This window comes from Nocardia sp. NPDC004151 (genome assembly GCF_042874235.1).
Classification (GTDB): Bacteria; Actinomycetota; Actinomycetes; order Mycobacteriales; family Mycobacteriaceae; genus Nocardia.
Window position 1 is genome coordinate 395197 of record NZ_JBIAMR010000002.1, and the last position, 114976, is coordinate 510172.

Genomic DNA, 114976 nt, shown 5'->3' on the forward strand with positions numbered 1-114976 from the left:
CACGGCGACGATCTTGGTCACCCAGCCGATGAGCGCCGCGACGAGCGGGATGGAACAGTACAGCAGCCAGTGGTCGGCGAAATCCGCGATCACGACCCGCTCGGCCCCTGTGCCCTGGTTGCCATGCCCTGCTCCTCGATGCGACTATTCGTACCCAGCCGTACGGCTATTTGTGCCGCGGCTCAGGCTAGGAGACCGTGGTGCCCACAGGCAAGACCGAGAGTTCGCCCCCCACTCAGCGGGTGGTGGCCATCGTGGAACTGCTCGCCGCCCAACGCGACTCGCTCACCGCCGCCGAGATCGCCGACACCCTAGGCCTGAACCGCTCCACCGCGGGCTCCATCCTGGCGGCCCTGGCCGACCGCGGCTGGGTCCGCCGCCTCCCCGACCTCAGCTACGAACTGGGCGGCCGCCTCGCCGCCATCGGCGCCCGCGCCGCCGCTGGCCGCCACGATCGTGCCTGGTTGGAGCGCGAATTGGAGGAACTGGCCGACCGCGTGAACTGCGGCGCCGCCCTCACCGCGCTCAGCGGCGGCCACCTCAAATTCGTCGCCGTCACCCGCGACCGCCTCACCGTCGGCATGGAATCCGGCGTCCGCATCCCCCTGCTGGCCCCCGCCGGCGCCGCGATCATCGCCCACACCGGCGCGGTCCGCCAACGCGACTGGCTCGACACCCGCGGCACCGAACGACGTGACGAATATCGCGCCGTCCTCGACACCCTGCGCACCGCCGGCTACTGCGCCTGGCGCCTCGAACCCGACAGCCTGCCCGGCCTCCGGGTCCTCTCCGACGTGGCCACCCACCTGGCCGAACACCCCGGCGACAAGGACCTCCGCGGCCGAGTCCTCGCCCAGCTGGCCACTTTCGGCGGCAGCGCCTACGACCAGCCCACCTTCGACTCCGAAGCCACCCTCCCCCTCAGTTACATGAGCGCCCCGGTTTTCGACGACAGCGGCCACGCCGTCATGGAACTCCAGATAGGCCCCCTCCGCCCCGACGTCACCCGCCCCGAACGCCGCCACTACCTGGCCGAACTCTCGGCAGCCGCCCGCCGCATAGGCGACGGCCTCGAATCCATCCCCTCCCGAACCCGCCGCTTCCCCTCCTGACCCGCCCGGCGATCAGCCTTCGCCCCACACCACCGCCTGCGCGGCAATGACAGAGACCCCATTGAATGTGACGGCGGGCGAGCCGTGCAGGCGATATCCCTGCTCCAGCAACGCACTGATCCGCTCACAGAACGTCGCGTCATCGGGACCGGTGATCAGGCGGTAGCGCAACACAGGCTGGTCGGTCATCACGTCAGCCTAGGACGGCGCCTGTTCGGGCACCTATTGCAGTTCGCGGGTGGTGGCGATCAAGAAGGTGATGGTGTCGCGGACTTTGGCGTCGGTCATCTTCAGGGGGACCGAGCTGGTGGCGGCGATCTTGTCGTCGATCGCGATCATGCCTTCCCAGGTGCCGATTCGGGTGAGGAAGGAGTCGTCGGCGGAACGCCAGACTTCCTCGTCGAAGCCGTCGAGGCGGTGATAGCGGCCGCCTTCGGGGTCGGTGTGGTCTGGTTTGCGCATATTGCGGAGGGTCAGCCAGGCCACGTAGGGGGCTCGGGGCTTGAGGTTGAGGTAGCAGGAGCCGTTCATGCCGATGGTGGCGTTGATGGTGCCTTGGCTGAGTTCGGCCACCTGGGCTTCGGGGACACCCAACGTGGTGTGGAAGAAGTCGAGCATGCGGGTGCACACGTCGCGGTTGGAGTGGGCGGAAGGGGTTGAGCCGGGGTCGGATTGGGATGCCGGGGACGAACCGCAACCCGCCAGCACGAATACGACTGCTACCAGCAGGTATCGGAGGATCCCCCACCGTCTTCCGAGCACCACGACCTCCTGTTCGGGCCGGAGCGTAACAGGATGGCGGGGGCGCGCCAACCGCAGTGGCGCAGTTGCGCCTGGCCGCCCAACGCTACGTGAGACGCGGATCACGCTGGCGCGCAGGGACTTCCGGGAAGCGGTGCGGGGGAGGGGTCAGAGGACCTTGGCGATGGCGGGGACGATCTTGGCTATCGCGACATCCGTGGAATTCGGGGTCCAGCTCTGGAAGGCCTGCGCGGTGGCCGGGTCGTCGACGATGACCAGACGGGCGTGGGTGAGGTTGGAGGACAGGAAGGAACTCGGCAGGCCCCGCAGGCCGCCGTTGCCGGCCTGCTTGTCGGTGCGCACGACGATGACCAGATCGACGTCGGGGACCATCTCGCCGGACGCGGACAACGGGCGCGGGGAGGCTTCGTCGGGTTTGGCGCGGAAGTCGGTGGCGTAGCGGAAGCCGATGTCCTGCAGGAACTTCGCCTGCTCGCTCGAATCCAGGTCGACGGACAGGGAGCTGTCGCCGAGGTTGTAGGCGGCCACCGTCTTGTTGAGGAACGACGGATGCGCGGCGCGGACCTGGGCCGGGGAATCGCTGGGGGTGGAGGTGGTCTGGGTGACGGGGTCGCCGCCGGAATCCTGGTGCGTGGCCAGGTAGACCGCGGTGCCGGAAACACCCAGCAGCGCAACGGCCGCCGCCACCGCGAGGGCGCGCCGGCGTGTGGTGCGGGCGCCGCGGGTCGTGGACAGGGTCCCCGAGCCGATCGGCTGTGGCCGGGTGATCCGCTCGGTCGGCCGCTCGGACTCGACGACCGGCGGCGCGGAGGGCATCCGGCCCTGCACGGCGAGCGCGGCGTCCTCGGTGAAGTCCCGGCAGGTGGCGTAGCGGTCGTCGGGATCCTTGGCCAGCACCTTCGCGATCACCGCGTCCAGCGCGGGCGGCAGATCGGCGCGCAGCGTGCCCAGCGCGGGCGGCGGATCCTGGAGGTGACCCAGCGTGGCCTGGGCGATGGAATTCACCGGGAACGGCGTACGCCCGGTGAGCAGCTTCACGAAAGCGCAGCCGAGACTGTAGATATCGCCGCGATGATCCAGCGGCCCGGCGACCAGCCGCTCGGGGGCCGCGTAGGCGAGGGTGGCCATCATGGCGTCGGTGGCGGTGAGTTCGCGGCCGTCGGTCACCGACTTGGCGACGCCGAAATCGGTGAGCAGCACTCGTTCCTCGCCCGGATGCGCGTCCTCGTCACGGGAGAGCAGGAAGTTGGCGGGCTTCACATCCCGGTGCAGCAGCCCGCGCCGATGCGCGTAATCCAGGGCCTTGCCCACCTCGGTCACGATGCGCAGCGCCCGCTGTGGCGTCATCCCCTCGGGGTGCTGCTTCAACTCCACGGAGGCGTCGGTGCCGGGGATGTACTGCATGGCGATCCACAGCCGCCCGTCCTCCTCCCCGCGGGCGTAGACCGTCACGATGTTCGGATGATCCAGCTCCGCAGCGAGATTCGCCTCGCGCGCGAAGCGCGCCCGATACACCTCGTCGTGCGACAGATCGTTGCTGAGCACCTTCAGCGCGTCGAGCCGCCCGGGGAACATGGGATCCTGCACCAGATAGACGGTCCCCATCCCGCCACTGCCCAGCACCCGGATGATCCGGTGGCCGCCCACAACAGTGCCGGGCCGCAACGGCATGCTTATCCGCCTCTCCGGGCCTGCAGTGGCCCGCTCATAGCCGTTGCCGGTTTCGTGTCCGTGCCGGCGGTCGGTGCCGAACCACGTTCGGGCGTACCCGGCGAGTTACCCCGAACTCGCGAGATCGGTTGTCGCCCTTGTCCAGGCCCTTGGAATGTAGCAACGATTGCCGGACCCGGCCGAGCGTCAGATGTGGCCATAGGCGAGCAGCTGATATTGGGCCGACAGCCGTTGGCGCAGATCCTGGGACTGGTCGGCGTACACCTCGGCCACGTAGCGCTGGTAGGGCAGGTAGCACATGAACTTCGCGCCGATGGCGTACTTGACGTCCTTCAACTGCAGGCAGCGTGCCGTCGCCAGGCCGGGCGGCGGGTCGACGGGCTTGTACCGGTCGAGCAGTTCGTCGACGAAGGCGGCGATGAAGCGCTGGGCGGCCGCGTCGTCCTTCGTCCGATAGATATTGCTGAGCGAACTGGCCATCACGTCGATTCCGGCGTCGGCGTACGCGCGGCGGGAGGCGGCCGGTCGATCGTCGTGGGTGAGGGCGGCGTGCGGGCCGTACAGTCCCTCGCTCGCCCGGACCTGGCCCTTGCCCGCGGGCAGCACGCGGCTGAGCAGATCGTCGGGATCGCTGAGCAGGCCCGCCAGCTGGTCGGGCGGGGTGGGGCGATAGTCCCGGATCGATTCGATGGCCTTGTCCAGCATTCGCTTCGCCACGTCGATCAGGAATGCGGGACCGTCGGGAACCGTCAGGTCGTCCTCGACGTGCAGCCAGTACAGGTACTCGCCCTGCGGGTACAGGGCCCGCACCCATTCGAGGGAGGTGAGCGCGGCCCGTGCGGTCGGATAGCCGGGGATCTGCACCGGACCTTTGTCCGGGTATTCCGGATTCGTCTGTGACGCAAGGAAATCTGCGGCGGTCGCGGCCTGCGCGGGTTTGCCGAAGCGCAGCACGGTGAGATGCACGTTCAGTCCGAGCGAGGTGTCGTACCGATGCCGCCCACCGGTCTGCCAGCCCGCGATCAGCCCCGGCGCGCGATCGTTGAACCCGTCGATCCCCATCGGCGGATAGTCCGCGGTGATCGCGCTCCCGGCGGACCCGTAGCCCAGTCGCTCGTCGATCTCCAGCGGCAGCGGGACGTGCTCGCCCAGCCGGATCGCCTCCTGCACCACGTCCCCGACGCTGATGTCGGGCTTCATGGTGGTGATCTGCCGCGGCACCACCGGATAGTTCCCCGGATCCAATTGCGACACATCGACGGTCGCGGCCGGTGACGCGGGCGCGGCGGGGTCGGTCGGGCCGGACCCGCAGCCCCCGGCCAGCACGGCCGCCACCGTGAGCGCCAGCAGCCGGGTTCTCGCTCGTGCGATCCTCATCGCTGTCCGCTCCTGGCCAGCATCGAATACTGCGCCGACACCCGCTGCTCGAACGAGCCGGGCGCGCCGCCGCTGAACCGGGCCTGCGCCCCGATCACCGCCACGTACCGGCCGTAGACCACCGCGCACAGATAGGTGGCGTCGCGGATCGGCTCGGGTTCGTCGAGCCGCACGCAGTGCGCGTCGGTGATACCGCCGGGGTTCGGGACCTCGTCGTCGTCGCGGCCCAGCCGGGTCAGCGCGGTCTGTAAGCCGAAGGCCGCCTGCAGATCCCGGGTGCGGTACACGGTCGCCCCGTTGCGGGCGACCAGATCCACCCCGGCCGCCTCGAACGCGGGCCGCGCCACCGCCGTGTCGCGCTCGAAATGCAGTGCGCCCGAAGGCGTGTAGACCCCACCCTGACCGCGACCCCCGGACCGGTCGGAGTCGGAGCTGTCGTACTGATTGGGCAGCGTGAGATCCAAGATCGTGTCCGGATTGCCGGGCAGGTCCGGAAGATCCTCGAGCGGTGTGGGTTTCAGATCCGCCATCGCGGTGAGCTGGGCGCGCAGCATCTCCCGCAGCCGGGTGCCGAGCGCCGCCGGATCGTTCTGCGGGATCACGGCATGGCCGATGATCACGTACACGCCGCGCGCCGCGACCACCTCGCCCTTCTCGTCGGTGCGGGAGGAGGCTCGCACACTGTCGTGGGTGTCGGCGGGCAGCTCGGCGGTGTCGATCGGAATCGGGTGCCGCCCAGGGGCGTTCAACGCCTCCCAGTACCCGTCGACGGCCGCGCGGGCGGCCTGCTCGGTCGGGAAGCGCTGGATCGCGAGGGTGATGTGCTTGCGCGCCCGCACGCTGTCGTTGTTGCGCCAGATGTAGGCGCCCGCGATGAGCCGATTGCGTTCCGCGACCGGCTGCCAGTTCTTCGGGAACGGCCCGTTGTCGTCGTCGAAATCGGCGCCGGAGCTGCTCAGCAGCCGGGCCCCGCCCAGATACCGGACGTCGGGATCGATGCGGTCGGGCCCGGCCAGATACGTCATCATGCGCCGCGATTCGATCGCGTACGCGTCGGCGACCGTGCCGTAGAACGGCACGAATTCCGCCGGGGCCGACGGATAGGGTCCGACCTTCAGTTTCGGCAGATCGGCCGCGGTCATGCCGGGTACCGCGTGTCCGGACACCGGCCACGACCCGACCGCGTACCCCGCGCCGAGCACCGCCACGGCTGCTGCCGCCAACGCCACCGTCCGCAGTCGTCTCATCCGCTCACCTGCTCGTCAACAGGACGTACTGGGCGGCCGTCTTCTGATAGAGCTCGGCCAGGTTGGACGCGCCGACCTGCACGGTGTACTTGTCCACGTGGAAGGTGCACTGGTGGAACATGACCCGCCCGTTCTCCAGATCCGCGAAGCAGCCGACATCCCCGGGGAAGCGTGGCGGCGGGTCGACGGCCCGATGCTTGTCGGAGGATTCCTTGGCCGGATTCCACTTGTCCCACAGGGCGCGTGCCGCCGCGCCGGTGCGGCTGTGGAACACCAGCGCGTCGCCGTAGCCGACCAGATCGACATCGCCGATGGTGAGGAACTCCAGGTCCGTGCCGTCGAGACTCTGCAACGAGCCGCGACCGGTGTACACCCCGTCCGGGTCCGGGCGCAGCGGCAGTTCCGGATTCGTCGGCAGGGTGCGGCCGAGAATGCCGTCCGGATCGAGCGGAATGTGTTCGAACTGGTCGGCCGGCGTGGGCTGGAACTTGTCGAGCAGCGGCAGCGCCACGTCGAGCATGCGTTCGGTGCGCGCGCTCAGATCCGCCAGATCCGGCGCGGCGGCCAGCTCGTCCACCAGCTTGATGTACACCACGTAGCGGTCGCGCACCGTCCACGAGCCCAGCGACGCCACGGTCGGCCGCCAATGCGCGGTGCTCGCAGGATATTTGGCCAGCCGCACCGGCTGATTGCCGGTGTTGTAGGTGAAGTCGTCGTGCTCGAGCACCGGCCCCACCGCCGCGGCGCGCCCGGCGTCGGGCAGTTCCAGCACCGCGATGCTGAGCCTGCGGTGCTTCTCCTCCCTGCCCGCGCCGGTGCACCAGGTGGTCACCCAGCCGCCGCGCAGATCGTGGGCGACCTCGTCGAAGGTGTCGTTGATGACGATGTCGCCCAGGCCCTTGTGGTTGGTCACGACGTGCGGGCGGACATTGTTGGAGCATTCGTAGGCGTAGTCGTGGTCGGCCTCGAACGGCAGCGCCACGTAGTCCGACAGCCGCTGTGACTCCCGGATCCGGGATTGCTTGCCGGTCTTCGCATTTCCCACCGTGCGCGGCGTGGTCTGGTAGTTGCCGACCTCCAGGCTCGCCGGATCGGTCGGCTGCCGCACCGGGTGGCCGGGAACATTGCTCGCGCAGCCGGTTCCGGCCGCGAGCGCCATCGTGAGGCCCATCAACGCCGCGAACAGTCGCACGTCCCCTCCTCCCGGGGCGGATTTTACCGTCGCTCAAGACTTCTCGCGCACCTTCGGCCCCGACTGCTCGCGCACCTTCGGACGCGCCGGGTGTGGTCTCGGACACGATCGCGCGGCAATCCGGGCACCGTGACGTCTCGGTCCGCGCGCCCCGCCCGGCCGCTGCCGGACCGGTCTCCGTTAGCACGGCGGCGAATTCCGTGGTCGGAGGCGCGTAACCCTCACCGGCAGGCATGTATCGCGGTGATTAACACAAATTCGCAAGCGGAGAGCCCGGCCTGTGAAGATTGCACCGAACGGGACTTCGATGCCCGATCCGTATCCCCGGGCAGGTACCTTCTACGCATGTTCTCCAAAGTCCTGGTCGCCAACCGCGGCGAGATCGCCATTCGCGCCTTCCGCGCGGCCTACGAACTCGGCATCGGTACCGTCGCGGTTTTTCCGTACGAGGACCGCAACTCCGTGCACCGGCTCAAGGCCGACGAGGCGTACCAGATCGGTGAGCCCGGTCACCCCGTCCGCGCGTATCTGTCGGTCGAGGGCATCATCGAGGCCGCCAAGAGCGCGGGCGCGGACGCCATCTACCCCGGCTACGGCTTCCTGTCGGAGAACCCGGACCTGGCCGCCGCCTGTGCCCGCGAGGGCATCACCTTCATCGGCCCGGCCGCCTCGGTGCTCGAACTGACCGGCAACAAGGCCCGCGCCATCGCCGCGGCCAAGGCCGCCGGACTGCCGGTCCTGAAGTCCAGCGAGCCGTCCGCCGACGTGGACGCGCTGATGACGGCCTCGGAGTCGATGGAGTTCCCGCTGTTCGTGAAGGCCGTCGCCGGTGGCGGCGGTCGCGGTATGCGCCGCGTCGCGGACCCGGCCCAGCTGCGCGAGTCCATCGAGGCCGCCGCGCGCGAGGCCGAATCAGCCTTCGGCGACGCGACCGTGTTCCTCGAGCAGGCGGTGGTCAACCCCCGCCACATCGAGGTGCAGATCCTCGCCGACCAGCACGGCAATGTCATCCACCTCTACGAGCGCGACTGCTCGCTGCAGCGCCGACACCAGAAGGTGATCGAGCTCGCGCCCGCCCCGAACCTGGATCCCGCACTGCGCGACCGCATTTGCGCGGACGCCGTGGCCTTCGCCGAGCAGATCGGCTACTCCTGCGCGGGCACCGTGGAATTCCTGCTCGACGAGCGCGGCAACCACGTGTTCATCGAGATGAACCCGCGCATCCAGGTCGAGCACACCGTGACCGAGGAGATCACCGACGTCGACCTGGTGCAGTCACAGCTGCGCATCGCGGCGGGGGAGAGCCTCGCGGATCTCGGCCTGAGCCAGGACGCCATCCACATTCGCGGCGCCGCCCTGCAGTGCCGCATCACCACCGAGGACCCGGCCAACGGCTTCCGCCCCGACACCGGCCGCATCACCGGCTACCGCTCCCCGGGCGGCGCGGGCGTGCGCCTCGACGGTGGCGCGAACGTCGGCGCGGAGGTCGGCGCCTACTTCGACTCCATGCTGGTCAAGCTGACCTGCCGCGGCCGCGACTTCACCGCCGCGGTGGCGCGGGCCCGGCGCGCGGTCGCCGAGTTCCGCATCCGCGGCGTGACGACCAACATCCCGTTCCTGATGGCGGTGCTCGACGACCCGGACTTCCGGGCCGGCCGGGTCACCACGTCGTTCATCGACGAGCGGCCGCAGCTGCTCACATTGAAGAGCTCCGCGGACCGCGGCACCAAGATCCTCAACTACCTGGCCGACATCACCGTGAACAAGCCGCACGGCTCACGGCCGACCAAGGTGTACCCGCACGACAAGCTGCCCGCTCTCGACCTGACCGTGCCGCCGCCGGCGGGCTCGCGGCAACGGCTGCTCGAGCTCGGCCCCGAAGGCTTCTCGCAGTGGCTGCGCAACCGGGAGGGCGTGGCCGTCACCGACACCACCTTCCGTGACGCGCACCAGTCGCTGCTCGCCACCCGGGTACGCACCAACGGCCTGCTCGACGTGGCCGGGCACGTGGCGCGCATGACGCCCGAACTGCTGTCCATCGAATGCTGGGGCGGCGCGACCTACGACGTGGCGCTGCGCTTCCTCTACGAGGACCCGTGGGAGCGGCTCGCCGCGCTGCGCGAAGCCGTGCCGAACATCAACCTGCAGATGCTGCTGCGCGGCCGCAACACCGTCGGCTACACGCCGTACCCCGAGAAGGTCACGCGCGCTTTCGTTTCCGAGGCCACCGGCACCGGCATCGACATCTTCCGCATCTTCGACGCGCTCAACAATGTCGACCAGATGCGCCCGGCCATCGACGCCGTCCGCGAAACCGGCACGGCCCTGGCCGAAGTCGCGCTGTCCTACACCGGCGACCTGTCCAACCCGAACGAGGACCTCTACACCCTCGACTACTACCTCAAGCTCGCCGAGCAGATCGTCGAGGCCGGGGCGCACGTCATCGGCATCAAGGACATGGCCGGTCTGCTGCGCGCGCCCGCCGCGTCCACCCTGGTCACGGCACTGCGGCGGGAGTTCGACCTGCCGGTGCACGTGCACACCCACGACACCCCGGGCGGCCAGTTGGCCACCTACCTCGCCGCCTGGCAGGCCGGGGCCGACGCCGTGGACGGCGCGTCCGCGCCCATGGCGGGCACCACCTCGCAGCCCGCGCTCTCGGCCATCGTCGCCGCGGCCGCGAACTCGCCCTACGACACCGGGCTGAACCTGCAGAACGTGTGCGACCTCGAGCCGTACTGGGAAGCGCTGCGAAAGGTGTACGCGCCCTTCGAGTCCGGGCTGCCGGGCCCGACGGGCCGCGTCTACCACCACGAGATCCCCGGCGGGCAGCTGTCGAACCTGCGCCAGCAGGCCATCGCGCTGGGCCTGGGTGACCAGTTCGAGGAGGTCGAGGCGAAATATGCCGCGGCGGACCGGATGCTGGGCCGCCTGGTCAAGGTCACCCCGTCCTCCAAGGTGGTCGGCGACCTGGCGCTGGCGCTGGTCGGCAGCGGCGTCGACGTCGACGACTTCGCCGCCGACCCCGCCCGCTACGACATCCCGGACTCGGTGATCGGCTTCCTGCGTGGCGAACTCGGCACCCCGGCCGGTGGCTGGCCCGAGCCGTTCCGCAGCCGCGCCCTCGAGGGCCGCGGTCCCGCCAAGCCGGAAACCCAGCTCACCGCCGCCGACGAGGCCGGACTGAACGGCACCTCCGCCGAACGCCGCGCCACCCTCAACCGGCTGCTGTTCCCTGGACCCACCGCCGAATTCATCGCCCACCGCGAGAAGTACGGCGACACCACCGGGCTGTCGGCCAACCAGTTCTTCTACGGCCTGCGCCACGACGAGGAACACCACGTCCAGCTGGACAAGGGCGTCACCCTGCTGATCGGCCTGGAAGCCATCTCCGAGCCCGACGAGCGCGGCATGCGCTCGGTCATGTGCATCCTCAACGGGCAGCTGCGCCCCATCCAGGTGCGCGACCGCTCCATCGCCAGCGAGATCCCGGCGGCGGAGAAGGCCGACCGGAACAACGCCGGTCACATCGCCGCCCCGTTCGCCGGTGTGGTGACCCTGGCCGTCTCCGAAGGCGATTCGGTGTCCGCGGGTGACACCATCGGCACCATCGAGGCCATGAAGATGGAAGCCGCCATCACCGCCCCGCGCGGTGGTGTGGTGCGCCGCGTCGCCATCGCCAAGGTCCAGCAGGTGGAGGGCGGCGACCTGCTCGTCGACGTGAACCTGAACGAGACCGCCGCCGAATGACCCGCATCGTGGCAGGTACCGCCGGGGGCCGACGCCTACGCGTCCCCCCGGCGGGCACCCGCCCCACCTCCGACCGCGTGCGCGAGGCCCTGTTCAGCTTCCTGCACGCCCGCATGGATTTCGACGGCCTGCACGTCCTCGACCTCTACGCGGGCTCGGGGGCCCTGGCCCTGGAAGCGCTGTCCCGCGGCGCTTCCCATGCCCTCCTGATCGAGGCGGACCGCAAGGCCGCCGCCATCATCCGCGGCAATATCGGCGACCTCGGCCTCCCCGGGGCGGAACTCCGCCAGAACAGCGTCGCCTCCGTTCTCTCGGGCGCTGCCCCTGAACGCTACGACCTGGTCTTCTCGGATCCGCCCTACGACCTCGACGTCGCCGACGTGCAATCCGACCTGCGCTCGCTGGCCGAGCACGGCTGGCTCCACGACGACGCCCTCATCGTCGTCGAACGCTCTACCCGCTCACCCGAAGTGGTCTGGCCCGACGGCTTCGTACCTCTGAAGTCCCGCACCTACGGCGAGACCCGCCTCGACTTCGCAGAATTCGCCGAAGCCTACTGACACAAGGGCTTTCGCAGTTTCGGCCGGTGTACCCCGGCCCCGATCGATAGAATCACCTCGGGGTGAGCGATCGCGGTGAGGGGGTTCCAGCGGTGCGCACAGGACGCGTTGCCGTCATCGGCCTGGGGGCCGCGGGGCTGTCCGCGTGCCTGGCGGCCGCGGAACTCGGGTGGTCGGTCATCGGATTCGATCGGAGCGCCATCGGCGCCGACTCCGCGGCCTCCGCGGGACGGTCGAAGATCATCAGGTTCGGTTACACGGACCCGTTCTACGCCGAGCTGATGCGCGATACCCGGCCACGCTGGGAGCGGCTCGAGCACGACACCGGAACGTCGTTGATCGATCTGTGCGGGATGCTGCACTTCGGGATCGGCGGGGAATCGGGGACCGACGCGGTCATCGCATCGCTCGAACGGTCGGGGCAGGACTGCGAAATCCTCACCGGCGGTGCGTCGGCCACGCGGACCGGATTGCGTCTGCGCGCCGGGGAAATCGGCGTCTACGAACGCAGTGCCGGGATGATGACTCCGGCATCGGTGCTGCCCGCGCTCGCGATACGGGCGCGGGCGCTCGGCGTGACCCTCCGCGAGCATGCCGCCGTCTCGGCGATCGACGAGACGGGCGGCGCCGTCACGGTGGTGACATCGGACGGGCCGGTGCGCGTGGATCGCGTGATCATCGCCGCCGGTGGACAATTCGGGCGATTCGCACCGGCTGCCGCCGCTAGTATCACCGTCACCCGCCAATATCAGATCGTCTGCGAATCGACCGAGCCCATCGCGGACGGCCGCGGGTGCAGCTGGATGGACGTCACGGCCGACGAGTGGTACGGGATGGTCAACGCGGGCAACGGTGTACAGATCATGGGCGTCCACGAGCCCGCGACCATCGTGGACGCCGACCAGCCGATCGAGGACGCCGAACTGAAGGCGTCGGTCGACGCGCAACTCGAGTATCTGCGCGAACGGCTGGCCCTGAACTCCCGGCAACTCACCCTCCGCGAAGTCCGGACCTGCCACTACACGAACACGGCAGCAAAGGATTTCGTGATCGACCGCCTGCCGGGCGGCGCGGCGGTGCTGCTGAGCGCCTGCTCCGGGCACGGCTTCAAATTCACCATCACCAGCGGCCACCTGGCCGCGCAGCTCGCCTGCACCGACGCGGCGCCGGTACCCCGATTCCAGCTGTCCGCCGCCTCCACCGAGGCGCGGCCATGACCACCCCGACCCCGCCGCCCGAGCCGCCGGTGAGCAGCAATACCGCCGCCAAAGTCACGCTGATCATCGGAATCCTCGTCACCGTCCTGGGCTCGATGTGGGGCATCATCTCGAGTTCCGGCGGCAAGGTCGTCGCCCCGATCGACACCATCATCGCCGGAGCGCTGACCGCGGTGGGCGGCGGCATTGTCGGCGCGTCGATGCAGGATCTCTTCTCCCGCACCAACGTCGAACGCGGCCTCAGCGCGGTCTCGCGCATGATGTCCGATGTCGTCGCCGAGAACTCGCGGGTCCTGACGGCCGTGACCGAGCGGCTGACCGATGTCGCCGACGGGATCGGCGGTTCCGCCCGGGCATCCCACGACAGCATCCGGAATACCCTGGCCGGTTCCCTGTCCGCGCGGTTCATCTCCGACGAGCAACAGCTCGCCCCGCTGCGAAAAGTGTGGCATCACTATCACGTCACCCAGGCCGGTCGTGAATTGCGCTGGCTGTATTCGATATTCCCCTTGGACGCGGGCACCAGCCCCTCGACGATCACCACGCCCATCGTCCTGGTCGATCTCGCGCGCGTCGGCCACGTCTACAACGCCGAGGTCGGCATGCGCACGAATCGGCTGTTCGTCAACTTCACCCGCGCCGACGGCACCGAGCCGAGCTGCTCGGAGATCTTCCCGCACATGCAGACCTTCCGCGACACCCACGCGGGCTTCGGCATCCGCCAGACCTGGGACGGCTCCCACCTGCTCGGCCGCGCCATCATGAGCGAACGCCCCGTCATCCCCGACGCCGAACCCGGCATGATCGACGCCGAACACAACCCCACCCTCGACGACGTCTGGCTCACAGGCTTCCTCCAGAACCGCATCCACCTCGACGACCTTCCGGCCCACCAGCCCTGAGGAACGGGACCGCCCGCCAGGACGGGGGGATGCGGCTCAGCTCAATGCGTAGGGCGGTGCGAGGTGGAAGCGGCGGCAGTCGGAGCAGCGCCGGCTCATGGCTTCGGGGGTGCCGGTGTGATGGAGGATGGCGTGGGTGGGGATGACGTCCAGGGTGTGATCGTGCAGGACCGCATGGCCGTCGATGATCAGCACGTGCCCGTCGGGCTCGACAGGAGGCCAGAGCAGGGTCACCGCGGGGTGGGCCGCGATATTGCGGCAGGTCGCGGGTCCGGGGGCGGTGATCTGGAATCGGTTGCCGCTCAGGATCGGATGCTGGGGTGTGGTGTGCGGTCCCAGGCCTCCGATGCTGACCAGGAAAGCGAGTTCGTATCGGCCGACGATCGCTGCCAGCTCGGGCGGGAAGTCCTGCTCGCTCATTCACTCAGGGTAGTCGAGATTTCGGACCGAATAGGGGGATTGTTCCGTGAATGAGGTACTTCCGTCCTCTGTTTGCCGTAGATGAGGTTATTCGGATATGTGGGGTCAGTACACGTCACGCACGTAGCGTTTCTCGGCCGCGAGCTTCTTGACGTAGGCGTCGGCGTCGTCGGTATCCAGGTTCCCGTGGTGGGCGATGATCTCCCGCAAGGCGAGATCGACGTCCTTGGCCATCCGCGCCGCGTCGCCGCAGACGTAGAAGTGTGCGCCGGAATCGATCCAATTCCACAGTCGCGCACCGTGTTCCCGCATGCGGTCCTGGACGTAGACCTTCGCGCGCTGGTCCCGGGAGAAGGCGAGATCGAGGTGGGTGAGGACGCCGTGCCGCTGGAGCTGCTCGAGTTCCTCGCGATAGTAGAAGTCGGTGGCGCGGTGTTGTTCACCGAAGAACAGCCAGTTGGGGGCAAGATCGCCCCGAGCCCGCCGGTGTTCGAGGAACCCGACGAACGGCGCGACGCCGGTGCCGGGCCCGATCATGACGGCGGCGACGGCCGGATCGTCGGGCGGTCGGAAGTGCGGCGAGCGCTGGATGTGCAGCGCCAGTGGCTGGTTGTGCTCCGCGTCCGCCAGATAGGCCGAACAGAGTCCGCCCCGCGGTCGGCCCGTCGGACCGGGATAGCGGATGACCGAGACCGTGGTGCGCACGATCGCCGGGTCCGCCAGCGGACTCGACGAGATCGAATACAGGCGCGGCTGAATGCGTTTGAACATATCGGCCCACCGTTGCGGGTCCGCCGGCACCGGATAATCGGCGGCGATGTCGACCGGTTGCCGGCCCCACAGCCATTTCGCCAGTTCGCCTTTGTTGTCCTGGCGCAGCAAGGTCCGCAGATACGGATCGGCCGTGCACTCGGCCAGATACTTCAGCAGGTCGGGCGTCACCTTGGTGAGGTCGAGATGTTCCTCCAAGGCGATGGACAGCGGCACGGGGCCGACCTTCGGAACCTCGACCACGGCGGCGGGATCGAGCCCGGTGACCGCCAGGAACTCCCACACCAGCCCCAGATCGTTGAACGGCCGCACTCCGAGGGCATCGCCGACGTCGTAGCTCAGCTCGGTTCCGGTCAGATCGAAGCTGAACTGGCGGACCTCCTTCTGCGCGCCGGGCAGGCTCAGCAGCCGATTGCCCACCAGCCGGCCGGATGGCCCGCCGGATTCGGGACGGGTGGTGACAGCCGGTGCGGGAGCCGGCGTCCCGATCGCCGGATGGCCGGTGGGCGGGGTGAGGGCCGGGAGCAGTTGTTCGAGCCACGCCGCGGCGGAGTCGTCGAAGTCCGGTTCGCAATCGACACGGGGGATCAGCCGTTCGGCGCCGAGTTCGGCCAGCCGGCTGTCGAGGCGTCTGCCGTGGCCGCAGAACGCGTCGTAGTTCGAGTCCCCGAAGGCGAGCACCGCGAATCGGGTTCCGGAGAAGGTGTATTCGGACAGGGCCGTGAGGGACTCCCAGAATCCCGCCCCGTTGTCGGGAGCATCGCCGTCGCCGAAGGTGCTGCTCACGACGATGAGGTCGGCGGCTCGGGGCAGGTCGGCCGCGGAGATCGAGTCCATGGCGTGCACGGCCGGGGCCAGATTCCGCGCGGTGAGTGTCTGGGCGAGAGTCCCGGTGGCGAAATCCTCCGCAGTGCCGGTCTGTGAGGCCCACAGAATCACCAGCGGGCGGGTCGGCGTGACAGCCTCCGGCGTCGAGGGCTCGCAGACCTGGACGGCGGCCGGTGCGAGCGTCGCGACAGCCCCCGCCGGGGTGACCCGGGCGTGCGGCGTGAACATGCCCGCGAGCATGCCGTCGACCCAGGCCGTGACGGTGGGGCGCAGTGGATTCGCGACGGGGACGGCCGGGATCGTGTCGGTCTCACCGGTCTGCCGCACTCCCGCGAGAAACCCGGACAGGTAGGCGGATTCGAGGTCGGTGAGAGCGGGCGTGCTCAGCTCGGTGATGCCGAGCAGCGCGGCTGCCGCCAGCACGCGATCGTCGCTGCGCGCGGGCGCGAGAGCGGCGGTGAGGGCGGGTGCTGAGCTGATGTCGGGTGCGGGGGCCGCCGCGGGTTCGGGCGGAACCGGTGCGGCGACCTTGGCCAGAGTGACCGCGCAGACCTTGAACTCCGGTTGAAAGGAGATCGGGTCCACGGCGTCGTTGGTGACGGCGTTGACGGTGAGATACTCGCCGAACAGGTCGTTCCAGTGGAACGGTGCGAAGGTGGTGCCGATCCGCACTCGATCGGTCACCACGGCCGGTAACACGGCGCGGCCGCGCCGGGACGCCACCTCGACCCAATCACCTTCGGCGACCGCGAGTTCCGCCGCGTCATCGGGATGGATCTCGATAAAGGGCCCGGGATTGAGCTTGTTGAGCTTGGCCACTCGGCCGGTCTTGGTCAGGGTGTGCCATTGGTGCTGCACCCGGCCGGTGTTGAGCACGAACGGGTAGTCGTCATCGGGCAGTTCGGCGGCGGGCAGGTGCGGGCGGGGGAAGAACTGTGCGCGACCGGATGCGGTGGGGAACCACAGGCGCGGCGTCGCGCCGTCCGCACGAACCTGCCGCGGCCGGCTGCTGCCGTCGTTCCGGTAGCGAATCGGGTTGCGCGCCGGTCCTTCCGGCGCGATCGGCCATTGCAGCGGGCCTTCGCGCAGCCGATCGTAGGTGGCGCCGCGCAGGTCGTATTCGGTCTTCGGATTCCACACGCGCTTGATCTCCTCGAAGACCTCCTCCGCGTCGATATAGGTAAAGGCGTCGGAATAGCCCATGGCACAAGCGATTCGAGCGATGATCCGCCAATCCGGGAGTGCTTCCCCAGGCGCCGGAATCGATCTCCGGACCAGGGTGAGGTTGCGTTCGGAATTGATCATCACGCCTTCGCCCTCGACCCACAGGGTGGCGGGCAGGATGACGTCGGCATAGGCGTTGGTCTCGGTCTCGGTGAAGACGTCCTGGGTGATCACCAGTTCGGCGGCCTCCAGCCCCGCCAGGACGGTCTTGCGATTGGCCACCGTGGCAACGGGATTGGTGCAGATGATCCAGCAGGCCTTGATCTCACCGGCGGCCATGCGGGAGAACATGTCGATGGTGCCGGTGCCGACATCGGTGCGCAGCGTGCCCGCCGGCCGCTTCCACAGTTGCTCGATGAACTCCCGGTCCTGGTCGACCAGGACCGAACGCTGCCCGGGCAGTCCCGGTCCCATGTAGCCCATTTCGCGGCCGCCCATCGCATTGGGCTGGCCGGTCAGCGAGAACGGGCCGCTGCCCGTCCGGCAGATGGCGCCGGTCGCCAGGTGTAGGTTGACCAGGGCGTTGGTGTTCCAGGTGCCGTGCGTGGACTGATTGAGGCCCATGGTCCAGCAGCTCGTCCACTCACCGGCCGTGCCGATCAGCTCGGCCGCGCGGCGGATATCGTCGGCGGCGAGCCCGGTGATCTCGGCGACGGCGGCGGGCGGGTAGTCGCTCGCGAAGTCCGCCATCGTCTCCCAGCCCTCGGTGAACTCGGCGATGAAATCCGGGTCGGTGTGACCGTCCTCGATCAGCAAATGCAGCAGGCCGTTCAGCAGCGCCAGATCGGTACCCGGCTTGATCTGCAGGAACAGATCGGCCTTGTCGGCGGTGGCGGTGCGGCGCGGATCGACCACGATCAGCTTCGCGCCCGCCTTGACCCGATCCATCATGCGCAGGAACAGAATCGGGTGACAGTCGGCCATATTCGCGCCGATGACGAAGAACACGTCGGCGTGGTCGAAATCGTCGTAGGAGCCCGGCGGACCGTCCGCGCCGAGCGAGAGCTTGTACCCGCTGCCCGCGCTGGCCATGCACAGCCGCGAGTTGGATTCGATCTGATTGGTTCCGATGAATCCCTTGGCCAGCTTGTTCGCCAAATACTGTGCCTCCAGGGTCATCTGACCCGAGACGTAGAAGGCCACCGCGTCCGGACCGTGTTCGTCGACCAGGGCACGCAGACGAGCCGCGGTCGCGGCGATGGCGGTGTCGAGCGGAGTCGTTTCCGGCGGCATACCGCGCTCGGCGCGGACGAGCGCGGTGGTCATCCGGCCGCCGGCGGCCATCAGGTCGGCATGGCTGCCGCCCTTGGTGCACAAACGGCCCGCGTTGGCCGGATGCGCCTTGTCCCCGGCGGCTTTCCGGATCCGATTGCCGTCCGGTCCGTGGTCGAGTTCCAGCGTGATCCCGCATCCCACGCCGCAGTACGAGCACACTGTGCGCACCGTGCCTGTCGCTGCTCCGGAATCGGTTGCCGCCACCGCAGTTCTCCCCTTCACGTCATCGTGCACTCGGTCCGTGTTCCTCACGCTAGGAACGGGCTGTTACCGGCCGGTCACGGGTGCGGTTACGTTCGCCTCTCCGTGCGGCGGGACCGTTTGTGCGTTTTCCCGGCCCGCACAGTCGACCGTGAATGAGGGTGAGAAGGTAGCAACAGATAAGCAACTGCGGAGAAAACAGGGTGAAATCTCCGAAACTGAGGATTTCAAGAAAGTCGCCGACATGTGAAGGGCGGATGCGTGAGCACCCTGCGATCCCGATCCATCGAGCCAGTCAGTGGTTGCGCTGTGACCGTGGACGGAATCGACGCCGTGCTGAGTTCGGAGCTGTCCGCGATCGGGTCGCGATACGCGGTCCTGGCGGACGCGGTGGGCGCGACACTGGCCGAGCCCCTGGTCGCGACGGCCGCGCTGCCGGCTGCCGACACGGCGGCCATGGACGGGTTCGCCGTGAGCGGCCGTGGACCGCGCTGGCGGCTGCTGATCGGGACCTGCGTCGCGGGCCGGCGATCCCGGATCTCCCTCGCCGACGGTGAGGCCGTTCGTATCTCGACCGGCGCCCTGGCTCCGGCCGGCGCCACGGCCGTGGTGCGCTCGGAACACGCCCATATCGAACGGATCGAGGGCCAGGCCACCGTGGTGCTCGCGCCGGGCGTCCCGCGTCGCAATGACCTGCGGCCGCGCGGCGAATCCTGGTCCGACGGAGACGAATTGACGCCCGCCGGGGTCCGGGTCGACGCCGCTGTGATCTCGGTGGCGCAGAGCGCCGAAACCCCGATCGCCATGGTTCGCGGGCCATTGCGCGCCGATGTGCTCATCACGGGAGACGAGATTCGAGTGTCCGGGGAGCTGGCGCCCGGACAGGTCCGCGACTCGCTCGGCGCGGCGCTGCCGCTCTACCTGCGGCACTGCGATATCGGGATGGGCCGGCTGACCAGGCTGCCCGACGACCGCGCGTTGCTGCGAACCTGGTTCGAGCTCGACACCGACGCCGAGCTCGCCATCACGGTCGGAGCGACCGGGCGCGGCGTCGCCGATCACCTGCGCGAGGTACTGGCCGAGATCGGCGCCCAGGTCCTGTTCGACGGCGTCCACATGCGCCCCGGCGGCTCCCACCTGGTGGCGCGGCTGCCCGATGGCCGCACCCTGCTCGCCCTGCCGGGCAATCCCCTCGCGGCGATCGCGTCGACCCTGGTGACCGGACCCGCGCTGGTGCGCGTGCTGACGGACCGGCGCGACTCGTCGGCACTGTGGGGCCGGATCGCCGACGCGGCGATCCCCGCCTCCGACCGGCTGCGCATCGTGCCCGCCCGCCAGGTCGAGGGCGGCGTATGGCGTGCCACCGGGGTGGCCGGGACCGCGCATCTGGCGAATCTGCTGCGGGCCGACGCGCTGGCCCTGCTGCCGCCGGGCGCCGGGCGCGGGGCCTTGGTCGAATTGTTGCCGTTGCCCCGGTGATCCGGTTTGCGCGCCGCAGGCTCGGCAATATGCTGCCTATCGTGACGAACTTGCGGATCAGTGAGGCCGCCGCGCTGATGGGCGTCAGTGATGACACCGTGCGCCGCTGGATCGACCAGGGGCGGCTGAAGTCGACCCGGCTCGACAACGGCCGCTTGGGCGTGCGCGGACAGGATCTGGCGGAGCTGCTGCGCAGTATGTCCGCGGAAACTCCGGACCCCGGTGTCACGGTCGCGGTCTCGGCGCGGAACCGGATGCGGGGGATCGTGACTCGCATCGTCAAGGACACGGTGATGGCGCAGGTCGAGATGCAGGCCGGGCCGTTCCGGCTGGTGTCACTGCTGAGCCGGGAGTCCGTGGACGAACTCGGGCTCGAGGTCGGCAGTGTGGCCGTCGCCTCGGTGAAATCGACCCATGTCGTGGTCGAAGTACCAGAAAGTTGATGAGGATGAAGACATTCCGTCGCCTCGGCGCGGTCGCCGCCGTACTCGCCGTCACCGCCGGTCTGGCCGGCTGCGGCTCCGACGACGAGAAGGACACTCCGGCCGGATCGGATCAGGTCAGCGGCACGGTGACCGTGTTCGCGGCGGCGTCGTTGACCGAGACGTTCACCAAGCTGGGCAAGGACTTCGAAGCCGCGCACCAGGGCGTCAAGGTGGTCTACAGCTTCGGGGCCAGTTCCGCGCTGGCCGAGCAGATCAAGCAGGGGGCGCCCGCCGACGTGTTCGCCTCGGCCGCGCCCGCCAACATGCAGCAGGTCGTCGACGCCGGTGATGTCACCGGCACGCCCGCCACCTTCGTCAGCAACCGCCTGGAAATCGCGGTGCCCAAGGGCAATCCGGGGCACATCACCGGACTGGCCGATTTCGGCAAGTCCGAGCCCAAGCTGGCGCTGTGCGCCGAGCAGGTGCCCTGTGGCGCGGCCGCCAAGAAGGTCTTCGAAGCCGCCGGCATCACCCCGCAGCCCGACACCCGGGAACAGGATGTGAAGGCGGTGCTCACCAAGGTGACCCTCGGCGAGGTGGACGGCGCGCTGGTGTACCGCACCGACGTGAAGGCCGCGGGCGACAAGGTCGAGGGCATCGACTTCCCCGAGTCGGCCAAGGCCGTCAACGCCTATCCGATCGCGCCACTGGCCAAGGCTCCCAACGCGGCCGCCGCCGCGGCCTTCGTCGACTACATCAAGTCCGCCCAGGCCAAGCAGGTCTTCGCCGCCGCCGGATTCGAAACCTCGTGAGGCGTCCCGTCACCCATCCCGGGTCGTGCCGGTGACACGAGCCGGGATGCGGCGGCGGGCTGCACGAGGACGACGGCCCCTCGTCCTCGTGCTGCCCGCCGTCTGCGCGCTGGCCTTCCTGATCGCTCCGCTGATCGGATTGCTGATGCGAGCCCCCTGGCCCACTCTGACCACGCGGCTGTTCAGCGCCGAAGTCGCTCAGGCCCTGCGACTCTCGCTGCTGTGCGCGAGCCTGGCCACCGTGATCTGCCTCGTGCTGGGGATCCCGCTGGCCTGGCTGCTGGCCCGCGCGGACGTGCCGGGCCGCGGGCTGATCCGGGCGCTGGTGACCGTTCCGCTGGTGCTGCCCCCGGTGGTCGGCGGTGTCGCGCTGCTGCTGGTTTTCGGCCGCCGCGGGCTGTTCGGGCAATACCTGTACGACTGGTTCGGGGTATCGCTTCCGTTCACCACCCCGGGAGTCGTGGTCGCGGAGGCGTTCGTGGCCATGCCCTTTCTGGTGATCTCGGTCGAAGGCGCGCTGCGGGCCGCCGACACCCGTTATGAGGAGGCAGCCGCCACGCTCGGCGCGACCCCCTGGTACACCTTCCGGCGTGTCACCCTGCCCGCGGTGCTGCCGGGCGTGATCGCCGGCGGGGTCCTGTGCTGGGCGCGGGCGCTCGGCGAGTTCGGCGCGACCATCACCTTCGCGGGCAACTTCCCCGGGAAGACGACGACCATGCCGCTGGCGGTCTATCTCGCCCTGGAAACCGATCCGGATGCCGCCATCGTCCTCAGCCTGGTGCTGCTGGTGGTGTCGGTCGGCGTGCTGGTCGCGCTGCGGGAACGCTGGATTCGAGGTGCGGTGTGACCGGCACGGCCCGGCGAGGAGCGCGATGACACTGCGGGCCGAACTACGTGTCGAGCGGGATCGATTCCGCCTCGACGTCGACCTGACCGTCGAACCCGGGGAGGTCGTCGCGCTGTTGGGTCCCAATGGGGCCGGAAAGACCACCGCGTTGCGGGCGCTGGCGGGTCTGCTACCGCTCACCGGCGGCCGGATCGTGGTGTCCGACCGGGTCTGGGACGCGCCGCCCGCGATCTTCCTGCCCGCCGAACGTCGCGCGGTGGGCGTCGTCTTCCAGGATTATCTACTGTTCCAGCATCTTTCGGCCCAGGAGAACGTGGCCTTCGGGCTCCGCGCACGGGGTGTCCGGCGCGTCGAGGCCCGCGCTCGCGCCGAAACCTGGCTGGATCGGGTCGGCCTCGCCGACCGTGCGCACAGCACGCCTCGGTCGCTCTCGGGCGGTCAGGCCCAGCGGGTGGCGCTGGCCCGCGCCCTGGCCACCGACCCCCAATTGCTGTTGCTCGACGAGCCGCTCGCCGCGCTCGATGCCAGTACCCGGCTGCAAGTCCGCACCGATCTCGCCCACCATCTGCGCGACTACCCCGGCCACACCGTGCTGGTCACCCACGATCCGCTCGACGCCATGGTGCTGGCCGACCGGCTGGTCATCCTCGAGCGCGGCACGGTCGTCCAACAGGGCACGCCGGTCGAGATCGCCCGCCGTCCCCGCTCGGAGTACGTCGCGAACCTGGTCGGCCTCAATCTGTTCCGAGGCACCGCCGACGGCGGAGCGGTCGCCGTCGACGGCGGCGGCGTGCTCATGGTCGCGGACCCGGCGACCGGACCCGTGTTCGTGGCCTTCCCGCCCACCGCCGTCAGCCTGCACCTCGAACAACCCTCCGGCAGCCCTCGCAACGCGTGGCCGGTCACCGTTTCGGGTATCGAGCAGCACGCCAACACCACTCGGGTCCGTCTCGACGGGACGCCGTCCGTGCTCGCCGATGTCACCCCGGCAGCCGTCGCCGAACTCCGCCTGCAACCCGGCTTGCGGCTGTGGGCGGCGGTGAAGGCCACCGAGATCCACAGCTACCCGGCCTGAAGGCCGCCACCGAAACCCGCATCGGTTCTCGACACCGAGGGAATTCATCTGGGGAAAGGCAACTTGACCTGGGCAGATCGTATTTCGCCGACCGGGGTGGAGGCCGGGAGCCGGGCGCGATGGGGTAGCGTGCGGCCATGGCTGGAGCACTGTGCCCCGGGTCCTTCGACCCGGTGACCAACGGACATCTCGACGTGATCGCCCGCGCCGCCGAGCAATTCGACGAGGTGGTGGTGACCGTGGTGGTGAACCCCAACAAGCAGGGGATGTTCACCGTCGAGGAACGCATGGAGCTGATCCGCGAGGTGACCGCCCACCTGCCCAACGTGCGCGTGGAATCCTGGCGCGGACTGCTGGTGGACTTCGCCAAGCAGCAGGGCATCACCGCGATCGTCAAGGGCCTGCGCGACGCCACCGACTACGGCTACGAAGTCCAGATGGCGCAGATGAACCGCAAGCTCACCGGCGTCGACACCTACTTCATCGCCACCAACCCCGCCTACAGCTTCGTCTCCAGCTCGTTGGTCAAGGAGGTCGCGACGCTCGGCGGCGACATCGCCGACCTGCTGCCCCCGGCCGTCCACAAGCGCCTCATGGCCCGCATCGCCGAACGCAAGGCCAACGCCTGACCGACCGGAACCCGCTGGGCCGCAACCCCATACGGCCCAGCGAGGACCCGGATTCGAGCCGCCTGCCCCCGCCGCCGTCTTCCCGGTGACCCCATTTGGTCAGGCCGCCTCGAGGTCCCCGTGCCGGGACTGCCTCGTCGCCCCCGCTGTGAGTGCGTTGCCGCCCCCCGCGCCGGGACTGCCTTGTCGCCCCGCGCCGTGAGTGCGTTGTCGCCCCTCGCCGATGAAGTTGACCGGGGAGACCCCTCGTCGCTGAAGTTCACGTGTGGGAGGCCCCACGTCGTTGTTGATCCGGGCCCGGCCGTATCCGAGGTGCCGTGTACCTCGGCCGCCGCCGCTGTGTCACAGCGCGCGGATCAGGGCCGGGTGGGCGGGTAAGGCCGGGGCAGGTTCGATCCGGCCGTCGGGTCGCGGGCGGGATCGGGAGAGCGCGGCGCGCAGGCGGCGGGCGGCGCGGTCGCGGATCACGTCGTCCCAGGTCCAGCGGACCACCTCGAAACCCAGGGCGCGCAGGTAGGTTTCGCGGATTCGCTCACGATGGATGGCTGCGGCGACGTCTTGGCCCGGGCGGAGCAGGCGGCCGTATTCGGTGGGGCCGTCGAACTCGCACAGCACGCCCTCGGACTCGTAATAGAAGTCGACGCGCGCCACGAAGCGGCCGTCCGGGGTCAGCACATTGCCCTGGGAGCTCGGCAGCGGCAGCGCGTGCCGCTCGATCATGGTGCGGCTGAGCGATTCCCCGATGCTCTGGCTGCGGCCGTCGAGCAGGGCGATCACCTCCTTCGCCTGGCCGATGCCGTAGCGGCCCTTGGCCTGCGCGATCTCCTCGCCCAGTTCGGCCGGAGTCAGTCCGAACCTGCCCGCCAGCGCGTCACCGGCGACGACCGCCGCCTCGAACGGCAGCGTCAGCGCCAGATCCACCACGGTCCGCGCCGGGGTGGTGACCGGCAGCCCGTCGACCTCGACCGCGCGATCCACCGGCGAGCCATGGACTTTCGCGAACGGGCGGGTCCGCCCGCCGCCCTTGCGATTGCGGGTCACGCACACCCGATCCAACGGCGTCCGCCACAGCGTGGTCCCGTACAGCACCGCCGCCGACTGATGACTCACCACACTGCCCGCGGCCATCTCCGGCAGCAGGGCCCCGACCAATTGGCGATGCTGTTCCCGCCGGTCCAGCGCGGTCGGCATCGGTTCGTGCACCCGCTGCCCGGATCTGCTCCGTGGTCCGGAACCCGAATGCCGTCCCGGGCCACGCTGCGCGCCACACCCCGCGAGCAGCGCCGTCCGGGATTCCCGTGCCCCGCAATGCCGTCCACCGTCCGCGGTTCTCACCGGTGCCCGGCTGGTCGTCGTGGGCTCGGTTGCGTCGGTCACCGGGGATTCGGCCGAGCCGGTCGCCGCTGCTCCGGTGGCGGTGGTCGTCGCCACGGTGGTCATCAGCCCTCCTGCCGGGGCGGCCGCGGACGCCGGTGCCGCACGCACGATCCACACCCCCGCCCCGGAGGTCGCTGGGGTCGTGGTCCGCTCGTATCCCGCCGTCCCCCAAGGCATCCGCGCCCGCGGTCCATGTCGGAACCCCTTTCGTCGTCGATACTGGCTTGGACGTCGACGCGCCGAAAGGGGTTCCCGCGTTCGCGGAGAACATGTGGGGGAGTGGGCTCAGAACACCCAGAGCCGCAGGGTGAGGAAGCGCATGGTGCCGACCACGGCCGTAATGCCCAGGACGGCAACGGCTTCGGCGATATCGCCCATGCCCGGTGCGGTGACCTCGAGAATCGCCAGACCCGCCGAGGTGATGGCGAGCCCGGCCAGCGCCAGCGCCCCGCCCTCGATCTGCGCGGTGTACCAGCGCACCCGGTCCGCGGCCTGGAAGGTGAGCCGCCGGTGCATCTCGTTGGCGAGCGCGGTGCTCACGATGGATCCGGCCAGATTGGCCACCTGCGCGCCGCCGCCGTAGAGGGCGAGGAACAGCAGGATGTATCCGACATTGCTGAGGCCGCCGACGAGGGCGAAGCGGATCAATTGCGCGAGGGCGGCATCGCCGCGCAGCCAGGCCCCGATCCGGGCCGACCAGCGGACGCCGGTCGCGCGCAGGGCGTCGGTGCTCCGGTCGAACGCCTCGGAGCCGTAGGCGAAGGCTTCGGAACCGAGGGTGTAGGTGTGCACCAGACCGGGCACGGGCATCGTCGCCCGCTCCGGAATCTCGTGGACAGCCATCGTCTACCCCATCCGAACACACCGTTACTTGTCTTGCTCATCAACGGTAAACCAAGTGGAGCTATTTCCTCCACTTGTTTTCGGGTCACGATCTGTGAACTAGGCCATGTTGCGGAAAACCCGCGACACGCCGTGTCGGACCTTGTTGACAGCGCGGAGATTGGCAGACTGGCGGAAGCGGAGAGTCTCGCCGTGAGTCCTGGCAGGAGAGTGGGGTAGCACATGTACCGGGTATTCGAAGCGCTCGACGAACTGGTGGCCATCATCGAAGAGGCCCGCGGCATCCCGCCGACCCGAAACTGCATCGTGCCGCGCGGCGAGGTGCTGGAGCTACTCGACGACGTCCGCGAGGCGCTGCCCGGCGAGCTCGACGACGCCCAGGACGTGCTCGATCACCGCGACAAGATCGTCACCGACGCCCGCACCGGTGCCGAGACCACGGTCAAGACCGCCAACGACCAGGCCCACCACACCGTGTCCTCGGCCCGCGAGGAGGCCGACCGCATCCTGGCCGACGCCAAGGCCCACGCCGACCGCATGGTCGCCGAGGCCCGCGCCCACGCCGACCACCTGGTCGCCTCGGCCGAGGAGGAGGCCGAGCGCACAGTGTCCGACGGTAAGAAGGAGTACGACTCCCTCACCGGCCGTGCCCGCGACGAGGCCGACCGTCTCGCCGCCGCCGGCCAGGCCTCCTATGACCGCTCGGTCGCCGAGGGCAAGGCCGAACAGGATCGCCTGGTCTCCCAGACCGAAGTCGTCCGGGCCGCCCACACCGAGTCCGCCCGGCTCATCGACACCGCCCAGGCCGACTCCGACCGCCTGCGCTCCGAATGCGACGACTACGTCGAGGGCAAGCTCGCCGACTTCGAGGAGACCCTGCACACCACCCTGCGCATCATCGGCCGCGGCCGCCACCAGGTGCGTTCGGGCTCGTCCGTGCCGGACTACGCCTCCGAGTTCCGCACCGACTCTCCCGGCTTCCGCCGCTGATCGACAACCCGGTTCCGCGCCGATTCTCCTCCATTGCTGAACATCACCCGAATGTTCGCGGCCGTCCCGATTCTGGACTGCGGCTCGATAGACCTCCGCCTTGGAGCGGGGGAGCGAAGCGGAGGAGCGGAGGAGGGAAGAATCGGGACCAGGGGCCGCGAACCCGCCCGGAGCGAAGCGAAGGGCGACTGAATTCTGCCCATTTGGGTCGCGAGCGGGGCTTTCGGTATTGTTGGGTGGTTGCCCATTCCCAGCCAGCGCAAAGGTGAGTTCAGAGATGTCCGCCGATTCCGGTAATGCCTCGCGTCATCGTCACAAGATGACCGACGCGGGTTTCGTGCTGGATGTACGCAGTCTCGGACGCGCCCCGGGTTCCATCAAAGAGCTGCGTCGCACCGTGACGACCGCGGAGAAGATCGGCCTCGATCTCGTCGCGATCCCGGCCGGTGCCGATGTCGAGCTGGATCTCACGCTGCAGTCGGTCTCCGAGGGTGTCCTCGTCACCGGCACGGTCACCGCTCCCATCGAGGGCGAATGCTCGCGCTGCCTGGACTCGTTCACCGACGAGCTCGAGTTGCAGCTGACCGAGCTGTTCGCCTACCCGGACAGCGCGACCGAGCAGACCACTGAGGAAGACGAGATCCCGCGTCTGGTGGACGATTTCATCGACCTCGAACCGGTGATCGTCGACGGCGTCGGCATGGAGCTGCCGCTGCAGCCGCTGTGCGAGCCGGACTGTGCGGGTTTGTGCCCGGAATGCGGCGTCAAGATGGCGATTGCGGGTTCCGGCCACGGTCATGAGATACTTGACCCTCGCTGGGCCGGGCTCGCGAATTTCACCGCTGAGTCCACCGATGCAGACACTGCGTCGGACCCATCAACCGATTCCACCCTTGCGGGACACAACGGTGCCGCAAGTAAGACAGAGGAGAGCTAGTCGTGGCCGTTCCGAAGCGCCGGATGTCCCGTGCCAACACCCACGCGCGTCGCAGCCAGTGGAAGGCCACCGCGCCGACCCTGATCACCTGCCCGAACCGCGCCTGCGGTCAGCAGACCCTGCCGCACATCGCGTGCCCGAGCTGCGGCACCTACAAGGGCCGTCAGGTCACCTCCGCGATCTGATTCGCGTATAGCCCACCGTGACCGCCAGCAAGGACGCGGCGGATATTCCCGCCGTAGGTGACGCCGCCGACCATGCCAGCCTGCTCGAGGCGCTCGGCGTAGACGTACAGCCGGAGCTGTTGCGCCTCGCGCTCACGCACCGGTCGTACGCCTACGAGAACGGTGGCCTGCCGACCAACGAGCGCCTGGAATTCCTGGGCGATTCGGTGCTCGGCCTGAGCATTACCGAGCGCCTGTATCTGGAGCACCCGGACAAGTCCGAGGGCGAACTGGCGAAGCTGCGTGCGAGCGTTGTCAACATGCACGCGCTCGCCGAGGTCGCTCGCGGGCTCGGGGCCGGCGGTCTCGGCCGCCATCTCCTGCTCGGTAAGGGCGAGGAGCTCACCGGCGGCCGGGACAAGCCCAGCATTCTCGCCGATGGCATGGAGTCGTTGCTGGGTGCGGTGCACCTGCAGCACGGCATCGATGTCGCGCGGGAAGTGGTGCTGCGCCTGTTCGCCGCTCTGCTCGAGCGCGGTCCCCGGATGGGGGCCGGGCTCGACTGGAAGACGAGCCTGCAGGAGCTGACCGCCGAGCGCGGCATCGGCGTGCCCAGTTACGAGATCACCTCCACCGGACCCGACCACGACAAGGAGTTCACCGCCACTGCGGTGATCGGCGGGAAGGGTCACGGCCAGGGGGTGGGCCGCTCCAAGAAGGAAGCGGAGCAGAAGGCCGCGGGCGCGGCCTACCGGTCGTTGAACGCCGATAACACGCCCGAGGGCACCGTGGCCGACGGCTCGCAGAGCTAGATGCCCGAACTTCCCGAGGTCGAAGTCGTCCGGCGCGGACTCACCGAGCATGTGGTGGGCCGCGTCCTGGACAGCGTGACCGTCAAGCACCCGCGTTCGGTGCGGCGGCACGCGTTCGGCGGGGACGACCTCGCCGCCCGGCTGACCGGTCTGCGCGTCGACGCCGCGCACCGGCGGGGCAAATTCCTGTGGCTCACCTTCGACGAGCCCGACACCTCCCTGGTCGTGCACCTCGGCATGTCCGGGCAGATGCTGGTCCAGCCCACGTCCGCGCCGCTCGAGAAGCACGCGCACATCATCGCCACCCTCGACGACGGCAATGAACTCCGTTTCGTCGACCAGCGCACCTTCGGCGGCTGGCAGCTCTCCGACCTGGTCGAGGTGAACGGCACCTGGGTCCCGGAATCCGCGGCCCACATCGCCCGCGACCCCCTCGACGAGCGTTTCGACGCCGACGCCGTGGTGAAGACCTTGCGCGGCAAGCAATCCGAGATCAAGCGCCTCCTGCTCGACCAGACCGTCGTCTCCGGCGTCGGCAACATCTACGCCGATGAGGCGTTGTGGCGAGCGAAGATCCACGGCGAGCGCCCCGCCGCCAAGCTGACCCGCCCCGCCCTGCACACCCTGCTCGCCGAGACCCGCACCGTCATGGACGAGGCCCTCCGCGCGGGCGGCACCTCCTTCGACGCCCTCTACGTCAACGTGAACGGCCAATCCGGCTACTTCGAACGCTCCCTCAACGCCTACGGCCGTGAGGATGAGCCCTGCCGCCGCTGCGGCGCCCTCATGCGCCGCGAGAAGTTCATGAACCGCTCCTCCTTCTTCTGCCCCCGCTGCCAGCCCCGCCCCCGCGGCTGAGGATCGTGGAGCGCACGAATGGGGAAAGTTCATGAAGCGTTCGATTAACGCGAGACTGCGTCGTCAAGGGCGGTTCCGCGCCTGAGACCAGCAGGTTTTCTTCCGAGCCGGGCGATCCGACTATCTCGGACCCGGCCTGTCGTTCAGGTTCAGGCGCTACCTTTTCAGTAGCGGCACGCGTGGTGCCGGCTGGAGGAACACATGCGCAAACTGACTTACTACGTCGCGGCCACCATCGACGGATACATCGCCACCGATGACGGCTCGGTCGACTTCTTCCCGGTCGGGGGTGATCACGGGCCCGCGATCATGGCGCAGTATCCCGAGACGCTGCCGACCAAGGTTCGTCAGGTGCTCGGCGTCGACAGACCGTGCCAGAACTTCGACACCGTGATCATGGGGCGCAAGACCCACGACTTCGGTGTGCGGACCGGCACGTCCAGCCCGTACTCGCATCTGCGGCAGTTCGTGGTGTCCACGACGCTGCCGGAGAGCCCCGCGGCCGGGGTGGACCTGATCTCGGAGGATCCGCTCGCGCGGGTGCGGGAACTCAAGCGGGAGAAGGGGCTCGGCATCTGGCTGTGCGGCGGCGGTGAGCTCGCCCAGACCCTGCTGCCGGAGATCGATCAGGTGTTCCTGAAGCTGTACCCGATCGTGCTGGGGCACGGGCGGCCGCTGTTCGGAGCCGCCGGACGGCTGCCCGAACCGGCGAAGTTCCGGGTGCTCACCAGCCGGATCTTCGAGGACGGCGTGGCCTTCATCAAGTACAGCCGGGTCCGCTAGCGGTCAGAGGATCGCGAACGCGACCACCAGGCCGATCGAGAACTGAGCGGCCGCCACCACCAGGGACTCGGTGCTGAATTCCGGCTTCTTCAGCAGTTCGCCGATATCGATGCCGATCACGAATTCGAGCACGCGCACCGAGATCACCTGGGCCACAATGCCGACCAGGCCGTAGACGGTGGCGGCCAGCAGCCCCTCGGACAGCTTGCCCGCCTGGGCATAGATGGCCAGGACCACGATCAGCGCCATGCTGATCATGGCCGACGCGCTGACGACGACGGCGTTGGGCAGGCCGCGCGCCACCATGGCGCGCAGCGGGCCGGGGGTGGTCACGTCCACAGCCTGGAAGCCGATCAGCATGAGCGCCAGTCCGAGCAGGGCGTAGGCCAGGATGGCGCCTACGCCGCGGCCGAGTGAATGCCAATACCCGGCTTCGAGGGCGAGAGCGGTGGTCATCGGTGGTCCTCCGAGGTGTGGTTACTGCGGGATGCGGTGCGGGACGAAGGTGGAGCTGTCATCGGTGATGAGGCCGACGGTCTCCCGGATGCCCAGTCCCGCGGACGTGTCGCCCACGATCCAAGCACCGAGTACCGGTCGCATACCGTCGAATTCGGGCAGCGGGTCCAGCAATTGGTAGACGTAGCCCTCCTCGCCGTAGACGCCGCCGGTCGCGGTTTCCAGGCCGGCGCCGACGATGGTCATGTTCGCGCCCTCGCGGCCCAGTTTGGGCTTGCGGATGTACTCGGTGAGCTCGTGCGGGTCGTCGAGGTAGGTGGGCAGCAGGTTGGGGTGGCCGGGGTACATCTCCCACAGCACCGCCAGGATCGCCTTGTTCGACAGCAGCGTCTTCCACAGCGGTTCGATCCACATGGTTTCCGGCAGCGACTCCACCACGCGGCGGCCGAAGTCGTCGTCCAGCGCCCATTCCCACGGGTACAGCTTGAAGATCGCCTCGATCGGAGCCTCGGCCAGATCCACGAAACGGTCCAGCTCCGTGTCGAATCCAACCTCCTCGATGGGCAGGGCGATGGTGTCGAACCCGGCCTCGGCGGCGGTCTCCTGCATGTACGCGGTGGTGACGTTGTCCTCGCCGGAACCGTCCGAACCCGACCAGGTGAAGTGCAGCTGACTGCCCGGCAGGTTCTCGCGCAGTTCACCCCAGCGCTCGACCAGCTTCTCGTGCAGGGAATTCCACTGATCGTCGTCGGGGTGGGTGTCGGTCAGCCAGTGCCACTGCACGATCGCCGCCTCCAGCAGGGAGGTGGGCGTATCGGCGTTGTACTCCAGCAGTTTCGCCGGGCCGCGGCCGTCGTAGCGCAGGTCGAAGCGGCCGTAGACGTGCGGGTCGGAGCGGTGCCAGGACTTGGTGATGTGCTCCCAGCTCCATTGCGGCAGACCGAAATCGGCGAAACGCTCCATCAGGACGACCTGTTCGACCGCGTGCAGGCACATCGAGTGCAGCACCTCGACCTGCGCCTCCATGGCGAGGATCTCGTCCATGTCGAACTCGTAGTGCACCGATTCGTCCCAGTAGGGCCGCGGCCGGCCGTCGGGGTACTGCCCGGGCGAGCCGTAGACCAGACCCTGCCCCTCGATGATCCGCTGCCAGCCCGGCCGCGGAGTGCTGCGAACCCGCCGCACTAGGAACCTCCACCGATCTTCGCTCCGAGGCCGCCGCGCTGAATCGTGCTGCCGCTCTTGGTCTTCACTGTCGCGCCCTTGGGGGCCACGGTGGTGCCACCGGTGGGCGCGCGCCCGATGGTGGTGTTGCCGCCGTAGTAGTAGCGGTAGGAGTGGCCCAGGTAGATGAACGTACTGGTGTGCGTTCCGGGATGCCCGCCGGATGTGGCGCTCGAGCAGTAGTTGTCCGGGACCACGATCTCCTGGTTGTCGCGGTCGGCGGTCACGGTCTGCCCATTGCCGATCGGCACGATCTCGCCCTTGTCGGCGACCACCGTGCAGGACGCGGTGACGTCGGGTCCGCTCCACGCCGAGGCCACCAGGTAGCCGCCGCCGACCAGCGCCGCGATGCCCGCCACGGCGGCCCCGCCGATCAGGACCCGCTTCTTCTTGCGCTGCTTGGCTTCCGCGGCCTCCGCCTCCGCCTGCTGCTGCTCCTCGGCCCGTTTGCGCGCCTTCTCCCGGGCTCGCACCTCGGCCACCGTCGGCGGGCGCGGCTGCGTGATCCCGGCTTCCTGCGAGATGATGCTCCCGCGCCGCGGCGGCTGCGGAGCCGCGGGCACCGGCGGTGCGTCGGGTTCCAGCGAGGGCATCGGCAGGGTGAACGGCGGCTCGACCCCGGGCGGCGGGGCGACCGCGCCGAGCGGGGCTGCGCCGGGGCTGCCGAAAGTGCCCGCGCCGCCGTGGGATTCACCGGCGAGCGGATGGGTCGGGTGAGGTCCGCCCGCATCCGGCGGGGTCGCGGAAGCTCCGGATAGTGGCGGCGTCGGATGGCTCCCGCCACCGGGGTCCCCGGCGGGGAACCGGAGCGTCGGCGTGGGACCCGAAGGCTCGGAACCGGACTCGCCGGGCGAATCAGACGTGGCCGCAGGCTCGTCGGTCGTGGTGTCCTGGTCGCCGCGGGGTCCGCCGGGCATGGGAAGGGTGGGGTCGGCGGGGCGCGCGCGGATGGTTGGGGCGTTGCGGTCGCTGCGCGGCGGGGTGGACGTATCCGGCGTCGGCTCGGCCGGATTGCCGGACGTGGCGGATTCGCTGGGAGGACTGGGGGGTTCGGACGGATGCGCGGGGTCGGGGGTGGGACGGTCCGGGTTGTCCGGACCGCCGGGACGGTCAGTGGCCATTCGTCGACTCCGTGGGCTCGCCGCGCGTTAGCGTTCTTCGAATCCTGTCATTCCGCCCGCGGCGGTACCCCAGTCTTCCACCACCAGGCTTACCCGTCCCGGTGTTGTACCGGAACGTAGCAGGCCGAGCAGCGATTCGCAGGCATCGCGGGGGCCTTCGGCGATGACGTGCACGCGCCCGTCGCGATGATTGCGGGCGTAACCGGTCAGGCCGAGCTCCAGGGCGCGGGCGCGGGTCCACCAGCGGAAGCCGACGCCCTGGACCATGCCGTGCACCCAGGCGCTGAGCCGGACCGGATCGTCGCTCATTCGTCGACGCGGAAGGTCAGGTTGACTGTCGTGCCCGTCTTGAGAGTGCGGCCCACGGTGCACACTTTGTCGATGGCGCGCTGCGCGGCGACCAGCAGCCGCTGCCGAGACTCCTCGTCGAGTTCGCTCAGGTCCAGCTCGACTTCCTCGTTGAGCTCGGGGTAGAGCTCGTTCTCGCGGTCGGCGTCGCCGGAGACGTGGACGGTGGCGTCGAAGGCGTCGCCCAGGCGGCGCGCGAGGGTGAAGTCGGCGCTCAGGCCGGTGCAGCCGGCGAGCGCGATCTTCAGCAGCTCACCCGGGGTGAACGCGCCCGGCACGCCCGCGGACGCGATCAGCACTTCGCCGCCGCGGTTGTTGCGGCCGGTGTAAGCGCGGGTGCCGGTGCGTTCGGCCCACAGCTTGACCGGCTCGGCCGCCGGGTCGATGGCGGGGGTCTGCGGTGCGGCGATCTGTTCGGACATGGGTCAAATCCTCCCATTTTGGTCACCCGGGACGACCATCCGGTCGCCGATCGTTCGGAACACCGAGGTGGTCAGCCGAATTCCGCCACCAGCTCCGATGTGACCTGGGTCAGGCTGTCGGCCACGTAGGCGGCCGCGGCGAGGGCGTCGGCGGCGGGCGGATAAGTGGGGTGCGGGACGGCGATCACCGTCATCCCGGCGGCGTGCGCGGCGCGCAGGCCATTGCTGGAATCCTCGATCGCCACGCAGACGCCCGGGGCCAGGCCGAGGCGAGCGGCGGCCTCGAGGTAGCCGTCGGGGGCGGGTTTGCCGCGCTCGACTTCCTCGGTGGACACCGTGGCCGCGAACAGGTCGGTGACGCCCATGTGGTCGAGCACCACGTCGATGAGCCGGCGCGGGGAGGAACTGGCCAGGCCGAGGGTGTAGCTCGCGGCCAGCCGGCGCACGGTGGCGACCGCGTCGGGCATGAGCGGGAGGTGGTCGGCGTAGTGGGCGGCCATGCGCGAGATGACGTCCTCGGCGACCTCGTCGGGGGTGCGGCGGCCGTCGAGCAGGTCCTCGCTCAGGTACCGCGACCATTCCGTGGTGCTCATCCCCATGAACCGGTCCTGGGTGTCGGGCAGCCAGCGTCCGCGCATCTCGTCGATGTACTCGCGCCGCACCTCCTCCCAGATGGGTTCGGTGTCGATGAGCACACCGTCCATGTCGAACACGATCGCGGCAACAGACATGGCGTCCATGGTGGTTCATGGCGGTCCACTGACTGGGACCGCCCTCCGGAACCGCGCCGCCGGATCGCGTCCGGGATTAGCGTCCGAAGCGAAACAGGCATACCCGCAAGTGAATACCGAGGTGGACCGTGGGCACGGTCAGCGACATCTATGACCCCGAGCTGTATGTGGCGGGACCGATCCACGAGATCTTCGCCGAGCTGCGGCGCACCGATCCCGTGCACTGGCAGGAGATGCCGGGCGAGCCCGGGTACTGGGCGGTCCTCAAGCACGCGGACGTGGCGCACGTGGCCCGCCATCCGGAGTTGTTCTCCGCCGAGGTCGAGGGTGTGATCCTGGAGAACCAGCCGCCCGAACGGCTCGAGCAGACCCGCAACATGCTGCTCATGATGGACCCGCCTCGGCACACCGAATACCGCAAGCCGCTGGCCGAGCATTTCAAGGCGCGGGTGGTCGGCGAGATGGAGGACCGCGTCCGCGAGCTCACCGTCGCCCTGCTCGACAGTGTCGACGGCGATGTGGAATTCGTGCACGACGTGGCGGGCGTGCTGCCCAGCCAGGTGGTCGGCGGCCTGTTCGGGATTCCGGCGGAGGACTGGCCGAGCCTGCGCCGCTGGGCCGAACAGTCGGTCAGCCAACAGGATCCGGATCTGGTCGGCGATTTCGATGTCACGGCCGAGCTCACCAATATGGCCATCTACGCCATCCAGTTCTCCATGGCGCGGCGCACCGAGCCGCCGAAGGAGGATCTGACCTCGCTCATCCTGGCCGGTTCCTTCGGCGGAGCCGCCATGTCGGATCTGGAGTTCGGCAGCTTCTTCACCCAGCTGGTGACCGCTGGCAACGACACCACCAAGACCATGCTGTCGTCGGGACTGCAACTGCTGATGCAGCACCCCGAGCAGCTGGCGGCGATGCGCGAGGACCCGTCGCTGATTCCCGGTGCGGTGGAGGAGATCCTGCGTTTCGCCAACCCGCTGCACTACTTCCGCCGCACCGCCACCGCCGACACCGAGATCCGCGGCGTCCCGATCAAGGCGGGCGACAAGGTGGCCATGTGGTACACCTCCGCCAATCGCGACGAGGACGTGTTCGCCGATTCCGGCCGCTTCGACATCCGCCGCAACCCCAACCCGCACCTGTCCTTCGGCCTGGCCCAGCACTTCTGCCTGGGCGTGCACCTGGCGCGGCTGGAGGGCCGGGTGTTCTTCGAGGAGCTGTTGGCGCGCTTCCCGAAGCTGGAGCAGACCGGCGACGCCCGCCGCATTCGCTCGAACCTCAACAACGGCCTCAAGTCGTTGCCGGTGCGCATGACCCGGTGAGCGCCACGCCGCCGACGCGCTGAACACGCGGCAGCAGTCGCGAATGCCCGGCCACTGTTCGCGCGCCCATCACTGCGCGGACGCCCGGCCGTCACCCGCTCCGGCAAATCTGGCCGCACCCCCGGGGAATTCGCCGTCGTGACCCGAACCCACGCCGGCCCTGCCGAACCCCGGGGCTGCGAACAGGATCAGGGAGCTCCCGGGGAGTTCCCTGATCTTCTACGACTGGAAGCGGTAACCCATGCCCGCCTCGGTGAGCAGGTGTTTGGGCTGCGAGGGGTCGTCCTCGAGTTTGCGCCGGAGCTGGGCGAGATAGACACGCAGATAATGGGTTTCGGTGGCGTAGGACGGGCCCCAGACCTCGCGCAGCAGTTCCCGGCGGCCGACCAGTTTGCCCTGGTGGCGGACCAGCATCTCCAGCACGCCCCACTCGGTGGGGGTCAGGTGGACGTCGCGGCCGTGGCGGGTGACCTTCTTGGCCGCCAGATCGACGGTGAAGGAGGCGGTTTCGATGACCGGTTCCGGGGTGTCGGCGGTGACGGCCGAGCGGCGCACGGCCGCCCGCAGGCGGGCCAGCAGTTCATCCATGCCGAACGGTTTGGTGACGTAGTCGTCGGCGCCCGCGTCCAGGGCCTCCACCTTGTCGGAGGAATCGGTGCGGGCCGACAGCACGATGACCGGGGTGGTGGTCCAGCCGCGCAGCCCGCCCAGCACCTCGATGCCGTCCATATCGGGCAGGCCGAGGTCGAGAATGATGACCTCGGGGTGCTTCTCGGCGGCGGCGCGCAGGGCGGCGGCGCCGGTGGAGGCGGTGGTCACCTCGTAGCCGCGAACCGACAGATTGATGCGCAGGGCGCGCAGGATCTGTGGTTCGTCGTCGACCACCAGCACTTTGATCGGCGCTGCCGCCGCGTTGGTCACCTGTTCTCCTCGGTCGTGTCCGCGGGTTCGTCGCCCCCGGGTAGATCTATCACCATGGTCAGGCCGCCACCGGGGGTGGGCTCGGCGTGCACCGCGCCGCCCATGGCGTCCACGAATCCGCGCACCACCGACAGGCCGAGGCCGACGCCGGTGGAGGTGTCGCGATCGCCGAGCCGCTGGAAGGGCTCGAAGAGCTGATCCTCCAGGCCGGTCGGTACCCCGGGCCCGGTGTCCACCACCGTGATCGCGACCCGCTCGCCGACCTGCTCGGCCGCGACCCGCACCATCGAATCCCTGGGGGAGTAGCGGGCGGCGTTGTCGATCAGGTTGGCCAGGACCCGTTCCAGCAGGCCGGAATCCGCGTACACCGCGATGGTGCCGACATCCACCTTGACCCGGTCCATGGTGGTGCGGCGCATGCCGCGGGTACCCATCCCCATGAGCGCGTGATGCACCACCTCGTCGAGGTAGACCTTGCGCATCTGCGGCTTGATCACCCCGACCGCCAGGCGTGAGGAGTCCAGCAGATTGCCGACCAGGGCGGTCAGCTGATCCACCGATTCCTCGATGGTCTCCAGCAATTCGGCGGTGTCCTCGGGGGAGAACTCCACGTCGTCGCTGCGCAGGCTCGACACCGCCGCCTTGGCCGCGGCCAGCGGGGTGCGCAGGTCGTGGCTGACCGCCGACAGCAGTGCGCGGCGCAGCTTGTCGGCCTCCATGACCGCCTGGGCCGCACTGGCCTCGGCGCGCAGCTGTTTCTGCTGCACCAGTCCCGCCGCCTGGTTCGCGACCGCGCCCAGCACCAGGCGGTCTCCGGACGTCACGGCTCGTCCTCGCATGAGCAGCCAATGCATGTCATCGCCCGCCTCCACAGCGGTCTCGGCGTCGCCGGCCTTGGTCGGCGGCTGATCTCCCACCGACGCGATCACCTCGTCGTCGGTGACGAGGCTGACCGCGTCCTGACCGTAGGTCTCCCGGGCGCGTTCGAGCAGATCCTGCAGGTTCGCGCCGTGCAGCACCGAGCCCGCGAACAGGGTCAGCAGCTCGGCCTGGCGAGAAGCCTTGCGCGCCTCGAAGGTTCGCTTGGCCGCCACGTCCACCAGCGCCGCCACCGCGACCGCCACCACCAGCAGCACCACGATGGTGAGGAAGTTGTCGAGCTGGTCGATCGTGAGGCTGTAGCGCGGATCGGTGAAGAACCAGTTCAGCAGCACCCCGGACAGCAAGGCGGACAGCGCCGCCGGGGCGACACCGCCCAGCAGCGCCACCGCGATGACACCGATGAAGAACAGGGCGCTCTCGCCGCTGAGGTCCAGCAGCCGGTCGAACCAGAAGTAGATGACCGCGCAGATCAGCGACGGCACCAGGACCGCCGCGGACCAGGAGCCCAGGTTGCGTTCCCGGCGGGTCAGCGCGGACCACCGGAAGCCGCCCTTGTTGGATTCCTCGTGGGTCACCATGTGGACGTCGATCTTGCCGGACTGCTGCACCACGGTGGCGCCGATGCCCTCGTCGATCATGCGCGCCCAGCGCGATCGCCGGGAGGTGCCCAGCACCAGCTGGGTGGCATTGACCTGCCTCGCGAAATCCAGCAGCGCGGTGGGGACGTCTTCGCCGGTGACGGTGTGCAATTCGGCGTCGAGGCCGGTGGCCAGGTCGCGCAGGCGGGTGAGGCGCTGGGTGGAGACTCCGGCCAGGCCGTCGCCGCGCACGATGTGCAGCACGATCAGTTCGGCGCTGGACTTGGCGGCGATGCGGCTGGCGCGCCGCACGATGGTCTCCGATTCCGGACCTCCGGTGACCGCCACCACGACGCGTTCGCGCGCCTCCCAGGTGGTGGTGATCTGGTGGTCGGCCCGGTATTTGGCGAGCGCGGCGTCGACCTGGTCGGCGAGCCACAGCAGCGCGAGTTCGCGCAGCGCGGTCAGGTTGCCGGGCCGGAAGTAGTTGCGCAGCGCGGCGTCGACCTTCTCGGCAGCGTACACATTGCCGTGGGACATTCTGCGCCGCAGCGCTTCCGGCGTGATGTCGACCAGCTCGACCTGGTCGGCGGCGCGTACAACCCAGTCCGGGACGGTTTCCCGCTGCACGACGCCGGTGATCTGCTCGACCACGTCGTTGAGGCTCTCGAGGTGCTGCACATTGACCGTGGACACCACGTCGATGCCCGCGTCGAGCAGGTCCTGCACGTCCTGCCAGCGCTTCTCGTGCTTACCGCCGGGAATGTTGGTGTGCGCCAGCTCGTCCACCAGCACGACGGCGGGGTGCCGCCGCAGCACCGCCTCGACATCGAGTTCGGGCAGTGTCGCGCCGCGGTACTCGACCAGCTTGGGCGGGATGCGCTCGATTCCGGCGAGCAGATCGGCGGTCTTGCTGCGGCCGTGGGTCTCCACGACGGCGGCCACGACGTCGCGACCGCGCTCGAGCCGCCGATGGGCTTCGGCGAGCATCGAGTAGGTCTTGCCTACGCCGGGAGCGGCACCCAGATAGATCCGCAGTTGACCGCGCTTCAACCTAAATTGCCTTTCGTGTCCACCGTGACAGTTCGTTCAGTGATCTACCTCCGGGTCAGCCTGGACACATCTGGCGAAGGCCTGGCGGTTGGAACGCCAACTCGAGGACTGTAGGCGGATCGCCGAAGCTCGAGGCTGGTCCATATGTGAAATTTATACCGAGAAGCCCATCTCAGCCTTCGCCGAGACCAAGAAACGCCCAGCGTATGACCGGATGGTCGAGGACTACCGTGCCGGCCGTCTTAACGCTCTCATTACATGGGACCTCGACCGGTTGAACTCGCCGGCCACGCCCGCTCCCCTGCACCATTGGTTCCGGTACTTGGGGTTCCTGCGTACCGTATGCGCGAGTCCGGGGCCCGAAGTCCGGACGGGGTCCTTCCCGTCGTGAGTCAGTCAATGGAACACCAGAAGGCCGCGGCTGCTCCAGAGCCTTCCAGCCCCTCGCTGACCGCTGCTGCCGCTTCAACGTTGGGTAGGTAAGCCGACATCGGCGGTCTTGGCGGGGGCGCCCATGTTGGTCCAGTAACACATGGCCGCGGGATTGGTCGACGACGCTCCCGGCGGGCCTGTCATCGGGTCCTGAGATCAGAGCCCGCACCCGGGTGGCCTCCGACGACGCGACCACCCTCGGACTGCACCTCCTCGGCGTGCCGGTGCTCTATCAGCGGCGTCGGCCGCGGTCGAAGAATGAGCGAATAGCGGTTTTGACTTTTAGCGAGTCTTTTACTAGATTCCCTGTTGCACCTCGATAGGCGAGGCTCCTGCACGAACATAGGCCACTGATCTGACGACGTCGAGAGACGCCCAAGGTTAGGACAGATTTCTCCGGCTCAAGGGGTAATCCAAAGTGGCTTTCCGATTCGGAACACGTCGTGCAGTGCCAAAACTCTGACGAGAGGGGTGTGCGTCCGCCCCGAGAGTTCCGGGCGACCTCCCCAGTGCGTTGACGAATCGCGTTCTACCAGTGAGGAGGTCGGGTAGCAAGATGGCACCCGATGATGACCCGGGATCTCCGGGCCGGCCCCTCCGCCTCGGTCCGGGCCGCTAGCCAGCACACCAAAATCGCGTCGATATCTCGACGCACGTAATTCTCCGATATCACGATGCCGCCCGCGCGGCACCGGACTATTCGCATGCACATTTTGCGAATGAATTCGGAGATTCGCATATATCCGACCCGTCGGCGCCACCATGCTCGACGGTATTCGACGCTGCCCGGAAACCGATGCGGGCAGCGGTATCCCGAGGGGAAACATCCCGATGAGAATTCGCTTGCTCGCATTCGCCACCGCGGCGCTGACCGCCGCCGGACTGGTCGCCCCGGCCGCCGCTTCGGCCACGGCACCCGGACCGGACGTCCGGCTCGCCGACGCTGTGAACGTTCAGGCCGTGTCCGGCGACGCCCGGATCGTGGACCGATCGGTGGTGCTGCGCACCGACCTCGGCACGTTCCGAACCACCACCGACCAGCTGCAGATCCTCGACCCGCAGGGCGTGGTGGTGGGGGCGATCCCGCTGACCATCACCAAGCAGGACACGACGTACCCGATCGACGCCCGCATCGACGGCGACAGCGCCACCCTCACCCCGAGCCCGGATCGGGCCCGACCGGTCAGCGCCGAGGAACGACGCATCGCCGCGGAGTTGCACGCCGCCGCGGAGGCGCAGGCCGAAGGCCCTGCGGCACAGCAGATTGCCGATCCCGACAGCTTCGAGGATCGGATGAATACCGTCTTCCAGAATGTCAACAACGAACTCACCGTCGCCCTGGCGGTGGGCACGCTGCTGGGTGCCGTCATCGGCGCGCCGCTGGGCTGCGTCCTGCTGGGCGCGGGCCAAGGTCTCGCGGTCGGCGCATTGACGTTGGGCACGTTGGCGATTCCCGGCGCCATCACCGGCTGTCTGGAGGGCGCGGTGGCCGGGGCCGGGATAGGCGTCGTGGTTTTCAACCTGCTCGTCGGCGCACCGGCGGTGCTGGCCTCGGCCGTGCACGCCTTCAACGTCATGACCGCACCGCCCGCGGTCGCCGCCGAATCGACCAACTGAGTTGCGACGAAGCCGCTCGGAGCGAGGTGAACAGCAATGACTCTTGAATTGGCAATTCCGGACCGCCCCAAGACGACTCCCGAGGTACCGCGGGCGCGGGGCCGGCTCCGAGCGGTGGACTACCTGATCATCGGCGTGGGCGCGCTGCTGATCCTGGTGGTGCTGCGGCTGTTTCGGGACATGTCGGTGCCCTGGACGCCGGATACCGGAACCGAGACCGTGTCAACCGATCCCGCGAATCTGCCCCATTACGCGGCCCGCACCACGCTGCGCATGTTCATCGGCCTGGCGGCGTCCATCCTCTTCACGCTGATCGTCGGCCAGTGGGCGGCGCGCTCGCGGCGAGCCGAGAAGGTGCTCATCCCGGCGCTCGACGTACTGCAGTCGGTGCCGGTGCTGGCGCTGGTCTCGATCACGGTCACCGCGTTCGTGGGCCTGTTCCACGGCTCGTATCTGGGCGCGGAGGCGGCGTGCATCTTCGCCATCTTCACCGCGCAGGCCTGGAACATGACCTTCGCCTATTACCAGGCGCTGCGCAATATGCCCCGGGAGCTGGATGATTCGGCCCGCATGATGCGGCTCACCCGCTGGCAGCGGCTGTGGCAGCTGGAGGTGCCGACGGCGATGGTGCCGATGATCTGGAACGGCATGATGAGCTTCGGCGGCGCGTGGTTCATGCTCGCGGCCTCGGAGGTCATCACGGTATCCGGCCGGGACGAAGCGTTGCCCGGCATGGGTAGCTTCATCGCGGCGGCCACCTCCGAGGCCCAGGTCGGCAATCTCGTCGTGGGTGCGCTGGTCATGGTGCTCACCATCGTCCTGGTGAACGTGGTGTTCTGGCGGCCGCTCACGGCGTGGTCGGAGCGATTCCGGGTGGAGCACACCGAAAGTGCGCAGGCCCCACGGAGTCTGGTGCTCGACCTGCTGCGCCGCAGCACGGTGCCGGGCCGGCTGGCACGGGTGCTACGACCGGTCGGTGAGCACGTCGATCGCCTCATGCGGGTCTTCGGGCGCAGCACCCGTTCCGCCTACGACGAGCGCGCGGGCAGCCGCATCGGCGATGTGCTCTTCTTCGGACTGCTCTTCGCCGCGCTCGCCTGGGGCACCTGGGCACTCGCCTCCTACTTCGAACGAACCGTGGGCCTGGCCGAATTCGGGCCGACCTCGCTGATGGGGCTGGCCAGCCTCGGCCGCGTGATAGTGCTGCTGGTGGTCTCCACCATCGTGTGGGTGCCGGTCGGCGTGTGGATCGGGATGAATCCGCGCATCTGCCGGTTCGCTCAGCCGGTGGTGCAGGTGCTGGCCAGCTTCCCGGCCCAGTTCCTGTTCATCTTCGTCATCGCGGCGCTCACCTACACCGGTATCTCACTGAATATCGGCGGCATCGCGCTGATGGCGCTGGGTGCGCAGTGGTACGTGCTGTTCAACGTGATCGCGGCGGCCGGGCAGATCCCGACGGACCTGCGCGAGGCCATGGACGATCTCGGCGTGCACGGCGTGCAGCGCTGGAAGTCGTTGATATTGCCCGCGATCGCGCCCGGCTACGTGGTCGGTGCGATCACCGCGTTCGGCGGTGCGTGGAACGCCACGCTGGTCGGCGAGGTCGTGGAGGCCGGGAACACGCATATGGAGGCCTACGGCCTGGGCGCGTACATCACCAACGCCACCACCGACGACGTCTTCGCCAGGGTGCTGCTCGGCACCGTGGTGATGAGCGTGGTCACGGTGACGATCAACCGCCTGTTGTGGCGACGCCTGCAGCGCACCGCCGAACGGCGATTCTCGCTGAGCTGAAACACTTTTCGAAAGGAGGACCCATCGTGTCCGCCCCCATCATCACCGTCGATCGTGTCACCAAGAACTTCACCAACCCCTCCGGCGAGCAGCTGCCTGTGCTCTCGGATGTCTGCCTCGAGCTGTGCGAGGGCGAAATCGTCGCACTGCTGGGCAAATCCGGATCCGGCAAGTCCACGCTGCTGCGGATCATCGCGGGCCTGACGCCCCCCTCCGCGGGGTCCGCACGCATCCGGCAGGCCGAGATCACCGAGCCGAATGCTGATACCGCCATGGTGTTCCAGACCTTCGCGTTGCTGCCGTGGCTGACCGTGCGGCAGAACGTCGAACTCGGCCTTCGCGCCCGAGGGATTTCGGCCGGGGAGCGCGGCGAGCGGGTCACCGACGCCATCGACATGATCGGCCTGGACGGTTTCGAGAACGCCTATCCCAAGGAGCTTTCCGGCGGCATGCGCCAGCGAGTGGGATTCGCCCGCGCCCTGGTGGTGCAGCCGGAGGTATTGCTCATGGACGAGCCGTTCTCGGCGCTGGACGTCTTGACCGCCGAGAACCTGCGCGGCGAGCTCATGCGACTGCGGGCGGAGACTGCCTTCCCGACCAAGACCATGCTGATGGTCACCCACAATATCGAGGAGGCCGTGCAGCTGGCCGATCGAATCCTGGTGCTGGACAACAATCCCGGGCGAATCAAGGGTGAGATCCAGGTGCGTCTCCCGCAGCCGCGAGACCCGCGCGGCGCGGGGTTCCAGGCGCTGGTGGACCAGGCCTATCGGATGCTCACCGACGCCACCTTCGATGGCAGCTGGCCGAGCATCACCCCCACCCCCACCACCCGGCCGCTGCCCGATGCCGGGGTGGACGGAATCGCCGGCATGCTGGATTTTGTTGCCGCCCGCGGCGGGCAGGCCGACCTGCCGGATCTGGCGGGCGGGTTGCGCTTCGAGGTCGACGATCTGATGCCGCTGGTCGACGCCGCCACCATGCTGGGGTTGGCCACCACCGCCGACGGGGATATCGAGCTCACCCTCGACGGCACCCTGTTCACCGAGGCCGATATCGACAGTGCCAAGGCCATTTTCGCGCGGCAGGCGCGGGCCAAGGCGCCGCTGGTCGCGGCGATCGACCACGCGCTGGCCAGTGCACGCAACCAGCGGCTGCGTGACGGCTTCTTCCTCGACCTGTTGCGGCGGGGCTTCGCCGAGCACGCAGCGCGGCGACAACTGCGGATCGCCATCGACTGGGGACGCTATGCCGAACTCTACGAGTACGACGCCACCGAGCGGCTGCTCACCCGGTATCCGGACGAGGCCTGAGGCGTCCGCCGTCGCGGCGAACCCGGGCACGGCGCTCGCCCTCGCGCATGGCCCGCAAGCGGGCCACCGGGATGGTCGTCATGACTGTCCCGGGCCGAGGCGGGCGCGGGTCACCATCGCCCTGGCGAGGGTCGCAAGACCCATTTCCTGGTCTGGCTGATATCTCCGGACTCACCGGGGCGATTCAGTCCGGGATTCGATTCTCCAACACAGTTGTTGGCGTTGAAGTCACACCGCGCTTCACTCGTCCATCATCGCGCGAGGTGCGCGGATGCCCTGCGGTGCCATGCGGACGGGTTCGCGGCGGGCTTCGGCGTTGGCCATCACGCGCAGTATGAGCGCGCAGCCGATGAACCCGAAGATCACCATCAAGGTGACGGCGACGTGCGGCACGGTTTCTCCTTGTGTATGCGCGGGTATCGCCTCGGCCGCGGCCGGGCTCCCCACTTCATACCTCCGATGCTGGTCACGTAGCCGTTCCTGACGGTTTCTTTACGGCCGTGTCCGGTGTTGTTGACAGGATTCTCGCGCGGGATCGGAGACAGGCCACGCCCTTGAGCCGGAAATAGCTACTTATCAGCTATCGTTCGTGACGCACATGCCCATCACCGGTAGCCAGGGGAGTATTTCCAAGTCGAATCCAGCGAGAGGGTTGTCGAATGACTCGTCGGTATGGAGGATCCCGGACCAGCGCGTCGCGACGCGCCCTGTTGCCGATCGTCGGCGCGATACCACTGGCCGTCGCCGTGACCTGCTCCATCGCCACCGCCGAGGCAGCGGCGCAACCCGGCGACCCGGCCCCGGTGCTTTTCGAGCAGGTTCAGAACGGTCTGGCGCAGCCCGGCGTGCCGGCGATTCCCGCCGCCGTCCTCGATCAGGCGAAGAACGCCGCGGCCGCCGCTCAGGCCGCAGTCGGCGATGGACCGCACCCGGTCCCCGTCGCCGCCGGCTACTCGGACAACGCCACCAACCTGAACGTGAACAGTGGCGCCGCCGGTCTCATCATCGGCGCGGTCGTGGGGACGGTATCGGGCGCGGTGATCGGGGCGGTGCCGGGAGCGCTCATCGGGGCCGCGGCCGGTGCCGCCATCGGCGGGGTCGCGGGTGGTCTCGCCATGGGTATTCCGACCCTGGGAGTGGGTGCGCCCATCGGGATCGGGGGTGGCGCCCTCGCGGGGGCCGGCATCGGCGCCGTGATCGGTGCGGTGCTCAGTGCGATCGTGGCCGGTGTCTCCGTCGGCGCCATCAGCGCGGCCGTCGGTTACGAGCTCGGCGCGGCCACCGGGATCGGCAACGCTTTGCAGGGCGGCTGAGAGAGCCACCGGCCGCGGTGCCGGCGGGATCCGGGCGGGCCGGAAAAGACCAACCGGTACCAGATCTCGCGTAGGCAGTGGGGGAACCCTAAGCTGACGTCCGTGAATTCCGGGCGGTCAATGGTCGACGGGCGTTTCGAGTTGATCGAACCACTCGGCAGCGGTGGCATGGGCACGGTGTGGCGCGCGTACGACGTGGCCCTGCACCGCGAGGTGGCGCTGAAGGAAGTGAAGGCCGAGGGCGAGGCCACCGCCGCCGAGGTCCAACGCGAACGCGTACTGCGCGAAGCCCGCGCCCTGGCCCGCATCACCCACCCCAATGTGGTGGCCATCCACCACATCGTGGACACGCCCGCCGAGCAGCATCCGTGGATCGTCATGGAACTGGTCGCGGGCGGCTCGCTCGCGGACCGGCTCGACGACGGGCCCATGACGCCCGCGCACGCCGCCCTGGTCGGGCGCGGCATCCTCGCGGGCCTGCGCGCCGCCCACGCTGTCGGCGTCCTGCACCGCGACGTGAAACCGCCGAACGTGCTGCTGCGCACCGACGGTTCGCCCGTCCTCACCGATTTCGGAATCGCCGCCGTCAACGACCTGACGGGGCTCACCTCCACCGGCAGCGTCGTCGGCTCCCTGCCCTATGTCGCCCCCGAACGCCTTCAGGGCCACGAGGGCAACCCCGCCTCCGACCTCTGGTCCCTCGGCCTGGTTATGTTCGCCGCGGTCGAGGGCTACCAGCCCATGCGCCGCGACACCGACGTCGCGACCCTCGCCGCCGTCCTCATGGGCTCGGTCCCGCCCCCGCGTCAGGCCGGACCGCTGACCCCGGTCCTGCAGGCCCTCCTGGTCCCCAATCCGGGCCACCGCCCGCCCGCCGACCAGATCGACCGCATGCTCTCCCAGGTGATCGCCACCGGCGACACCGCCCCGGAACAGCTTGCGCACCAACAGTTCTCGGGCTCGCACGGCGTGGTCACCTCCCCCCAGGACCTGACGCCGCAACCCCAGGCGTTCCAGGCATTTCCGTCGACCCCGCAGCCCCAGGGGTACGCGACGGTGGCCCAGCCTCAGCCGTTCGCGACGGCGGCCCACTCGCAGCCGTTCCCGACGACCTCTCCGGGATTCGCGACGACCATCCCGCACCCGGGCGGCTTCACCGCTCCGCAGGCGTTCGTGCCGATGCCGCCGAACCTCACACCCGCTGCGCCGCAACGCAATGCGCGTCCGTGGATCTTCGCCGGTGTCGCCGTGGGCCTGGCGGTCGCCGTGGCCGCCGCCATCGCCCTGTGGCCCTCGCCCGACAGCCAGGGCGGGTCGAGCCTGCCGACCGGCCAAGCCGACCCCACGGACATCATCCTGAGCAGCGGGGCCGCGCTGCCCACGATCATCGCGCCCACCACCGCCAAGGGCGCCCCCGCCGTCGATCTGCTGACTCCGGACGGGGTCCGAAAGGCCATCGCGGCACTGGAGAAGGTGAGTGGCGGAAAGCAATTCACCGAAACCACCATCTATCCCGAACACGTGTCCTCCGGTGCCCCCGTCGTGAACCAGCCCAATCACTACGACAACTTCAGCTACCGCGACGGCGCCGCCAAGCGTGACGGGGTGGGGGGCCAACTCACCGAACAGACGATCGACCTGAGCTCCATCAACTGGGACATCCTCCCCGGCCTCCTGGCCGAAGCCGGCCAGAGACTGAAGGTCCCCAACCCGACGACTCGCTACATCATCGTCGACGCCGACGGGACTTTCAGCGACGGTCGGCAGGTCCTTCGCGTCTACCTTTCCACCGAGTACGGCGACGGTGGCTACGTCTCCGCGAGCCTGGATGGAACCATTCTCAAGGTGTTCGGGCGCTAGGTCATCGGCGCTGCCCGGCGGCCTGAGGGAACAGGTCCTGACAGTTCTTTGATGGAACTGGCCGGTATGTGGACGACATCCGTACGGCACCCGGAGCGACGCTGTAAGTGGAGCGTCAAGGCGACCGGGCCGTCCGCTAAGAAGGCGTAAAGGCCCTCGGAATCGGGGCGGACGGGCGCTTGACTCACTCCGGCGCGTCTCGGGACGCGCCGTTCAGAGAGAGGTCAACAGAGATGTCCGTCGTGGTGTTCACGGTGCTGACGGTGGCGTTGTTCGCGCTGTTCGGCTTGATCCAACGCGGGGTGGAGCGGCTGTGATCCAGAACGTTGTGGGTCTGATTCTGGCCGTGGGGATCGCCGTCTATCTGGTGGTGGCGCTGCTGTATCCGGAGAGGTTCTAGTGAGCACGACGACTGCGGGGATCCTGTTCGCGGTATCCCTGATCATCGCGCTGGTCGCGGTGCATGTGCCGCTGGGCGATTACATGTACCGGGTCTACAGCAGCGAGAAGCACAGCAAGGCCGAGAAGGGGATCTATCGACTGATCGGCGTGCAGCCGGGGGTCGAGATGACCTGGGCCGTCTACGCGCGCAGCGCGCTGGCGTTCTCGGCGATCAGCGTGCTGTTTCTGTTCTTCCTGCAGCTGATCCAGGGCAAACTGCCATTGCACCTGAATGATCCGGGCACGAAGATGACCCCGGATCTGGCGTGGAACACCGCCATCAGCTTCGTCACGAACACGAACTGGCAGAACTATGCCGGTGAATCGACGATGGGTCATGTCGTTCAGGCCGTCGGCCTGTCCGTGCAGAACTTCGTGTCGGCGGCGGTCGGTATGGCCGTGGCGGTCGCGCTGGTGCGCGGTTTCGCCCGGCACCGGACCGGCGAGCTCGGCAACTTCTGGGTGGATCTGGTGAGGGGAACCACCCGAATTCTGTTGCCGCTGGCCGTGTTCTTCGCCATCGTGCTGGTCGCGGGCGGGGTGATCCAGAACCTGCACGTGTACGACCAGATCGCGCAGACGGTGGGCAACACCGGTTCACAAACCCTGCCGGGTGGACCCGTTGCCGGCCAGGAGGCGATCAAGCTGCTCGGTACCAACGGCGGCGGATTCTTCAACGCGAACTCCGCGCACCCGTTCGAGAATCCGACCGCGTGGACCAACTGGGTCGAGATCTTCATGCTGCTGGTGATCAGCTTCTCGCTGCCGCGCACCTTCGGGCGCATGGTCGGCTCGCCGAAGCAGGGCGCGGCCATCGCCGCCGTCATGGCGACCCTGGCGATCCTCAGCGTCACCGTGATGAACCTCTTCCAGCTGCAGCACCACGGCACCGTTCCCAGTGCCATCGGCGCGTCGATGGAAGGCGTGGAATCCCGCTTCGGCGTCTCGAATTCGGCGACCTTCGCCACCGCGACGACGCTCACCTCGACCGGTGCGGTGGACTCGGCGCACGACTCGTACACCAGCCTCGGCGGCATGATGACCATGTTCAACATGCAGCTCGGTGAGGTCGTGCCCGGCGGTACCGGATCGGGTCTGTACGGGATGCTGATCCTCGCGGTCATCACCGTGTTTGTGGCGGGCCTGATGGTCGGCCGCACGCCGGAGTACCTGGGCAAGAAGATCACTCCGAAGGAGATCAAGCTCGCCGCCGCCTACTTCCTGGTGACGCCGCTGATCGTGCTGACCGGAACCGCTGTCGCGATGGCCCTGCCGGGGGAACGCGCGAGCATGGCGAACTCGGGTCCGCACGGGCTGTCGGAAGTGCTGTACGCCTTCACTTCCGCGGCCAACAACAATGGTTCGGCCTTCGCCGGTCTGTCCGGCAATACCGTGTGGTGGAACACCGCGCTGGGCCTGGCCATGGTGTTCGGCCGCTTCATCCCCATGATCTTCGTGCTGGCGCTGGCCGGCTCGCTGGCGGCGCAGGGTCACACCCCGGCCTCCGAGGGCACGCTGCCGACGCATCGGCCGCAGTTCGTCGGCATGGTCGCGGGCGTCACCCTCATTCTGGTCGCGCTCACCTTCCTGCCGATGCTGGCGCTCGGCCCGCTCGCTGAAGGAATCCACTCATGAGCACTCCCACCATCGATTCCGTGCCCGTGCAGACGGCGCACAGCAACCCGAAACGCGGTGTGTCAGCGGGATTGTTCGACCCGAAGATGCTGATCAAGTCGCTGCCGGACGCGTTGAAGAAGCTGGATCCGCGCATCATGTGGCGCAATCCGGTGATGTTGATCGTCGAGATCGGCGCGGTCTGGACCACCGTCCTGGCCATCGCGAACCCGACGTTCTTCGCCTGGGCGATCGTCGTCTGGCTGTGGCTGACGGTGATTTTCGCCAACCTGGCCGAGGCGGTGGCCGAGGGCCGCGGCAAGGCGCAAGCCGACACGCTGCGAAAGGCCAAGACCGACACGGTCGCTCGTCGTCTGGCGAACTGGTCGCCGGGAGCGCGCGTCGTCGAGGAGCGGGTAGCCGCTCCGGAGCTGCAGCGCGGCGACTACGTGGTCGTCGAGGCGGGCCAGGTCATCCCCGGTGACGGTGACGTCGTGGAAGGCATTGCCTCCGTGGACGAGTCGGCCATCACCGGTGAATCCGCTCCCGTCATCCGCGAATCCGGCGGTGACCGGTCGGCGGTGACCGGCGGCACCACGGTGCTGTCGGACCGAATCGTCGTCCAGATCACCCAGGAGCCGGGCGGCTCGTTCATCGACAAGATGATCGCGCTCGTCGAGGGCGCGTCGCGGCAGAAGACGCCGAACGAGATCGCGCTCAACATCCTGCTGGCCGCGTTGACGATCATCTTCGTGTTCGCGGTGGCGACGCTGCAGCCGCCCGCCATCTTCTCCAAGGCCAACAACCCCGGCGTGCTGGACAATCTGGCGCTGGACGGCAATGGCGTCACCGGCATCGTGCTGGTCTCGCTGCTCGTCTGCCTGATTCCGACGACCATCGGCGCGCTGCTGTCGGCCATCGGCATCGCGGGCATGGACCGCCTGGTGCAGCGCAATGTGCTGGCCATGTCCGGTCGTGCCGTGGAGGCCGCGGGCGATGTGAACACCCTGCTGCTGGACAAGACCGGCACCATCACCCTGGGCAACCGCCAGGCCTCGGACTTCGTGCCGATGCCGGGCGTGACCGCCGACGAATTGGCCGACGCCGCACAGCTTTCCAGCCTCGCGGACGAGACCCCCGAGGGCCGCTCGATCGTCGTGTACGCCAAGGTGGCGTACAACAAGCGCGAGCGCACCCCCGGTGAGCTCACCGGCGCGACCTGGGTGGAGTTCACCGCCCAGACCCGCATGTCGGGTGTGGACCTGTCCGACGGACACCGATTGCGCAAGGGCGCGGCCAGCGCGGTCACCGAATGGGTGCGCGCCCACGGCGGCGAGATCCCGAGCCAGGTCGGCGAGACCGTCGACGGCATCTCGGCCTCGGGCGGCACCCCGCTGGTGGTCGCGGAGATCAAGCGGGACACCGCCAAGCTGCTCGGCGTCATCCATCTCAAGGATGTGGTGAAGCAGGGTATGCGGGAGCGCTTCGACGAGATGCGCCGCATGGGCATCCGCACGGTCATGATCACCGGCGACAATCCGTTGACCGCCAAGGCCATCGCCGACGAGGCGGGCGTGGACGACTTCCTCGCGGAGGCCACTCCGGAGGACAAGCTCGCGCTCATCAAGAAGGAGCAGGCCGGCGGCCGCATGGTCGCCATGACCGGTGACGGCACCAATGACGCGCCCGCGCTCGCGCAGGCCGACGTGGGTGTCGCCATGAACACCGGAACGTCCGCCGCGAAAGAGGCGGGCAATATGGTGGACCTGGATTCCGACCCGACCAAGCTGATCGAGATCGTCGAGATCGGCAAGCAGTTGCTGATCACGCGGGGCGCGTTGACCACGTTCTCGATCGCCAACGACATCGCCAAGTACTTCGCGATCATTCCGGCGTTGTTCGTGTCGATCTTCCCGGGTCTGGATTTGCTGAACGTGATGCGGCTGCATTCGCCGCAGTCGGCGATCCTGTCGGCGGTGATCTTCAACGCCGTGGTCATCGTGGCGCTGATCCCGCTGTCGCTGCGCGGCGTGAACTACCGGCCGTCCAGCGCGTCGAAACTGTTGAGCCGCAACCTCTACATCTACGGACTCGGTGGCATCATCGCGCCGTTCATCGGGATCAAGCTCATCGACCTTGTCATTCAATTCTTCCCGGGGATGTCCTAATGCGTATGTCAGCCTGGATCAGGCAGCACATCGCGGCGCTGCGAGCGCTGCTGGTGCTCACCGTGATCACCGGAATCATCTATCCCGCCGTCGTTCTCGGCGTCTCGCAGCTGCCGGGCCTGAAGGACAAGGCGAACGGCTCGCTGCTCGAGCGGGACGGCAAGGTCGTCGGGTCCAGCCTGATCGGCCAGGCCTTCACCGACGCCAAGGGCAATGCGCTGGTGCAGTACTTCCAGACGCGGCCGTCCAATGCGGCGTGGTCCGAGGAGAGCACCGACGGCTACAACGCGCTGAACTCCGCTTTCGGCAATATGGGCCCGGAGTCCACCGTGGACACCCTGGACGCGGAGGATCCGAGCAAGGACAAGCTCAGCCTGCTGAGCACGGTCTGCGCGCGCAGCGCGGCGGTCGGCACACTGGAGGGCGTGGACGGCAGCCGTCCGTACTGCACCTCCGGCGGCCTCGGCGCGGTGCTGGCGGTCATGGGCGAGCGTGACGCGCACGGCCTGGTCACCCACCCGACCCGGGTGATCAGCGTCAACGAGGCGTGCTCGGCCGATCCGAAGCACGAGACCACCCCGTTCCAGGAGGCGTACGAGGGCGTGAAGGTGGAGTGCGCCAAGCGCGGCGAGGACTACTCCGCCGGGCAGATCGTCCCGATCCGCGGTGACGCGTCCTCCGACACCCCGGTGCCGACCGACGCGGTGACCGCCTCGGCCTCCGGCCTGGATCCGCAGATCTCCCCGGAGTACGCGGCCATCCAGGTGGCGAGGGTCGCGAAGGCGCGCAACGTGTCCGCCGACCAGATCAAGGCCGTCGTGGATGCCCACAAGAGCGGCCGGACCCTTGGCTTCCTGGGGGAGCCCACGGTCAATGTCGTCGAGCTGAACTACGACTTGGACAGCAAGTACCCGTTCAAGGGCTGATCAGCCGATACCTGGGGTCCGGTCGCCTCGCTCACGAAGGCGACCGGGCCCCTTGGTCTTTCACCGTTACGGCGAACAGGTGGTCGGGTTCGGCAGTTCACCGCACGGGGTATTGCCCCGCGACCGCAGCACGTCCTTGCCGGTCCCACCGGTGAGGAAACGCAGGAACGTCGCGGCCGGTGAGTCAGCGGGGAGTTCACCGTTGCTGTAGGCGTATTCGACGCTCCAGAACGGATAGGCGTGGGCGAGCACCTGTTCCCGGGTGGGCGTGTGACCATCGACGGTCACCGGCTTGACGCCGGTGGCCTTCGCGGCGTCGGAGAATTCGCTGTAGCCGATGGAGCCCGGCAGGTCGGCTACCGTTCTCAGCATGTCATTGGTCACCGGGACCTCGCAGAACGCGGGACCAGGAGGCTTGGTGGCGGCGATGGTGCGGCAGCTGGTGGCGGCCGGCGCGGGCGGCTGGTCGTCACCGACCACATGCCGGCGGAACGCCTCCCGGGAGCCGGAGCCGAGCATCCGATTCACCACGCGCACCGGCAGATCGGGGCCGCCGAGCAGCTGCCAGTTGTCGATCCGGCCCGCGTAGATATCGCGGATCTGCTGGGTGGTCAGGTCGTGAACTCCCACCGCGGGATCGACGATCATCGTGAACAGCGACAGCGCGAGCGGGCGGGGGAGCAGCGTCGGGTAGCCGACGCCCTTCGGGCCGTCGGTGATCGCGAGCAGCCCCGGCTCGTTCTTGCCCTGCTCGTCCACCCGGCTCAAACCCCGGTCACTGCTGTCGAATTCGAAGTCGAAGGCCAGCGCGGAACAGTTCTTCGTGTATGCCGCCGCGGCTTCGCGGATGGTGGGCTCGAAGGCCGTGGACCCGACCAGCGTGAGCTTGCCGGACACGCAATCCGCCGCGTCCTTCCTTCCCGAGTCATCCAGTCCGACGACGAATTGCACGGCGATGACCGCGACCAGGAACCCGATGAGCGCCAGCAATTTCGGTGAGGCGCCGATGCGGCTGCGGGTCTCCGACACTCGCCCGCCCTTGAGTTTGGCCCGCACCACCGGCGGCGGATAGTCCCCGGCCCCGGCCGTCCGTTGCAGGATGGCCAGGATCTTGTAGTGATCGCCTCGATCCATCGGCACCTTGGGCAGATCGATGATCCCGACCCGATGCTGCGCGTCCTCACGGCCCCCGATCCCCGTTCCCGGCTTCAGGCTGTCACCCATTGCGTCATCGGACAATTCGGTGACCGCCATACCGATGACCCGCCGGTGCGGGAAGTGGATATGCATCCCTACCCGATCACTGTCGGGCGAGGCGTAGTCGGTGCTGTCGACGTCGGTGAGCCCGCTGTTCTCGATCCGGACCAGCACCACCGAGAGGTCCTGCAGATCGGGTGCGGCCCCGTCACCCTCGGGCCGCAACTGCGGTAGCACGCCCGGAAAGACCGATTCGATCTCACCCGTGACCGGCGTGTCCATCTGCACCCGATACCCGAGCCGTTTCCGCCCCACCAGCACGAATTCCCAGACGAATGCCATGATCGGCACCGCTATACCGATGACCGCCAGCACGATCTCGAGGGGAAAACCGTTCACCGAAAACCCCGAATTCTGTTGTCCTCCAGCCTTGCCGCCCGAGCCTAAGGCCGTATGGATCAGGTAAGGAAGGCGGGGAGCGGTGAACAGGGGACGTCAAGATCGGGCTTCCGGATCGGGCGGTCGGCCTAGCGTCGAGGACAGCAGTATTCCGCTGTCGAAAGGCGAGGCGTCGGTGCGATGAACAATCCGGCGGATGAATTGTCCGCATTGCGTGAGTTGGTGAATCACCGTGGCGTGGTGGAGGTACTCGACCGGTTGGCGCACGAGCCGTGCACGGTGCGAGAACTACGCGCGGCGCTCGGCATGCGCCGACCGGAGGTGTCGCGGGTAGTGCGGCTACTGGCCGCGTACGGCGTGGTCACCGCGGAGGTGGTCGGCAGCTGGGACGAGCCGCTGGAGTCGACCGGACCCGTCCGATTGACCGGGAGCGGCTGGCGCATCGTCGAATTGCTATCCAGCTTCACCGTGTGGGAAGCGCTCTACCGGCAGCCGAATTCCGCCCGTGACCTTTAAGCCGACCGACCGACCGGCACGCCCCCGGGAAAAGCTTGCGACCGGCCAGTAACCTCCGGTGCGATGCGCGGAACTCCGGCCGAAATCCGCGCGGAGGAGGATGGCGTGACGGTTTCCCCGAGCACCCCGCAGGACAACGTATCCGCGGCGGCGACCGGTGGGCACACCGGATCGCGCCTCGCCCTCACGGTGGGCGCGCTGGGGGTGGTGTTCGGCGATATCGGCACCAGCCCGATCTACACCCTCCAGACCGTGTTCAATCCCGATGACCCGCACCCGGTTCCGGTCAGCCGCGACAATATCTTCGGCATCGTGTCGCTGGTGTTCTGGTCGGTCATGATCATCGTGACCGTCACCTACGTGCTGCTGGCCATGCGCGCCGACAATGACGGCGAGGGCGGCATCATGGCGCTCATCACCCTGCTGCGCCGCTGGACCATGCCCGGCGGCCGGCGCACCGCCATGATGCTGACGGCGCTCGGACTCTTCGGCGCGTCACTGTTCCTGGGCGACAGCATGATCACGCCCGCGATGTCGGTGCTGTCGGCGGTCGAGGGCATGAAGACCGTCTCCTCCGGGATGGACGACTTCATCGTGCCGATCACCGCGGTGATCATCCTGGTGCTGTTCCTGGTGCAGCGGCGCGGCACGGCCGCGGTCGGGCGGGTGTTCGGGCCGATCATGATCGCCTGGTTCCTGGTGATCGGCGTGTGCGGCGTCTCGGGCATCACCAAGCATCCGGAGATCCTGAAGGCGCTGTCCCCGACCTGTGCGCTCGGATTCCTGTTCGGGCATTTCGGTATCGCGTTCTTCGCGCTGGCGGCGGTCGTGCTGGCGGTCACCGGCGCCGAGGCGCTCTACGCGGATATGGGTCATTTCGGGCGTAGTGCGATCACGCGCGCCTGGCTGTTCCTCGTCTTCCCCGCCTGCGTCCTGAGTTACATGGGACAGGGCGCACTCATCCTCGACGATCCCGCCAACCTGAGCGCGCCCTTCTTCCTGCTCGCGCCCGGCTGGGGGCGACTGCCCCTGGTGCTGCTGGCCACCGCGGCCACCGTCATCGCCTCCCAGGCGGTCATCACCGGGGCGTTCTCGGTGGCCGCGCAGGCCGCGCAGCTCGGTTACCTGCCCCGGCTGCGGGTCGCGCACACCTCCGAATCCACCTTCGGGCAGATCTACGTGCCGTGGATCAACTGGCTGCTGCTGGTGTCGGTGCTGACCCTGGTGTTCGCTTTCCGCACGTCCGCGGCGCTGGCCTACGCCTTCGGCACCGCCGTCACCGGCACCATCACCATCACCACACTGCTGTTCTTCTATGTGGCGCGGGCGAAATGGGGGACACCGCTGTGGCTGATCGCGCTCGGCGCGATCCCGCTGCTCACCGTCGATCTGCTGTTCTTCGCCGCGAACCTGACCAAGCTGGTGCACGGCGCGTGGCTGCCGCTGCTGATCGCCGTCATCGCGTTCACCATCATGACCACCTGGCAGCGCGGCCGCGAGCTCGTCACCGCGGAGCGGGAACGGCGGGAAGGGTCGCTGCGCGAGTTCGTGGATCGGCTGCGCACCGGCGGGGCCGAGGTGCTCACCGTCCCCGGCACCGCGGTCTTCCTCAACCGCGGCAAGGAGACGGCCCCGCTGGCCCTGCGCGCCAATGTCGAGCACAACCACGTGCGCCATCGGCAGGTGGTCATCATGACCATCCGCACCGAACCCGTCCCGCGAATCCCGGCGTCGCAACGGATCTCACTGGACCACCTCGGCTACGCCGACGACGGCATCGTGCACGTGACCGCTACCTACGGGTACATGGACGCACCCGACGTCCCCGCCGCGATCGGCCTGCTGGACCCGTCCGACACCGAGGGCGCGCTCGACCTGGACCAGGCGTCCTACTTCCTGTCCAAGATCGAGCTGCGGCGCGGTGACGCACCCACCATGGCGTTGTGGCGCAAACGCCTGTTCATCGCCACGTCCCACATCACCGCCGACGCCGCCGAGTACTTCGCGCTGCCCCGCGACCGCACGGTCACCATGGGCTCGCACATCGAGGTGTAGCGGTTCAGGCCGCGGGTCGCCCGGCCGAATGCCGGTGCCGCCGTTCTCGTTCGATCAGATCGATCAACTCGTCGACGGCGGCCAGCGAGGAGAACTCGTTGCGGGCGACGAGACCGGGATATCGGTTGGACAGGGCGATGAAAGTGGCGTCCGAAGACGACCAGAACACCTGGAAGGACGACAGGCAGACATCCGTGTCGATGATGCCCATGATGGGGGCCTCTCCTGCTGGTTCTTGACTCGAACCTCGATTCAACCGCCGCGAACTTTCCTACCCGGCGGCTTTTACACATCCATAACCGCCGCGCATTCCGGATTTTCGATTCCTTGACGATGTCGTGCCGCCGGGCGGCGGCTACCAACCCGATTCGCGGAACATGGCGCCCGGATCGCGGTCGCGGGTGTCCTCGGCGCTCGGCTGCCGTGAATCCTGGTGTGGTGGTAGTTCCCCACTCAGGGGCGGCAGCATGGGGCGGATGTCGGGTGCGCCCTCGACAAGGTCGCTCAGCGAGGGCATGCCGGTGCGTCGCTGCTGCAGCGGGGCCATGAGTTCCCGGACTTGACGGGCGGCATCCGCTGCTGCGGCCTCGGACGCCCGCACGATCGCGTCCGCGATTTCCGGATAGCTCAGATCCGCTATCCCCGAACCGAATCGGACCTCGGCGACGACGCCGTTCGCATCGGTCGTCACGGTCACCCGTTTGCGCACGGTCGCCCTGCCGGTGATCTCCGCCCGTGCCCGCTGAATCCGCGCGACTTCCCGCATCTGCCCGCGCATTTCGTCGAGCATCTGCACCATCTCGGCTTTGACGTGTTCGTTCGACATCCACTCTCCCTTCACTCGATCCGGCGTGCTCATCACGCCGAACCACCGAACAGACGCGCCCTCCGCATCGGGTCGGCCACCACATCGCGTACGAAACATCCGATATCGCCGGCCGACAAGGCATTCCGATACGTCAGGTCACACCACAACCGAGGGCCCCGATACACGGCCAGCCGGGCACATCCGCCGTCCACCGGGCCCCACTCGACCCACACCCCGGGATCGTCCAGATACACGACCGCGCCGTCGAGTCGCAGCGCCAATCCGGCCTGGTCGCGGTAGAACACGGCGGTCACCGCGTCCAGGTGGCCGAAAACCCCACCCAGACCCGCCGACTCGGACGGCATGCCACTCACCGGCCGCAATTCGCCGGTCCGTGGATCCAGCTCCGCGAACGACCCGAACCCGGCCAGCGACCGCACCAGCAACCGGCCACCGCCCGCGTCAGCACCGGCGCCACCGTGCGCCGCGGCCCGCGGCCACAATGCGGAACTCCGTCCTGCCGCGCGTGATCCGCCTGCCGCGAAAGGCATTCCACCTGGAATCGACCCGCCCATAACCGGGCCACCCTGACCAGGCCCACCCTGAACCGGCCCGGCTCCCGGACTCCGCGCACCATCGTCGTCGCGCGCGGCGAAATCGGCCGACATGGCATGCACGCCGACCCCGCCCTCGCGGATCGCGAGATCACCCGCACCCGAACCGTCTTCGCCGCTTCCACTGGACCTGGTCGGAACAGACGCCGAAGGATCGGGCGTGGGTGCCGACCGAGTCGGCTCAGTCGTCGGCTCGGGTGTGGGTGGTTCGGGTGTTGGTGTGGGCGGTTCGGGTGTCGGAGTCGGTGTGGGCGGTTCCGGCGTCGGCGTAGGCGTCGGTGGTTCGGGTGTTGGCGTTGGGGTAGGTGGTTCCGGGGTATGGGTAGGGGTAGGGGGCGTCGGGTCCGGTGCCGGTGTAGGCGTCGGATCGGGTGTAGGCGGGTGGGGCGCGGGGGTCGGCTCCGGTTCCGGCTGGGGCTGAGGCTGGGGTTCGGGCGTGGGCTCGGGCTCCCACACGGAATCGGGGGGAGGGTCCGCCGCGTCGAACTGGGGGATCGGTGGCAGGGTGAAATACCTTGGTGTGTAGGGAATCTTCGACGCCGTGTCGGGGAACTCCGCCTTCGGCGCGGGCGCCTCCGGCGACTGCTCACCGCGGCTGGTCTCCGGCTGCTCGGGTGACTCCGTGTTCGGGCGATCATCCGAAGCCGCGCCGGCCTCGGCCTCCGGTTCGCCCTCCTCCGGGCGCGGGGTCTCCGGTTCCTGTGTGCCCGCGGGCTTCTGCGTGCCTTCCGGTTGCTCCGTGTTCGTCTGCTGGCCTGTCTTGGACGGTTGCTCCGGACTCGTCGGCTGCTCGGCGGTCTTCGGCTCCTGGCGTTCGCCGTTCCCGGCATGCGCCAGGTCGTCCCGCAAGTCCCGCCGCACACCGAGGAATTCGTCGATCTGCTTCTGCAACTCCATCCGCTGCACCCGGAATTCGCCGGGCCGCAGCCCCGCTCCTTCGAGTGCCGCCGTCCGGTCCGCGAACTCATCGGCTTTCCGCGCGAACGCCTCCTCCGCGGCCTGCCGCAGCTGTTCGGGACTCATTCCGTCCGGATCAACCCCGAGCCGCCGCAACTTCTCCCGCGCCGAGTCGAGCCCGTCCCCGCCCTCGGTCCGGTGCCCTTCGGGCTTCGATTCCGCTTCAGCTGTGGGTTCCTCGCCGGGCGTGGCCTGGCCCTCGGCCTGCGGCTCGGCCACCGATTCGGATCCGGCTTTCGGCTCGGCGGGCCCGGGCTTCGGTCCGGCGGGCTCGGTCTTCGGCGTGGAGGGTGAGTGCGAGCCAGTCTGTGCGGCCGGTGGGTGCGCGGGAGCCGCCGCGGCAGGCGTTGGTGGTGTCGTGCCCGCGCGGTGCCGCTCGAACAGCGAACGCATTTCGCCACGCAGCGCCATGGTTTCGGAGATCCGCTGCTGAATGGCATCGCGGCGGGCGAAATACTCGGCCGGGTCCAGACCCTGGTTGGCGAGATCGTCGGAGGCGGAGGTGAGTTCGCTCAGGCGGCGCATGATGGCGTCGGCGGAGGCCCGCTCCAATTCACGCGGGCTCATCCCGTCCGGGTCGACGCCGAGCGGGCGCAGCGAATCGCGCACCGGGGTGAGGGGGTCCGGTGCGTGCACCGGAGCCGGTGAGCCGTGCCTGCCCGAGCTACCGGCCCCCGCCTCAGCGGCACCCTCTTGCTTCGGCTGTGCCGCAGGCGATTCCGGCTGCACGGTGCGGGACTCAGGGTGCGCCGTCCGGGACTCGGGTTGCGTTGTCCGGGACTCTGGTCGGGCGGTGTGGGACTCGGGTTGCGCGGCGCGTGGCTCGGGTTGTGCAGCACGGGGTTCCGGTTGTGCGGCAGCGGGCGCGGCCTCCCGCCTCCCGCCGCTGACCTTCGAGTCGCCTGTGTGACCGGCGGGGCGGGATTCGGCCGCACCCGCACGCGATTCGCCCTCGGGCCGACGGCTCTCGCCCGTCCCAGCCCGGTGACTGTTCGATTCGCCTGACTTGGAAGGTGATTCCGTGATTCGGGACTCGCCGGTTGCCCCGGTAGTGCGGTTCTCTCCACCACGGCCTTCGGGAACAGGCTGGCGGCCTTCGGTTCCCCCGGCCGGGCTCGCCGTCCCCGCCGCGCGTCCCTCTGCGCCCGGTCCCCGGCCCTCCGGTCCGCTGCCTGGAGCCACAGGGCCGTCGTTCCGAACAGCCGGGCCGCTGTCCCGACTCTCGGTGCTGCTGTTCCGAGTTTCCGGGCCGTTGCCGGGAGCTTCTGGGGCGCCGTTCCGGCCCTCGGGCGCCGAGGTGCCCGAGGTGCCGGCTGCCGGAGCCTCCCCGGCGGGGTGCCCTTCCGGCCCGGTTCCCCGGGTCGTCGTCGCCGCGCTTGGTTCCACCTGACTCGCGCCGTGATCGTTCTGTTCCGCGCCGCCACCTTCGGAGCCCGCGACCTTGGTCTCCGGCGTACTCGTCGCGCTCTGCGGGTGCGGCGAGCTGCCGTCCGGCGCTCCGCCCTCATGGGACGACCGTGGTGAGGATTGGACCGGATCGGACTCTCCGCCCTGCCCTGTCGTCCCGTGCTGACCGGCTTCGCCCGGCGATGGATCACCGGTCCGAGGGGGGACGGCACCGGGGTTCGTGTGGTCGCCACCCTCGGATGCACCGGTTCTGGTGTTCGCGGGGTCGCCGCCGTGAGCCGCACCGGAACCACCGGTGCTCGTGGGGTCGCCGCTGCGAGGTGCCGCGTGACCGTTGTTCGTGGGGTCGGCGGTCGGGGCCGCACCGGTTCGCACGGGATCGGCGGCGGAGTGGGGTCCGGTTCCGTTCTCGCCGTGGGCTGGCGGGGGTGGTGTGCTCCCGTCACCGGCGCGGCCGGGCGCGGATGGGTGTTCGCCGGTGGGCATCGCGGGGTCTGCCGCGTTGAAGGGGTCGGCTCCGGCGCTTCCCGTGGTGGGGGCGTGGCGGAAGCCCTTGCTGCCGCCGACCGTGACGCCGTAGGCGCCGGCGCTGGTCAGGATGCGCGGGTCCCAGGTCCAGCCGTTGGCGAAACCGCCTATGCCCCAGGCGCCGAGGCCGCCCGCGATGCCGGCGCCGGCGCCGACCGCCGCGCCCTTGACGGCGTTACCGAAGCGGCCGCCGGGGAGGTGGATCCTTCCGGCCGCCTTGCCGAGCAGTGAGCCGGCCGGGCCGCCGACCGCGCCCGCCGCGGCGGCGGTGTAGGCGGTGGTGCCGACGCGTTCCCAGTCGATGCCGTCGCGGTGACCCGCGCCGACCTGGTAGGCCTGGATCGCCAGGTCCTGTCCGGCGCCGAGGACGGTGCTGAAGACCACGTGCTTGGCGGTGAATCTGGTCAGGGCCGCGAGGCCGGTCTTGGCGGCGAAGCGGGCGATCGCGCTCACCGCGCGCTCGCCGAGCAGCCGGACCGCCACGCGGGTGGCCCCGATCGCGAGCGCCTCCGACAGGGGAGCGGTGGGTGGGAACAGCCAGGCGGCGGCGATCTCCACGGCCAGCATGGCCAGCGACGAGATGATCAGGATCTTGGTGTACTCGATCTCGGTGCCCAGGCCGTCGGCGGATTCGGCTACGGCGTGGAGGATCTCGGCGAGGTGTTCGAGGGACTCGGGGCCGTGGTCGAGGGCGTCGAGCGCCTTGGTCATGGCTTCGAGGCCGTCGCCCCACGGGTAGGCGTCGATGGTCGCCGTCTTGGCGGCCCGCAGGTCGGGGAGGAGTTTGCGCAGCTCGGTGGCGGCGGTGCGCCAGTCTCCGCCGATGCCCCACATTTCGTCTTCGTCGCCGTCGGGCCAATCCGATCCGGCGACCCAGCCGAGCCATTCCAGCTCGCCGGGAATATCGATGGACACGGGCTACCGGAAGCCGTTCCCGTTGCGTTTGTCGGTGTGCGCCAGCAGATCCGCGGCCTTGTTCTGGCCGTCGGCGTAGGAGTCCAGGGTGTCGGCGGTATTGGCGATGCCTTCGGCGAGGTTCTCGTGCGCGGCGAGATACCCCTGCTCACCGCCCGCGAACGTACTGCCGTAACCGTCGCCGCCCCACGCGGATCCTCTGGCCGCCAGCGACTTCTCCAGGGTGGCGCGGATCCCGTCCACCCGATCCCGCAGGTCCGCCATCTTCCCGGCAGCGCCGCGCAACTGTTCCGGCGTCACACCGACTTTCGCCGCCACCCGCGCACCCCTTCCACTCCTCGAACGGATTCCGAGATTCGCAGGTGGGATCCGCGCCGAGAAGGAGTTAGTTCGCGAATTAACGTGCTTCTGACGGTGTTTGCGTGATCTCTTGACGAAATCGGAGCGGCAGAACCGGATTTCACTCCGCTATACCGGCCGAGCGCGTTCCGCGTTTCCCGTTCCGCGTCAACTGACCTCATAGGCTCGGTCGTAACGCATTCGCGTCAGCGAGGTCGACGGGGTGGCCCGGTAATGTTTCGTCAAGGTGGCCGCCAGATCTTGTCCCGGACGCCGAGCGCCGGTTCTGATGGAGACATGGCAGACATGTGCCCGGAGCCCGCGCCTACCGCGTTGGAGCGCTTCGGCTTCGGCGGCGAGGACGAACCGCCGTCGCGTGGTCGCCGCCTGGTCTGACGGTCGAGTCCGGCCGCGCCCTCTTCGGTGATCCCACCGAATCCCTGTCGTGAGGCGGGCTTTCGCGCACCCTCACGCATTCTCCGAATGGATGGTCGATGACCCACTCCCCGTTTGCCTCTCGCACCGCGCTCGTCACCGGGGCCACCAGCGGCCTCGGGCTGGAGCTGGCCCGCCGCCTGGTCGACGGCGGCGCCACCGTGATCGTGCACGCCGTCGATCAGGGCAGCGGCGACGCCGCGCTGGAACAGCTGGTCAAAGGCGGTGCCGAACCGCTGCGGCTGCGCCTGCTGACAGCTGACTTCTCGCACCTGGACGAGGTGGCCGCGCTCGCCGGTGAGCTGGTCCGCACTCAGCCCGGACTGGATCTGCTGGTGAACAATGCCGCGATCCGCGGACCCGAACGCCGCACCCGGACCCTGAACGGCAACGAGATCACTTTCCAGGTCAACTATCTCGCGCCCTACGTGCTCACCAAGGCGCTGGCGCCCGCCCTCGCCGCCGCCCGCGGCCGGGTCGTGAACGTCTCCTCGAGCATGCACAAGGCGGGCGCGATCGGCTGGTCCGACCTGGACCGGAAGAAGGGCTACTACCTGCCGTTGCCGGTCTACGCCCAGTCCAAGCTCGCCCTGACCATCTTCAGCCGCACCTTCGCCGAGGTGTACTCCGGTTCGGTGACCTTCATCAGCGTGGACCCCGGCAATATCGAGACCGCGATGCTCCCGTTCTACGGTCACGTCGGCCGCCCGGCCGCCGAAGTCGCGGCGGAAGTCGCCCGGCTCTGCGATCCGGCGACCGAACTCGTCACCGGCGCGCACTACGTCCGCCTGGAACCGGCGGCGCCCGCGGCCCTGGTCGACAACCCGTCCATCCGCGCCCGCCTGGCCCGGTTCACCGCCCGGCTCACCGACATCGACTGACGGAACGAACTCCGGGGAGCACGGCCGAATAGCGTTGACACGCCGGACGTTCGTGTGGCTGGCTGACCGTATGGGGCGTGCTGACCGGACAGAACGCGCCGGCCGAACCGGCCGCGGCGACCGCGGATCCCGCCGTGTCAGGGTGGCGGCGGTAGGTGATCTGCACCTGTGCGAAACCCTGCGCGGTCGCTTCCGCCCCGCCCTCCTGGAATTGGGTGAACGCGCGGACGTGTTGTTGCTGGCCGGTGATCTGACCGACGGCGGCACCCTCCGGGACACCGAGGTGCTGTGCGCGGAGATCGCCGACCTGCCGGTGCCGGTGGTGGCGGTGCTCGGCAACCACGATCACGACCGCCGCCTCGGCTTCCGGATCGCGATGCGGCTCGGCGAGATCGGCGTCCATGTCCTCGACGGCGCCGCGATCACCCTGTCCGTCAACGGCATTCGGCTCGGTATCGCGGGGGTCATGGGCGGCAGCGGCGGATTCCCCGGCCACCCGGGCAACCCCGACGAGGGCAGCGCCGAACACCGGGCCCGCTACCGCCGCGGGCCCGCCGACGCCGCCCGCCTGCGCGCCGCCCTCGAAACCCTCGACAGCGATCTGCGCATCGCCGTCATGCATTTCTCGCCCGTCGTGGACACGCTGGTCGGCGAACCGCCGAAGATCTATCCGGGCCTCGGCTGCGCGGAGCTGGCCGACGCGGTGGACGCAGGCGGCGCGCACTTCGCGATCCACGGACACGCCCACGGCGGCACCGAGTTCGGCCGCACCCCCGGCGGGATCGAAGTCCGCAATGTCTCCCACCCGGTGATCCGCGCCGCGTACCGGGTCTACGAACTGACCGCACGGAAAGACGCCTGAACCGCTCCCCGTTATCATTGACGCAATCTCTACTCGTGGCGCGCCGGGAAGTCTGGTCGGCCGGTCCGAAACCTCGGGCTGTACGTTCCGACCTGGGAGTTTCGATGCGGCGTCCGTTTTCGATCTTGACGCATATCACTGCCGTGAACGCCCGGCCAACCGTCGTATCCTGCAGTTATGCATGCCGCTCAGATGGCCGAGGACTACCCGGTGATCGATTTGGACTCCGATGCCATCGACGCCGCGAGGCTGCTGGCCGAGCATCGGCTGCCGGGGATCCTGGTGACCGATGCCAGCGGCGCGCCGCATTCGGTGCTGCCCGCCTCGCAGGTCGTGTTGTTCATCGTGCCGAAGTACGTCCAGGACGACCCGTCACTGGCGGGTGTGCTGAACGAGTCCATGTGTGGGCAGGTGGTGAAGCGGTTGCGCGGCAAGAAGGTCCGCGACGTGATCCCCGAACGGCTCACCAAGATCCCGGCCGCCAAGGCCGACGACAATATCGTCGAAGTCGCGGCGCTCATGGCGAAGTACAAATCGCCGTTGGTGGCGGTGCAGGAGGGCGAGCGGCTGCTCGGCGTGATCACCTCCTCGCGGCTGCTCGAGGTGGCGCTGGCGAACTGAGCCCGCCGGGGCGGCGACCGTGAACGTCGCCTTCGCCCTCGCGGTCTTCGCCATCGCCTACGCACTGATCGCCTCCGAACGCGTCCACAAGACGACCGCGGCCCTGGTCGGCGGCGGCGCGGTGGTGGCGGTCGGCATCCTCGACGCCGACGACGTCTTCTACTCGCACGAGACCGGCATCGACTGGAACGTCATCTACCTGCTGCTCGGGATGATGATCATCGTCGGCGTGCTGCGGCACACCGGCATCTTCGAATATGTCGCGATCTGGGCGGCCAAGCGGGCCAAGGGATCCGCGCTGCGGGTGATGATCCTGCTGGTCCTGATCACCGCGACCGCCTCCGGGTTTCTCGACAATGTCACGACCGTGCTGCTGATCGCCCCGGTCACCCTGCTGGTGTGCGAGCGGCTGGACGTATCGCCGACGCCGTTCCTCATCGCCGAGGTGCTGGCCTCCAATATCGGCGGCGCGGCGACCCTGGTCGGCGATCCGCCGAACATCATCATCGGCAGCCGGGCGGGGTTGTCGTTCAACGACTTCTTCCTGAATCTGACCCCGATCGTGCTGATCGTGCTGGCGGTGTTCACGCTGCTGCTGCCGCGGCTGTTCCGGGGCGCGTTCGACGTCGATCCCGAGCGGGCGGCCGACATCATGGGGTTGAACGAGCGTGAGGCCATTCGCGATCCGAAACTGCTGATCAAGTGCGGAATTGTGCTGGCGGCGGTTTTCGCGGGTTTCTTCGGCCACCCGATCTTCCACCTCGAGCCGTCGCTGGTGGCATTACTCGGGGCCGGTGCGCTGGTGTTGATTTCCGGTCTGCCACAACGTGATTACCTGGGCGCGGTGGAATGGGAGACCCTGCTGTTCTTCGCCGGCCTGTTCGTGATGATCGGGGCGTTGGTGAAAACCGGTGTGATCGGCCGGGCGGCGAAATTCGCGACCGAACTCACCGGCGGAAACGCGCTCGTGGCAACCATGCTGATACTGGTGGTCTCGGCGGTGCTGTCGGGCGTCATCGACAACATCCCGTACGTGGCGACCATGAGCCCACTGGTGGCGGAGCTGGCCGCGCACGTCGACCAGCCCGGCCGGGCGGACGCGCTGTGGTGGGCGCTGGCACTGGGCGCGGATTTCGGCGGCAATCTCACAGCAGTCGGGGCCAGCGCGAACGTGGTGATGCTCGGGATCGCGCGGCGTTCGGACCATCCGATCTCGTTCTGGGAATTCACCCGCAAGGGCATTCCGGTGACGGCTGTCACTATTGCGGTGGCCGCTCCCTATCTCTGGCTGCGCTATTTCGTATTCGCCTGACCAGTACAAAGAGGTACATTCCGGACACCTTCTGTGTGGCGATTGGGGATTTTCACGACCCCTGACCGACAATGGCAGCCGCCATGTCCATATCCAGTACCGATCATCCGACCGCGCCCGATCGCGACCGCCAGCCGGCCTCGGGCGCCCCTGTCAGGCCCGGCTCCTACCGACACGATCTGGACGGCCTGCGCGGCGTAGCTATCGCCCTCGTGGTCGCCTTCCACATCTGGGCGGGCCGGGTGTCGGGCGGCGTGGACGTGTTCCTGGTGCTATCGGGCTTCTTCTTCACCGGCATGCTGGTGCGGCGCGGCGGCACCGGCTCGGTGGGTGTGCTGCGGACCGTGCGGCGCACCCTGCGCAGACTGCTGCCCGCCATGGTGGTGGTGCTGGCCGCGGTGGTCGTGGCCGCGGTCGTGCTGCTGCCGCACACGCGCTGGTCGGATATCGCGGGGCAGACGCTGGCTTCGCTGTTCTACTACCAGAACTGGTATCTGGCGATGTCCTGGTCGGACTATCTGGCCGCGGATCCGTCGGTGAGCCCGCTGCAGCATCTGTGGTCGATGTCGGTGCAGGGGCAGATGTATCTGGCGCTGCTACTGGTGGTGGCGCTGGTGGCGGCCGGACTGCGGCTCGCGCTCACCTGGAAACTCATTGCCGCGCATCCGATCGCGCGGCGGCTGGGCCGGGACGGAATGCTGCGGGTGACTCTCGCGGTGGTGTTCACGATCGCCGTGGTGATCTCGTTCAGGTATGCCGCCGAGGGTGTTTCGACCCAGCAGGGCTGGAACTACTACGACACCTTCGCGCGCGCCTGGGAACCGCTGGCGGGCGCGTTGCTCGCACTCGTCGCGCCCCTGGTCCGGCTGCCCACCCCCGCGCGGGAAGCGCTGGCCTGGATGGGAATCGCGGTGATCGCCTGCTGCGGCTGGGTGGTCAACGGCGTCCTGGTGTTCCCCGGTCCCGCCGCCCTGATCCCGGTGCTGGCCACCGCCGCACTGATTCTCGCGGGCGCGGGCCGCGACACCGCCGATCAGCCGGTCGTGAACCGGCTGCTGGCCACCGGCCCGATCGTGCAGCTGGGTGGTTTCGCGTACGCGCTGTACCTGTGGCACTGGCCGATTCTGATCTTCTATCTGGGTGAACAGCATCTGCGCCGGGCCGGAGCGCTGGACGGTCTGGTCATCATCGTGGTCTCGCTGCTGCTCGCCTATGGCACCCACCATCTGGTGGAGGAGCCGCTGCGGGAGCGTTCCAAGCCCGTGGCCGCCCCGGAGCGCGGTCGGGTAGTCACCGGACTGGCCAGTCTGCTCGACGGCCGATTCGCCGGTCGCGCGCTCGCGGTCCCGGTCCGCCTGCTCGCCGGGCGGGGCAGTCTGCTCACCGGTATCGCGGTCACGACTGTCGGTGTGCTGCTACTGGGTTCGACGGTGGCCTGGCAGTGGAACAACGGCGCGAAGGCGCACGCGGTCGGCCAGCTGGATCCCGCGAAGTACCCGGGCGCGGCGGCTCTCACCGATCACGCCCTGGTGCCGCGCGCCCCCATGCGCCCCACCACGGAGGAAGCTCCCGCCGATATCGCCTACCCCACCCGGGACGGCTGCATCTCCGACTTCGACACCCGCGCGGTGATCACCTGCACCTACGGTGACCACGACGCCCACCGCACCATCGCGGTGGTCGGCAATTCCCATGCCGAGCACTGGATTCCCGCGCTGCAGCTGCTCGGCGAGCAGTATCGCTTCCGCGTAGTCGTCTACTTGAAGATGGGCTGCCCGCTGACGGTCGCCGAGGATCCCGTGTACAAGGGTCAGCAGAACCCGGACTGCCGTGACTGGTCCGCCGAGGTCATCGACCGTCTCGGCATCGAGCGCCCCGATTACGTCTTCACCACGGCCACCCGGCCCAGCGACAACGGCGGCGACGAGACCCCGCAGGACTACATCGACGTCTGGTCGGCCCTGTCCGACCGCGGCCTCGAGGTCATCGGTATCCGCGACACCCCGTGGTTGCGCCGCAACGGCATCCGCTACCGCGCCATCGACTGCCTGGCCAGCGGCGGGGATCGGGTCGGCTGCGGCCTGAAGCGCTCCGAGGCGCTCTCGCCTCAGAACCCCGCCGAGGGGCCCGCGTCCGCCTTCCCGAACATGCACCTGATCGACCCCAACGACGCGGTCTGCGAGCCCACCGTCTGCGCGGTCGTCGAGGGCAACATCCTCGTCTACCACGACGAGCACCACCTGACCGCGAGCTATGCACGCTCGCTGGCCCCCGAGCTCGGGCGCGAACTGCGCCCGATTCTCGGCTGGTGGTGATCTCGTCGGGCGCTATTCGCCCAAGGGCTCCAGCCGCAGCGGGACGCCGATGCGGTTCCACAGGTTGATCTGCGCGGTCACCGCGACCAGACCGGCCCGCTGGCCGTCGTCGAAGTGCTTCTCGACGCCCGCCCAGATCTCGTCGCTCACCCCGTGCGGGCCGAGCTGCGTTGCGGCCTCGGCGTATTCGAGCGCGGCCCGCTCGGCGGGGGTGAACAGCGCCGACTCGCGCCAGGCGGCGAGGTGCCAGAGCCGACGCTCGGTCTCGCCTTCCTTGCGGGCCTCGGTGGAGTGCATGTCGACGCAGAAAAGGCAGCCGTTGATCTGGGAGACCCGGATCTTCACCAGCTCGCGTACGGTGGCGTCGAGCGGGCCGCGCCGGATCGCGGTCTCGGCGGCGAGCCAGGCCTGGTAGACCTCGGGAGCCGCCTCGTGCATGGTCAATCGCGACATGGTGTCGTCCTTCCTGGGATGGTGTGCACCCCTTGGACGAGACAGGTCCCGCGGACGTGACGGGCGCGCGGCTGTGTCCTCGATCACGCTGACGGTGCGGCGGTCACGCTGTCGTTGCCTTGGATTAGCCGAAATTGGCCGAAACGCCCCGAGGGGGACGATAATCCGCACGTGGGAACCGTTCTACTGATCGCCCTGAGTCTGTTGTGCTTCGTCACCGGACCGGCGTTGGCGCTGGTCATCGTGGCAGCGGTGCGCCGGTCCGCCCGGCATGTCGCCGCCGAACTCCGGCGTGGCGCGGATGAATCGGGTTCCGGTGGATCGGTCACGCGATCCACCGGAACCCGATCCGGCACCGGTCACCCCTGAGCCGGTGCGCGGGCGGGCCCGCTACGGCCGCGTCAGTGAGGCGTAGCGGGCAATGTGCTGGTCGGTGGTGCCGAACTCGTACTGCACGGCGGTCAGGCGCTTGAAGAAGTGGCCGATGGCGAGTTCCTCGGTCATGCCCATGGCGCCGTGCAGCTGCACCGACTCCTGGCCGATCCGGCGGGCGGCACGGCCCACGGTGGCCTTGGCGGCCGAGGCCGCGCGGGCCCGCTCGGCGGCGGGGGCGTCCAGCTTCAGGGTCACCAGATACGTTGCGGCCACGGCCTGTTCCAGCTCCAGCAGCATGTCCACCATGCGGTGCTGCAGGGCCTGGAAGCTGCCGATCGGGACGCCGAACTGGCGGCGCTGCTTGGCGTAGGCGACGGTGTCGTCGACCACCTTGCGCATGGCCCCGACCGTTTCCGCGCACACCGCCGCGATGGCCTCGTCCACGGTCGCGGCGATGGCCTCGCCGGCGGACGCGAGCAGCAGGGCGTCGGCGGGGACGCGCACACCGTCGAAGGTCAGGTCGGCGGCCTGACGCTCGTCGATGGTCCGGTAGGCGCGCGCGGTCAGGCCCGCGGGCGGCGCGGCCGGGTCGCCATCGACGGCGAACAGGGCGATCTCGCCGTCCGCGACCGCGGTCACCAGCAGGTGGGTGGCCAGCGGGGCCGCGGTCACGACCGTCTTCTCACCGGTGATCACCCAGTCTGCGCCGTCGCGCACCGCCGTGGCCGTCACCGTGGTGTAGTCGTAGCCGGATCGCGGCTCCAGCGCGGCGAATCCGGTCACCACCTCACCGGCGGCGATGCCCGCCAGCAGGTCATCGGCGCGCTTGCCGGTGGCGCGGCGCAGCAGGCCGCCGCCCACCACGACGGTGTCCACGTACGGCTCCAGCACCAGGGCCGCGCCCAGCGCCTCGGCGATGATCATGGTCTCGACCGGTCCGCCCCCGATGCCGCCCGCCGACTCCGGCAGGCTCGCTCCGAGAATCCCGACCTCCTCGGCCAGGCCGCGCCAGATCTCCGGCTGCCACCCGGCCCCGGTGCGCGCCGCGGCCCGGCTCGCCTCCAGGGGGTAGCGGGCCGTCAGGAACTCGGTGACGGTGTCGCGCAGCAGTTCTTGTTCCGCGGTGAAAGAGAAGTCCATGTCACAGTCCCAGGGTGGCTTTGGCGATGATGTTGCGCTGAATCTCGTTGCTGCCGGCGTAGATCGAGCCGGCGCGGTCGTTGAAGTACCGCAGCGGGGCGACCGCCTGCCACTCCTCGCCCGCGACGAAACCATCGGCGGGCGGGGTGAAGTCGGCGATCGGGCCGCCCGGCATGGTGGCGTGCGGCTGATAGGCGCGGCCCCGCGGACCGGCGGCCTCCAGTGCCAGCTCGGTGAGCGCCTGGCTCAGCTCGGTGCCCAGGATCTTGAGCGTGGACGCGGCCGGGCCCGGGTCCTTGCCGCTGGAAACCAGTGCGAGCGTGCGGTATTCGAGGATCTCCAGCACATCGGCGCGCAGCCGGGCATCGGCCAGCTTGGCGGCGAAGGCGGGGTCGTCGATGAGCGCGCCGCCGCCCGGGGCGACCTGCTCGGTGGCGGCCTGCGCCAACTCCTCGGCCATCACCTGCAGGGCCGGGGCGACCGCGCCGCCGCCGCGCTCGAAGTTGAGCAGGAACTTGGCCACGGTCCAGCCGTCGTCGATCTGCCCCAGCACGTTCGCCTTCGGCACCCGGACCTGATCGAAGAACACCTGGTTCTGCACCTGCTCGCCGGAGGTCATGACCAGCGGCCGGATCTCGATGCCCGGGGTGCGCATATCGATCAGCACGAAGGTGATGCCCTGCTGCTTCTTGGCCTGCTTCGAGGTGCGGACCAGCGCGAAGATCCAGTTCGCCTCGGTGGCGTGGGTGGTCCAGATCTTGGAGCCGGTGACCACCAGGTCCTCACCGTCGGCGACCGCGGCCATGGACAGCGAGGCCAGGTCCGACCCGGCCTCGGGCTCGGAGTAGCCCTGGCAAAAGAAGACCTCGCCGGTGAGGATGCCGGGCAGGAAGAAGTCCTTCTGCTCCGGTGTGCCGAACGCCATGATCGCGTGCGAAACCATGCGAATTCCCATGGGGGACAGGTTCGGCGCCCCGGCCAGGGTGCATTCGCGGCCGAAGATGTAGTGCTGGGTGAGGCTCCAGTCGCAGCCGCCGTACTTCACCGGCCAGGCCGGGGCGGCCCAGCCGCGCTCGTGCAGGATGTGCTGCCACTCCATGCTGGCCTCGTGGTCCGGGTAGACGCTGGTCGCCAACCGTCCCGCTCGGCGTAGATCGTCGGTTAACTTTTCGTCGAGAAAGCTGCACACTTCATCACGAAACGCCAGATCAGCAGGCGACCAGTCAAGGTCCACGATGACTCCTTGTCCGAGAACTGGCATCAACCATCTCACCGCATCCCCCCTGCTGGCAAATGTGCTGGCACCCGCCCTCACTTGAATCTCTTGAACATTCCAATGTGGAGGTTTATCCTGTATTCACGTTCCACAATGGAATATCCGGCAGCGCTCGACCGTTAAGGATCGACATGGACATCACCACCGGCACCCGCGCCTCCGACGCCGAGCGCGCCCAGATCGCCGATCTCCTGGGCCGTCACCTGTCCGAAGGCCGCCTGGACCTCGCCGAATACAACGACCGCCTCACCAGCGTCTACGCCACCGCCACCCGCGAAGACCTCCAGCTGGTCCTGCGAGACCTGCCGAAGCTCTCGAAGACCGTTGCGCCGCAGAACACTTCGCGCGCCCGCCTGCCGCTCTGGCAGCGGATCGAGGGCAGCGCCTGGCTCGGGGTGAGCCTGCTGTGCCTGTTCATCTGGGCCGCGATCTCGGTGGCCGCAGGCGAATTCACCTACCCCTGGCCCATCTGGGTCATCGGCCCCTGGGGCGCGGTACTGGTCTTCCGTGTCGTCATGGGCTGGGAATCCGCCGCCTGGAACCGCTACCGCGCCCGCTGACCCGCGACCCGGATCGCGCCGTGGCGCACAAGGGACGCGAGGTCGGCATACTCGGGGCAATCTTCGGGAAGCGGGTAGTCTGAGCCGCTGTGCACCTGAAGAGTCTGACGTTGAAGGGGTTCAAGTCCTTCGCGTCCGCGACGACGTTGCGATTCGAGCCGGGGATCACCTGTGTGGTGGGGCCCAATGGGTCGGGCAAGTCGAACGTCGTCGACGCGCTCACCTGGGTGATGGGTGAGCAGGGCGCGAAAGCGCTGCGGGGCGGGAAGATGCAGGACGTCATCTTCGCCGGTACCGCGGGCCGCGCTCCGCTCGGTCGTGCCGAAGTCACGCTGACCATCGACAACTCCGACGGGGTGCTGCCCATCGAGTACTCGGAAGTGTCGATCACCCGCCGCATGTTCCGCGACGGCGCCGGCGAGTACGAGATCAACGGCAACTCCTGCCGGTTGATGGACGTGCAGGAACTGCTGTCGGACTCCGGTATCGGCCGCGAGATGCACGTCATCGTCGGTCAGGGTCAGCTCTCGGCGATCCTGGAATCGCGGCCGGAGGATCGGCGGGCCTTCATCGAGGAGGCCGCGGGCGTGCTCAAGCACCGGCGGCGCAAGGAGAAGGCGGTCCGCAAGCTGGACGCCATGCAGGCCAATCTGGCCCGACTCACCGACCTCACCACCGAACTGCGCAGGCAGCTCAAGCCGCTGGGCCGGCAGGCCGAGGTGGCGCGTCGCGCCGCGACCGTCCAGTCCGAGCTGCGGGACGCCCGGCTGCGGCTCGCCGCCGACGATCTGGTCAGCCGCCGCCGCGAACTCGAGAGCCAGCAGAGCAAGGAGGCGTACGCGCGTGAGCAGCACGTCACCGTGCAGGCCGAACTCGATGCCGCCAATGCCGCACTGGCACAGCAGGAATTCGAGCTGTCCAAGCTGACCCCCAGCGCCGAGGCCGCCGCGCAGGCCTGGTTCCAGCTGTCCGCGCTGACCGAACGCGTCAACGCCACTATCCGGATCGCGCGTGATCGCGCGCGCAACCTGACCATCGAGCAACCGACCGGCACCGGTCGAGATCCGGAACAGCTGGAGCGCGAAGCGGATCGGGTCGAGGCCGAAGAAGCCGAACTGCGCGAAGCCGTCGAAATCGCCACCGAGACGCTGGAAGCGGCCCGCGAGCAACTCTACGAACGCGAGCAGGCCGCCAAGGCCGCCGAGCAGGCGCACCTGGCCGCGGTCCGCGCTGTCGCCGACCGTCGCGAGGGCCTGGCCCGGCTCTCCGGCCAGGTCGACACCCTGCGCATCCGCGCCCAGTCCGTGGACGGCGAGGTGGCCCGCATGTCCACCGCCATCGCCGAGGCCCGCCGCCGCGGCGAGGACGCCAATGCCGAATTCGAGGCCGTGCAGGGCGAACTCAACGAACTCGACGTCGGCGAGGAAGGCCTCGACCACGCCTACGAGCACGCCGCCCAGGCCCTCGCGCTGGCCGACCAGCGCGTCACCGAACTGCGCGAACAGGACCGCGAGGCCGGTAAACGCGTCGCCTCCCTCACCGCCCGCATCGAAGCCCTCGCCATGGGCCTGCGCCGCAAGGACGGCGCGGCCTGGCTGCTCGAGCACCGCGCCGACGGACTGCTCGGCCCGCTGTCCGGCCTGATCCGCGTGCACGGCGGCTTCGAGTCCGCGGTCGCTGCGGCCCTCGGTCCGCTGGCCGACGCCGTGGCCGCCGACACCGGGCCCTCCGCGCACGCCGCGGTGCGCGCGCTCAAGGAGAGCGACGGCGGCCGCGCCGCCCTGGTCTACGCCGACGCCGCGAATCTCCCTGCGGCGCAAGCGGATTACCCCCTGCCCGGCTCCGCCCGCTGGCTCGTCGACGTGGTCGACTGCCCCGCCAACCTGCGCGGCGCGATCACCGCCCTCACCGCGGGCATCGCCGTCGCCGACGACCTCGCCACCGCCGCGCAGGTCATCGCCGCGCGCCCGGAACTGCGGGTGGTCACCCGCGACGGCGACATCACCGGCAGCGGCTGGCTGCTCGGCGGCTCCGACCGCGCCCCCAGCCAGCTCGAGGTGCAGGCCGACATCGATTCCGCCACCGCCGAATTGGCGTCCTGGCAGCGGCAGGCCGAGGAACTGGAAGCCGCGCTCGCCGGGGCGCTCGCGGAGCAGACCGACCGCAAGGAAGCCGTCGACCACGCCCTGCTCGCCCTGCACGAATCCGACCAGGCCCTGGTCTCCATCTACGACCGGCTCGGCCGCCTCGGCCACGCCGCCCGCGGCGCCCAGCGCGAATGCGACCGGCTGCTGGCCCAGCGCGCCGACGCCGAGACCGGCCGCGAGGAAACCCTCGCCAAGCTCGCCGAACTCGAGGACCGGCTGCGCCACGCCGAGAACGAACAGGCCGACCTGGACCCGGAATCCGCGGGCACCGAGACCGCCGGATACGCCCGCGAGGAGGCCGCCGCCGCCCTCGCCGAGGTCCGCTCCATGGAGGTCGAGGCCCGCCTGGCCGTGCGCACCGCCGAGGAACGCGCGGAATCGGTACGCGGCAAGGCCGATTCGCTGCGCCGCGCCGCCCGCGCCGAACGCGAGAACCGGGCCCGCGCCGAACGCGCCCAGGCCGCCCGCCGCCAGGCCGCCGCGCTGGCCGCCGTGGTCGCCGCCTCCGCGGAGAAGATCGCCGCCGAACTCGAGCAGGTGGTGGCCCAGGCCGCCGCCCGCCGCGACGAATTGGTGCGTCGCCGCGGCGAATTCGCCGCCCAGGCCGATCAGACCAAGGAGCGTTCACGCGCCCTGACCACCCAGCTCGCGCAGCTCACCGACGCCGTGCACCGCGACGAGGTGGCCCGCGCCCAGGCCGCGCTGCGCATCGAACAGGTCGAGACCACCATCGCCGAACAATTCGGTGTCAGCCTCGACGACCTCATCGCCGAATACGGCCCCGACGTCCCCATGCCGCCCACCGCGCTGGAGATGATGGAGTACGAGCAGGCTCGCGAGCGAGGCGACGCGGTCAGCGAGCCGCAGCCCATGCCCTACGACCGCGCCACCCAGGAACGCCGCGCCAAGCGGCTCGAGAAGGACCTGGTCACCCTCGGCAAGGTGAATCCCCTGGCGCTGGAGGAGTTCGCGGCCCTCGAGGAGCGCTACACCTTCCTCAACACCCAGCTCGAGGACGTCAAGAAGGCCCGCCAGGACCTGCTCGACGTGGTCGCCGAGGTCGACGAGCGCATCCTGCAGGTCTTCACCGAGGCCTACGAGGACGTGGAACGCGAGTTCACCGGTGTCTTCGGCCGCCTGTTCCCCGGCGGTGAGGGGCGGCTGCTGCTCACCAATCCCGCGGACATGCTCACCACCGGCGTCGAGGTCGAGGCCCGCCCGCCGGGCAAGAAGGTCAAGCGGCTGTCGCTGCTCTCCGGCGGCGAGAAGTCCTTGGCCGCCGTCGCTTTCCTGGTATCGATCTTCCGCGCCCGGCCTTCTCCTTTCTATGTGATGGACGAGGTCGAGGCCGCGCTGGACGACACCAACCTGCGCCGGCTCATCGGACTGTTCGAGCAGCTGCGGGAGAAGAGCCAGCTGATCGTGATCACCCATCAGAAGCCGACCATGGAGATCGCCGACGCGCTCTACGGCGTCAGCATGCGCGGTGACGGCATCACGCAGGTGATCTCGCAGCGGATGCGCGGGGAGAACCTGGTCGGCGCGACGCCGTAGGTTCGCCACGGCGTCCCGCTGAGCGGGAATTCATCCCGATGTCGGAGTGAAACACCTGCGCGTCCCATTGGGTTGCCGCTAGCCTCCGGCCCCATGAAGCGCTCCATCGCCGTCCTGGCCGCCGGACTCACCGTCGGCCTCGCCGCTCCGCTCCCACTCGCCCTCGCCGACACCGGATCCGCCGGGTCCGGCTCGGGCACGGGATCCCTGTCGGGCTCCGGCGGCAGCAACGCCAACCTCCCGCCCTACAGCCAGTGGATCAGCGACGTCACCACCGTCGCCAACGCCGCCCAGGCCTACCTGACCACCGCGCTGCCGGGCGTCACCAAGCCGGCCATCGTCCTCGACATCGACAACACCTCGCTGGAGACCAGCTACCACGCGGCACCCATCACCCCGGCCATCCCGCCCATGCTGGCGCTGGCCAAGTGGGCGAAAAGCCAAGGCGCGGCGATCATCTTCGTGACCGGCCGCCCCTCGGTGATGAACATCTACAGCCAGATCAACCTGACCACGGTCGGCTACCCGGTCGACGGCCTCTATGGCGGCGGCCTCACCACCGGCTCCTCCGGCGCGGGCGCGCTCGCGGACTACAAGACCGCCACCCGCGCCTCGATCGAGGCCCAGGGCTACACCATCGTCGCCAATATCGGTAACAGCGCTTCCGACCTGTCCGGCGGCCACGCCCAGCAGACCTTCAAGCTGCCCGACTACAACGGCGCGCTGAACTGATCCACCCGGACCCCGATCGAGCCCGAGCTCGTCAATCCAGCAGCGACTTCAACCGCGCCGCACCGGATTCGGCGAGCCACGCCTCGAAAGTCCGCAGGCCGGGATGGATCTCGCGGACCACCGGGATATCGGCGTGCCAGCCCCGGCCCTCCCGGGACAGCCGCCAGACCACACCGACCTCGGGGCCCATGGCCTCGGCGTCGGCCTGCGAGGCCTCCACGTAGCGGACCTGGTGGCCGGTCGCGGCGGTGATGGCCGCCGCGGCCTCGGTCATGGTGAGAGCGTCACCGGCCAACTCCAGAACCTCGCCGTGGAAGCGGGCCGGATCGTCGAAGGCCAGCTGCGCGATCACCGCGATGTCCTCGATCGCGATGGACTGGATCGGCTTGTCCGCCGGGAACAGATGCCGGTGCACGCCGTCGTTGATGCCGTCCACGGGGAAGCCCCGCATCAAGTAGTTCTCCATGAACCGGACCGGACGCAGGATCGTCCAGTGCAGGCCGCTCGCGCGCAGCGCCTCCTCCACCCGGCGTTTGCCCTGCGCACCCCACTGGCCGTCCTCGGTCAGCGAGGCGACGGTCGTGAACACGATGTACTCGACACCGGCCGCGGCCGCCGCGTCGATGAAAGCCCTGCCGCGCGCGACCTCCAGGTCGACATCCCAGCCGTCGGGGCCGTAGGCGGCGGGCGGCACCAGGAACGCCGCTCCCACGCCCGCCAGGGCCGGGGCCAGCGTCTCGGGCCGGTCGAAGTCGCCGACGGCGAGTTCCGCGCCCGCCGCGGCGAGGGCCTGCGCCGCAGCCGATTCCGGATCGCGCACCAGGACGCGCACCGACCGGCCGGTATCGAGCAGCCGGCGCGCGGTGACGCCACCCTGCTTGCCGGTCGCGCCGGTCACCAAGATCAGGTCATGACGAGAGGACGCCAGATCCTTCTGAGCAGACATTCTCACCCGTTCGTTCGGTAGTATTCGGGTCGCTCGACCCGGATATGCACGCTATGGCCACCTCGTTTCCGTTGGCCAGCACCGGAAAGGACGCGCGTAACGAAATGCCCGCACCCACCAGCAGCCTCGCCCCCAAGGCCCGTGCCGACGCGCGCCGCAATCGCGCCCTGGTCCTGGCGGCCGCCCAACGCGCCCTCGCCGAGGGCGGGCTCGCGGTCTCCCTGGCCGAGGTGGCCCGCCGCGCCGGGGTCGGCGCGGGCACCGTGTACCGCCATTTCCCCACCAAGACCGAGCTGCTGGAAGCCGTTATGCAGCAACGCATCGACCGGCTCACCGGTGTGGGCCACCGGATGCGCGACGCCCCCGACGCCGGGGCAGCCTTCTTCGCCTTCTGCGCCGAGGTGATCACCTCCAGCCATCGCAACCAGGCCGTGTGCGACATGGTCAACAATGACGGCTGGCCGCGGGAACTGGTGCGCGACGCCGGAGCCCGTTTCCACGCCGCCCTCGGCGACCTGCTCGTCGCCGCCCAGCGGCAGGGCTCCGTCCGCGCCGACCTCACCGTTCCCGACGTCCTCGCCCTGTTCACGGGATGCGTTGCGATCCAACGCCTGTCCCCGGACCGCGAGCTGTCCCGCCCCGCCGCCCTCGTCCTGGACGCCATGCGCACTCGCCCTCCGGCGCGGACCGTAACGAAACGCGGGAACGTGATCGCCGCGCGTGACGAAACGGCCATCCGTGACGAAACCCCGGCCCCGCATTGCCCGATCTGCGCCACCCCGATCCACCCGACCGGCACCGGCCGCCCCGCGCGCTATTGTTCGGCAGCCTGCCGTCAGAAGGCCCACCGCCGCCGCCACGCGGTACCCGCCTGACTCCTCCGCGGGGCCCGATGAAAGCCCTTGGGGCCCTTCGTGACCTGCGTGTGCCCAAACGGATGCGAAGGTGTGACGAGGGGGCGGAATCGGCGAAAAATACTGGTAGAAGGCTATATACGGCGTTGCGGTATGCCCCCGCGAACCGCCGGTGGGGCAGTACGCTCCCTGCGTGGTTTGGGTGTCGGCCGCGGCGTTCGGTGCCGCATGGTGGCTCGGTTTGTATCTACTGGCGCGGGATCCGCGAAAGCTGTTGTTACGCAGAGCGGCAATCGGATTGCTGGCGTTCGCCGCCGCGGTGGTGGCGGATCGGATGGCAGGGGGGAGTCCGTGGTTCGACGGTGTGCGCATCGTGCTGGTGTGCGCCCCGGTGCTGGCCTTCAGCGGTGTCTTCGTGCGGCTGCTGCCCGCCGGGGTGGAACGCGTCGACCGCTGGTGGCGGGCCGGGCTGGTGCCGCTGTGCGCGGTGCTGGCGATGCCGGCCGCGGGCGGTTTCCTGCCCGCGGGCTACTTGCTCGGCGCGGTCACCCTGCTGGCTCTGCTCGGCACCATGCTGGCCATGCTCGGCCAGCAGGCCGAATGGTCCGAGGACTCACGGCGTTCCGCGGCCGGGCTGCTCACCGTGGGCGCGCTGCTGCTCGGGATGAGCGCGGCGCTCGTCCTGCTCGGGTTCAACGTGCTGCCCAGCACGGCCATGCTGTCGGTGACCGCCGCCGACCTGGTGGTGCTGGGCCTGGGTATCGCGGTGCTCGACGCCTACGACGAGGGCGAGGCGCTGCGCGCGGACATGACCCACTCGCTGGTCATCTCGGCGGCCACCGCGGCCGTGTTCGGCGGCCAGGCCGCGCTCACCCTGGCCCTGGCGGGGGAGCGGCCCGCGCTGGTGGCGCTGTTCTTCGGGGCCATCGCCGGTTCCATCACCCTGCAGGTGCTCAACGGCCCGCTGCACGCGGGCGCGGACCGGGTGGCGTTCGCCTCCGATCCGCGACTGTTCGCGGCCCGTGTCGAATTGCGCAGCGCCACCGAGGCTTTGCTGCGCAAGGGCGTTGACGACTAGAGCGGGGCGTTTGACGACTAGAGCAGGTCGCTGACGTCGTCGGGAACGTCGACGGCGTATTTGCGCAGCGTCTCCATGGGCACCACCTCGAGGGCGTTCTCATGGGTGGCGGCCAGCACCACGGGTGCGGCCACCCCGTCCTCGTGGGCGTGCAGCCAGCGCACGGCCACCACGCACCAGCGGTCACCCGGTTGCAGGCCGGGGAAGTTGTTCTCCGGCCGCGGGGTGACGAGGTCGTTGCCGATCGACTTCTGGTGCTCCAGGAATTCCGCGGTCACCACCGTGCAGACGGTGTGGCTACCCAAATCCTCGGGACCGGTGCTGCAGCATCCGTCCCGGTAGAAGCCGGTGAGAGGATCGGTGCCACACTCTTCCAGCGGTCCCCCAAGCACATTTCGATCGGTCACGTCGCCGATCCTATTGTCTCGGTGTCGCATTCGCCGCTCCTTCCGCACTGTGGCACGTAGTCGAGCAGACCGGTTGGTAGATGGTCGGATTTTCGGGCCACACCCCGGCGTGTCGATGCATCCCACGGCCCCGCCGTGTGATATCGGCCACGGCCCCCCGACGCGACGGTAGGTGCGTGAAACCGACATCGCAACCACCTCTGAAAGGATGGGGACGTGACGACTGCAGAAGTTTGGATTCTCATCGCCGCCATCGCGGCGGTGCTGCTCGTGGCGCTGGTTGCCGGATATGCCCTGAACAAGCGCCGCCGGATCTCGCTGACCCCGGAGGTCACCGAGACCAAGGAGCTGACCGACAGGTCCGGTGGATACCAGGCCGCGAGCGGATTCAGCTTCAGCCAGGGCACCTCCGCGCCCGAACGCGAGAAGGTCCCGGCCACCAAGGACAAACCGGTGCCGCTCCCGCCCGAGCGCACCGACGACGAGGGGCAGCCGCACATCGGCGACGACGCGGCCATCCCGCGCGACTCCGGCAAGCGCAGCATCCACGAGGTGCGTCTCCCGGAACCTGTTCAGGGGCCCGAACCCGCCCCGGCCGCGGAGACCGTCACGCCCGTCGCGGACACCACCGCGACCGCGGCCGACACCACCGCGAGCGCCGCCGCGCAGACCGCTCCCGCCGACGCGGCAGTCACGCCCGCCACCGATGCCCCCGCCGAGCCGGCGGACGACGCGGCCCACGCCGCGGCGATCGAGGCCGCCGAAGCCGCCGGGGAGATCGCCGCGGGCAAGGCCGCCGGTGATGTCGCCGAGCAGCCGCTCTCGCAGGAGGCCGCGGCCGAGGAGGCCGCCGAGGCCGCCGTCGCCGCCGCCGAGATCGCGGCGGGCGCCGAGGCCGCCGTCGCCGCCCACGCCGGTGCGCACGCCCCCGAGGCCACCGCTCCTGCCGAGCCCGCGGCCGCGGCTCCCGCGATCGCCGAGATCGAACCCACCGCGGGCCGTCTCACCAAGCTGCGCGGCCGCCTGTCCCGTTCCCAGAACGCCGTCGGCAAGTCCCTGCTGGGCCTGCTCGGCGGTGGCGATCTGGACGAGGACTCCTGGGAGGAGATCGAGGACACCCTCGTCATGGCCGACCTGGGCACCGCCAGCACCGCCGCCATCGTGGAGCGTCTGCGCGAGGAGATGGCCGGGCGCAGCATCCGCACCGCCGCCGACGCCCGCGCGCTGCTGCGCGAGGTGCTCGTCGAGGCGCTGCGGCCGGAGCTGGATCGCTCCATCCGCGCGCTTCCGCACGCCGATCACCCGTCGATTCTGCTGGTCGTGGGTGTGAACGGCACCGGAAAGACCACCACCACCGGCAAATTGGCGCGCGTGCTGGTCGCCGACGGCCGCCGCGTGCTGCTGGGCGCGGCCGACACCTTCCGGGCCGCGGCCGCCGATCAGCTGCAGACCTGGGGTGAGCGCGTGGGCGCGGAGACCGTGCGCGGCAAGGAGGGCGCGGACCCCGCGGCCGTGGCGTTCGACGCGGTGTCGGCCGGTATCGATCGCGGCGTGGACGTGGTGCTCATCGACACCGCGGGCCGCCTGCACACCAAGACCGGCCTGATGGACGAGCTGGGCAAGGTCAAGCGCGTCGTGGAGAAGAAGGCCGCCGTCGACGAGGTCATCCTGGTGCTGGATTCCACGGTCGGTCAGAACGGTCTGATGCAGGCGCGGGTCTTCGCCGACGTCGTGGACATCACCGGTGTGGCGCTGACCAAGCTGGACGGAACCGCCAAGGGCGGCATCGTCTTCCAGGTGCAGCATGAGCTGGGCGTACCGGTCAAACTGGTCGGTTTGGGTGAGGGCGCGGATGATCTTGCTCCCTTCGAACCCGGCGCCTTCGTCGACGCCCTGCTGGGTTAATCCCCACTGAACTGCGCCGATATCGAAACCAACATCATCCTCACAATGTCGTCGTAACAGTGGTGCGGGACCGGAAACGTGACCGCAACACTGCAATCTCATCCGTTCACCTACGCGAAACGCCGCAGGATCACGGAGGAAACACCGACTGACGAATCTCATTGCAGGCTTATGCGCAGGTTGCTGCGGGGCCAGAGATGAGGAGGACAAAAGGTGGCGTTTCCCGTAATAGGTGCAGCCGACACCGGCGACACCGCATGGATGCTGGCAAGTTCAGCACTCGTGCTTCTGATGACACCCGGACTGGCGTTTTTCTACGGCGGTATGGTCCGCTCGAAGAACGTCCTGAACATGATCATGATGAGCATCGCCTCGATGGGCGTGATCACTGTTCTATGGGCGCTGTACGGCTTCTCCGTCGCCTTCGGCGACGACAAGGGGAGCCTGATCGGCAGCCCGACCCAGTACTTCGGGCTGAAGTCGCTGTTCGGTGGCACCTACCTGGCCAGCAGCACCGACCAGACGATCAAGTCGGCCATCCCCCTGGCGGGAACGGTGCCGGCGACGGTCTTCGTGGCCTTCCAGCTCATGTTCGCGATCATCACCGTCGCCCTGATCTCCGGTGCGGTAGCCGACCGCCTGAAGTTCGGGTCCTGGGTGCTGTTCTCGGCCGTGTGGGCCACCGTGGTCTACTTCCCGGTCGCGCACTGGGTCTTCGCCTTCGACGGCGTCACCGGTGAGCACGGCGGCTGGATCGCCAACAAGCTCAAGGCGATCGACTTCGCCGGTGGTACCGCGGTCCACATCAACGCCGGTGTCGCGGGCCTCGTCCTGGCGATCGTGCTCGGCAAGCGCAAGGGCTGGCCGAAGACCCCGATGCGTCCGCACAACCTGCCGTTCGTGATGCTCGGCGCCGGTCTGCTGTGGTTCGGCTGGTACGGCTTCAACGCCGGTTCGGCCGTCGGCTCCAACGGCATCGCGGGCGCCACCTTCGTCACCACCACCGTCGCCACCGGTGCCGCCATGCTGGCCTGGCTGCTCGTGGAGAAGATCCGCGACGGTCACGCCACCTCCCTGGGCGCCGCCTCGGGCATCGTGGCCGGTCTGGTCGCCATCACCCCCTCCTGCTCCTCGGTCAACGTCATCGGCGCGCTCGCCATCGGTGTGGTCGCCGGCGTCCTCTGTGCTCTCGCGGTGGGCCTGAAGTTCAAGTTCGGCTTCGACGACTCGCTCGACGTGGTGGGCGTCCACCTGGTCGGCGGTATCGCGGGCACCCTGATGGTCGGCCTGGTCGCCGCCCCCGAGGCTCCGGCCGCGGTCAAGGGTCTGTTCTACGGCGGCGGCTTCGATCAGCTGATCAAGCAGGCCGTGGGAGCCGGTGCGGTGCTTGCCTTCTCGGGCATCGCCACCCTGATCATCGCGCTCGCCATCAAGTACACCATCGGTCTCCGGGTGAACGAGGAAGCCGAGTTCCAGGGCTTGGATGAGTCCGAGCACGCAGAATCGGCATACGATTTCGCTGCTGTGAGTGGTGCGGCGCGCACCGCCGCCGTCAAGGAGGCATGACGAACATGAAACTGATCACTGCGATAGTGAAGCCGTTCACCCTGGAGGACGTGAAGACCGGCCTGGAGCAGGCGGGCGTGCTTGGCATGACCGTCAGCGAGGTGCAGGGCTACGGCCGTCAGAAGGGCCACACCGAGGTCTACCGCGGCGCCGAGTACTCGGTCGATTTCGTCCCGAAGGTCCGGGTCGAGGTTGTGGTGGACGACGCCTCCGTCGACAAGGTCGTCGAGGTCATCGTCGAAGCCGCCCGCACCGGCAAGATCGGCGACGGCAAGGTCTGGGTCACCCCGGTCGACGCCATCGTCCGGGTGCGCACCGGCGAACGCGGTTCCGACGCTCTGTAATTCGAGCGGGATCCCCGTGGCGGCCCCGGCCCCGTCGGTGTCGAAACCGGCGGTGACGGGGCCGTCCCCGTGCCGGGGCGGCGAACTGAATTGAATCGAGAGGGGCGGTTGTGGGTTTCCAGCAGGAACGCGAAGACAAGGCCGAGGACACCAAAGTCCCCGGAGGCGCCTCGGACCTGGTCCGGGCCCGCAACCAGCTGCTGGGCGAGCACGGCTCGAACGGCCGCGCCACCCGTCTCGACGCCGAGGCCCTGCGCGAGGCCCTGGTGGATCTCTACGACCTGTGGCTGACCACCAAGGGCCACGAGGTCGGCATCACCGCCGACAGCGGGCTCGCCCTGGTTGCGGTGGGCGGACTGGGCCGCCGGGAGATGCTGCCCTACTCCGACCTGGATCTGGTGCTGCTCTACGACGACGTCGACCCCGCCCGGGTCGCCGAGGTCGCCGATCAGCTCTGGTATCCGCTGTGGGACGCCCACATCAAGCTCGATCACAGCGTGCGCACCGTCCCGCAGGCGTTGCGCGTCGCCGCCGACGATCTCACCGCCGGCCTCGGCATGCTCGAGGCGCGGCACATCGTCGGCGACGACGGATTGAGCAATCTGCTCATCGGCGGCGTGCGCCGGGACTGGCGGGCCGGAATCCGGTCCCGTTTCGACGCCCTGATCGAGCAGGCCCACACCCGCTGGCGGCGGAGCGGAGACGTCGCCCACCGCGCCGAACCCGATCTCAAGAACGGGCGCGGCGGACTGCGGGACATCCAGTTGCTGGACGCCCTCGCCATCGCACAACTGACCGACGCCATGCCGGGGCTCGGTCCGGAAGTGCCGGGCGGCGGGCTGAAGCAGGCGCACCGCCGCCTGCTCGATGTACGCACCGAGCTGCATCGGGTGGCGGGCCGCGCCCGCGACCAGCTGCGGGCCCAGGACGCCGACGAGATCGGGGCGGCCCTGCGGATCGGTGACCGCTTCGATCTGGCCCGCACGCTCAGCGACGCGGCCCGCACCATCGGCTACTCCACCGATGTCGGGCTGCGCACCGCCGGGAACGCGCTGCCCCGCCGCGGGCTCGCGCGCTTGCGCCGTGTTCCGGTGCGCCGACCACTCGATGAGGGGGTGGTCGAGCATTCCGGAGAAGTGGTGCTCGCCCGCGATGCCCGCCCGCAGCGCGATCCCGGCCTGATCCTGCGGGTGGCCGCGGCGTCGGCGCAGACCGGGCTGCCGATGTCGGCCACCACCCTCAACCGCCTCGGCGAGGACGCGCCCGAGCTGCGCGAGCCGTGGCCGAAGGAGGCGCTCAACGACCTGCTGGTGCTGCTGGGCGCGGGCCGCGGCTCTGTCGACGCCGTCGAGGCCCTGGACCGAACGGGCTTGTGGGGCAGGCTGTTTCCGGAATGGGGTGTGGTGCGCGACCTGCCGCCGCGCGACGCCATGCACACCTGGACCGTGGACCGCCACCTGATGGAGACGGTCGCCCAGGCCGGGGCGCTGTCCACCCGCGTCTCGCGCCCGGACCTGCTGCTGCTGGGCGCGCTGTTGCACGACATCGGCAAGGGCCGCACCGAGGATCACAGCGTGGTCGGCGCGGAACTGGCCGTGTCGATCGGAAATCGCCTGGGGCTGTGGCCCTCCGACGTGCAGACGCTGGCGGCCATGGTGCGCCACCACCTGCTGCTGCCCGATACCGCCACGCGCCGCGACACTTCCGACCCCGACACCGTGAAGATGGTGATCGACGCCCTCGACGGCGACCCGCACCTGCTGGAACTGCTGGCCGCGCTGGCCGAGGCCGACGCGCTGGCCACCGGGCCCGGGGTGTGGAACGACTGGAAGGCCTCGCTGATCGGCGACCTGGTCCGCAACTGCCGCCACGCCATGGCGGGCGATCCGCTGCCGGAGCCGACCCCGATCCCCGAGGAATTGCGCGCTCGCGCGGCATCCGGTGGCGTGCACGTGGATCTGAGGCCGGGGGACGGGCGCTACCACCACGTGGTCACCGTGGTCGCCCCGGACAGTCCGGGCCTGCTGTCGGAGGCCGCGGGCGTACTGGCCGTGCATTCGCTGCGAGTGCTGTCGGCGGAGCTGGCCAGTGTGGGCGAGTCGGCCATCGACACCTTCGTGGTGGCCCCGCGTTTCGGTGATCCGCCGGCCGCCGGTCTGCTGCGGCAGGAGCTGATCCGCGCCATCAACGGCGATCTGGATCTGGCGTCGGTGCTGGCCCGCAAGGAGCGTGACGCGGTCGGCACCCAGCCAAGTCCGTTCGCGCAGGCGCGGCCGCGGGTGTTCTGGCACGAGACCGCCGAGCCGGGGCGGGTGTTGCTGGAATTGCGGGCCGAGGACCGGATCGGGTTGCTGAACCGGTTGGCCGCGGCGCTGGCCGAATCGGGGGTGAACGTGTCGTGGGCGAAGGTGGTGACCATGGGTTCCGCGGTCGTCGACACCTTCTGCCTGGATCTGGGCGATACCGACACGCCCGGGCGGCGAGCCGAGATCTCGGCGGCGGTGCTCGCGGTGGTGCCGCCCCAACAACCGAAGAAATCGCCCGAATCAGACAGCTGAATCGGATCTTCCAGCGGTTTTCCGGTTGGAGAGCAGGCGACGGAGGTAACCGGCAAACCAGGCGTTTGCCCGTTGATCAGAATGTTGCAGGAGATTTGCTGCAATGCGGTCGAGTGACCGGCGTCACACCCTAGTATTCCGCGTGCACGTGTCCGTCATGAGTCGCGAACACGAGGGGAGTGAGTCGGTGGCAATCGAAGTCGTTTCCGCGTCGATGATTACGAGCGATCTGACCGCGCACATCGCCCGCTGTGTCGGTGGCGACCGCTGGGTGGTCTCCTGGCTGCCCGGCCGGACCCTCACCGGGCAGCAGGCCGTGACCGCCATGACCATCGCCTCCGCCGTCACCGGCGAGAGCCCGTCGGACGCCGGCTGGGCGATCCTCGACGGGCTCGCCCTGGAGCTGGGCCTCACCGCCCGCGAGGCGGTCGGCATGGTTGCCATCGAGAAGCACGACCTGCGCCGCCCCGGCCCCCGCCCGCGGTCGCTCGAATAACCACTACCCTGGTATCTCGAGTGAACGTCCCTCGAGATCAGGAGCATCGGTGTTCGAATCCCTTTCCGACCGGTTGGCCGGTGCCCTCAAGGATCTGCGTGGCAAGGGACGCCTGTCGCCGGCGGACATCGACGCGACCGCTCGGGAGATCCGCCTGGCCCTGCTCGAGGCCGACGTCGCGCTGCCCGTGGTGCGCGGCTTCATCGCGAAGATCAAGGAGCGCGCCAAGGGCGCCGAGGTCTCCGCGGCGCTGAACCCGGCCCAGCAGGTCGTCAAGATCGTCAACGAGGAACTCATCAATATCCTCGGCGGCGAGACCCGGCGGCTGCGCCTGGCCAAGAACCCGCCCACGGTCATCATGCTGGCCGGTCTGCAGGGTGCCGGTAAGACCACCCTCGCGGGCAAGCTCGCCAAATGGCTGAAGGGCCAGGGGCACACGCCGCTGCTGGTCGCGTGCGACCTCCAGCGTCCGGGCGCGGTCACCCAGCTGCAGGTGGTCGGCGAGCGGGCCGGGGTGCCGGTCTTCGCGCCGCACCCGGGCACCTCCATCGGCGGCGGCGAGAACCCGCTGGGCGTCTCCGCGTCCGATCCGGTCGACGTCGCGAGCGCCGGCATCGAGGAGGCCAAGGCCAAGCAGTACGACGTGGTCATCGTCGACACCGCCGGTCGCCTCGGCATCGACGAGGAGCTCATGCGGCAGGCCGCGGGCATCCGCGACGCCGTCAACCCCGACGAGACCCTGTTCGTCCTCGACGCCATGATCGGTCAGGACGCGGTCTCCACCGCCGAGGCCTTCCGCGACGGTGTCGGCTTCACCGGTGTCGTGCTGACCAAGCTCGACGGTGACGCCCGCGGTGGCGCGGCGCTGTCGGTGCGTGAGATCACCGGCCAGCCCATCCTTTTCGCCTCCACCGGCGAGAAGCTCGAGGACTTCGACGTCTTCCACCCCGACCGCATGGCCTCGCGCATCCTCGGTATGGGCGACCTGCTCACCCTGATCGAGCAGGCCGAGCAGGTCTACGACGCCAAGCAGGCCGAGGAGGCCGCCCGCAAGATCGGCTCCGGTGAGCTGACCCTCGAGGACTTCCTCGAGCAGATGCTCGCCATCCGCAAGATGGGCCCGATCGGCAACCTGCTGGGCATGCTGCCGGGCGCGGGCCAGATGAAAGACGTTCTCGCGCAGGTCGACGACAAGCAGCTCGACCGCGTGCAGGCCATCATCCGCGGCATGACCCCCGCCGAGCGCGCCAACCCGAAGATCATCAACGCCTCCCGCCGCCTGCGCATCGCCAACGGCTCGGGTGTGGCGGTCTCCGATGTCAACCAGCTCGTGGACCGCTTCTTCGAGGCCAAGAAGATGATGGGCGCGATGAGCCGCCAGTTCGGCTTCCCCGGCGGCAACCGGGGCGGTAAGAACACCAAGAAGGGCGGCAAGAAGGGCAAGAAGGGCGGACGCGGCCCGACCCCGCCCAAGGTGCGCGGCGGCTTCCCGGGCATGCCCGGCCTCCCGGGCGGCATGCCCGGCGGTATGCCGGACCTCTCCAACCTTCCGGCCGGCCTCAACGAACTGCCCCCGGGCCTCGAGGGCTTCGATCTCAGCAAGCTGAATTTCCCCAAGAACTGACGGATCACAGCGGGTTTCGTGTCGCCGTGTGCGGCGGTCGGATCGTCGGTACGGTTCGGGCGTGAAAATCGATCAGGTTTCCGATTCCGTGTACGTCGTGGCGGGGACGAACGTCAACTGGGCGTTGGTCAGTGATGATCGTGGTGTGACCGTGGTGGACGCGGGGTATCCCGCCGATACCGCCGCGGTGCTGAGTTCGGTGTCCCAGATCGGGCATCAGCTCGGCGATATCGCGGCGGTCCTGGTGACCCACGCGCATCTGGATCACATCGGGGCGGTGCCGGCCCTGGTCGAGCGGGCCGGGGTGCCGGTGTACACCGGGGCCGAGGAGGTCCGCCACGCCAAGCGGGAGTATCTGCAGCAGATCACGCCGCTGCAGATGGTGGGGCAGTTGGGGAGTCGGCGCGGCGCGGTGTGGGTGGCGCAGACGCTGCGGGCCTGCGTGGGGCATATCGGGATGAGTGTGCCGACCGCGGTGGCGGCGGACGCGGAGACCCTGGCGGCGTTGCCGGGCGGGTTCGTCGCGGTGCCGACGCCCGGTCACACGAACGGTCACACCGCGTACTTCATGCCGTCGGAAGGTGTGCTGTTCTCCGGGGACGCCCTGGTCACCGGTCACCCCATCGCGCGGGGGACCGGTTTGCAGCTGCTGCCGGGCGTGTTCAACCACGACGAGGCCGGGACGTTGGCGAGCGCGCGGAGCCTCGCCGACCTGGGGGCCGAGGTGCTGGTGCCCGGGCACGGACTCCCGATCCGCGAGGACCTGCCCGCGTTGCTCGGCGCTTTCGCGCGGGCGTAGCGGTCGCGGAGCCCCGGCGTCCGCGTGGCCGTAGCGCGGTGGTGCGGTTGCCGGGGAGCGGGCCGGGTCGGTCAGCTGGCGGCCTGCTTCACGAGGGCGGTGATCCGGGCCTCGATCTCGGGCGTCATCTCGGTGATGGCGAACGAGGTCGCCCACATGCCGCCGTCGTCGAGATTGGCCGCGCCCTCGAATCCGAGGGTGGTGTAGCGGTTCTTGAACTTGGCCGCGGGCTGGAAGAAGCAGACGTTCTTGCCGTCGCGGGTGTAGGCGGGCATGCCGTACCAGGTGCGGGGGACCAGGTCGGGGGCCGCGGCCGTGATGAGGGCGTGCAGGCGCTGGGCGATGTGCAGGTCGGTGCCGTCGAGTTCGGCGATCTTGTCGAGGACGTCGCGGGTGCCGTCGGCCTTGGTGGCCTTGCCGCCGCGGGCGTTGGCCTTCTTCACCTCGGCGGCGTGCTCCTTCATCGCGGCGAGTTCGTCGGTGGTGAACGCCGATGCGGGCTTCTTCTTCGCGGTGCCGCCCTGCTTGGTGGCCATGGTGGTTTCCTCCGTCGTCGGTGTCGATGGGGACTCTTCTCATGCTAGGAAGCGGCGGCGGCCGGAGGCTTCTTCGAAACCGATCGATTCGGTGGCCGTGCGATAGTGATCCCATGCGGCTGCATTTCCGTGGCTTTGTCCTGCCCGACGGCGAACTCCGCGATCTGTGGGTACGGGACGGGGTGATCTCCGCCGAGCCGGTGCCCGGCGCGGACACCGTGCACGCCTCCGGCTGGATCCTGCCCGGCCTGGTCGACGCGCACTGCCATGTCGGCATCAAATACGGTGGTGGGCACGAGGATTCGGACGGGTTGATCGCCCAGGCCGAGGTCGAGCGGGACGCCGGGGCGCTGCTGCTGCGGGACGCGGGCTCACCGGTCGACACCCGTTTCCTCGACGAGCGCGCCGATCTGCCGCGCGTGATCCGCGCGGGCCGCCACATCGCCCGCCCCAAACGCTATATCCGCGAACTCGGCATCGAACTCGACGACGAGCGCGACCTGCCCGACATCGTCGCCGAGCAGGCGCGCCGGGGCGACGGCTGGGTCAAGATCATCGGCGACTGGATCGACCGCGCGGTCGGCGACCTCGCGCCGCTGTGGTCGGATCCGGCCCTGAAGGCCGCCATCGACGCCGCCCACCGCGAGGGCGCCCGCGTCACCGCCCACGTCTTCGGCGAGGACGCCCTGCCCGGGCTGCTCGCCGCGGGCATCGACTGCATCGAACACGGCACCGGCCTCACCGACGACACCATCGCCACCATGGCGGCTCAGGGCACCGCCCTGGTCCCCACCCTCGTCAATATCGACACCTTCCCCGGAATCGCCGACGGCGCAACCAAATTCCCCGCCTACGCCGCTCACATGCGCGACCTCCACCGCCGCTCCCGCGACACCGTCGCCAAGGCCCACGAGGCCGGGGTCCCCGTCTACACCGGCACCGACGCGGGCGGCTCCATCCGCCACGGCCGCATAGCCGATGAGATCATCGCCCTGACCGAAGCCGGTTTCAGCGCGCACGACGCGCTGGGCGCGTCCGCCTGGAACGCCCGCGACTGGCTCGCCCACCCCGGCATCACCCCCGGCGCCCCCGCCGATTTCGTTGTCTACCAGGACGACCCCCGCGTCAACCTCCGCATCCTCACCACCCCGTCCTGGGTCGTCCTGCGCGGCCGCGTCTACGACCGCCGCGACCCGGTGACCGCGTACCGCTGAGCCTGCCGGTGCGTGGATCAGCGGCGCATGTCCCGCGTTCGGGCCACGACTGTTCAGCGCATGAAACAATGTCGATCAGATTGAACCGACACCCGGACAGATCGGACGGGAAATGACGATGACCGCTGAGGTTTCGACGTTCCACCCACTCGGCCCGTCAACGATGGAAGACTGGCTGGCCGCAGAGCAGCCGTCCGATGGATCTCGTCTCGAGCTCGTCCTGGGGTACCTCTACATGACACCTCCGCCCACGGGGTCGCACCAGTACGCGACCGGTGAATTGTTCGTGGCGCTTCGCGCGGCGGTCCGGGCCGCGGGGCGATCGGATCTCCAGGTGCTCCCCGGCGTCGGCGTGAAGATCAGTACCGCGTTCCGGACCGGCGTCATCCCCGATGTCGCGGTCGTCGCGCACCGCAAGAGTTTCGAGGCGCACGAACTGGTGTTGGCCGTCGAAGTCTGGTCGTCGGGAAACACGCGTGAGGAACGCGATACGAAGATCGCCGGGTACGCCGCCGCTCGAGTTCCCTATCTGTGGATCGTGGAACTCCCCGAAGACAAACCCGCCAAATTCTGCGGCTATCGACTGGGCGAATCCGGCTATCGCCAAGAGATTTACGCGGCCGAGGGTGAAGTAGTGTCGCCGCCCGCCCCGGTCTCGGTCGAGATTGCGACAGCGGAGCTTCGCTGATCGGTCCGCGCCGACCCAACCACGGCGTATAGGTACCCGAATCCGTCACCCGGCAGCCGAGATGCCGGAACTTAGGATCGCCCCCTGCATTGTCGCGGAGAGTTTCCGCAGCATTCCGTGGGAGGGAACCATGCTCGAACCATCCGATCCCGGCGCCCGCGTGGCGGGGCCGTCGGACCAGTCGCCCGGGCAGTCCGAGGAGGTGAATCTCGGTTGGGGGCCGACGGTTTCGGCTGATGGTCCGGGGGAGCGGCCGCAGAAGGCGGGCGGGTATCCGCCGCCTGCGGGAGTTGTGCCGGCGGGTGATGCGCCGGGGGTTTCTCCCTCGGCGCCACGGAAGCGGCGGTGGTGGGTGTGGGGCGCGGTGCTGGCGGTGGTGATCGTGGGGGCGGCGTCGGCGTTGTTCGGGTGGGTGCTCACCCGGCCGGATCCGGTGGCGTTCCCGGTCGGGGCGTGTGTCGCGCTCGAGACTCCGGTGAAGCCCGTGGTGTACGGGTGCGGTGACGAGCATTCGCTGTACACGATCGTGGGCCGCGAGGATCTGGTGTTCCCGGTGGAAGGGGCGTGCGCGAAATACGCCGACGCCACCCGGGCGGTGACCGAGTGGCCCGTGTCGGGCAAGCGGACCAGCACCATCCTGTGTCTGGCCCCGACCCGGTTCAATCTCACGGACCCGGGCTCACTGCGGTCCGAGGACTGCGTTGACGTGAAGGGCGCGGGGGACACCCTGACCCGGGTCGACTGCGGTATGACGCCCGCGCCGGCGAAAGTCGTTGCCGTCGAACTGCATACGAAGGTTCCGGTCACCGATCAAGCGTGTAAGCAGCATCCGGTCGCGCGGATGGCGTTCGCACAGTCCTCGCTGGGCGGCCGGGCGATCGTGGTGTGTGCCGATGACACCGACGCCACGTCCATGGGTACCGCGAAACTCGGTGACTGCGGTGACCGCAACACCATGAGGAAGGTGGCCTGCACCGATCCGGGCGCATCGCAGCGGGTGTTGTCGGTGCGCACCAGCTACGGCAAGCCCGCGCACCCGGAATGCTCGGACGATCTGGGGGCGAACTCGGTGTTCACCCGCGGCAACGACAAGACGGATCTGGTGCTCGTGGTCTGCATGGGCCCGGCGGATCTGAGTGATTCGCGGTACGCGGTGGTCGGTGACTGCATCACCGACGACAATGTCCGCGCGACCTCGGCGTCGGCGACACACCGGATCTATTGCGGGGACCCCGGGGCCCGGTACGAGGTGACCGATCGCCACGACTCGAACGACAACGTATGTCCCGCCGGCACCGCGGTCAGTCTGACCTACGGCCCGGGCACCACCGCGGGCCTGACCATCTGCATGCGTCGCCGGTAGGACTCTTCTGTCGATTCGCCTGCGCGGCGATAGTGAATCGTGCATGCTTCACACGTTTCATTTCTCGACCCCTGATGAGGAGAACGACCGTGGGTTCCATCGAAGCCCTGGCCATCAGCGTGCTGGCCGGACTGATCGTGAAGCTGCTGACCTCGGGCAGCTCGACCCCGAACTAGCGGCGGGTACGGTCACAGCCCATCGGGACCCTCCGGTGGGCTGTCGCCGTTTCCGGGGGTTGCGGGGCGATTTCTCCGGTCGGACGGGGGTCTGGCAGAATGAACGACCGTCCTCATCGAGGACAGTGTCAGCCCGTCTCCGGTTCCGTACCGCGCGGCGGTCACAGCACTTGACGCAAAACCGGGCCCACCGCGAGTGGGTCGCTGAATTGCGACGTGACCAACCTTTGAAAGGAAGCAGCTCATGGCTGTTCGTATCAAGCTGACCCGTCTGGGCAAGATCCGCAACCCCCAGTACCGCATCGTCGTCGCTGACGCCCGCACCCGTCGTGACGGCCGCGCCATCGAGTCGATCGGCATCTACCAGCCGAAGCAGGAGCCCTCGCTCATCCAGATCGACTCCGAGCGCGCCCAGTACTGGCTGGGTGTCGGCGCGCAGCCGACCGAGCCGGTGAAGCGTCTGCTGGAGATCACCGGCGACTGGCAGAAGTTCAAGGGCCTGCCGGGCGCCGAGGGCACCCTGAAGGTCGCGGCCCCGAAGCCGTCCAAGCTGGACCTGTTCAACGCCGCGCTGGCCGCCGCCGAGAACGAGCCGGTCGCCGAGGCCGTCACCCCCAAGAAGAAGGCCGCCAAGAAGGACGAGGCCGCCGAGGCCGAGGCCGCTGAGGCTACCGCCGAAGCTGCCGAGTAATGAGCGCCGTCGTGGCTGATGCCGTCGAACATCTTGTTCGCGGCATCGTCGCCAATCCGGACGACGTCCACGTCGAGCTGATCACCAGCCGTCGTGGCCGCACCGTCGAGGTGCACGTGCACCCCGACGACCTGGGCAAGGTGATCGGTCGCGGCGGTCGTACCGCGACCGCCCTGCGCACCCTGGTCGCCGGCATCGGCGGCAAGGGCATTCGCGTCGACGTGGTCGACACGGATCAGTAGATGACGGAGCTCGTGGTCGGACGGGTCGCCAAATCGCACGGTGTGCGTGGCGAACTCGTCGTAGAAGTCCGCACCGACGAGCCGGAACTGCGGTTCGCGCCCGGCAGCGTCCTCACGGGGAAGCTGCCGCGGGCGAAGCAGACGCAGGAATTCGTAGTGGAGTCGGCCCGGGAGCACTCGGGCCGGCTTCTGCTGCGTCTGGACGGGCTCGTCGATCGCACCGCCGCGGATGCGTTGCGCGGCATGCTGTTCGTGGTCGACACCGCCGATCTGCCGCCGTCGCAGGATCCGGACGAGTACTACGACCACGAGCTCGAAGGGCTCCGCGTCGAACTCGCCGACGGCACCGTCGTCGGCACCGTCAACGAAGTGCTGCATTCCGCTGCGGGAGAACTGCTCTCGATCAAGGCCGGGGACGCCTTCCCGCCCGCGGGCCGGGAGATCCTGGTGCCGTTCGTGCTGGCCATGGTGCCGACCGTGTCCGTCGCCGACGGCCTGATCGTCATCGACCCGCCCGAGGGCCTGCTGGACCCGGAGTAGCGGCATGCGTATCGACGTCGTCACGATCTTCCCCGAATACCTCGAGCCGATGCGAGCGGCCTTGCTGGGCAAGGCCATCGACAAGGGACTGCTCGAGGTCGAGGTGCACGACCTGCGCCACTGGACCCACGACGTGCACAAATCCGTGGACGACACCCCTTACGGCGGCGGGCCCGGCATGGTCATGAAACCGACCGTGTGGGGCGACGCCCTCGACGAGGTGTGCCCGGACGACGCCCTGCTGGTGGTGCCCACCCCCGCGGGCGTGCCGTTCACGCAGGAGACCGCGCAACGCTGGTCCGGTGAACAGCACGTCGTGTTCGCGTGCGGCCGCTACGAGGGCATCGACCAGCGGGTCTTCGACGATGCCGCGCGGCGCGTGCGCGTCGAGGAGGTCAGCATCGGCGATTACGTGCTGATCGGCGGCGAGGCCGCGGTGCTGGTGATGACCGAGGCGTTCGTCCGGCTGATCCCCGGTGTGCTCGGCAATCAGCAGTCCCACGAACAGGATTCGTTCTCCGACGGCCTGCTCGAGGGTCCGTCCTACACGCGGCCGGTGAGCTGGCGTGGACTGGACGTGCCGGAGATCCTGTTGTCCGGCAATCACGCCAAGATCGCGCAGTGGCGGCGTGAGCAGTCGCTGGAACGCACCGCCGAGCGCAGGCCCGACCTGCTGCCCGAGGCCGCACCGACCGAACTGGGCTGAGGCCGCACCGACCGAACGCGGCTGAGGCCGCACCGACCGAACTCGGCTGAGGCCGCGCGGACCGAACTCGGCTGAGACTGGTCGCTCGCGTGGTCAGCGTTTCGGGATGGCGGCGAAGCTGTTGTCCGGACCCGTGACGAGGATGCCCCACGGCGCGGGGTAGAGGCGCGTGCGCGAGATGTCCAGATTCATGGTGAGCGTGGGCTTTTCGCCCGCCGCGGTCGGGCCCGGGCCGAGGACGACGGTCCGTTTGCCGTTCTTGGTGTCGTAGGCCACCAGCCACGCCTTGGCGCCGCCGTTCTCCCGCATGAGCAGGAAGACCGCGTTGCGGCTGCTCACCATCAGCGGCTGCATCTCCTCCTTGGTCGCGTCCAGCGGCACGCTCCAGCGGACGGTGCCGTCGGGCGCCTGCAGCCGCATGTTCGTGTCGTCGGCGATGACGTAGCTGTCCATCGTGAGTGACGACCCGTCGGCGAGCAGTGCGCGGAATTCCTTGTCGGAGGCGGCTTGCCGGGTGCCGAGTGAGGCGCCGTCGGCCATGTCGACGGTGTCGACGGTGCCCTCTGTCACCACGATGGCCATCCGGCCGGGCCCGCGCAGGAAGTTCCCCTTCTCAGGGAGGTCGCGACGCCAGACGGTGGATCCGGTGGTGCGATCGAGTCCGCCGACGATTGTCCGGCCGCCCGCCGCGGCGCAGCGGAACACAACCACGCCGGGTCCTTCGGCCAGGCTGGGCGCATCCGAATCGAACAGAGCCGGAAGGTCTTTCGGCAGCGGTGTGGCGCAACCGAGTGTTCCCGGATCGACCGACCATCGCTGCGCGCCGGTGCGCGGATCGAAATGGACGAATTGCCCGGTGGCGGAATCCGACTCGAACCACTGCTCGGCCGGGGTGTCCCACAGCCGCTTGCCGGAGGTGGTGTCGTAGGCGGTCAGTCCCGGGGTGTCCTGCCATCCGGCCAGCATCACATGTCCGCGGTCGAGCACCTGGATCTTGCCCTGCTCGGGCGGAGCGCCGGTCGACGCGATCTTCCAAAGCTGTAGTCCGGTACGGACATCCACGCGGGTGATCCCGTCGTCGGCCAGGGTGTATACCCCCGTGGACATGACCCCGAAGGATTCGTTCGGGCCCAGAGACAGCGTCTTGACCGCGTTCAGGTCCACGTCGGGCACCGTGGATCCGTCGGTGATGGTGGCGGAACCACTCGAACCACAGCCCGTCGCGGCCGCCGCCAGCCCCGCCGCCAGGGCGACGCGGGCGCAGGCCCGGAACACTCGACGTGGAACACGTTCGCGCAGAGTCGGGATCGGCACGGGGGTCGATCCTGCCACCGGCCTCGCGGCGCGCCGATCGGAGACTCGCGGGACAGAACGGACCGAATCGCGCGTGGGCGTTGCACCGGGTGTCGGGCGACGGCGGTAGTGTCTGCGGGCGTGACGACAGCCTCCGAAACCGTCAGCGCAGCATCCGCAGGTGCCACCGGCACCGTCCGCCTCGCCAGCGTCGGCCGGCGTATCGCCGATGAGCTGGGCGTGCGCGAGGAGCAGGTGCGCTCCGCCGTCGAACTCCTGGACGCCGGCTCGACCGTGCCGTTCATCGCCCGCTACCGCAAGGAAGTCACCGGCGGGCTCGACGACGCGCAGCTACGCACCCTCGACGAGCGCCTCCACTACCTGCGTGAACTCGACGAACGCCGGGGCTCGATCATCGAATCGATCCGTGGCCAGGGCAAATTGGATGACGCGCTGCACGCGCAGATCATGCTCGCCGACACCAAGGCCCGCCTCGAGGACATCTACCTGCCGTTCAAGCCGAAGCGGCGCACGAAGGCGCAGATCGCGCGTGAGGCCGGGCACGAGCCGGTGGCCGACGCGCTGCTGGGCGACCCCGCCACCGATCCCGCGCAGTACAACGCCGAACAGCTCGACGGCGCCCGCGCCATCCTGGTGGAACGTTTCGCCGAGGACGCCGACCTGGTCGGTGAACTGCGCGAACTCATGTGGGAGCGCGGCCAGGTGTCCTCGACCGTGCGCGCGGGCAAGGAGGAGGCGGGCGCGAAGTTCGCCGACTACTTCGAATTCTCCGAGCCGTTCCACAAGCTGCCCTCGCATCGCATCCTCGCGCTGCTGCGCGGTGAGAAGGAAGAGGTGCTCAACCTGCACCTCGAACCCGACACCGAGGAGCTCGAGGACGGGCAGCGCTCCATCTACGAGGGCCGCATCGCCGTCAAGTTCGACATCGCCGATCGCGGCCGGGCCGCCGACAGCTGGCTGCTGGACACCGTGCGCTGGGCGTGGCGGACCAAGCTGCAGGTCAGCCTGGGCATCGACACCCGGATGCGGTTGCGCCAGTCCGCCGAACGCGACGCCGTCGACGTGTTCGCCGCCAACCTGCGCGACCTGCTGCTCGCCGCGCCCGCAGGCACCCGCACCACCATGGGCCTGGACCCGGGCTACCGGACCGGTGTGAAGGTGGCCGTGGTCGACTCCACCGGCAAGGTCGTCGCCACCGAGGTCATCTACCCGCACAAGCCGCAGGGCCAGACCGAGAAGTCCCTCGCGGTGCTGGGCGCACTGGTCGCCCGGTTCAACGTCGAACTGATCGCCATCGGCAACGGCACCGCCTCCCGCGAGACCGACGCCCTTGCCGCCGAACTGATCTCGCGCATCCCGGAACACAAGCCCACCAAGATCGTGGTGTCCGAGGCCGGCGCGTCGGTGTACTCGGCCTCGGCGTACGCCTCCGCGGAGTTGCCGGACATGGACGTGTCGCTGCGCGGCGCGGTCTCCATCGCCCGCCGACTGCAGGACCCGCTGGCCGAGCTGGTGAAGATCGACCCGAAGTCCATCGGCGTCGGCCAGTACCAGCACGACGTGTCCGAAACCCTGCTGGCCCGCTCGCTGGGCGCAGTGGTCGAGGACGCGGTGAACGCGGTCGGCGTCGACGTGAACATCGCCTCGGTCCCGCTGCTGTCGCGGGTGTCGGGCATCTCCAACTCGATCGCCGAATCCATTGTGGCCCACCGCGATGCCAACGGCCCGTTCCGCAACCGCGCCGGGCTCAAGGACGTGCCGCGCCTGGGCCCCAAGGCCTTCGAGCAGTGCGCCGGCTTCCTCCGCATCCGCGAGGGTGACGACCCGCTCGACACCTCCGGCGTGCACCCCGAGGCCTACCCGGTGGTCCGCCGCATCCTCGACGCCAGCGGCAAGGGGGTCAAGGAGATCATCGGCAACACCTCCGCGCTGCGCGCCCTGCGTCCCGCGGACTTCACCGACGAGCAGTTCGGTGTCCCGACCGTCACCGACATCATCTCCGAGCTCGAGAAGCCCGGCCGCGACCCGCGACCGGAGTTCAAGACCGCCGAATTCGCCGCGGGCATCGAGAAGGTCGCCGACCTGAAGCCCGGCATGGTGCTCGAGGGTGTCGTCACCAATGTGGCCGCGTTCGGCGCGTTCGTCGACGTCGGCGTCCACCAGGACGGCCTGGTTCACGTCTCGGCCCTGTCCCACAACTTCGTCAAGGACCCTCGCGAGGTCGTGAAGTCCGGCGACGTGGTCAAGGTCAAGGTGCTCGAGGTCGACGTCCAGCGTCAGCGCATCGGCCTGTCCCTGCGCCTGGACGACGAGCCCGGCAAGCCCAAGCAGGACCGCGGCGACCGCGGCCCCCGCGGGAACCAGGGTGGCGGCCAGCGCGGCGGGCGCGACAACGGCGCCCGCCAGGGCGGCAACCGTCAAGGCGGCCAGAGCGGCGGCAACCGCAACCAGGACCGCCGCAACCAGCCCGCTGCCAGCGGCTCCATGGCCGACGCACTGCGCCGCGCCGGCTTCGGAAAGTAGCGTCACGCGACGTGTGGGCCCCGGAATCCCTGGGGCCCACACGGCTTTTCGGGCCTGTCCGATCAGTTCGGGGCGAGCCGCCGAAGCGAGGTGATCTCGCCGGCCCGCAGGTCACCGCGCGCGCACGTTCAGACGTTCGGCGAGGTCGGAGATGACCAGCCGGCCTTCGCCGCGTAGCCCCGGCGCCGCGCCCACGCAAAGCCGTTGATAGCGAGATGCTCTCGAATCGGGAGGGATCGGCGGGCTAGCGGGGGAGCGGAGATCCGACGCGGTGGAGGGTGCCGTCGGGGTCGACGTAGGCGAATTCCCGTAGGCCGTAATCGGTGTCAGCCGGAGCGGTGAGACAGCCGGGGAGCTCCGCGGCGGACCATTCGGCGTGCAGGGCGTCCGCGTCGGACACAGAGAGGTAGACGGCCGAGGCGGTGCGCTTCGGATCGTGCTCGCTCCATTCGGTGAGGTGCAGCGCGATGCCGCCGCGGTCGGCGAAGCCGTAGCGGGCGTCACCCTCGTAGGCGCGGGTGGTGAAGCCGAGGCGGCGGTAGCGGTCCAGGGCCGCGTCGAGGTCGAGGACGGGGATGACCGGGGCGACGCTCTCGAAGGCGATCTCGTTCGGCATGCGGATTCCGTTCGTCGACGGCGGTATGCCCGGGACGGTACCGGTGCGGACCGACGGCCCGGCCGTCCTGGCGGGTCGAGCGGGGTGGTGAAAAGTGGAGCGGCCGAGGGGGATCGGGTCCGGCTCGGCCGCTCCGGGGCGGCTATTCGACGCCGAGCGAGACTTCGGTCGATTTGATCAGGACCTTGACGGGCGTGCCGTCGGCCAGGCCGAGGTCGTCGGCGGCGTCGCGGGTGATGGAGGAGGTGATCTCGTCACCACCGGTGAGGCGGATGCGGACGACGGCCATGGCCTCGCCGCGGGTGACCTGGGTGACCGTTCCATCGAGTTGATTTCGTGTACTCAGTCGCATGATCGCCAGCGTAGTTGGCTGGTTGGTTGCTGTAGTCGTCGTCGGGTGATTGTGATCTCGGCGTGCCGATCTCGGACACGGGTAGCGTGGCGGGGGTTGCGGTTCGCGCGAGGATTCCGGAGGCGACACGGGCATGCATGTGCGGCAGTGGTGGGAAGATGTCGTGGTGGCGCACGGCCGATTGCCGCTGGCATGCCTGCTGCTGGGGTTCATCATCGGATTCCTGTTGATCCGGATCAGTGTGCGGCTCATCCGCAAACAGGTGCGGTGGTGGCCCGGCAATGTGCGGGCCGGGGACGTGCACATCCATCACATGGTGTTCGGCGTGATCCTGGTGCTCGGTTCCGGCATGGGGCTGGTGGCGCTGTATCAGAGCTCGGACGGCGTGATCAGCGCGCTGGCAGCGGTTTTCGGGCTCGGCGCGGCCCTGGTGCTCGACGAGTTCGCGCTCATCTACTACCTGCGCGACGTGTACTGGGAGGAGCAGGGCCGGACCTCGGTGGACGCGGTGTTCGTGGCCCTCGCGGTGACCGGGCTGCTGCTGCTCGGGTTCCATCCGCTGTGGCTGCTCGATATCGGCGACGTGCGGGACCTGCGGTCCGAACCTAATGTGCCCGAGCGTTTGCTGACCATTGCCTTCGCGCTGATGAACCTGCTGCTCGCGGCCGTCGTCATCGCCAAGGGCAAGATCTGGACCGGTCTGTTCGGCATGTTCTTTCCGCCGCTGCTGTTCATCGGCGCGCTGCGTCTGAGCCGTCCCGGCGCGCCCTGGGCCCGCTGGCGCTACGGCTCGCGCTCGGGCCTGATGCGCCGCGCCATGCGCCGTGAACGCCGGTACCGCCGCCCGATGATCCGCGCCAAGATCTTCGTCCAGGACCTCCTCGCCGGAAAACCCGATGCCGCGCACGTCCTGCGCGCCACCGAGGAGGAGTTGACCCGTACCATCGTCCCGGCCCCGCCCGCCCCGCCGCCGACGCACATCCACCTGCTCCCGGTCCGCAAGCACGAGGAGCGGCCCCCGGAGCCTGTCGACAGCCAATAGCCGGCGCCCGACCCCGATTCCCGTCCGGGTCGCGTCCTCTGGCACAATGCTCAGGTTGCCTTGGGTGCACTTCGCCCGGGCACCGCCCAAATATCCGGAGCACGAACCGGTAGAGCACCCTCCCCGGGTAGCCGCCAGGTTCCTCTGTTCGCGCGAAAACCAATAAGGACGGACATGAACACCCTCGACTTCGTCGACGCAAGCTCGCTGCGCAACGACATCCCGGACTTCCGCCCGGGTGACACTGTCAACGTGCACGTGAAGGTTATTGAAGGCAACAAGGAGCGAGTCCAGGTCTTCAAGGGCGTCGTCATCCGCCGCCAGAACGGTGGCATCCGCGAGACCTTCACCGTGCGCAAGGTGTCGTTCGGTGTCGGCGTGGAGCGCACCTTCCCGGTGCACAGCCCCAACCTCGACAAGATCGAGGTCGTGACCCGCGGTGACGTGCGTCGCGCCAAGCTGTACTACCTGCGCGATCTGCGCGGCAAGGCCGCCAAGATCAAGGAGAAGCGCTGAGGTAGCGACCGCCCCCGACTCGTCGGGGGATCGGTTCTCACAGAGCATCACTGTCGGCTCGCCACAATGCCTGATCGTCGGCTCGCCACAATGCTGGATCGTCGGCTCGCCACAATGCCTGATTGTCGGCTCGCCGACGCCGAGTAGCCCGGCACCGCATGGTTCTTCGCGGTGCCGGGCTACTCTGTTCCGGTGGCAGACGAGAGCGAGTCGGTGACGAAGTCCGGGTCGGGCGATGGCAATGGGTCCCAAACGCCCGAAACCCTTCAGCCGAAGCCGAAGAAGAAGCAGCGCCCGTTCTGGCAAGAGCTGCCCATCCTGGTCGGTTTCGCGGCGTTGATCGTCGCGTTGCTGGTGACCTTCATCGGGCGGCCGTACGTGATCCCGTCGCAGTCCATGGAACCCACCCTGCACGGGTGCGCGGGCTGCACCGGTGACCGCATCTACGTGCAGAAGCTGAGCTACTACTTCGGCGACCCGGAGCCGGGCGACGTGGTGGTCTTCGTCGGCCCGACCGACGACTGGAACCGGCACTACAAGTCGATCCGCTCGTCGAACACCGCGGTGCGCGGCGTCCAGAACTTCCTGTCCTTCTTCGGCCTGGTACCGCCGGACGAGAACGACCTGGTCAAGCGCGTCATCGCGACGGGCGGCCAGTCGGTCAAATGCTGTGACGCGCAAGGCCGGATCCTGGTCAAGGACAGCGCCCCCGGTTCGGAGTGGAAGCCGCTCGACGAGCCGTACGTGCTGCACAACAACCCGTTCAACGCACAGAACCCCGACATCCAGTTCAATGCCGGCGGTCGCGCGTTCCCCGAGGTCAAGGTGCCCGAGGGCAATCTGTGGGTGATGGGCGACAACCGCGCCGAATCGGCCGACTCCCGCTATCACATGCGCGACGAGCTCAACGGCACCGTCCCGGTCAAGGATGTGCGCGGCAAGGCCGTGTTCAAGATCTGGCCACCCAGCCGCATCGGTCCGGTCCGGGCCGAGAACCCGCAGACGAACTGAGAATCGCGAGATAATCGACCGGTGGGGAAGATGGCAGGCGGAGCCGCCGGCGCGCGCCGGAAGGAGCGCGGCGGCAAGAAGATTCAGCGGATCGACCGCGGCGACTGGCCGCCGCGCGTGGTGATGCGGCAGGCGGGCGGGCTACGCACGCTCGAGGCCGCGCTGATCCGCAGCGGACTGGGCCCGGTCGCGGGCGTGGACGAGGCCGGGCGCGGTTGCTCGGCCGGACCGCTGGTCGTCGCCTCCTGCCTGCTACCGCCCAAGGCCTACACCTCGCTGGCCGGCCTCGACGATTCCAAGAAGCTCACCGAGAACACCCGTGAGCAGCTGTTCCCGATCATCAAGCGGATCGCGCTGGCCTGGTCGGTGGTGGTGATCCCGGCCTGGGAGATCGACGCCATCGGCATCCACGTGGCCAATATCGAGGGCATGCGGCGCGCGGTGGCCGGACTCGATCCGGTGCCCGGCTACGTGCTCACCGACGGTTTCCGGGTGCCGGGCATTCCGGTGCCGTCGCTGCCGGTGATCGGCGGCGACGCGTCCGCGGCCTGTATCGCCGCCGCCAGCGTGCTGGCCAAGGTGACCCGCGACCGCATGATGGTCGAGATGGACCGCGAGTATCCCGGCTACGGTTTCGCGGCCCACAAGGGCTACAACACCCCCGAGCACAATGAGGCGCTGACCCGTCTCGGCATCACGCCCGAGCACCGTCGATCGTGGCGAAACGTCCGGGAGACCGGCCGAGTGGCTACCGACACGGCGTATGCGGGATGATGTCTCTACACCCAGTTGGGCGACAAGGAGGACGTTCCACCCGATGAGCGCCGAGGACCTCGAGAAGTACGAAACCGAGATGGAGCTATCCCTGTACCGCGAGTACAAGGACATCGTCGGGCAATTCTCGTACGTGGTGGAGACCGAGCGTCGCTTCTACCTCGCCAATTCCGTCGAACTGCGTCCGCAGAACGCCGATGGCGAGGTGTACTTCGAGGTTCGGATGTCGGATGCATGGGTGTGGGACATGTACCGGCCCGCCCGCTTCGTGAAGCACGTTCGCGTGATCACCTTCAAAGACGTGAATATCGAAGAGCTGGAGAAGACCGACCTGCGGCTTCCCGACTGATCCACAGGCTGGAGGTTATCCCCAGCCCCGCTGTTTTCCCAGTTCGGCATGGCCGCGTCCGGTACGGGCGCGGCCATGCTGGCTGAATGGCACAGCATCTGGCGCTGGGAGCGCAGGGGGAAGACCTGGCCGCGGACTATCTCCGCACGTCGGGCATGTCGATCGTCGCCCGCAATTGGCGATGCCGCTACGGCGAACTCGACCTCATCGCCCGCGAGGGCGACATCACCGCCTTCATCGAGGTCAAAACCCGCCGCAACCTGACCTGCGGCCGCCCCGAGGAAGCCGTCACCTTTCTCAAACAGCAACGCATCCGCACCCTGGCCCGCCATTGGCTGCACGCCAACCCCGGCCCCTTCCCGCGCATCCGCTTCGACGTCGTCTCCGTCATCCTGCGCCCCGGCCGCCCACCGGAGATCCTGCACCTGAAGGCGGCGTTCTGACATGCCCCTCGGCAGGGCCTTCTCCGTCGCCGTCAACGGCGTCGAAGGCCAACTCGTGGAAATCGAAGCCGACATAGGCCAGGGCCTCCCCTCGGTCCACCTCGTCGGCCGCCCCGACACCACCCTCCAGGAATCCCGGGACCGAGTCCGAGCCGCAGTGGCAAATACCGGCGAGAAATGGCCCGACGGCCGCGTCATCCTGGCCTTGTCGCCGGCCACCCTCCCGAAGGTGGGCAGCGTCTACGACCTCGCCCTCGCCGGCGCGGTCCTCGACGCGGCGGGAGTCATCCCCGCCGACCGCCTCGCCGAATCCGTCCTACTCGGCGAACTGGCCCTCGACGGCCGCGTCCGCCGAGTCCGAGGCATCCTCCCCGCGGTCCTCGCCGCCCGAAACGCGGGCCGCCGCACCGTCATCGTCCCCACCGCCGCCCTGCCCGAAGCGGGCCTGGTCGACGGCATCCGAGTCCTCGGCGCGGCCACCCTCCTCGAACTGCTCGACTGGCTGCGCGGCGGGGGAGAACTGACCGTCCCGGATCCGGTCCTGCCGGTTGCCGATCCACCGATCGGAGACCTCAGCGAGGTGGTGGGCCAGGACGAGGCGCGCTGGGCGCTGGAGGTGGCCGCGGCCGGTGCGCACCATCTGCTGCTGACAGGTCCGCCCGGCATCGGGAAAACCATGCTGGCGCAACGCCTTCCAGGTCTGCTGCCGCCGCTGCGTGAGCGGGATTCCCTGGAGGTGACCGCGATCCATTCGGTCGCGGGCACGCTCTCCGGCGACGCACCGCTGATCACCGCGCCGCCATTCGTGGCGCCCCACCACTCCTCGTCGGTCACGGCGATGATCGGCGGCGGTTCCGGTTCCGCGCGGCCGGGCGCGGTGAGCTGCGCCCATCGTGGTGTCCTGTTCCTCGACGAATGCGCGGAGCTGGGCGCCAAGGTCCTCGAAGCCTTGCGAACTCCCTTGGAGGAGGGCGAGGTTCGGATCGCGCGCAGGGACGGAGTCTCCCGCTTCCCGGCGAGATTTCAGCTCGTGTTGGCGGCCAATCCGTGTCCGTGTGCCCCCGCCCGGGATATCGACTGCATCTGTGCGCCCCTGGCTCGCCGTCGCTACCTCGGCAAACTCTCGGGCCCACTGATGGATCGCATCGACATCGCCGTGCAGATGCACGCCCAGGCCGCGGGCGCGTTCACCGGCGACGAGGTCGAGACCAGCGAGGTCGTCCGCGCCCGCGTGACCGCGGCCCGCGCGGCTGCCGCGAAGAGATGGATCGAACTCGGCATGTCCACCAATGCCGAAGTCCCCGGCCACGTTCTCCGCCAACGCTTCCGCCTCCCCCACGAGGCCCTCGCCCCGGTCGAGAACGCTCTCCAACACGGCCGCATGTCCGCCCGCGGTGCCGACCGCGCAATCAGAGTCGCGTGGACCGTCTGCGACCTTCGCGGCGGCGACATACCGAATGCCCAGGACGTCCTGCAAGCCTTGAGCTTCCGGCAGCGAGGTACAACATGAGCGAAAGCATGAAAGGACCGGATCCGACACGTCGGCCCGCTGTGAGCGGCGAATCCGATTCGCCCCCAACGGATGAGGCGAATCGATCCGCTGCTGCGACCGTCGATCTCGATACGACCGCGCCTCGGACCGGCGATATGCCCGTGCCCACTGTTGACGGCCCGATCGAAGCGCGGACGCATGGCATGACCGTGCGTACTCCTGATGACGAAACGGCGGCTCCGCCCGGCGAGTCGATCGTGCCTGGGCTCGATGAGGCAGTCGGTCTCGGGCTCGGTGCCGAGGTGTCCGGCTACGGGCACAGTAGTAGGACCGACCAGGGGTCCTCTGATGCCGGTGACGACGGGACCCGCCCGCCAGGCAACCCTGAGCATGGCCGTGGCTCCGGCTGGACAGGAGTCTTGTACGGGAGGGCGATCCACGACGGCGGTTCGGCCGCGGGTGGTGATGCGGACGAGCGGCGGTTGGCTTGGGTGTATCTGTCGCGGGTGGTGGAGGGGCCTTGTGCGGCGTTGTCGGCGTTGATCGAGTCGGTGGGGGTGGTGGAGGCGGCTCGGGCTGTGCGGGAGAGGGAGTTGCCGGAGGTGTTGCGGGGGCCTACCGAGGTACGGCGCGGGATCGAGCAGGCGGATGCGGATCTGGCGCACATCGAGCGGCTGGGCGGTCGGGTGGTGACGCCGGAGGATGCGGAGTGGCCCGCGTGGCGAATGCTCGGGTTGCGCCAATTGGATCCGGCGCATGATGCCGATGGGGCAGTGCCGCTGGTGTTGTGGGTGCGCGGGAGCAGGTCGCTGCTGGAGACGACCGAGCGGGCGATCGCGGTGGTGGGGGCTCGGTGCAGCACCGGGTATGGCAATCATGCGACCGGGGAGATCGCTGGGGAGCTGGCCGCGCGGGGATGGACCGTCGTGTCCGGGGCTGCGTTCGGGATCGACGGAATGGCTCACAGGGCCGCGCTGGGAGTCGGCGGCATGACGATCGCTGTACTCGCGTGCGGTCCTGATCGCCCGTATCCGGTGCAGCACGATCATCTGCTCGCCGAGATCGCCGATCGTGGTCTGGTCGTCACCGAGTACCCGCCCGGAACATCCGCGCGCAAGCACCAGTTCCTCGCTCGCAATCGGTTGATAGCGGCCCTCGCCGACGGTGTTGTCGTGGTGGAGGCCGGGATTCGTAGTGGATCACGGAATACGGTGAAGTGGTGCCGGAGGTTGGGGCGGCCGGCGATGGCGGTGCCGGGGCCGATCACTTCGGCGGCGTCGGTCGGGTGTCACCGGATGATCCGGGAAGGGGAGGCGTTCATCGTGACTCGGGCCGAGGACATTCTCGACGAGGCCGGGCCGTTGCGGTTGTCGTTGCCGGGAGCGGTCGCGACCGCTCCGGAGGACAACCTGTCGGGGGATGAGGCGTTGGTCCTGGCCGCGTTGCCCGCGACCGGTTCGCGGCTGCCGCGGGCGGTGGTCACCGATACCGGCCTGGCGTTGCCGACGGTGCGAGCCACCTTGTCCGCGTTGGAGATCGCCGGTCTGGTCGGCTGCGACGGCAACGGCTGGTACCGGATGCGGTCGCCGGGGGCCGGCGCGGGCGGGGCCATTGTCGCGAGCCATGAGGACCATCGGTGATCCCGTCCGCCGGAATGGGTGTGGCGCGATCGTGCGGCGGGGGTGCTTGAAAAGGCGGCGGAATGCGGTCAGCGTGGGGGGATGAGTGGGTTGCCCGAGGATTTGGAGGCATTGCTGGCCGAGTACGGCCGGCATTTGCGGTTGGGCCGGAATCGATCGGCGCATACGGTGCGGGCCTATGTGGGGGATGCTCGCGGATTGCTGGAACATTTGCTGGAGCGGGCGGTGGATTCCGGTGTGGGGGAAGTGGATCTGGCGTTGCTGCGGTCGTGGCTGGCGGCGCAGGCGTCGGGGGGAGCGGCCCGCACCACGATGGCGCGACGGGCGTCATCGGCGCGGACATTCACCGCGTGGCTGACGCATACGGGTCGGCTGGCGGTGGATCCGGGGCCGCGCCTCGGGTCGGCGCGAGCGCATCGCGTGCTGCCGTCGGTGCTGGGGAAGGAGCAGGCCCGAGCGGCCATGGAGGCGGCGGAATCGGGCGCGGCACAGCAGGATCCGATGGCGCTGCGGGACCGGCTGATCGTGGAGATGCTGTACGCCACCGGGATTCGCGTGAGCGAGCTGTGCGGGCTCGATATCGAGGACGTGGATCGGGAACGGCGCCTGGTGCGGGTGCTCGGCAAGGGCAACAAGGAGCGTTCGGTGCCGTTCGGCGGGCCCGCGGAACAGGCCCTCGAGGCTTGGCTCCGGTTCGGCCGGTCGGCCCTCGCCACGCCGGACTCGGGTCGCGCGCTGCTGCTGGGCCGCCGCGGCCGCCGCATCGACCCCCGGCAGGCGAGAACCGTGGTGCACGAGGTGGTTTCCGCGATTCCCGGCGCACCCGACATGGGCCCGCACGGGTTCCGTCACACCGCCGCCACCCACCTGCTGGAGGGTGGCGCCGACCTGCGCGTGGTGCAGGAGATCCTCGGCCACGCCAGCATGGCCACCACCCAGCTCTACACCCACGTCTCGATCGACCGGCTCAAGAAGGTTCACGACCAGGCGCACCCGCGCGCCTGACCGGCCCGTTCGCCCGGGCCCGAGAAGCGATAGGTGATCTACGGCCTATCGGAAAGCTATCGACGACCTATCGACACCCGTGCTAGCGTCAGTTAGGTAACCCTAATTATGCACTGACCATGGAGGTGTCCTTTGGCGCGCACACGCATCACGCTGGTGGTTCAGAACACGGTTCACCTGACCGATCACCTGATCCGGGTCCGATTGGGCGGCCCCGGCTTCGCGTCCTTCCAGCCCAACGACAGCACCGACGCCTACGTCAAACTGATCTTCCCGGGCCCGGACGGCGACGTCATGCGCACCTACACCGTGCGCGAAGTCGACCGCGCCGCCCAGGAGATCGCCATCGACTTCGTCCACCACGGCGATGAGGGCGTCGCCGGCCCCTGGGCGGCCGCCGCCCAGCCCGGCGACACCATCGATCTGTTCGGCCCCGGCGGCGGCTACGCCCCGCGCCCCGACGCCGACTGGCACCTCCTCGCCGGAGACGAATCCGCCCTCCCCGCCATCGCCGCCGCCTGCGCGGCCCTCCCGGCGGATGCCGTCGGCCAGGTATTCGTCGAGGTCGGCGGCCCTTCGGACGAACTCGCCTTCCCGCACCCGGAGGGCGTGGAGCTCACCTGGGTCCATCGCGGCGACGCCGAACCCGGCGACCGGCTGGCCGCCACCGTCCGCTCCGCACCCTGGCGAGACGGCCGGGTCCAGGTCTTCATCCACGGCGAGGCCCGTGCGGTCATGCACGACCTGCGCCCTTACATCCGCAAGGAACGCGCCGTCCCCGCCGAATGGGCGTCCTCCATCTCCGGCTACTGGCGACGCGGCCGCACCGAAGAGGGTTTCCGTGCCTGGAAGTCCGAACTGGCCGAACGCGAAAAGGCCGCGCCCGCAGCCGTTTAGCCGATCGCGCCGTACGCCGCGCGGATGTCCGATGTCCGGGCTGACCGGCGGGTGGCGACTGTCCCCGCTGCGCAGGATTCGGATACGCACCGCGAAGCGCTCGATCACCGGGTGTGGCAGCCGAATTCCCCGCCGGCGACACCCGGTCGCTGAGATCCGGTTCGGGGCATATCGGCGGGTAGCGTCGATTGTCATGACGACGCCGCCCGCCGAGACCCCCGCCCTACGCGAACGCCTCCGCGCAGCACTCCCCGCCGCCATGAAAGTCCGCGATCGTCACGCCACCGCCGCGCTGCGCTCGGCGTTGGCCGCGATCGACAATGCCGAAGCCGTCGACGGTTCCGATGCTCGCGCCGGAGCGATCGAGAGCAGCGCCGTCGGTGTCGGCGCGGCCGAGCGTCCCCGCCGCACCTTGACCGAAGCCGAGGTCGCCGCCATCGTCCGCGCCGAGATCGACGAACGTCTCACCGCCGCAAGGGAATACGCCGAGTTCGAGAGTGGGGCGGATCGCGCCGCCGGTCTCCGTGCCGAGGCCGCCACACTCGCCGCGCACCTCAAAGGGTGATCTCGCCCTCGGCGCTGCCGAACCGCGCGCCGACCGATCGTGATCCGGTCGAGTGCGCGGTGGTTCGCGCCGCTCAGCGGGGCCCGAGCGCGGCGATGTAGCGACCGGAGAACCAGCGTTGGACGAGGCGGACGACAGGTGCGCCGAGGCGGGCGTACCAGGGGTCGGGGTTGGAGAACGAGGCGATGATTCCGTACACGGAGTCGTCGGCGGGATCGTATTCCACGGCGAAGAGTTCCTCGCCGCGCAACGGGTGGCCGGGGAGCGTGCCGTAGGCGAATCCGCGGCGGTTCGGTTGGTCGACGACATAGACGACGCGGCAGGGCGCGGTGAAGCCGATCGGGCCCACGCCGATGCGGACGGTGATGTCGGTGCCGGGCCGGGCCTCGGGCGTGGTCGCATTCTGGAAGACGCCGCTGCCGCGTTGCATGCGGTAGGTGAGGACCTGTTCGGCGGCTTGGTCGAAAAACGCACGGCCGGAACCGATTCGGCGCCGCAGCCGGAAGTGGTGGTACCCCGCCGGGAACTCGCCCGCGGTCGCGCCGACGTCGGGATAGGTGAAGGGCTGCTGCGACATCGGTCCATCATGGCCCGCCTCGTGACCCGGTGGATGGATCTGTGAGCGGTTTCAACCGGATCGGCGCGCGATGGATCAGGCCGAGCGGATCGACGTATTCGCCGTCGCGCCGGGCGCCCCAGTGCAGGCAGGGGGAGCAGGGTGGATGTCCGTCGTCGAGCACACCGATCACGGTGCCGCGAGTCAGCCTGCGGCCCACCGTGATCGACGCGGTGACCGGCTCATAGGTGGTGCGCAGTCCGCCCGGGTGATCGATGGAGATCACCGGTTTCCCGGCCACGATTCCGGCGAAGACCACGATCCCGTCACCCGCCGCCAGCACCGCCTGGCCCCGGCTCCCCGCCAGGTCCACGCCACGATGTCCGGGCAGCCAGTCGTGCTCGGGTTTGTCGAAGACTCGAACCACGGCGGGCCGCGGCGCGAGCGGCCACCCGAACTCCCCGCCGGGTGCCGCCGACCCGGGCGCGGCCAGGACGACCGTCATCACCACCATCGCCGCGGATGAGAATGCGCGGCGAAATTCCGGATCGAAGTAGTTCGCGGACATGCGAATCAGCGTGCGCCCCCGCAACCGTCATCCAGTCCCTCCCGCCCCGCGAGTGTGGATGAAATTCAGTATTGTGAATAGAACAAGCGCAGCGTTCTGACCTGCGTCGACGGGTCCGGATCCGCCCCTGCTCCGGGCCCGATTTCGATCTGACGGAACCGCTGCGTAAACTGATTCAGCGGTTTGCGTTAACGCGGACCGACTTCGCGCGCCCACAGTGAGTGTCGCCGGCTGGTCCCCCTGATTCGTTCTCGGAGGGTTCCGGTGGCCGTGGGCGCCAGGGCAGGGATCGCCGATTCCTGTGTCAACCAGCAACGAGAGGAAGTTACGGAGCCATGGCTGTCGTAACAATGAAGCAGCTGCTCGACAGCGGCGCGCACTTCGGTCATCAGACCCGCCGGTGGAACCCGAAGATGAAGCGTTTCATCTTCACCGACCGCAACGGCATCTACATCATCGATCTGCAGCAGACGCTGACCTACATCGACAAGGCCTACGAGTTCGTCAAGGAGACCGTTGCCCACGGCGGCACCGTCCTCTTCGTCGGCACCAAGAAGCAGGCCCAGGAGTCGATCGCCTCTGAGGCGACCCGTGTCGGCATGCCCTACGTGAACCAGCGCTGGCTGGGCGGCATGCTCACCAACTTCCAGACCGTGCACAAGCGGCTGCAGCGCCTGAAGGAGCTGGAGTCGATGGAGCAGACCGGCGGTTTCGAGGGTCGCACCAAGAAGGAAATCCTCATGCTGACGCGTGAGAAGAACAAGCTGGAGCGCACCCTGGGCGGCATCCGGGACATGGCCAAGGTTCCCTCGGCCATCTGGGTTGTCGACACCAACAAGGAGCACATCGCCGTCGGCGAGGCTCGCAAGCTGAACATCCCGGTCATCGCGATCCTGGACACCAACTGCGACCCCGACCTGGTCGACTACCCGATCCCGGGTAACGACGACGCGATCCGTTCGGCCGCGCTGCTGACCAAGGTCGTCGCTTCCGCCGTCGCCGAGGGTGTGCAGGCTCGTGCCTCGCGCGCCGGTGGCGACTCGAAGCCGGAGGCCGGCGCGGGCGAGCCCCTCGCCGAGTGGGAGCAGGAGCTGCTGTCGCAGGCTGCCCCGGCCGAGGCTGCCGCCGAGGCCCCCGTGGAGACCGCTGCCGAGGCGGAGCTGAAGGAAGACCCGGCCACCAAGACCCCGGCCGACTTCTGATCCACCGCCGCCAGGCATCTGTTCACCTTGCCGACCGCTGTCGTTCGATGACGGTCGGCAAGGTGTGACCACCACAGACTTTCACTCACACAGGGAGGCTCGCCCGAGATGGCGAACTACACCGCCGCCGATGTGAAGCGGCTCCGCGAGCTCACCGGCTCCGGCATGATGGACTGCAAGAAGGCGCTCGAGGAGAACGCGGGCGACTTCGACAAGGCCGTCGAGTTCCTGCGTATCAAGGGCGCCAAGGATGTCGGCAAGCGTGCTGAGCGCGCCACCGCCGAGGGCCTGGTCGTCTCGCAGGACGGCGTCCTGATCGAGATCAACTGCGAGACCGACTTCGTGGCCAAGAACCAGGAGTTCCAGGACGTCGCGGCCGCCATCGTGGCCGCCGCCGCGAAGGCCCGCCCGGCCGACCTGGACGCCCTGAAGGCGGTCGAGGTCGACGGCAAGACCGCCGACCAGGTGCTGCAGGAGCTGGCCGCCAAGATCGGCGAGAAGCTCGAGCTGCGCCGCGTCGCCGTGTTCGACGGCCAGACCACCGTCTACCTGCACAAGCGTGCCACCGACCTGCCGCCCGCCGTGGGCGTGCTGATCGAGTACACCGGCACCGACGCCGACGCTGCCCGCGCCGCCGGCATGCAGGTCGCGGCCCTCAAGGCCAAGTACCTCACCCGCGAGGACGTCCCGGCCGAGCTCGTCGCCAAGGAGCGCGAGATCGCCGAGGCGACCGCCAAGGAAGAGGGCAAGCCGGAGGCCGCGCTGCCGAAGATCGTCGAAGGCCGCGTCAACGGCTACTACAAGGACGTCGTCCTCCTGGAGCAGGCTTCGGTCACCGACTCCAAGAAGACCGTCAAGGCCCTGCTGGACGACGCCGGTGTCACCATCACCCGCTTCGCCCGCTTCGAGGTCGGCCAGGCGTAATCGCCTGACATGCTCGAAAAGGCCCTTCGCCCATCGTGATTCGATGAGCGGAGGGCCTTTTCGCGTACCTGGCCCGGGGACTCAGCTACAGAAAGAGCAGCCGCCCGGCGGCTTGGGCGGGTTGAGAATGTTGGAGATGAGGGCGCTGCCGGAGGTCAAGGCGCTGCTCCCGGAGTCGAGGCCGGTGGCGATCGGCAGCGCGCCGTTGTCGGGCCCGGGGGTGAGCGGTACCTCGGCCGAGGCGGGTGCCGCGGCCGACGCGAGGCCCGCGGCGAGGGCGATAGCGGCGAGCGCCGCCCGGGTGGTGACCTTCATGGTGTGAAGTCCGATCTGTGGTGGGTGATTGCTTACTCGGGGTCGTTGGCGCAGCCGTGGCAGGGCTTTCCGCCCATCAGGATGGTGATCGCGTCGATCAGGTTGCCCATGACGCTCGAGCTTCCAGGGGAGATGTAGGGGACCACCGGGCTGTTCGCGGAACCGGTGTAGGGGTTCCAGGATCCGGTGCCGGAGCCGGTCGTCGTGCCCGCGACGGCGGTCGGCGCCTCGGCGGGGGTGAGGGCGATCTCCGCGGAGGCGGGCGCGGCGACCGTGGTGAGGGCGGCGGCGAGGGCGAAGGCGGCGAATCCTGTTCGGGCCGTGAGGTTCTTCGAGTTCACGGGCCGACGATATGTGAAATGCGAGTGCGTTAAATCTGAATGCGTGCCCCCGATTTCTTGGTGGCACATCCTTGCCGGGCCCTGCCGGTACGGTGGGAAAGGCATAGCTCCGCGATTGCGGGAACAGTTGCCGCGGGGACTCCCGTGCGCCCGGATTGTGACGAACCGGTAGCCCGATACGAGGGTCGGCTCACGCTCGTGACCGGTCGTGAGGCAGGATGGATGGAGCTTTGTTGCCGTCCCGTGCAATTCGTCGGCCGGGATGGTCTTTTCATGTGCCTGCGCACGCTCGAACGTCTGGACAAGGAGACCGATGACGGACCC

The 114976-nt window shown here is 68.9% G+C and carries 108 protein-coding genes and 1 riboswitch (2 of these 109 running past the window's edge); of the genes, 70 read left to right on the forward strand and 38 right to left on the reverse strand.

The window, feature by feature from the left end; genetic code table 11:
- A protein-coding gene (locus ACFYTS_RS05490; protein WP_387301544.1) for a DUF445 domain-containing protein crosses the window boundary here: on the reverse strand, nt 1-93 show its 5' end (the start). Its footprint begins 1122 nt before the window's first position; the window shows 93 of its 1215 coding nt (coding positions 1-93); the start codon lies at nt 91-93; its stop codon lies off the left edge, out of view.
- A 107-nt stretch (nt 94-200) separates the two neighbouring features.
- Between ACFYTS_RS05490 and ACFYTS_RS05495 the strand changes: the two genes are divergently transcribed.
- Nucleotides 201-1112, forward strand: a complete 912-nt coding sequence (locus tag ACFYTS_RS05495; RefSeq protein WP_387301546.1) for a helix-turn-helix domain-containing protein — start codon at nt 201-203, stop codon at nt 1110-1112.
- A 12-nt stretch (nt 1113-1124) separates the two neighbouring features.
- On the opposite strand, the gene ACFYTS_RS05500 is transcribed toward ACFYTS_RS05495, so the two are convergent.
- The 6 genes from ACFYTS_RS05500 to ACFYTS_RS05525 form a co-directional block, all read right to left on the reverse strand.
- A complete protein-coding gene (locus ACFYTS_RS05500) occupies nt 1125-1301 on the reverse strand; it encodes a DUF1737 domain-containing protein (RefSeq protein ID WP_357279153.1) in 177 nt (58 codons plus the stop codon).
- A 33-nt stretch (nt 1302-1334) separates the two neighbouring features.
- Nucleotides 1335-1874 (reverse strand): hypothetical protein, encoded by a 540-nt coding sequence (locus ACFYTS_RS05505; RefSeq protein ID WP_357279151.1) that lies wholly within the window; start codon nt 1872-1874, stop codon nt 1335-1337.
- A gap of 147 nt (nt 1875-2021) precedes the next feature.
- Nucleotides 2022-3545 carry a serine/threonine-protein kinase gene (locus ACFYTS_RS05510; protein ID WP_357279148.1) on the reverse strand — a complete coding sequence of 508 codons (1524 nt, stop codon included), beginning with the start codon at nt 3543-3545 and terminating at the stop codon, nt 2022-2024.
- A 186-nt stretch (nt 3546-3731) separates the two neighbouring features.
- Entirely contained in the window at nt 3732-4922 is a 1191-nt protein-coding gene (locus ACFYTS_RS05515) for a hypothetical protein (RefSeq protein ID WP_387301549.1), read from the reverse strand.
- Nucleotides 4919-6169 carry a hypothetical protein gene (locus tag ACFYTS_RS05520; RefSeq protein ID WP_387301551.1) on the reverse strand — a complete coding sequence of 417 codons (1251 nt, stop codon included), beginning with the start codon at nt 6167-6169 and terminating at the stop codon, nt 4919-4921. Before ACFYTS_RS05520 ends, ACFYTS_RS05515 begins: the two co-directional genes overlap by 4 nt.
- A gap of 4 nt (nt 6170-6173) precedes the next feature.
- A complete protein-coding gene (locus ACFYTS_RS05525; protein ID WP_357279141.1) occupies nt 6174-7361 on the reverse strand; it encodes a hypothetical protein in 1188 nt (395 codons plus the stop codon).
- Between the two features lie 345 nt (nt 7362-7706).
- Here ACFYTS_RS05525 and ACFYTS_RS05530 point away from each other — a divergent pair, with 345 nt between their 5' ends.
- From ACFYTS_RS05530 to ACFYTS_RS05545, 4 genes are all read left to right on the forward strand, one after another.
- Nucleotides 7707-11111 carry a pyruvate carboxylase gene (locus ACFYTS_RS05530; RefSeq protein WP_387301556.1) on the forward strand — a complete coding sequence of 1135 codons (3405 nt, stop codon included), beginning with the start codon at nt 7707-7709 and terminating at the stop codon, nt 11109-11111.
- The gene (rsmD, locus tag ACFYTS_RS05535) at nt 11108-11671 is read left to right on the forward strand and encodes a 16S rRNA (guanine(966)-N(2))-methyltransferase RsmD (RefSeq protein WP_357279135.1); all 564 of its coding nucleotides are present in this window, start codon (nt 11108-11110) and stop codon (nt 11669-11671) included. Before ACFYTS_RS05530 ends, rsmD begins: the two co-directional genes overlap by 4 nt.
- Nucleotides 11672-11763: 92 nt before the next feature.
- Entirely contained in the window at nt 11764-12888 is a 1125-nt protein-coding gene (locus ACFYTS_RS05540; protein WP_387301558.1) for an FAD-dependent oxidoreductase, read from the forward strand.
- A complete protein-coding gene (locus ACFYTS_RS05545) occupies nt 12885-13790 on the forward strand; it encodes a hypothetical protein (RefSeq protein ID WP_387301560.1) in 906 nt (301 codons plus the stop codon). Before ACFYTS_RS05540 ends, ACFYTS_RS05545 begins: the two co-directional genes overlap by 4 nt.
- Nucleotides 13791-13826: 36 nt before the next feature.
- Here the strand turns inward: ACFYTS_RS05545 and ACFYTS_RS05550 are convergent, their stop codons facing one another.
- Entirely contained in the window at nt 13827-14210 is a 384-nt protein-coding gene (locus ACFYTS_RS05550) for a pyridoxamine 5'-phosphate oxidase family protein (protein ID WP_387301562.1), read from the reverse strand.
- Nucleotides 14211-14315: 105 nt separating this feature from the next.
- Nucleotides 14316-18512 (reverse strand): molybdopterin-dependent oxidoreductase, encoded by a 4197-nt coding sequence (locus ACFYTS_RS05555; RefSeq protein ID WP_387301564.1) that lies wholly within the window; start codon nt 18510-18512, stop codon nt 14316-14318.
- Between the two features lie 306 nt (nt 18513-18818).
- Between ACFYTS_RS05555 and ACFYTS_RS05560 the strand changes: the two genes are divergently transcribed.
- The 6 genes from ACFYTS_RS05560 to coaD all read left to right on the forward strand — a co-directional run bounded on the left by ACFYTS_RS05560 (nt 18819) and on the right by coaD (nt 23776).
- A complete protein-coding gene (locus ACFYTS_RS05560) occupies nt 18819-19988 on the forward strand; it encodes a molybdopterin-binding protein (protein ID WP_387301566.1) in 1170 nt (389 codons plus the stop codon).
- 41 nt (nt 19989-20029) lie between these two features.
- A complete protein-coding gene (locus tag ACFYTS_RS05565) occupies nt 20030-20431 on the forward strand; it encodes a molybdopterin-binding protein (protein WP_387301568.1) in 402 nt (133 codons plus the stop codon).
- A gap of 5 nt (nt 20432-20436) precedes the next feature.
- A complete protein-coding gene (modA, locus tag ACFYTS_RS05570; RefSeq protein ID WP_387301570.1) occupies nt 20437-21225 on the forward strand; it encodes a molybdate ABC transporter substrate-binding protein in 789 nt (262 codons plus the stop codon).
- 46 nt (nt 21226-21271) lie between these two features.
- A complete protein-coding gene (gene modB, locus ACFYTS_RS05575) occupies nt 21272-22072 on the forward strand; it encodes a molybdate ABC transporter permease subunit (protein ID WP_387301573.1) in 801 nt (266 codons plus the stop codon).
- A gap of 25 nt (nt 22073-22097) precedes the next feature.
- Nucleotides 22098-23147, forward strand: a complete 1050-nt coding sequence (locus ACFYTS_RS05580; RefSeq protein WP_387301576.1) for an ABC transporter ATP-binding protein — start codon at nt 22098-22100, stop codon at nt 23145-23147.
- Nucleotides 23148-23284: 137 nt separating this feature from the next.
- A complete protein-coding gene (gene coaD / locus ACFYTS_RS05585) occupies nt 23285-23776 on the forward strand; it encodes a pantetheine-phosphate adenylyltransferase (protein ID WP_357279122.1) in 492 nt (163 codons plus the stop codon).
- 342 nt (nt 23777-24118) lie between these two features.
- Here the strand turns inward: coaD and ACFYTS_RS05590 are convergent, their stop codons facing one another.
- Nucleotides 24119-25216: a hypothetical protein gene (locus ACFYTS_RS05590; RefSeq protein ID WP_387301579.1), complete on the reverse strand. Its 1098-nt coding sequence runs from the start codon at nt 25214-25216 to the stop codon at nt 24119-24121.
- Between the two features lie 222 nt (nt 25217-25438).
- Complete coding sequence (locus ACFYTS_RS05595; RefSeq protein ID WP_357279117.1) at nt 25439-25996, reverse strand: GtrA family protein; 558 nt, start codon at nt 25994-25996, stop codon at nt 25439-25441.
- 222 nt (nt 25997-26218) lie between these two features.
- Here ACFYTS_RS05595 and ACFYTS_RS05600 point away from each other — a divergent pair, with 222 nt between their 5' ends.
- The 6 genes from ACFYTS_RS05600 to ACFYTS_RS05625 all read left to right on the forward strand — a co-directional run bounded on the left by ACFYTS_RS05600 (nt 26219) and on the right by ACFYTS_RS05625 (nt 30540).
- Nucleotides 26219-26986, forward strand: a complete 768-nt coding sequence (locus ACFYTS_RS05600) for a DivIVA domain-containing protein (RefSeq protein WP_387301582.1) — start codon at nt 26219-26221, stop codon at nt 26984-26986.
- Nucleotides 26987-27263: 277 nt separating this feature from the next.
- A complete protein-coding gene (locus tag ACFYTS_RS05605; RefSeq protein ID WP_357279113.1) occupies nt 27264-27923 on the forward strand; it encodes a DUF177 domain-containing protein in 660 nt (219 codons plus the stop codon).
- Nucleotides 27924-27925: 2 nt separating this feature from the next.
- A complete protein-coding gene (rpmF, locus tag ACFYTS_RS05610) occupies nt 27926-28108 on the forward strand; it encodes a 50S ribosomal protein L32 (protein ID WP_033088742.1) in 183 nt (60 codons plus the stop codon).
- A gap of 17 nt (nt 28109-28125) precedes the next feature.
- Nucleotides 28126-28899: a ribonuclease III gene (gene rnc, locus ACFYTS_RS05615; protein WP_387301585.1), complete on the forward strand. Its 774-nt coding sequence runs from the start codon at nt 28126-28128 to the stop codon at nt 28897-28899.
- Nucleotides 28900-29757, forward strand: coding sequence for a bifunctional DNA-formamidopyrimidine glycosylase/DNA-(apurinic or apyrimidinic site) lyase (gene mutM, locus ACFYTS_RS05620; RefSeq protein ID WP_387301587.1), 858 nt, complete (start codon nt 28900-28902; stop codon nt 29755-29757).
- 201 nt (nt 29758-29958) lie between these two features.
- On the forward strand, nt 29959-30540 hold the full coding sequence (locus ACFYTS_RS05625) for a dihydrofolate reductase family protein (RefSeq protein WP_357279105.1): 582 nt from the start codon (nt 29959-29961) through the stop codon (nt 30538-30540).
- Between the two features lie 3 nt (nt 30541-30543).
- Here the strand turns inward: ACFYTS_RS05625 and ACFYTS_RS05630 are convergent, their stop codons facing one another.
- From ACFYTS_RS05630 to ACFYTS_RS05655, 6 genes are all read right to left on the reverse strand, one after another.
- Entirely contained in the window at nt 30544-30996 is a 453-nt protein-coding gene (locus tag ACFYTS_RS05630; protein WP_387301589.1) for a DUF350 domain-containing protein, read from the reverse strand.
- 21 nt (nt 30997-31017) lie between these two features.
- Nucleotides 31018-32181, reverse strand: a complete 1164-nt coding sequence (locus ACFYTS_RS05635) for a glutathionylspermidine synthase family protein (protein WP_357279100.1) — start codon at nt 32179-32181, stop codon at nt 31018-31020.
- On the reverse strand, nt 32181-33341 hold the full coding sequence (locus ACFYTS_RS05640) for a hypothetical protein (protein ID WP_387301591.1): 1161 nt from the start codon (nt 33339-33341) through the stop codon (nt 32181-32183). The genes ACFYTS_RS05635 and ACFYTS_RS05640 overlap by 1 nt, the downstream gene beginning before the upstream one ends.
- Before the next feature lie 27 nt (nt 33342-33368).
- Nucleotides 33369-33650, reverse strand: a complete 282-nt coding sequence (locus ACFYTS_RS05645) for an acylphosphatase (RefSeq protein WP_357279096.1) — start codon at nt 33648-33650, stop codon at nt 33369-33371.
- Complete coding sequence (locus ACFYTS_RS05650) at nt 33647-34111, reverse strand: OsmC family protein (protein WP_357279094.1); 465 nt, start codon at nt 34109-34111, stop codon at nt 33647-33649. The genes ACFYTS_RS05645 and ACFYTS_RS05650 overlap by 4 nt, the downstream gene beginning before the upstream one ends.
- A 71-nt stretch (nt 34112-34182) precedes the next feature.
- Complete coding sequence (locus ACFYTS_RS05655) at nt 34183-34842, reverse strand: HAD family hydrolase (RefSeq protein WP_387301594.1); 660 nt, start codon at nt 34840-34842, stop codon at nt 34183-34185.
- Between the two features lie 128 nt (nt 34843-34970).
- Between ACFYTS_RS05655 and ACFYTS_RS05660 the strand changes: the two genes are divergently transcribed.
- The gene (locus ACFYTS_RS05660; protein WP_387301596.1) at nt 34971-36164 is read left to right on the forward strand and encodes a cytochrome P450; all 1194 of its coding nucleotides are present in this window, start codon (nt 34971-34973) and stop codon (nt 36162-36164) included.
- Nucleotides 36165-36383: 219 nt separating this feature from the next.
- Here the strand turns inward: ACFYTS_RS05660 and ACFYTS_RS05665 are convergent, their stop codons facing one another.
- Nucleotides 36384-37085: a response regulator gene (locus tag ACFYTS_RS05665; protein ID WP_357279086.1), complete on the reverse strand. Its 702-nt coding sequence runs from the start codon at nt 37083-37085 to the stop codon at nt 36384-36386.
- Nucleotides 37082-39598, reverse strand: coding sequence for a sensor histidine kinase KdpD (locus ACFYTS_RS05670; RefSeq protein ID WP_357279084.1), 2517 nt, complete (start codon nt 39596-39598; stop codon nt 37082-37084). The genes ACFYTS_RS05665 and ACFYTS_RS05670 overlap by 4 nt, the downstream gene beginning before the upstream one ends.
- Nucleotides 39599-39686: 88 nt before the next feature.
- Here ACFYTS_RS05670 and ACFYTS_RS05675 point away from each other — a divergent pair, with 88 nt between their 5' ends.
- From ACFYTS_RS05675 to ACFYTS_RS05690, 4 genes are all read left to right on the forward strand, one after another.
- A complete protein-coding gene (locus ACFYTS_RS05675; protein ID WP_387301599.1) occupies nt 39687-39989 on the forward strand; it encodes a recombinase family protein in 303 nt (100 codons plus the stop codon).
- A gap of 349 nt (nt 39990-40338) precedes the next feature.
- Nucleotides 40339-40508, forward strand: a riboswitch (M-box (ykoK) riboswitch).
- 353 nt (nt 40509-40861) lie between these two features.
- Nucleotides 40862-41647 carry a hypothetical protein gene (locus tag ACFYTS_RS05680; RefSeq protein WP_387301601.1) on the forward strand — a complete coding sequence of 262 codons (786 nt, stop codon included), beginning with the start codon at nt 40862-40864 and terminating at the stop codon, nt 41645-41647.
- A 36-nt stretch (nt 41648-41683) separates the two neighbouring features.
- On the forward strand, nt 41684-43441 hold the full coding sequence (locus ACFYTS_RS05685) for an ABC transporter permease (RefSeq protein ID WP_387301603.1): 1758 nt from the start codon (nt 41684-41686) through the stop codon (nt 43439-43441).
- A 26-nt stretch (nt 43442-43467) separates the two neighbouring features.
- Nucleotides 43468-44754: a nitrate/sulfonate/bicarbonate ABC transporter ATP-binding protein gene (locus ACFYTS_RS05690; RefSeq protein ID WP_387301605.1), complete on the forward strand. Its 1287-nt coding sequence runs from the start codon at nt 43468-43470 to the stop codon at nt 44752-44754.
- A 240-nt stretch (nt 44755-44994) separates the two neighbouring features.
- On the opposite strand, the gene ACFYTS_RS05695 is transcribed toward ACFYTS_RS05690, so the two are convergent.
- On the reverse strand, nt 44995-45147 hold the full coding sequence (locus tag ACFYTS_RS05695) for a hypothetical protein (protein ID WP_357279072.1): 153 nt from the start codon (nt 45145-45147) through the stop codon (nt 44995-44997).
- A 266-nt stretch (nt 45148-45413) separates the two neighbouring features.
- Between ACFYTS_RS05695 and ACFYTS_RS05700 the strand changes: the two genes are divergently transcribed.
- From ACFYTS_RS05700 to ACFYTS_RS05725, 6 genes are all read left to right on the forward strand, one after another.
- A complete protein-coding gene (locus ACFYTS_RS05700; protein ID WP_387301607.1) occupies nt 45414-46067 on the forward strand; it encodes a hypothetical protein in 654 nt (217 codons plus the stop codon).
- A gap of 102 nt (nt 46068-46169) precedes the next feature.
- Nucleotides 46170-47927, forward strand: coding sequence for a protein kinase (locus ACFYTS_RS05705; protein ID WP_387301609.1), 1758 nt, complete (start codon nt 46170-46172; stop codon nt 47925-47927).
- A 328-nt stretch (nt 47928-48255) separates the two neighbouring features.
- Complete coding sequence (gene kdpF, locus ACFYTS_RS05710; protein WP_379102194.1) at nt 48256-48327, forward strand: K(+)-transporting ATPase subunit F; 72 nt, start codon at nt 48256-48258, stop codon at nt 48325-48327.
- Nucleotides 48327-50003: a potassium-transporting ATPase subunit KdpA gene (kdpA, locus tag ACFYTS_RS05715; RefSeq protein WP_387301611.1), complete on the forward strand. Its 1677-nt coding sequence runs from the start codon at nt 48327-48329 to the stop codon at nt 50001-50003. Before kdpF ends, kdpA begins: the two co-directional genes overlap by 1 nt.
- Nucleotides 50000-52150 carry a potassium-transporting ATPase subunit KdpB gene (gene kdpB / locus ACFYTS_RS05720; RefSeq protein ID WP_357279062.1) on the forward strand — a complete coding sequence of 717 codons (2151 nt, stop codon included), beginning with the start codon at nt 50000-50002 and terminating at the stop codon, nt 52148-52150. Before kdpA ends, kdpB begins: the two co-directional genes overlap by 4 nt.
- Nucleotides 52150-53076 (forward strand): potassium-transporting ATPase subunit C, encoded by a 927-nt coding sequence (locus tag ACFYTS_RS05725; protein WP_357279059.1) that lies wholly within the window; start codon nt 52150-52152, stop codon nt 53074-53076. The genes kdpB and ACFYTS_RS05725 overlap by 1 nt, the downstream gene beginning before the upstream one ends.
- A 66-nt stretch (nt 53077-53142) precedes the next feature.
- On the opposite strand, the gene ACFYTS_RS05730 is transcribed toward ACFYTS_RS05725, so the two are convergent.
- Nucleotides 53143-54672, reverse strand: coding sequence for a substrate-binding domain-containing protein (locus tag ACFYTS_RS05730; protein WP_387301614.1), 1530 nt, complete (start codon nt 54670-54672; stop codon nt 53143-53145).
- A 180-nt stretch (nt 54673-54852) separates the two neighbouring features.
- Between ACFYTS_RS05730 and ACFYTS_RS05735 the strand changes: the two genes are divergently transcribed.
- Together ACFYTS_RS05735 and ACFYTS_RS05740 are read left to right on the forward strand one after the other, a co-directional pair.
- Complete coding sequence (locus ACFYTS_RS05735) at nt 54853-55188, forward strand: MarR family transcriptional regulator (RefSeq protein WP_387301616.1); 336 nt, start codon at nt 54853-54855, stop codon at nt 55186-55188.
- A 63-nt stretch (nt 55189-55251) separates the two neighbouring features.
- Nucleotides 55252-57243 carry a potassium transporter Kup gene (locus tag ACFYTS_RS05740; protein WP_387301618.1) on the forward strand — a complete coding sequence of 664 codons (1992 nt, stop codon included), beginning with the start codon at nt 55252-55254 and terminating at the stop codon, nt 57241-57243.
- Nucleotides 57244-57247: 4 nt separating this feature from the next.
- On the opposite strand, the gene ACFYTS_RS05745 is transcribed toward ACFYTS_RS05740, so the two are convergent.
- The 4 genes from ACFYTS_RS05745 to ACFYTS_RS05760 form a co-directional block, all read right to left on the reverse strand.
- Entirely contained in the window at nt 57248-57454 is a 207-nt protein-coding gene (locus tag ACFYTS_RS05745; protein ID WP_387301620.1) for a hypothetical protein, read from the reverse strand.
- Nucleotides 57455-57598: 144 nt separating this feature from the next.
- Complete coding sequence (locus ACFYTS_RS05750; protein WP_387301622.1) at nt 57599-58069, reverse strand: YbaB/EbfC family nucleoid-associated protein; 471 nt, start codon at nt 58067-58069, stop codon at nt 57599-57601.
- A 32-nt stretch (nt 58070-58101) separates the two neighbouring features.
- The gene (locus tag ACFYTS_RS05755) at nt 58102-62472 is read right to left on the reverse strand and encodes a hypothetical protein (RefSeq protein ID WP_387301624.1); all 4371 of its coding nucleotides are present in this window, start codon (nt 62470-62472) and stop codon (nt 58102-58104) included.
- Between the two features lie 3 nt (nt 62473-62475).
- Nucleotides 62476-62790 carry a WXG100 family type VII secretion target gene (locus ACFYTS_RS05760; protein ID WP_387301626.1) on the reverse strand — a complete coding sequence of 105 codons (315 nt, stop codon included), beginning with the start codon at nt 62788-62790 and terminating at the stop codon, nt 62476-62478.
- 515 nt (nt 62791-63305) lie between these two features.
- Between ACFYTS_RS05760 and ACFYTS_RS05765 the strand changes: the two genes are divergently transcribed.
- The 5 genes from ACFYTS_RS05765 (at nt 63306) to ACFYTS_RS05785 (ending at nt 69237) form a co-directional block, all read left to right on the forward strand.
- Nucleotides 63306-64127 (forward strand): SDR family NAD(P)-dependent oxidoreductase, encoded by an 822-nt coding sequence (locus tag ACFYTS_RS05765; RefSeq protein ID WP_387301628.1) that lies wholly within the window; start codon nt 63306-63308, stop codon nt 64125-64127.
- Nucleotides 64128-64269: 142 nt separating this feature from the next.
- The gene (locus ACFYTS_RS05770) at nt 64270-64989 is read left to right on the forward strand and encodes a metallophosphoesterase (protein WP_387301630.1); all 720 of its coding nucleotides are present in this window, start codon (nt 64270-64272) and stop codon (nt 64987-64989) included.
- A gap of 177 nt (nt 64990-65166) precedes the next feature.
- Nucleotides 65167-65610, forward strand: a complete 444-nt coding sequence (locus ACFYTS_RS05775; protein WP_357281612.1) for a CBS domain-containing protein — start codon at nt 65167-65169, stop codon at nt 65608-65610.
- A gap of 19 nt (nt 65611-65629) precedes the next feature.
- The gene (locus tag ACFYTS_RS05780; RefSeq protein WP_387301632.1) at nt 65630-66922 is read left to right on the forward strand and encodes an SLC13 family permease; all 1293 of its coding nucleotides are present in this window, start codon (nt 65630-65632) and stop codon (nt 66920-66922) included.
- 83 nt (nt 66923-67005) lie between these two features.
- Nucleotides 67006-69237, forward strand: a complete 2232-nt coding sequence (locus ACFYTS_RS05785; RefSeq protein ID WP_387301634.1) for an acyltransferase family protein — start codon at nt 67006-67008, stop codon at nt 69235-69237.
- Nucleotides 69238-69249: 12 nt separating this feature from the next.
- Here the strand turns inward: ACFYTS_RS05785 and ACFYTS_RS05790 are convergent, their stop codons facing one another.
- Nucleotides 69250-69690 carry a carboxymuconolactone decarboxylase family protein gene (locus ACFYTS_RS05790; RefSeq protein WP_357281608.1) on the reverse strand — a complete coding sequence of 147 codons (441 nt, stop codon included), beginning with the start codon at nt 69688-69690 and terminating at the stop codon, nt 69250-69252.
- Nucleotides 69691-69861: 171 nt separating this feature from the next.
- On the opposite strand from ACFYTS_RS05790, the gene ACFYTS_RS05795 reads away from it, so the two are divergent.
- Nucleotides 69862-70059 carry a hypothetical protein gene (locus ACFYTS_RS05795; protein ID WP_357281606.1) on the forward strand — a complete coding sequence of 66 codons (198 nt, stop codon included), beginning with the start codon at nt 69862-69864 and terminating at the stop codon, nt 70057-70059.
- Nucleotides 70060-70080: 21 nt separating this feature from the next.
- On the opposite strand, the gene ACFYTS_RS05800 is transcribed toward ACFYTS_RS05795, so the two are convergent.
- Nucleotides 70081-71205, reverse strand: coding sequence for an acyl-CoA dehydrogenase family protein (locus ACFYTS_RS05800; RefSeq protein ID WP_387301637.1), 1125 nt, complete (start codon nt 71203-71205; stop codon nt 70081-70083).
- 1 nt (nt 71206) lies between these two features.
- Nucleotides 71207-72439 carry an acyl-CoA dehydrogenase family protein gene (locus ACFYTS_RS05805; RefSeq protein ID WP_387301639.1) on the reverse strand — a complete coding sequence of 411 codons (1233 nt, stop codon included), beginning with the start codon at nt 72437-72439 and terminating at the stop codon, nt 71207-71209.
- Between the two features lie 173 nt (nt 72440-72612).
- Here ACFYTS_RS05805 and ACFYTS_RS05810 point away from each other — a divergent pair, with 173 nt between their 5' ends.
- The 3 genes from ACFYTS_RS05810 (at nt 72613) to ACFYTS_RS05820 (ending at nt 77474) form a co-directional block, all read left to right on the forward strand.
- Nucleotides 72613-73041: a DUF1707 domain-containing protein gene (locus tag ACFYTS_RS05810; protein ID WP_357281602.1), complete on the forward strand. Its 429-nt coding sequence runs from the start codon at nt 72613-72615 to the stop codon at nt 73039-73041.
- Between the two features lie 89 nt (nt 73042-73130).
- Nucleotides 73131-76742, forward strand: coding sequence for a chromosome segregation protein SMC (smc, locus tag ACFYTS_RS05815; RefSeq protein ID WP_387301641.1), 3612 nt, complete (start codon nt 73131-73133; stop codon nt 76740-76742).
- 93 nt (nt 76743-76835) lie between these two features.
- The gene (locus ACFYTS_RS05820; RefSeq protein ID WP_357281599.1) at nt 76836-77474 is read left to right on the forward strand and encodes an HAD family acid phosphatase; all 639 of its coding nucleotides are present in this window, start codon (nt 76836-76838) and stop codon (nt 77472-77474) included.
- A 31-nt stretch (nt 77475-77505) separates the two neighbouring features.
- Here ACFYTS_RS05820 and ACFYTS_RS05825 read toward each other — a convergent pair whose 3' ends face one another.
- A complete protein-coding gene (locus ACFYTS_RS05825; protein ID WP_387301644.1) occupies nt 77506-78420 on the reverse strand; it encodes an NmrA family NAD(P)-binding protein in 915 nt (304 codons plus the stop codon).
- A gap of 104 nt (nt 78421-78524) precedes the next feature.
- Here ACFYTS_RS05825 and ACFYTS_RS05830 point away from each other — a divergent pair, with 104 nt between their 5' ends.
- Both ACFYTS_RS05830 and ACFYTS_RS05835 read left to right on the forward strand, forming a co-directional pair.
- A complete protein-coding gene (locus ACFYTS_RS05830) occupies nt 78525-79295 on the forward strand; it encodes a TetR/AcrR family transcriptional regulator (protein ID WP_387301646.1) in 771 nt (256 codons plus the stop codon).
- A gap of 172 nt (nt 79296-79467) precedes the next feature.
- The gene (locus ACFYTS_RS05835; protein ID WP_387301648.1) at nt 79468-80352 is read left to right on the forward strand and encodes a hypothetical protein; all 885 of its coding nucleotides are present in this window, start codon (nt 79468-79470) and stop codon (nt 80350-80352) included.
- A gap of 17 nt (nt 80353-80369) precedes the next feature.
- On the opposite strand, the gene ACFYTS_RS05840 is transcribed toward ACFYTS_RS05835, so the two are convergent.
- Complete coding sequence (locus ACFYTS_RS05840; protein WP_326357779.1) at nt 80370-80759, reverse strand: DUF2237 domain-containing protein; 390 nt, start codon at nt 80757-80759, stop codon at nt 80370-80372.
- A gap of 216 nt (nt 80760-80975) precedes the next feature.
- On the opposite strand from ACFYTS_RS05840, the gene ftsY reads away from it, so the two are divergent.
- The 7 genes from ftsY to ACFYTS_RS05875 all read left to right on the forward strand — a co-directional run bounded on the left by ftsY (nt 80976) and on the right by ACFYTS_RS05875 (nt 90051).
- On the forward strand, nt 80976-82664 hold the full coding sequence (gene ftsY, locus ACFYTS_RS05845) for a signal recognition particle-docking protein FtsY (RefSeq protein WP_387301651.1): 1689 nt from the start codon (nt 80976-80978) through the stop codon (nt 82662-82664).
- Between the two features lie 261 nt (nt 82665-82925).
- Nucleotides 82926-84230 carry an ammonium transporter gene (locus ACFYTS_RS05850; protein WP_357281594.1) on the forward strand — a complete coding sequence of 435 codons (1305 nt, stop codon included), beginning with the start codon at nt 82926-82928 and terminating at the stop codon, nt 84228-84230.
- A gap of 5 nt (nt 84231-84235) precedes the next feature.
- Nucleotides 84236-84574: a P-II family nitrogen regulator gene (locus tag ACFYTS_RS05855; RefSeq protein WP_040859831.1), complete on the forward strand. Its 339-nt coding sequence runs from the start codon at nt 84236-84238 to the stop codon at nt 84572-84574.
- Between the two features lie 110 nt (nt 84575-84684).
- Nucleotides 84685-87132 (forward strand): [protein-PII] uridylyltransferase, encoded by a 2448-nt coding sequence (locus ACFYTS_RS05860; RefSeq protein WP_387301653.1) that lies wholly within the window; start codon nt 84685-84687, stop codon nt 87130-87132.
- A 187-nt stretch (nt 87133-87319) separates the two neighbouring features.
- A complete protein-coding gene (locus tag ACFYTS_RS05865) occupies nt 87320-87628 on the forward strand; it encodes a hypothetical protein (RefSeq protein WP_357281592.1) in 309 nt (102 codons plus the stop codon).
- Between the two features lie 49 nt (nt 87629-87677).
- Complete coding sequence (ffh, locus tag ACFYTS_RS05870; protein WP_357281591.1) at nt 87678-89252, forward strand: signal recognition particle protein; 1575 nt, start codon at nt 87678-87680, stop codon at nt 89250-89252.
- A 61-nt stretch (nt 89253-89313) separates the two neighbouring features.
- The gene (locus tag ACFYTS_RS05875; protein WP_387301656.1) at nt 89314-90051 is read left to right on the forward strand and encodes an MBL fold metallo-hydrolase; all 738 of its coding nucleotides are present in this window, start codon (nt 89314-89316) and stop codon (nt 90049-90051) included.
- Nucleotides 90052-90122: 71 nt separating this feature from the next.
- On the opposite strand, the gene ACFYTS_RS05880 is transcribed toward ACFYTS_RS05875, so the two are convergent.
- Nucleotides 90123-90587 (reverse strand): DUF1801 domain-containing protein, encoded by a 465-nt coding sequence (locus ACFYTS_RS05880; protein ID WP_357281589.1) that lies wholly within the window; start codon nt 90585-90587, stop codon nt 90123-90125.
- A gap of 113 nt (nt 90588-90700) precedes the next feature.
- Between ACFYTS_RS05880 and ACFYTS_RS05885 the strand changes: the two genes are divergently transcribed.
- The 7 genes from ACFYTS_RS05885 (at nt 90701) to trmD (ending at nt 96207) form a co-directional block, all read left to right on the forward strand.
- On the forward strand, nt 90701-91801 hold the full coding sequence (locus tag ACFYTS_RS05885) for an amidohydrolase family protein (RefSeq protein WP_387301658.1): 1101 nt from the start codon (nt 90701-90703) through the stop codon (nt 91799-91801).
- 163 nt (nt 91802-91964) lie between these two features.
- Nucleotides 91965-92489, forward strand: a complete 525-nt coding sequence (locus tag ACFYTS_RS05890; protein ID WP_387302074.1) for a Uma2 family endonuclease — start codon at nt 91965-91967, stop codon at nt 92487-92489.
- 130 nt (nt 92490-92619) lie between these two features.
- The gene (locus ACFYTS_RS05895; RefSeq protein ID WP_387301660.1) at nt 92620-93852 is read left to right on the forward strand and encodes a hypothetical protein; all 1233 of its coding nucleotides are present in this window, start codon (nt 92620-92622) and stop codon (nt 93850-93852) included.
- Nucleotides 93853-94272: 420 nt separating this feature from the next.
- Nucleotides 94273-94719: a 30S ribosomal protein S16 gene (rpsP, locus tag ACFYTS_RS05900; RefSeq protein ID WP_357281584.1), complete on the forward strand. Its 447-nt coding sequence runs from the start codon at nt 94273-94275 to the stop codon at nt 94717-94719.
- Entirely contained in the window at nt 94719-94961 is a 243-nt protein-coding gene (locus ACFYTS_RS05905) for an RNA-binding protein (protein ID WP_029930032.1), read from the forward strand. Before rpsP ends, ACFYTS_RS05905 begins: the two co-directional genes overlap by 1 nt.
- On the forward strand, nt 94962-95501 hold the full coding sequence (gene rimM / locus ACFYTS_RS05910; protein ID WP_357281582.1) for a ribosome maturation factor RimM: 540 nt from the start codon (nt 94962-94964) through the stop codon (nt 95499-95501).
- 4 nt (nt 95502-95505) lie between these two features.
- The gene (gene trmD, locus ACFYTS_RS05915; RefSeq protein WP_387301663.1) at nt 95506-96207 is read left to right on the forward strand and encodes a tRNA (guanosine(37)-N1)-methyltransferase TrmD; all 702 of its coding nucleotides are present in this window, start codon (nt 95506-95508) and stop codon (nt 96205-96207) included.
- A gap of 93 nt (nt 96208-96300) precedes the next feature.
- Here trmD and ACFYTS_RS05920 read toward each other — a convergent pair whose 3' ends face one another.
- The gene (locus tag ACFYTS_RS05920; protein ID WP_387301665.1) at nt 96301-97521 is read right to left on the reverse strand and encodes a PQQ-binding-like beta-propeller repeat protein; all 1221 of its coding nucleotides are present in this window, start codon (nt 97519-97521) and stop codon (nt 96301-96303) included.
- Nucleotides 97522-97641: 120 nt separating this feature from the next.
- Here ACFYTS_RS05920 and ACFYTS_RS05925 point away from each other — a divergent pair, with 120 nt between their 5' ends.
- Nucleotides 97642-100044 (forward strand): Tex family protein, encoded by a 2403-nt coding sequence (locus tag ACFYTS_RS05925; protein WP_387301667.1) that lies wholly within the window; start codon nt 97642-97644, stop codon nt 100042-100044.
- Nucleotides 100045-100288: 244 nt separating this feature from the next.
- Here the strand turns inward: ACFYTS_RS05925 and ACFYTS_RS05930 are convergent, their stop codons facing one another.
- Both ACFYTS_RS05930 and ACFYTS_RS05935 read right to left on the reverse strand, forming a co-directional pair.
- On the reverse strand, nt 100289-100648 hold the full coding sequence (locus ACFYTS_RS05930) for a VOC family protein (protein ID WP_357281658.1): 360 nt from the start codon (nt 100646-100648) through the stop codon (nt 100289-100291).
- Between the two features lie 154 nt (nt 100649-100802).
- Nucleotides 100803-101012 (reverse strand): TOBE domain-containing protein, encoded by a 210-nt coding sequence (locus ACFYTS_RS05935; RefSeq protein WP_357281576.1) that lies wholly within the window; start codon nt 101010-101012, stop codon nt 100803-100805.
- 139 nt (nt 101013-101151) lie between these two features.
- Here ACFYTS_RS05935 and ACFYTS_RS05940 point away from each other — a divergent pair, with 139 nt between their 5' ends.
- The 11 genes from ACFYTS_RS05940 (at nt 101152) to ACFYTS_RS05990 (ending at nt 110746) form a co-directional block, all read left to right on the forward strand.
- Nucleotides 101152-102054: a hypothetical protein gene (locus tag ACFYTS_RS05940; protein ID WP_387302076.1), complete on the forward strand. Its 903-nt coding sequence runs from the start codon at nt 101152-101154 to the stop codon at nt 102052-102054.
- Between the two features lie 174 nt (nt 102055-102228).
- Entirely contained in the window at nt 102229-102570 is a 342-nt protein-coding gene (gene rplS / locus ACFYTS_RS05945) for a 50S ribosomal protein L19 (protein ID WP_120737548.1), read from the forward strand.
- Nucleotides 102571-102762: 192 nt separating this feature from the next.
- On the forward strand, nt 102763-103581 hold the full coding sequence (lepB, locus tag ACFYTS_RS05950) for a signal peptidase I (RefSeq protein WP_387301669.1): 819 nt from the start codon (nt 102763-102765) through the stop codon (nt 103579-103581).
- Between the two features lie 30 nt (nt 103582-103611).
- Nucleotides 103612-104355, forward strand: coding sequence for a ribonuclease HII (locus tag ACFYTS_RS05955; RefSeq protein ID WP_379280674.1), 744 nt, complete (start codon nt 103612-103614; stop codon nt 104353-104355).
- A gap of 43 nt (nt 104356-104398) precedes the next feature.
- Nucleotides 104399-104704 carry a DUF2469 domain-containing protein gene (locus ACFYTS_RS05960; protein WP_040859817.1) on the forward strand — a complete coding sequence of 102 codons (306 nt, stop codon included), beginning with the start codon at nt 104399-104401 and terminating at the stop codon, nt 104702-104704.
- A gap of 86 nt (nt 104705-104790) precedes the next feature.
- Nucleotides 104791-105147, forward strand: coding sequence for a YraN family protein (locus tag ACFYTS_RS05965; protein ID WP_357281572.1), 357 nt, complete (start codon nt 104791-104793; stop codon nt 105145-105147).
- 1 nt (nt 105148) lies between these two features.
- Nucleotides 105149-106657: a YifB family Mg chelatase-like AAA ATPase gene (locus ACFYTS_RS05970; RefSeq protein WP_387301672.1), complete on the forward strand. Its 1509-nt coding sequence runs from the start codon at nt 105149-105151 to the stop codon at nt 106655-106657.
- A gap of 401 nt (nt 106658-107058) precedes the next feature.
- Nucleotides 107059-108279: a DNA-processing protein DprA gene (gene dprA / locus ACFYTS_RS05975; protein WP_387301674.1), complete on the forward strand. Its 1221-nt coding sequence runs from the start codon at nt 107059-107061 to the stop codon at nt 108277-108279.
- A gap of 81 nt (nt 108280-108360) precedes the next feature.
- A complete protein-coding gene (locus ACFYTS_RS05980; RefSeq protein WP_357281566.1) occupies nt 108361-109284 on the forward strand; it encodes a tyrosine recombinase XerC in 924 nt (307 codons plus the stop codon).
- 132 nt (nt 109285-109416) lie between these two features.
- A complete protein-coding gene (locus tag ACFYTS_RS05985; protein ID WP_387301676.1) occupies nt 109417-110181 on the forward strand; it encodes a siderophore-interacting protein in 765 nt (254 codons plus the stop codon).
- A gap of 193 nt (nt 110182-110374) precedes the next feature.
- Entirely contained in the window at nt 110375-110746 is a 372-nt protein-coding gene (locus tag ACFYTS_RS05990) for a hypothetical protein (protein ID WP_357281562.1), read from the forward strand.
- Between the two features lie 73 nt (nt 110747-110819).
- Here ACFYTS_RS05990 and ACFYTS_RS05995 read toward each other — a convergent pair whose 3' ends face one another.
- Together ACFYTS_RS05995 and ACFYTS_RS06000 are read right to left on the reverse strand one after the other, a co-directional pair.
- Nucleotides 110820-111323, reverse strand: a complete 504-nt coding sequence (locus tag ACFYTS_RS05995; protein ID WP_387301678.1) for a DUF1990 family protein — start codon at nt 111321-111323, stop codon at nt 110820-110822.
- Nucleotides 111324-111330: 7 nt separating this feature from the next.
- Nucleotides 111331-111816: a M23 family metallopeptidase gene (locus ACFYTS_RS06000; RefSeq protein ID WP_387302078.1), complete on the reverse strand. Its 486-nt coding sequence runs from the start codon at nt 111814-111816 to the stop codon at nt 111331-111333.
- Between the two features lie 389 nt (nt 111817-112205).
- On the opposite strand from ACFYTS_RS06000, the gene rpsB reads away from it, so the two are divergent.
- Entirely contained in the window at nt 112206-113072 is an 867-nt protein-coding gene (gene rpsB / locus ACFYTS_RS06005) for a 30S ribosomal protein S2 (RefSeq protein WP_357281558.1), read from the forward strand.
- 108 nt (nt 113073-113180) lie between these two features.
- Nucleotides 113181-113996, forward strand: a complete 816-nt coding sequence (tsf, locus tag ACFYTS_RS06010) for a translation elongation factor Ts (RefSeq protein ID WP_357281556.1) — start codon at nt 113181-113183, stop codon at nt 113994-113996.
- An 81-nt stretch (nt 113997-114077) separates the two neighbouring features.
- Here the strand turns inward: tsf and ACFYTS_RS06015 are convergent, their stop codons facing one another.
- Entirely contained in the window at nt 114078-114311 is a 234-nt protein-coding gene (locus ACFYTS_RS06015) for a hypothetical protein (RefSeq protein ID WP_387301680.1), read from the reverse strand.
- A 32-nt stretch (nt 114312-114343) separates the two neighbouring features.
- Entirely contained in the window at nt 114344-114652 is a 309-nt protein-coding gene (locus tag ACFYTS_RS06020) for a hypothetical protein (protein ID WP_387301682.1), read from the reverse strand.
- Between the two features lie 313 nt (nt 114653-114965).
- Here ACFYTS_RS06020 and pyrH point away from each other — a divergent pair, with 313 nt between their 5' ends.
- Nucleotides 114966-114976 carry the 5' portion of a UMP kinase gene (pyrH, locus tag ACFYTS_RS06025; protein ID WP_357092686.1) on the forward strand. It continues 724 nt past the right edge of the window, so the window shows 11 of its 735 coding nt (coding positions 1-11); the start codon lies at nt 114966-114968; its stop codon lies beyond the right edge, outside the window.

Excerpts from the sequence above, each read along its gene's own strand:
- mutM (WP_387301587.1), top strand. The coding sequence starts at position 28,900 with ATGCCCGAACTTCCCGAGGTCGAAGTCGTCCGGCGCGGACTCACCGAG.
- ACFYTS_RS06000 (WP_387302078.1), bottom strand. The coding sequence starts at position 111,816 with ATGGTGGTGATGACGGTCGTCCTGGCCGCGCCCGGGTCGGCGGCACCC.
- ACFYTS_RS05810 (WP_357281602.1), top strand. The coding sequence starts at position 72,613 with ATGGACATCACCACCGGCACCCGCGCCTCCGACGCCGAGCGCGCCCAG.
- ACFYTS_RS05855 (WP_040859831.1), top strand. The coding sequence starts at position 84,236 with ATGAAACTGATCACTGCGATAGTGAAGCCGTTCACCCTGGAGGACGTG.
- ACFYTS_RS05725 (WP_357279059.1), top strand. The coding sequence starts at position 52,150 with ATGCGTATGTCAGCCTGGATCAGGCAGCACATCGCGGCGCTGCGAGCG.
- rpsB (WP_357281558.1), top strand. The coding sequence starts at position 112,206 with ATGGCTGTCGTAACAATGAAGCAGCTGCTCGACAGCGGCGCGCACTTC.
- coaD (WP_357279122.1), top strand. The coding sequence starts at position 23,285 with ATGGCTGGAGCACTGTGCCCCGGGTCCTTCGACCCGGTGACCAACGGA.
- ACFYTS_RS05750 (WP_387301622.1), bottom strand. The coding sequence starts at position 58,069 with ATGTCGAACGAACACGTCAAAGCCGAGATGGTGCAGATGCTCGACGAA.
- ACFYTS_RS05655 (WP_387301594.1), bottom strand. The coding sequence starts at position 34,842 with ATGTCTGTTGCCGCGATCGTGTTCGACATGGACGGTGTGCTCATCGAC.
- ACFYTS_RS05735 (WP_387301616.1), top strand. The coding sequence starts at position 54,853 with ATGAACAATCCGGCGGATGAATTGTCCGCATTGCGTGAGTTGGTGAAT.
- ACFYTS_RS05970 (WP_387301672.1), top strand. The coding sequence starts at position 105,149 with ATGCCCCTCGGCAGGGCCTTCTCCGTCGCCGTCAACGGCGTCGAAGGC.
- ACFYTS_RS05650 (WP_357279094.1), bottom strand. The coding sequence starts at position 34,111 with ATGTCCGAACAGATCGCCGCACCGCAGACCCCCGCCATCGACCCGGCG.
- ACFYTS_RS05590 (WP_387301579.1), bottom strand. The coding sequence starts at position 25,216 with ATGACCACCGTGGCGACGACCACCGCCACCGGAGCAGCGGCGACCGGC.
- tsf (WP_357281556.1), top strand. The coding sequence starts at position 113,181 with ATGGCGAACTACACCGCCGCCGATGTGAAGCGGCTCCGCGAGCTCACC.
- ACFYTS_RS05820 (WP_357281599.1), top strand. The coding sequence starts at position 76,836 with ATGAAGCGCTCCATCGCCGTCCTGGCCGCCGGACTCACCGTCGGCCTC.
- ACFYTS_RS05700 (WP_387301607.1), top strand. The coding sequence starts at position 45,414 with ATGACTCGTCGGTATGGAGGATCCCGGACCAGCGCGTCGCGACGCGCC.
- ACFYTS_RS05935 (WP_357281576.1), bottom strand. The coding sequence starts at position 101,012 with ATGCGACTGAGTACACGAAATCAACTCGATGGAACGGTCACCCAGGTC.
- ACFYTS_RS05905 (WP_029930032.1), top strand. The coding sequence starts at position 94,719 with ATGAGCGCCGTCGTGGCTGATGCCGTCGAACATCTTGTTCGCGGCATC.
- ACFYTS_RS05955 (WP_379280674.1), top strand. The coding sequence starts at position 103,612 with ATGGCAGGCGGAGCCGCCGGCGCGCGCCGGAAGGAGCGCGGCGGCAAG.
- ACFYTS_RS05960 (WP_040859817.1), top strand. The coding sequence starts at position 104,399 with ATGAGCGCCGAGGACCTCGAGAAGTACGAAACCGAGATGGAGCTATCC.
- trmD (WP_387301663.1), top strand. The coding sequence starts at position 95,506 with ATGCGTATCGACGTCGTCACGATCTTCCCCGAATACCTCGAGCCGATG.
- ACFYTS_RS05580 (WP_387301576.1), top strand. The coding sequence starts at position 22,098 with ATGACACTGCGGGCCGAACTACGTGTCGAGCGGGATCGATTCCGCCTC.
- ACFYTS_RS05765 (WP_387301628.1), top strand. The coding sequence starts at position 63,306 with ATGACCCACTCCCCGTTTGCCTCTCGCACCGCGCTCGTCACCGGGGCC.
- ACFYTS_RS05890 (WP_387302074.1), top strand. The coding sequence starts at position 91,965 with ATGGAAGACTGGCTGGCCGCAGAGCAGCCGTCCGATGGATCTCGTCTC.
- rplS (WP_120737548.1), top strand. The coding sequence starts at position 102,229 with ATGAACACCCTCGACTTCGTCGACGCAAGCTCGCTGCGCAACGACATC.
- ACFYTS_RS05520 (WP_387301551.1), bottom strand. The coding sequence starts at position 6,169 with ATGAGACGACTGCGGACGGTGGCGTTGGCGGCAGCAGCCGTGGCGGTG.
- ACFYTS_RS05790 (WP_357281608.1), bottom strand. The coding sequence starts at position 69,690 with ATGTCGCGATTGACCATGCACGAGGCGGCTCCCGAGGTCTACCAGGCC.
- ACFYTS_RS05625 (WP_357279105.1), top strand. The coding sequence starts at position 29,959 with ATGCGCAAACTGACTTACTACGTCGCGGCCACCATCGACGGATACATC.
- ACFYTS_RS05530 (WP_387301556.1), top strand. The coding sequence starts at position 7,707 with ATGTTCTCCAAAGTCCTGGTCGCCAACCGCGGCGAGATCGCCATTCGC.
- ACFYTS_RS05990 (WP_357281562.1), top strand. The coding sequence starts at position 110,375 with ATGACGACGCCGCCCGCCGAGACCCCCGCCCTACGCGAACGCCTCCGC.
- kdpB (WP_357279062.1), top strand. The coding sequence starts at position 50,000 with ATGAGCACTCCCACCATCGATTCCGTGCCCGTGCAGACGGCGCACAGC.
- ACFYTS_RS05850 (WP_357281594.1), top strand. The coding sequence starts at position 82,926 with ATGCTGGCAAGTTCAGCACTCGTGCTTCTGATGACACCCGGACTGGCG.
- ACFYTS_RS05740 (WP_387301618.1), top strand. The coding sequence starts at position 55,252 with ATGCGCGGAACTCCGGCCGAAATCCGCGCGGAGGAGGATGGCGTGACG.
- ACFYTS_RS05600 (WP_387301582.1), top strand. The coding sequence starts at position 26,219 with ATGTACCGGGTATTCGAAGCGCTCGACGAACTGGTGGCCATCATCGAA.
- ACFYTS_RS05605 (WP_357279113.1), top strand. The coding sequence starts at position 27,264 with ATGTCCGCCGATTCCGGTAATGCCTCGCGTCATCGTCACAAGATGACC.
- ACFYTS_RS05640 (WP_387301591.1), bottom strand. The coding sequence starts at position 33,341 with ATGGCCACTGACCGTCCCGGCGGTCCGGACAACCCGGACCGTCCCACC.
- ACFYTS_RS05775 (WP_357281612.1), top strand. The coding sequence starts at position 65,167 with ATGCATGCCGCTCAGATGGCCGAGGACTACCCGGTGATCGATTTGGAC.
- ACFYTS_RS05825 (WP_387301644.1), bottom strand. The coding sequence starts at position 78,420 with ATGTCTGCTCAGAAGGATCTGGCGTCCTCTCGTCATGACCTGATCTTG.
- ACFYTS_RS05510 (WP_357279148.1), bottom strand. The coding sequence starts at position 3,545 with ATGCCGTTGCGGCCCGGCACTGTTGTGGGCGGCCACCGGATCATCCGG.
- ACFYTS_RS05980 (WP_357281566.1), top strand. The coding sequence starts at position 108,361 with ATGAGTGGGTTGCCCGAGGATTTGGAGGCATTGCTGGCCGAGTACGGC.
- ACFYTS_RS05680 (WP_387301601.1), top strand. The coding sequence starts at position 40,862 with ATGAGAATTCGCTTGCTCGCATTCGCCACCGCGGCGCTGACCGCCGCC.
- ACFYTS_RS05785 (WP_387301634.1), top strand. The coding sequence starts at position 67,006 with ATGTCCATATCCAGTACCGATCATCCGACCGCGCCCGATCGCGACCGC.
- ACFYTS_RS05545 (WP_387301560.1), top strand. The coding sequence starts at position 12,885 with ATGACCACCCCGACCCCGCCGCCCGAGCCGCCGGTGAGCAGCAATACC.
- ACFYTS_RS05500 (WP_357279153.1), bottom strand. The coding sequence starts at position 1,301 with ATGACCGACCAGCCTGTGTTGCGCTACCGCCTGATCACCGGTCCCGAT.
- rimM (WP_357281582.1), top strand. The coding sequence starts at position 94,962 with ATGACGGAGCTCGTGGTCGGACGGGTCGCCAAATCGCACGGTGTGCGT.
- ACFYTS_RS05745 (WP_387301620.1), bottom strand. The coding sequence starts at position 57,454 with ATGGGCATCATCGACACGGATGTCTGCCTGTCGTCCTTCCAGGTGTTC.
- ACFYTS_RS05885 (WP_387301658.1), top strand. The coding sequence starts at position 90,701 with ATGCGGCTGCATTTCCGTGGCTTTGTCCTGCCCGACGGCGAACTCCGC.
- ACFYTS_RS05685 (WP_387301603.1), top strand. The coding sequence starts at position 41,684 with ATGACTCTTGAATTGGCAATTCCGGACCGCCCCAAGACGACTCCCGAG.
- ACFYTS_RS05515 (WP_387301549.1), bottom strand. The coding sequence starts at position 4,922 with ATGAGGATCGCACGAGCGAGAACCCGGCTGCTGGCGCTCACGGTGGCG.
- rsmD (WP_357279135.1), top strand. The coding sequence starts at position 11,108 with ATGACCCGCATCGTGGCAGGTACCGCCGGGGGCCGACGCCTACGCGTC.
- ACFYTS_RS05595 (WP_357279117.1), bottom strand. The coding sequence starts at position 25,996 with ATGGCTGTCCACGAGATTCCGGAGCGGGCGACGATGCCCGTGCCCGGT.
- ACFYTS_RS05800 (WP_387301637.1), bottom strand. The coding sequence starts at position 71,205 with ATGGACTTCTCTTTCACCGCGGAACAAGAACTGCTGCGCGACACCGTC.
- ACFYTS_RS05995 (WP_387301678.1), bottom strand. The coding sequence starts at position 111,323 with ATGTCGCAGCAGCCCTTCACCTATCCCGACGTCGGCGCGACCGCGGGC.
- modA (WP_387301570.1), top strand. The coding sequence starts at position 20,437 with ATGAAGACATTCCGTCGCCTCGGCGCGGTCGCCGCCGTACTCGCCGTC.
- rpsP (WP_357281584.1), top strand. The coding sequence starts at position 94,273 with ATGGCTGTTCGTATCAAGCTGACCCGTCTGGGCAAGATCCGCAACCCC.
- modB (WP_387301573.1), top strand. The coding sequence starts at position 21,272 with ATGCGGCGGCGGGCTGCACGAGGACGACGGCCCCTCGTCCTCGTGCTG.
- ACFYTS_RS05645 (WP_357279096.1), bottom strand. The coding sequence starts at position 33,650 with ATGAGCGACGATCCGGTCCGGCTCAGCGCCTGGGTGCACGGCATGGTC.
- ACFYTS_RS05965 (WP_357281572.1), top strand. The coding sequence starts at position 104,791 with ATGGCACAGCATCTGGCGCTGGGAGCGCAGGGGGAAGACCTGGCCGCG.
- ACFYTS_RS05630 (WP_387301589.1), bottom strand. The coding sequence starts at position 30,996 with ATGACCACCGCTCTCGCCCTCGAAGCCGGGTATTGGCATTCACTCGGC.
- ACFYTS_RS05830 (WP_387301646.1), top strand. The coding sequence starts at position 78,525 with ATGCCCGCACCCACCAGCAGCCTCGCCCCCAAGGCCCGTGCCGACGCG.
- ACFYTS_RS05550 (WP_387301562.1), bottom strand. The coding sequence starts at position 14,210 with ATGAGCGAGCAGGACTTCCCGCCCGAGCTGGCAGCGATCGTCGGCCGA.
- ACFYTS_RS05880 (WP_357281589.1), bottom strand. The coding sequence starts at position 90,587 with ATGGCCACCAAGCAGGGCGGCACCGCGAAGAAGAAGCCCGCATCGGCG.
- ACFYTS_RS06015 (WP_387301680.1), bottom strand. The coding sequence starts at position 114,311 with ATGAAGGTCACCACCCGGGCGGCGCTCGCCGCTATCGCCCTCGCCGCG.
- ACFYTS_RS05895 (WP_387301660.1), top strand. The coding sequence starts at position 92,620 with ATGCTCGAACCATCCGATCCCGGCGCCCGCGTGGCGGGGCCGTCGGAC.